Below are 115343 nucleotides of genomic sequence, written 5' to 3' on the forward strand. Positions count from 1 at the left end.
ATCGCTCAGCACATGGTCGTTGTAGGCGACCTGCTGATGCGCCTGCAAGGATCGTTTGCCGGCGGGATGCGAAACCTGAACCGTGCCGTCGATGCATGTGACACAGGCCTTGCCATCGAGATAGCGGACTTCGAAGCGCCCGTCCTGCGCACGGGCGCTACCTACGCCTGCCGATACCGTGAACGGCTCGGCCGAGCCCCCCAGATCGACGGCGGCCTCGCCAGAGAGCAACGTCACGCTCACGGTCCTGCCGTTTTGAATACCTTGGCGGATGCTGGTCTGCGTGTTGAGCGTGACCACGGTCTGCGACGCCAGCGTCAGCGTGCGCTGCTCGCCCACGGCCGTGCGCTCGTCGGCGCCCAACGAGTCCGGCATCACGCGGCGCAGCACGTCCGGATAGAAACCGGCGACGGCCGCCGCCGCGCCTACCGTCAGCGCACCGCCGATGAACGCGCGACGGCCTGCCGAACGCTGTCGCACGGCAGGACGTGGCGTTGCGGGCGTTGCCGGCACCGCTACGGCGCCTGGCATCGCGTTCGGATGCCGCTCGACGTACATGCCGCTTGCCGTGCGCAGTGTCGCCCAGCGGTGCTTCACCTCGTTGAAAGCGAGCTTGTGATCGGCGCTCGCGTCGAGCCAGCGCCGGAAGGCTTGCGCGTCGACTTCGGTCACATCGCCGGAATCCAACAGCCGCAGCCAGACGCGCGCCTGCCGTTGCAGGTCGTCCGAGAGAGGGGCCGGAGAAGTGTCGCGTGTATTCATTGCATCAACATGGGTGCCCTGCCGGAGGCGGGCAATCTAGCGGTATCGATAACGCGGAACCGCGCTTCGTCGGATGCCGCCAGTGTATGGACGAACGGCATCGCACAAATCCCTCAACTATTTTTTAGCTTTCAGTTTTTCATCCAGAAAATCGTGCGCGCGACGCAGCTCGTTCTCGACGACGCGTAGCGACACCCCCAGACGCTCGGCCACCGCCTTCTGCGGCAGCCCTTCCCATCGAACCAGCAGCAGCACCTGACGGCGCCGTTCGGGCAGCCGCTCCATCAACTGCATGAGCGCATCGAGTTCCGAGCGGTCTTCCGCAACGCGCGCCGGGCCGGGCGCCGTATCCGACAGGTGCATCAACGCATCGACTTCGTCGAACGAGAGCGAGCGGCTTTGCTTGCGCTGCGCGTCGAGCGCGATATTCACGGCGACGCGAACCAGATAGCTGCCCGGGCTCTGCACTGTCTCGCCCGCTGTCGGCTCCTGCGTTTGGAGCTTGACCCAGGCGTCGTGCAAGGCGTCGCCCGCCAGATCGCTGTTGCCCAGCAGGCGCGTGAGGCGCCGCTTCAGGTTGTGATAGTGGCGGGTCAGGTATTCGGGCAGCGGTCCGACGTTCTCCGTCATGAATGCCCCTCTTTGCCCGGCGACCGGCAGACGGGGGACGAATCCGCGTGATGCGGATCGCGCGGCAACAGCACCATCGTCAACGGTTGGGCCAGATCGTGGGGCGGCGCAGCGTCGACGCGCACGCTGGCGAGCACCCGAAGCACGGCGGCGTCGCGGGCGCGCTCCCCGGTCGAGGTCAGCAGACGTGCCTGACGCAAGACGCCGGTCGCGTCGATCTCGAAACGCAATAACGTCCGGTATTGGCCCGGCCGGGTCAGCGCATTGGCGCAAAGCGCCGCCCAGACGCCCGCCTGTACCCGGCCGGCATAGGCGTTGGCGGGGGTGTCATCGGCCGCAGGCAGCGCTTCGGCCGGCAGTGTTTTGAGGACGAAAGCCTCTGCGGGCCCCGAGCGTGCATGCTGAATGGCGAGACCGGTGCCCGCCAGCAGGCGCTCCAGTGCGGTGTCGGCGGGAAAGTCCCCGCGCACGGGCGACGAGGTCAGGCCGGCCACCTGTGCACTACTGAAGAGAGCGGGACGGCCAGAGATCATGGCGTAACGTTGCAGGGCATCGGCCAGTGGCTGCGCAGGGATATCGAAGAAGAAGGACGTAGGTTCGGCATCGGCCCCGGGCGTCTGCTGCGCGGGTCGTTCCGGCACCGTGGGTTGTCCGCGCTCACTGTCTTTACCGGTCACGGTGTCGGCCGGTGCACCTCGCGCGGGAAATGTCCCCGCGCTCAACACCAGCAGCAGCGCGCCATAGCGGCTCAAACCCAGCAAGTACAGACGCAAGATGCATGCTCCCGGCTTCCGAACCAACGGCGCGTCACGCCGCCGATCGCCAGCCTCGGTGCGCACCGGACGGCCTGCGTCCATCGCCCATGCAGCACGCAACTCTGGAAAGTACGGATGATGACACCGGAGTACGACAATTCTGTTACACCCCGTGAGCGCCATCCATCAAGCGGTACCGATTGACTATGGAGCATCTCCACGATATCCCCAGCGTCTTGCGACTCATATCGGCAATATTGTCAATTTCTCTTCACGGATTGCTTCGCGATTTTTCTTATATTTTTGATGACTACATTTACCTCATGGTCCGCTGAAAAAATACAGCCGAATCGATACGGGATCAATGATGCAGCTCCCGTTCGAGTCTTTAGAAAAATTTTAGCCCCCCACTCGACATAACACCCCCATCAAGCTTATTTATAATTTATAAATAGAATTATATAAATTCGCACCTATCACCATCAACCAAACACAAGATACTTAGAATTATCAATTATAAAATCCCTGGACACCAATCACCGATAACGTAGAACGAATTCCCAAATGCCTTTACTACCCGGTCACATGGATCCTCCTCATCCGGCCTATGCCAAGTTCCGTTCACATCACCGCTCGCATCGTACATTAGCCGATAGTGAACTCCCCCCCCAATCCCCCAGTCCCACTCCGTTCGACCGCCTCTCACTTCAGCAATATAACTTGGCTCTTTGAATTTAAATTGCACCCACTGCCTAACCCCGACACCAAAATTCAAAACAGGAATTGACAAAAATAGCATCCAAACAACAAGCACCACACCGGAAAATACTAATGAAATACCCCTTCGAAATCCACGAAAAATCATCAAAATCACACCAAAAACAATGATAGCCAGAAAAACAATTAATGCAATTTCATTTAAAAACCCATCCATCTCCATATAGAATATTGACATTACTATGTAAACCGAAATCCCGAACAAAAACACCCTCAAATCAAATACACCTTTAATATTTCTCTTCATGTGACTCGCATCCGATGGCAACCCCAACAATCTCACCACTCAATGTTTGAGGCTAACAAACTATCCCTTTTCTATCCTGACGAGTCACCACCACTTCAAATACTGTTTGACACAAAAAATTCACCCGCCCCCCCCCCGAATGGCATCCGGGCTCGCACCATCCAGCAGCCCCTCTCCCCATAGACGCGCACTTACGGTTGCGCAGTTTCCCCAAATTGCATCGCAATAGAGGGAGGGCGCCGCCCAACTAGCAGTTCGATCGGCATATTCACTTGCTCTGACTCCAATCCAATTTCTGGTAAAGAAACCACATTGGCTGATACGTTGAGAAATAATATTTCCATCAAATGTTATGGAGTCCAAATTTTTTATCTGAATATTTAGCTAAGCGACGCAAATGTCGATTCGCTTCGGGTCCTTGGGAGCGCGCAGTAACAGTTGCGCTACGCTGAGCGGCCTCAGCTCGAAATTCGAGGCGAGTCCATAGCGTATAAGCGGTACAGAGACGAGAACCGTCGAGATGAAAAACAACGCTCCGCCCGAGTATTGAGCACCAGCGTGCATCGTTTTCGAACGGGGCTCAGGAGGAGCCAGCAGTACGTGCCCAATCGTCACCGGCCAACGCGGACGCGGACAGAAACGTGGGTTGTGCCGCCAAAAACAAAAAAGCCCTTGAATGATCAAGGGCTGATTTGTTTGCTTGGCGGAGAGGGTGTCTGCCAAACTTCGTTCCATAAAATTCCACGAGATTCCGCAAACCCCTATATTTCATGGTGGCTCCCCAGGTGCTTCGGCCTCCAATGTCCAGCACGTTCCAGGTAAATCCAGCTACAATTTGATAGTCAATTTGATAGTCAAAATGTGGAACCCACGAGATGGCGAACGCAATCAACAAGCTTAGCGTACTTCAGGTCAACCGACTGTCGAAGCCCGGTCTGTACAGCGATGGCGCAGGGCTGTACCTCCAGATCACTAGGGGCGGGGTAAAGTCTTGGCTGTTTCGTTACATGAGAAATCGGCAAGCTCGTGGCATGGGTCTTGGCCCAGTCCACACAGTCAGTCTGTCGGATGCTCGCATCAAGGCCCTTGAGGTACGTAAGCTGCTGCTCGAAGGAGTCGATCCGCTTGACGCGAAGCAACAAAATCGAGCATCGACGGAGGCTAGCGCGCTCAAAACCACCACGTTCGACGAATGCGCCACGGCTTACATTGACGTCCATTCCAGTGGATGGAAGAACGCGAAGCACGCAGATCAATGGCGCAACACGCTCGCGACCTATGCGTCCCCCTATTTTGGCTCCCTGCCGATCGCGGACATTGACACCGGACTCGTCATGAAGGTGCTCGAACCGATTTGGATTTCAAAGACCGAAACAGCGTCACGCCTGCGTGGCCGGATCGAATCTGTGCTCGACTGGGCCACTGCACGCGGACATCGCACTGGAGAAAATCCTGCGAGATGGAAAGGGCACTTGGACCACTTGCTTCCCAAACGATCCAAGGTCCAGGCAGTAGTTCATCACGCGGCCCTTCCCTATGTCGACGCACCGAAATTCATGGTGCAACTACGGGCCACTAACACGATGGCAGCGAAAGCGCTGGAACTGCTGATACTGACGGCTACGCGCACTAGCGAAGTCATCGAAGCACGCTGGGACGAGTTCGATCTGAGGGCGGAAATCTGGAGAATCCCCGCGGAACGTATGAAGGCAGGAAAGGAGCACCGCATACCGTTGTCGCCGGCTGCCAAGGTCTTGCTAGAGCACATGCGGTCAATTAAGCAGAACGAGTTCGTTTTTCCCGGCCAGCGCAAAGATAAGCCGCTATCCAACATGGCGCTCCTTCAGTTGCTGAAGCGCATGGGGCGAACAGATCTGACGGCCCACGGATTCCGATCCACGTTTCGTGATTGGGTCGGTGAAACGACGCACTACCCGCGTGAAGTGGCCGAGGCTGCACTCGCTCACTTGCTGAAAGATAAAGCCGAGGCAGCGTATGCGCGCGGCGATCTATTCGAAAAACGCGCAGCGATGATGACCGACTGGTCGGCACACCTTGCTTCACCGTGACGTCGCTAATCGAGGGCTCAACGTGCGAAAATAGTTGACGACCGCTGTCGGCCAGAAGCAGTCATTCAATCATTTTTTAATAACGACAAACATTTTTCCCTATCGTCTGAATCTAGTCAGGAATTTCGAATCACATGTACGACATCAGGCAGTTGGTTGCAATCGAGAACGAATTGCGCCAAACCATTCGCTCGAAGTTCGTAGACTTCTTTTCTGTCCACGACTACACCAAAGACAGCAAGTCCGTAATTTCAAGGCCTGTCAGCTCTTTGTCCGACGCGGAGGCTTTGTACTACGGCACTGGTCTGTACGTGATCATGTCTGACTATCAGTTTGAAGAAAACAAGTGCCGCCTAATTACTGACGGTCTAAAGGCAATCTACCGAGGCCACTGCTACACCGTAAAGGGGCGCATAAAGAGTCATCTGTTCAATGACCACTACCGTAGCAATCTGCCTGCTAGAGGTGTTCGTTACGACGTTTGCATGAAGCTTGATGATAAGAACGGCATCAACATTTCTGAACCCCCGTACAGCAACTACCACTGGTGGGTTGTAGTTCACAAGATGAAGGGAAGTTCAAAGATGATTCGCGAGCAAGCGGAGCACGCCTTCGACGAGGTATTCGGCCGCCCACTCGGGTCAAAAGAGGCTGGGCAAGCAGATGCCTAACCGTTCCATAGAGAGGTCGTTAATAGTTTGGCGGCCTACTTGAGCCCAGCCCGAACGCAGTGAGGTATTACCGAGGTCAGTTCTGCTGAGCCAGAAACCCAGAAACCATCGGAGGCAAGCCATTGGAAGTCGGCACCTCCCGGTAGGTGCCCCGAGATTTACGGATCTTCACATTCGGGAGGCCGCAGGTGATCAGCTTGGCCTTGACTTCCTCCTCGGCTAGCGCACACCTGGGGCCCAGCACCACCTCCCTGATCGCGGGGACACCGAAGCTGCAGGTCTGGACTTGGTGATAGTCTGCTTGACCAAATCCACTGTCGCGCACGCCCAGCGTGTAAGGATCGGCGTACTCGTTCACTTCGATGAAGCCACGTAGTTCCCGTTCATCCACAAAAAAATCGTTCTTGTACAAGGTGCACAGCCGCACCAATTCCATCTTGAGCGTGCCCAACTGTACGGGCATGGTTGTCACTCGCTCGAAACACGTATAGACCTGCTCTTTGAAGGCAGCTTCCTTGTACATGACAGGAATGAACTGAACCTTACCCTGGACCGGAGCCATCTTGGCAAGATACCGCGTGCCCAAGTTTTGCATCTGGATTTCGGGATAGTAATAACCAATAGCCGCCCCGGCTCCGTTGTCGCCATAGCCCCGCCACATGCTTAGGCAGTCACCATCCAACGAAAACGAGCAGATAAGCGCCATGAAGTCCGCAGGCATCCGCTCTGGGGAAATCTCATTCAGAAGATTTTTATATTGCGGGAATTCTTCTGCCGCAATCTCGCTGATCATGCGAAATCCAGCAGCATATTCATCCCAGTCGTTCATTCGGCGCAAATCGGAAAACCACAAGGTCTGGCTCTCCAGCATCTTGAAAAAAGTGTCGGCGTGGGCATAGCGGTAAGCGAGAGTATTCATCTAAAAATAGGCTTCAACGGTTGGCGCTGCAAGTGCCTGAATATCAGACTTTAGCGATGGACGCTATTAAAAAAATAGGTCTCGCCAACGATTGGCACTGGAGATCACAGCAATTCCATCCTGCAGTTCCTGATTTCAACACGGGTACCTCAGATCCCGCGTCACGATCCATAACCTTCGCTACCACGGCCACAGCGCCGTGGGCGCGCAGTAGATCTCTCATGTCAAACGGTTGCCAATGTCTGCAAAGGGTCGCAAACCGCCGTCGGTAGGCATAAAACGGCTACCGGGACCCAAACAGTGACAACGCGCGAGGTCGGGACTAGCTGCATTTGCGCCGCAGGGAGTTGGCCGTGTTAGATTTGCCCGAGCTAGTGGAGCAGTTCGGCATGAATTCACCGCGGTGACCGTCTTGCGGCCACGAAGTCTTTACCGGGGAAACCGTATGACATTCCAGTTTGACCGAAATGTCTATGCTGCCACCGACCCAGTCGGTGGAGTCACGATTCGAATGTCCAATAAGTTTCGTGACACCGGCCCCTCCGACGGATTTCTTTTTATCTACGAAGGGCCGGAAGGTAAGTTTGAGTTTCTTGTGTGGGAAAAGCGGGAAAGCAGAAAGACGCTTATCAAAGGACTTCCGACGGAAAGAATGATGGTGGTAGGCGGCCTCATTCTTGAGCCCTCGTTATTTTCTTGGGCACAACGTCTCGGGCTTGGTATCAACATCGTCGAAGCCAAGGGTATCGACAAGATCAAAAAGACCGTGTTGGAGGGGATATTTTGTCTTTTTACGTCGGGTGGTGATTTACTCCCCTTTGTGCCCGACTTTTATGTTCAATTCATCCAACACAAGCCAGACGGCGTATAGCGGGAACGTCTACTCCGGGTCGAAAACAGCCTTTCATAAATGGCCGGAGTCGGCCAGGAGCCGTCAGTGGCAACCCGACCCTAGTGCGTAGGTAATATTAGAGCGCACGACCGTTTCGCGACGTGTTGGTTATAGCCCATTATCGAGATCAGTTGACTAATTAAGCTAGGAGCGCGATACATGCGATGTGCAGCGAATTTCGAAGTTGCCTCGGACCTGTCGGTCGTGTCCGATGCCCAAGTGTTGAGCATCTGTGACCCTCGCGACGCATTCAAAGCGCTGATCAGGAACATCCCGCGCTCGGAGTTCACGACGCCCTTCTTGCTTTCGGTTCATATCTATTTCGACGCAGAGGCATTGGATAATGCCGCTGAAGTAGCGGAAGACCACTTGGCTACTTGCCTTAATATGCTCGCATTCACAACCGGTTCTAGTTTTCGAAAGCATAGGATAAGGCAAATCGTCGATGCCGAAACGTCTTCGAAAGACGCAATGAGAGATATACGTATGTGGGGCGATCGAATTGAGTATGACGATCCGCAGCCATTCCTAGTCAGTGAACACGCTCATACAATCGAACGTCTGCTGGAGTTTGACATTCCGCCAGCTATACGGCGCGCCCTGCGATGGTATCGATTGGGAATAGACGCCTCAGCGCCGGACGACCAGTTCACCTACTTCTGGTTTGCGCTGGAGATTGTGGCCGAATTTCAGAAACCAACTGCTAAGGTGAATGACAAATGCCCGCACTGTCAGTCCGCACTCTATTGTGAACAGTGTGAAACGCATCCGCAGCATAGGCCGTATGCAAAGCAAGCTATCCGGGCTGTGCTGATGGACGCGGACGAGGGGTGCGACGACGCAACGGTGGCCCTTCTCGATAAAACCCGCAATAGCCTCATGCACGGCGCGACTCTTAAGGAAATCGAAAGTTCACTACCTGATCCTCATGAAAGCGTGATCGACACGCTGGGACGACTATTGTTGAAGGTCTTAGTCAGACAGTTTCCCAAAGAAATGTTCGATGGTTCCTTGGTGATGGGACTGCCATCTACATATGTGCATTACATGATGGCAACCGTAGCTCACATACGGACTGTTGTGCCGGTGGACGCTGACGGTCATTTCGATCTAAATTTCACTGGGATAGTTGCGGCGATAAAACCGTTGGGACCGCCGCAGAGTGCCCTACCGTCTGTGGTGAAAATGACAATTGAGCAATTCGCCCATCTCAAAAAACTCAGCTACCAAACGGTCGATCAACAAGAAATGTTGGAACGCATTCGAAACAAAATCAGGGAGCAAGACGGCTTCATTTACGCGCTGGTTATTTCCCCGGACATGGCGGTGATCAATAGTGCCATACAGAAGGGAGAAACGGGCGAATGGCAGGATTTTTTCCGCCAGTTCATTGATACTGCACAGGTTGGCTAATGAGCGCGTCCATTAGCTAGCACGCCACAGGTAAAAAGGCGCTCCGGGTCGATGTTGGACAGCGATGACGCACTGATTTCGGCCAGTTCCGGACATTCGACATCCCGTCTCAGATCGTCGACAATCAATGGCCGCCACACACTGAGAAACTGAACGGCGGGCATGCCGAGACTAATTGGAAGCGATTAAAATCTTCCTTAAGTGAAGATTAATAGAACAAAAATGGCAAAGGAATTTGGCGTGGGTCATTGGGGAAGTGCTGGTTGTGATGTGAGCGATCACGGCGTGATCTTTCAGTCTCTTTTTTCACCAGCGGAGATGGAAATTGCATTTCGTGAGCGATTTTCAGACACCATGGGTAAGGGCGTCGACAGACTTAGCGGGTTTCAATTCACATCTCGAGCAACGGCCGAGTTTACAATCGCGTCCAAAAAAATTCTGGATGGGAAATTTCGTTTCTCCCCGTACCTTGAGGTGCTGCGCCCCAAGGCTAGGAACAAGCCCCCGCGGCTCATTGGAATTCCTACCGTACGAGATCGTGTCGTTCTATATCAGCTTAATAAATTCCTCGCGACGATTTATCCGGAGCGTGTTCCCGGGAACGTAGCGGCTACTTACGTTCGAGACGTGTCGCTTGACCTTCAGTCTTGTGTGTCGGCGTCGACGTGGGTTTGTAGTACAGATATTCAGACATTTTACGACTCCATTCAGCAAGATCGACTGTTACGGGTTTTGTCAAAGCGTGTGAAGTGCGATGCCGCAATAAGACTTATTGATCACGCAATGCGCACGCCGACGGTTCCAAAAAATACTCGTCGCAATCGACACAAGGATTACCCATCGCGAGGTGTCCCGCAAGGCTTGGCTATCTCAAATATCCTTGCGTCGATATATATGCAAGATGTGGATGACGCGATGGGAAAGCAGGGGGTCACTTATAAGCGCTATGTAGACGACGTATTGATGTACGGGGAGCACGATGCCGTGCACAGGGCGTTCAGATCGTTGCATTCCCGTCTCAAATATCGAGGTCTCGCGCTACACCCTTTGGGCTCAAACAAAACACAGATCGAACCTCTGACGGCAAAATTTGGTTATCTTGGATACACATTTCAGTTGCCCGTCATATCGGTTCGAGATTCTACGATTGAACGATTTTTGCAGTCTATCGCAATGAAGTTTAGTGACTTCGTTCACAACAAGAAGCGCCGGCTCGAAAAGCTGAAGTACCTCGATGAACCGCGCCTCAACGATATTTTTCTAAGTGAACTGAACGAGCGTATCGCGGGGGCCATCTCGCAGAACCAGCGTTACGGGTGGATTGCCTATTTCAATCAAATTACGGACCTGTCGTTGCTGCACAGATTAGATTCGGCAATCGAGGGGATGTTCGAGCGTCTAGGCGAGTTTCAGCACGCGCCACCGCTGGGACTAAAAAAGCTGCGACGAGCCTACTTCGAGATGAAATTCAACCCACGGGGCGGCTACGTACGGGACTACGACAAGATCACGACCATAGCGGATATGTTGCGCTTGCTCATTGATCGGGGACGAATCGATCCCAACGTTGCGTTGACCGACGCGGAGATCAGGGAAAAGTACGAACAGTACGTCAGGCATGTACTTGCGGCCATGCATGCCGATGAGGGTAGCGTGTACGGATAGATCAGCTAAAATAACCCCGGGCGGAAAATGCTTATCGCGCTAGCGATACCTCATGAGATTTTGCCTCATGAGCGAAAGTGCTCTCTACCCATGCAATTGCATGGGTCGCGGCTTTACCCGCGAACCTCCTTGGGAGCGATTTTATGCGTCGTTGCCTTGGGAGTGGATATGACCGATTCCTCAAGCATTTCCGCCCACCCCTATCAATTCCAATGAAAGACTTCCTGTTAAATCTGCGTCAACGCGCTTGGTGCACAGCAGGCGCACGCTATAACGCGGCACGCCGACTCAGAATACGTGAGTGGGTGTCTACGTGTAGCCTGGCGCTGTTATCTGCGGTGAGCATTCTGGTTGCGTTTGCGCAAAGAATATACTCTCCCACCCCTAATACGGTGCTCGATAACTATTTGTCGTCGTTTGCAGTGGGCGTGGGGATCCTGCTCTTGGTCGTCAGCCTACTCGAGTGGGGCGCTAGGTATGGTGCGAAGGCCGAGGCATTGCATCGCAGCGCGGAGCTCGTTACCTCATTTCAGATCAAGGTAGCTATGTCGATTGCTGCTATTGATGCTGGTCATTCAGCCACTCTCGACGAGGTTGATCAGCTAAGGGTTGAGTATGACGAGATTAAGGATAAGTGCGGGGAGAACCACGATCCTCGAGACGATGCACTGTTTCGTGCATCTCACCGACACGACCGCGACTTGTGGAAAGGCGGCAACGTAGCTCCTGGTTGGTTAGGGGCAAAGTGGACGTACGTTAAGTGGGTGCTTGCCGAAACTTGGTTTTTTGCACTGATCTGGCTTGTCGTCGCTGGAGGCCTTGCATACTCGATTTGGCTTCCCAAGGCGTAGTCATCCTGCTTACTGGTGATCTGTAGATTTCGCTCATTTGGGCGGCCAGTTTAGAGCCGGGGGCGCCGGTTGCCAGCCACATTAGACGTTTCGACGTCTCATCGAGCCGGCAATTTTTGTCCAACAGGTCATGTCACCTGGCGTGAGCAACGGACCTGAAAGACGGGACGGCAACTGCTGCAAAAACGTGGCTTGCGGGTCGTCAAGTGGCGGAGAAATCATAGGGTTGAAGGCGAGCACAACTGCCGGAGTACAAGGCCGTAATATCGCCGCGCATCGAATGACCGCGACAGCCGTTTTGTCCGTCCGCAATGGGTCGACAGCAGCCGAGCAGCTACGCCGTCCCCGCAACCATGTCCCGGCATCAAGCCTCGCATATCGGAATCCGGCCGCAAAGTTCACTGACGTCGGATTAACAGCGAGTACAAAATTCGGAAGGTACACCGTCTAGCTGTTTGATCGTCAACCAATCATCAGACGCCGATTTTGAAGTTCCTCCGACGCTCGCTGTCCGCGCGTCTCGATAGCGCGTCCATGACCGCCCTCAGTAATACATAACGATTAGTATCATTTTGAATGTGGATCGAGTCGATCTCAATCCGAAGAACATCGAGTCGGAATCCGATAGGTCCATTCGCGAGTGTTCTCACGAGTCACGACCCAACCGCTCAATCTCTGGAAGTCTCGTGTCCCGGCAATATGCGCTGGCCAACAATGTCCGGTGTCTCGTCACCATCTCCTCGTCAGGTTAGTTCGTCCCCTGCGATACGAATGACGAATACAGAGACCTCACTATCGAACCCCGTCAAATCGACCGCACGAATCTTGCCGCACACATTGGGTCGAATCATATTCGTCAAGTGAACGAAATCTACAAAATCTAGTAGCGCGCCCAAGTGATCGGGTAGACCGAGCCTCGACGACCTGACCGTCAATCGCAATCACCTGGCGCAGAATCTGTGAATTCGGATACAGAAGAAGGCGACGGCTTAAATAGCCGCATCGCCGCCCCTCGCCACACGTCGACAACAGAACGAATTCGGCACGGCGTCGTGCTGGGCATGAAAGCGGTTTACCAATCTCATGAACTCGGCACCTGCGGTGGCGCCCGAGAATCAGAACTGTTGGTCCCTAGTAAATAGCTAACCCCAGAAACTGGCAGGATCATCCGCGCTTTTTGGTCGAACCGACCGTTGTTCTCGGAGTTCCTTCAACAAAAACGGTCAATGCTCTGGCAGCGGATTCTTGTGTCACCCGCAATACTGGCTCAGGCCCGCATGCGAATTCGTGATGCCATTCGACGGCACACGCGTCCATTAACCGAATTCGTAGTGCGCGCAGGGGCGCACACTGGCCGGCATCAAGGTATTGCCGCTGAGATCCGAAACCAGATCCGGACCACCGCAAACTTGGCCGCAGTACGATTCCAGGCCAGTCCCCGAAGCCCCAATCGCCAACCTCGATCACACATGGTTCGGTTCAAAACTTGAGGAATTCGACGGCCCGCGATCGCGCATCCTCGACGTCAGAAACAACGCGCTTACCGTTCGGACTTTGTGCGCGGCCGTCCATTCGGCAACCCCGGTTTCAAACTCGAATTCGGTTAATCGCAGATCAAGTCAAGTTCGGTCGGCGGCCGCCCCCGGGGCCCTAGTAAATAATCGTATTCGCAGCCAACGAATCTGACGTCCAACAAGATGCGCGAATTGAACGTCCGCAACTAGTACCAACGTGTTCAGCTAACGAACACAGACATCGACGTCCGCCAGTGCATTGGCGAACCACCGCACAACGAAACTCCGCCCCCAAGAACCTTCGCGGTTAGAAATCGAATTGCCGAAACGTTCGCGCGCCTGCCGGTTCGGGCGGTCGCCAATTGACCGGCGCTCAACCAAAATCTTTTTGGCCCGGGTCGCCAAGGATTCGCGTGCATTCGCGATTCGGCGTTCGGGTAATCGGCTACCCAGATTTCCAAGTTTTGGTGGATCAGTAAATAGGGTGTGCTTCGGGTTCTCTGCCCGATGCCGGACTTAGGCAACGATTGCCTGCTGGAACACACCATGGACGGCCAACGATCAGACCAAGAAAACCCAACGACGGCTGCGTTACTACGCCGTCCCGACGTCGAACGCATTACTGGCCTTTCGCGATCATCAATCTACGCGAAGATGAAAAGTGGTGAATTCCCCAGACCAGTTCCACTTACCAGCAGAATCGTTGCATGGATCGAGTCCGAGATTATTGGTTGGGTTCAGTCAAGAATCGATGTCCGCGAAACGAACCTTGGCCGGGTCCAATCGAGGATCGAGGCCTGCGACTCAAGCTCGGGTCAGACGAAATCGCGATGCCATTCGAATCGAATTCGTAACGCGTCGCAGACAGATTTTCACGACAACCGAAATCGTGGTGAACGTCGCGAGGCCCAGGCCGCAATCTCGACGGACAAATGCAAAGATTTCGCGTCCGCCAGCGATACATCGACAGATATCAACGCCGCCTCCCCTCAAGAATCTGCCGATTACCCGACGAATCTCCCGAACGTCGCGATCGATGATTTTTCGCAAGCCTGAATCACGCTTGCGTATCGATGATTCACCGGCCTCTCCCGATCGTCGACCTACGCGAAGATGAAAGCCAGCGAATTCCCCAAATCAGTTCCACCTGCTAGTGGAATCGTCCGTAGTCGCCACAACCGGAATATTTCGGCGCCCCGAGACCTAGCTACATTGGTAAATCCAGGCTGCGTAGCAGGGACCTTGAACACCAGAAATCCCGGTTCGTAGGTCTTGTAGCCTTCGAGACGCCGATTTTGTGAGTCCGTCGATCACGATCGTCGACGAGCGCTCCATCAGTGATGGTCGGTGCCGCGATAGATTCGACGTGACTCTAGTTGCACTCGAACCCATGAATTGAACTTGGCCTGGTCCACGACACGAACGACCCGTGGTTCTCCACGTGGCCAGCGCGCCAAAATCGAAGTCCCTGCGAAGACGAGGTCCCGGGCTGGTATCCGCAAATCTAGCGTCCCTAGTAAATACGTCCATCGAGCACACCCACATCGTCCCTCGCGGCGATTCACAGTTCCACGATCACCAACGACATATGAGACAACGACAACCAGAACGACGACCATCGACGAAAACGAAACGCGTGGTGAATTCGATCACGAGCATCGTCTGCGCTTTCGACCGAATCAAGATCTACGTTGACGATCGACTACCGGCGAAGAAGATCGAGCAAAGGCTCGTCAATCTCTGTACCGACATTACGATCGTTCATCCGATCCATAGATTTCAGCGAATCTGGGCGACGAAAGTCGAACTTCGACAGCCGACGCCAGAAGCATTTATCGAGCTATCCACCATGCTCGGCACGCGGCACCTAACTAGGGTGAGCTATGCCGAGGTCGCCATCGATTTGCTAACCTCGGACAACGAGAGCGCGGCTGTCATGGCTGAATATCTGCTTGAACATATGGTGGTCCCGTGCGCACGCGAACGGGCGAACATCGAGGAAGAGACCGTCTACTTCAATCGGCGAACAAACAAGAACGGCAATCTTAGTCCGCACGTCCCCGTCCTCTACGCTGACCGACCGAGCAAGCTTCTCGCAAGGCTATATCCGGAGCCGTGCAGTCACCTCGAGCATCGTTTCAACGGTCACGCGGCATGCTCGTCGATTGGTTTGAATACCCTTGCGGATTGCATTGCGTTCGATCACCACGCCTTCTGGCTGTCGAATCTTCGGTTATTCGAATTCTCGTCGAAGATGGATCTGGGTGCTGCCCTTTCGAATCGTTCTGACCTGACAGCGTCGGCGCTTCGAAACCGTGCCGCGAACTTTTTGCAGGAGCATCGCATTGGGGCCTCCAACGAATCACCGTACGTTCTGCATAACTGTGTGAGGGCCAAGCCAATCATTCGCCGAGCACTAAAAGCGATCGACAACAAACACCTTCTTGAAGAGCGTTATCGCCGCCAACGTTGAGCGTCGATGCCAATTACGCCGTTCGCGTAGCCATTGAACTAAGGAATGATAAATACAAAGAATATTTCCCCTTCCCCCACTCATCGACATCACGTTTATACGCATTTTCTCGACGAAAACACTGCGAATCCTGCTCTTGTTGATCCACACCCCCGCTACAAATTCGCAACCCAAGCCCCTTCCCTCTCCCTCAAACATCGGGGCTTAACCACATCTCCATCATGAACTTCCCACTAACGCCTGAGCAGATCCAGGTCGTTGAATCTCGAGCTCCTCGCCTGTTGATCAACGCTGTGCCTGGTGCTGGCAAAACATCAACGCTTCAAGCCTGTGTCGCGCACCTGCTGAACCATGGAGTCAACCCGACCTCGATCCTAATCCTGACCTTCAGTAATCGAACGCGCGACGAATTGCGGATCCGCATCGACAACCCGCAGGTTCTTGTCAGTACCTTCCACGGTTATGCAAATCGAATCGCTCGCGAGTCATCCGATCATCGGCGTGCGGTAGCGAACTCCGGTCAATTGGCAATCGCGCTGCGCCAAACCGTGGCCCACAATAGCCGCCTAGTACGTCGCTTTAGAAAACACGGAATCGATCTGGCAGGCAAGGCAGAGCAGCGCCGCCTCCTAAAATTTCTAACCTCATCGCATGGGGACCGCGATCTCGAGCAGCTTCTACTATCCGATCGTGAATCGTCGATTTCGCACTACGCGCCAGCCCTCATCGAACTACGACAACTTGCGCGCAGGTTTAACCGCCGTCTTTGTGATCAGGGCCTAACCACCTATGCTCAAATGCTTCGCCTAGGGCACGACCACGCTGATCAGCATCGATCCGAGATCAAGCACGTGCTGGTCGACGAATATCAGGATATGGACCTAGCTCAGGCCAAATTGTTGGTCGCGATCTGCAAGTACGTCGAGACACTGCGGATCTTCGGTGATCCTGGGCAGACCATCTATTCGTTCATGGGCACCCAGGTCGATGACCTAGCAACGTTGTTGGGCGCCCGCACCGCGACCCTGAGCGAATCGCATCGGCTCACCCATCAAACCGCCGAATTCGCGTCCTCGATATTGAACTCGATATCGATCACGGGATCTCGTGATGGCGACCGCCCCGTCCTCAAACAGTGTAAGACCCAACGGGGTCAGGAACAGTATCTAGTAGATGCAATCCGTGACCTGAAATCGCGGGGTGTTCCATCAGAGCGCATCGCCATTCTGTCTAGGACCAGAATCGAATTGCGCATCATCGAGCGCGTGCTGCGCGCCCAAGATATTGCCGTGACACCGATGCACCGCGAAACGCAATACCGTCATCTGCTTGCGATGCTTGAACTGCTGCGCCTGGTGAACGCGAATCGAGAAGTATTTCGGGAACGCCTATCGAGATCCCGAAGCCGGGACCTCGAGGCCTGCATTTCGAAGACGGTCGGAGTCGTTCCACCACAGCATCTAGCTGCGCTAAGACGCGCAGTAATTGCAGCGGCAAAGGCCGGCAGCCTCGAGGGTCGATTCAGCGCGGTTAAACGTGCATACCTTTCGATGCTGACGAAATCTGGTCTTGGCGAATCGCGAACCTCGGTCGAGCACGAGCTGAACATCTGGCAACCACTTATCCGCAAGTTCAGGACCGTGGGTTCTTTCAGAGCGTTCGTCGAACGGCAATATGATCAACGCGGCGTCACACTCTCTACGATTCACTCGGCAAAAGGCAAGGAATGGGATCACGTGGTCTTGATTAACGTGACGGACGGCGTGATCCCCCACGTGAGAGAAATCACGAAGCAAACCGTCGAGGAGGAACGTCGTCTGCTCTATGTGGCCACGACACGGGCACGAGAGAATCTGTATCTGGTCCACACACCGGTCTTTCGTGGCCCAGTGCTGTACGCGCAACGCTCGCGACTATTGAGCACACGCACATTGCGTCGTTGCGATTTCTTGGGATAAGAAGCCCTCCGTGTTCGGTAGTGCTGCGCGAAGTTCTGGCGTTTTGATTCAATTCGGTTGGCGGCAAATCAACAGTTGGTCCAATCATTCAGAATTACGAGGGCAACAAGTCCCCCTATGGCCCGCGCGAAGTGAGAGAAGCTTTACTCACGAGAGCAGGGGCCCCCGGCCGACCACATAAAAAAGCCCGCTACCGGGGGTCCGATGCGGGCCAGCGGACCGAGGAGCGGGGGGCGTTTCTCTCGCGTTTCGGTATCGTCGAAAACTGCTTACCGTCGGGCTGATCCACCAGGGCAGCGATGTCCGATGATGACTGCTCGGGAAAATCTCACTCTCGGCGATTGGCCGCCGCTCTTTACCGAGCAGCATAAGGCCCAGCCAGCAGGCCGCACTTTGTGAATTCTGATCCGACGACCTACCTCTTGTGACGCAGCACGTTGCACAGGCCGCAGCCCTACTCAACCTCCTCTCCGCCAACAACAACAACAACAACAACACATCTCGCTGAGTCGGCCCCCTCCCTCCGGAGACGCAGGTTTATAATGCAGCGCCCGTCGTTATGCTGGTCCCGCGCGCTAGTCGCTCGCGCTCGAAAACATCGACCCACTCGCACAGGCGGCCAGCAATTTGCTTTGCCGCCACCACACGCGTCACGTTTTGGGCGCGGTAAGCCGCAACCGCATTCCAAAAGCTGGTACGGCCCACAGCAAATCCGATGAATCCCGGGACACTTGCGGCGTTCGTAAGCCAACCACGCACACTGGCGACATCCGCCCCACGCCCGAGCACAATGCAGTTGACCGTGGTGCGCCCACAGCGCCGAACCGCTTCGACCAGCCGGACGCAATCGGCGCGCTCAGCAAGCCCCTCGATCTTCCACAAGTCGGGCGTAATCCCGGCGTCCTGCAAGGCGTGGATCGCTTCGACCATGAGTTTCGGACGCAGGGTCAGGTCGTAGGCCGCCCGGTCGCCTTTGAGCCCGGCGAGTTGTTTCGACGTTGCTGGAACCAGAAGCTCGAACATAAAGCGGCGCCCGCTAGTCTGGCAGAAGTCGGACAACTGCTTCAGCCGGGCCGTCTGGCGCAGGTTAAGCGCGGGATCCCCTTCCGGGTTGTAGCGCACAAGCGCCTTGGCAAACGTTGGGTCGAAGGCGTCGATGTGGCGGGCGAAGTCGTCTCCGTATTCGAAATTAAACTCCTCCGAGCCGCTGCTTTCCGTCGACATCGCCGTGATGAAACCTTGTTGGTGCGCGTCGCGCAAAATGGCGCTGCCAAACGCTTCGTCGACCAGGATGCCCGCCGCCTCACGCGGCACCCCCGCCTCCAGGGCCAGTTGAAAGCCTTCATAAATGATCTGCTTGCTGTCGCACACCTGTGCGTGCTGCTGCGGGGTCAGCGGAGGATTGAAATGAAACATGCCGGTGATGTAGGAATGCCGATGGTCGAATGGCAGCAGATACAGGACCTCATCGTCGCCTGATTTCATGATGACTCCTTGCGATGTTGTTCGTAGCGCCGCATAAGAGCGTTGGTGGAGCTGTCGTGTGTCAGCGGCGCGTGGCCGGTGTCGGCCAATTCTGTCGCGATGCGCTGCGCCAGACGCTTGCCGAGCTCCACGCCCCACTGGTCGAACGAATCGATGTTCCAGATGACCCCTTGCGTGAAGACGCTATGCTCGTACAGCGCCACCAAGGCGCCGAGTGTGTGAGGTGTCAGCCGGTCTGCCAGCAGGGTATTGGTGGGACGGTTTCCCCGGCAGACACGTTGCGCAACCTGAGTTTCGTCTACCCCCTCCGCCATGAGCGCCTGTGCCGTTTTGCCAAACGCCAGCGCCTCGCTTTGCGCAAACAAATTGGCCATCAACAAGTCGTGTTGATCGCCCAGTGGATTTTGGCTGTGGGAAAAGCCGATGAAATCGCACGCAACCAGCCGAGTGCCCTGATGCAGAAGCTGGAAAAACGAGTGCTGACCGTTAGTCCCCGTGTCGCCCCAGACGATGGGCGAGGTGGGAGTGCTCACGGCTTGCGACGAGGCCGTGACATGCTTGCCGTTGCTTTCCATCGTCAATTGCTGCAGGTAGGCAGGGAAGCGCTTGAGATCTTGGTTGTAGGGAAGTACAGCCAGCGTTTGCGCGCCAAGGAAATTGTTGTTCCAGATGGCCAGCAAGCCCATCAGCACGGGCATGTTGCGGGCCAGCGGGGCGCTGTGAAAATGCATGTCCATAGCGCGAAAGCCCGCCAGCATGGCGCGAAAATGCTCTGGCCCCACTGCAATCATGGTGATGAGGCCGATGGCCGAATCCATCGAGTAACGGCCGCCGACCCAGTCCCACAGCGCAAACATGTGGGCTGGATCAATGCCGAACGCGGCTACCGCTTCGGTGTTGGTCGACACGGCGACGAAGTGACTGGCAATGGCGCGTTCATCGCCGAGTTGCGCCAGACTCCAGGCGCGCGCGGCGTGCGCATTGGTCAGCGTGTCAAGGGTGCGGAAGCTCTTGGAGCAGACGATGAAGAGTGTTTCGGCAGCATCGAGACCCCGCGTTGCCTCAACCACATCGGTGGGGTCGAGATTGGAGACGAAACCCAAATGCAAGCCCGACTTGCCGTAGTGACGCAAAGCTTCGCACGCCATCACCGGTCCGAGATCTGATCCGCCAATGCCGATGTTGATCACATTGCGTATGACCTTGCCGGTGTGGCCCCGCCATTCGCCGCTGCGAACGCGTTCTGCAAAATTCGCCATGCGCTCGAGGACGGCATGGACTTCTGGCACGACGTTGACCCCGTCGACGACAATGCTCGCGTCTGCCGGCGCGCGCAGCGCCGTATGGAGTGCGGCGCGTTTCTCGGTCGCATTGACCGACTCACCGCGGAACATGGCGTCCCTGCGCTCGCGCAGTCCACAGTGCTCGGCCAGATCCACCAGCAAGGCGAGCGTGTCATCGGTGACGCGGTTTTTGGAATAGTCGAAATACAGCCCGGCGGCGTCGACCTGCAACCGCTCGCCGCGTTGCGGGTCATCCGCAAAAAACTCCCGCAAGTGCCGAGTGCCGATGTTGCGGTGATGATCGACGAGCGCCTGCCACGCGGGACGCTCGACCAGCGCGGGCGTCGATGAGGGCGGCGGGGCCAACGGGGACGAGAAGCGCGGTAATTTGGACTGTGCTGTACGTTTCATAATGGGCTGACCCTCGCGAAATGCGCTGTTTTGGTGTCGATCGCCTGCAAGAGTTGATGCCACGACGCGGCAAACGCCTCAACGCCCGCCCGCTGCAGACGCTCGGCCAGAGCATCGATATCGATGCCCTGATCGCGGAAGCTTGCAAGAACCGCGTCGGCCTCGCCTCCATCGGGGGGCAGCGTCTGCCTGACGCTGCCGTGGTCGGCAAAGGCGAGCAATGTTTTCTCTGGAATCGTGTTGATGGTTCGCGGAGCTGCCAGTGCGGCGACATACATCGTGTCGGGCGCCTGCGGATCCTTCGTGCCGGTGCTGGCCCACAGCACGCGCTGCGCGCTGGCGCCCGCCGCCGCCAATTTCCGCCAGCGGGGTGTGGCGAGCAAGGCGCAATAGGCTTGGTAGGTTTGCATGGCCACGGCAATGCCGAGGCGGTTGCGCCATTGCGATGCCACGACGTCTTTCACCGCGACATCCCAGCGACTGATGAACAGCGATGCGACCGAGCCGACACGCGGATCTAGCCCGGCCCCGATGCGCCGCTCAATGCCGCGCAAATAGGCCTCGGCCGCAGCCAGGTATTGTTTGCACGAAAACAGCAGCGTGACGTTCACGGGAACACCGGCAAAAATGGACGCTTCAATCGCCATCAGACCTTCGGCGGTGCCGGGAATCTTGACGAACAGGTTGGGCCTATTGGCCCGCGTGTGCAGTTCCGCCACCTCCTTGATGGTGTTCGCTGTGTCATTGGCCAGCAACGGAGACACTTCCAGCGAGACCCAGCCATCTCTGCCGGCACTGGCGTCGAAGGCGGGACGGAACAGGTCCGCCGCCTGGCTCAGGTCGTCCAGTGCCATTTCAAAAAACAGGTTGTCGGCCGATTTGACGATGGCAGCGCGGTGCCGAATTGCGGAGTCGTAGGCGGTGGAGTCGCCGATGGCATGTTCGAAAATGGTCGGGTTCGAGGTCAGGCCAGTCACATGAAAATCGCGGATATAGCGTGCCAGCGTACCGCTGGTGATGAGCTCCCGTGTGATGTTGTCGAGCCAGATGCTTTGGCCGAGATCGTGCAATTGTTGAGTGGCGTTCATTGCGACTCCTGAGTTGAACGGCGGGTTGGTATTTGCCCCGACAACGTGGGGGACGGATAGCAAATCGGCGATGCTATCCAGGCCGGCACCGGCAACCGGACAAGCTCACGCGTCATGGCGTCACCGCACCGCTTCGGCGTTGTGCCAGCCACCGTGCTCTGCCATCAGGCGGTCGGCCGCGTCTGGCCCCCAACTGCCAATTGGGTAGACCAAGGCTCGCGGGTGTTCGAAGAGCACCGGCTCGACCACCGCCCAGGCAGCCTCCACGGTTTCTTCACTGGTAAACAAGGCGTTGTCGCCAGACATGGCGTCCGTGAGCAGGCGCTCGTAAGGTGTTTCTTCGTCCGTTTCATCTTCGACCAGGATCAGCTCGCGTTGGTCGCCCTCATAGCCCCTACCTGGCCGTTTGACGCGCACGGCCAGCGCGATCGCCGACGCCGGCGACAGCTCGAAGCGCAGGTGATTGGTCTGCACGCCGCGCCCCACGGCGTCTGCGAACAGTGCCTGGGACGGCGGTTGCAGTCGAACCAGCACCTCGCAACGAGTCACGGGCAGTTGCTTGCCAGCCCGCAAATACCATGGCACGCCCGCCCAGCGTTTGGAGTTGATGTGCAGGCGCATGGCGCAATAGGTTTCGACATCCGAGTCTTTTGCGACCTCGGGCTCATCGCGATAACCTGCGTATTGCCCGCGCACCAGGTCTGTCGGATGCAAGGGATGCATCGCCTTGAAGATGCTCAGTCTCTCGCCGTTGACGGCCGCGAAATCGCGCCTTATCGGCGGCTCCATCGCCAGCAGGGCGGTGATCTGGAAGAGATGGTTCTCGACGACGTCGCGCAGGCAACCGGCGCTCTCGTAAAACCTCCCCCGTCCCAAGACGCCGAAGTCCTCGGCCAGAGTGATTTGCACACTGGCCACATGCTGGTGATTCCAGATGGGTTCGAGAAAGGCATTGGCGAAGCGAAAATAAAGAATGTTCATAATCGCGCCCTTGCCCAGAAAATGATCAATGCGGAAGATCGCCTCGCTGGGAAAGGCATCGGACGCGACCCGGTTGAGTTCGCGCGCCGAAGCCAGGTCACGACCGAACGGCTTCTCGACGATGACACGCCCCTGCTCAGTCAATCCCGCCTTGCTCAGCCCTTGGATGACAGTGGCAAACAGCGTGGGGGGAATGGCCAGATAATGTGCTGGCCGCCGGGCACCGTTGAGCGCCTGTTTGAGTTTGGTGTAGGTGTCTGCATCTTGGTAATCGCCGCTGACGTATTGAAGCTGCGAGAGCAGTCGGGCAAGTGCAGACGCATCATCTACGGCTCCCGCGCGCTCGATGCTTTGCTGAGCATGGGCGCGCAATTGCTCGAGCGTCCAGGACGAGGAGGCTACGCCGATGACGGGCTCGTTCAGTACGCCGCCCTTGCACATGGCATAGAGTGCCGGAAAGATCATTTTGTCGGCGAGATCACCGGTGGCACCGAACACCACTAGCGCATCCGATGGCTCAGCCGACGCGTGGGATGGGGCGTCATGCATATCAGGGCTTCGTCTTTGGTGAAGCAGGATCGAGTTCGACACGGCCACCGAACTCATGTCACATGGACAACAGCACGCGGTTGGCGAAATCGCCTTGATCGCGCGCGCTGAAGCGGGCGCAGAGCGCTGCACGCTTCCTCATAAAAGTACGACGGAACATCGGTTGGAACCGTTCGCTACCGCACGAAAGCCGTACCTAATTGCATAGACCGGTCGCCCGTTACGTTAGGCGAGCTCTCGCACGTCCAGTTTCAGTCGACTGAGCGAATCGGTGATCATGGGTATCGCCGGCGCGGCGCCAGCCTATAGCTTCGAGATGACGACGCCCACGATCACCGGGACGGCCAGTCCGTTGCGGCTCAATCGCAAGACGCACGTATGCGATCACTACCGTACAGATTTATCGTCCAAACGAAGGAATAGTGGATCACAATTCGATTGCCGCGGCAGTCGCGGATTGAAGGTAAATCATGAATAGCATCCTCTGGCTCGTAGCCCTCGCCATCGTCGTCTTATTCCTGGCCGTATTTCTCGGATACCGGCGAAGGGGGCGTTCTTGATCTTGACCTTCCTATAGAGTCCTGACAAACGCCCATCGCCCAGGCACACAAGCAGCGGGCCTGGGCGTTTTTCGATGCGATTTGCTACGGCACTACGGGTCCGTCGAGACGAGGCGCCGACGCAATCATTCAGGCATCCTCGCGTCGGATTGTCTGGGCAGTATCGGATACCCGGTGCACATTCCCTCCCTCGCTCTCCCAAATTTCTCCGAACTCAGGCGTCTCTTCGCTTCCTGCCGACGTATCCACTTTGTCCGATGCGTCGATGTCAGGAATGGCATGCGTAACCGAATGCTCCAAGGGGTGATCTCTGCCCTGCGCGTCGTTGAGTTTCTTCAACGTCAGGGTTTCGCGTTTGAACGGTGCGCCATTCGCCGACGATTCGCGCTCCTCGCCAACCTGGCTTCCTTCAAGTTTTGCCGACTTTTCCATGCTGCACTCCGTGAGACGCGAAACATGACGTGATTGTGATGCTTCACAACTTGAACAATGACGACTTCCGATGACTGCGTCGGTGCGATACCAGACCAAGTACCTCGCGAAGCACGGGTGATGGCGTCTTACCAGCGTCCATCGCTTCGCCGTTCGAATCACTGAGGCTCAGCGCGACGGCACGCGCCCAGTCGGCCTAGAGCAAGCGTCCCCATCGCGTCGCGTTCCACTCCTACACACGAAGCCACCACGCGCGCTTACGCCATTGTGTCAATGTCATCTCGTCGGAAGCCGCCATATCTTTCGCAAATGCCTCCTGCATGGTTTTCCCAAAACCCCGGCCAAGGATTTCCGCGTTGATCTCGTCGTTGTCGAGCGCACTTCGCCAGTCCAGATTACTGGATCCGACGCACGCCCAAACACTATCGATCAACGCCGTTTTGGCGTGCAGCAGTGAGCCGCGTCGTTCGTACACCCTGACGCCACCGGCAAGCAGCGCGTCGTAATTCGCTCGTCCCGCGTAAAACGCCAACTTCGAATCGGAGTGCGCAGGCAGAATCAGTTGCACGTCGACACCTCGCGCAGCCGCGTCAATCAACGCCGTGAGCAATTGAGCGTCGGGCACGAAATACGCATTAGTGAGATACACCTGCCGTTGCGCATTGGCGATGGCGGAAATCAAGGTGACGTACATCACGCTGAAACGGTCGTCGGGCGTGCTGCCGATAACGCGCACAATTTCCGAGCCCTGAGGCGTGAGCATCGGAAAATAGTCGCGAGGCGCCATGGGGGAGCCGTCCTGCTTTTGCCACGTCTGCATGAACAGCCGCTGGAATGCAGCCACAGCGGGCCCCTCCACCTGTACATCTGTGTCGCGCCACCCCGTAGCTTCCGAAGGGCTTTCCTGCGATCGCCGAATCGATGAGCCACTGGCATAGACGCTACTGATGTTGATGCCACCCACGAACGCCACCTTGCCGTCGACGATCAGTAGTTTTCGATGGTCTCGATGGTTGGGGGCCCATCCGATACGCAGCGCTAGCGGATTGATCGGCTTAAATTGCAGAACGGCGATGCCCGCCTGCGTCAGACGATCGAAATAGGCATGGGGCGTTCCGATTGCCCCCCGCTGCGTCATAAATGACGTTGATCTGAACGCCCTGCCGTTGACGCGATATCAGCAAATCTGCAAATTGCTTTCCGGTATCGTCGTCCGAAATGATAAAGGACTCGAGATTGACGTGATCCTTGGCTGCCGCAATGACTTTGAACATGGCTTGGTAGGTCTGCGGTCCGTCTTCGAGCAACGTCACGCGGTTGCCAAGAACGAGCGGATTGTCGTCAATGTCCTGCTCCAGCGCAATCTGCCGATCCAAGATGTCGATGTCACCGGACTTCTTTTTCAGAGAATCGATGATGGCTGCGCTACGCTTGGCCGACACCGGTCCGAGGGTGTCATTGATGCGCGCAGTCTGGAGCGAATAGCGTCCGCCCAATTGGTCGGTGTCGGGCAATGTGGCGCAATCGGCCATCATCGCGCAAACGAGCACGAAGCATACGGCGACAAGACCTCGTGAAAGAGACGGCAGGAGTGGCGTCATACGTCGTTTAACTGCACGAGTATGGCCACCTCGCCGGGGGGTGAGGTATTCACCAGATCGTTGTTACCGCCGCAGTTTGGACACGTGAAGTAAAACTCCCCCGAATGGCGGATCGCGGGATCAGTCTCTGAGTCGACGAATACTTCGCCACAGGCTCTGCAAGTCCACATGTTGAGCTCCCCAAGCGGGGGTGGCCGAGCCGCTGCCCTGTTCTCGCCTCACTTACCCTGATTCTCTGACGCTAATCCATTGCGCGCCGGTTTCTGTCCGGTAGCGAACCGCGTCGTCTGAATTTCACTCCGACCACCATGATCCCGTGCAACTCACGACCTAGTCCTTTTCTCTCCTCCCGCGTCGGCTACCGAACCGATTGACCGTGCCGGATCGCGCATTGTGGAACTCTCAGCCATCCGGGTTGAGTGTGTCTGTCTTCAAATATCGGGCGGGCATGTTCGGTTTGCCTCACCGCCGAGCAGTAGCGCGAGCGACTCAGGGAGATTCGCCATGAAGCCATCGCTTCGAGCGCGGCGATGGCAACGACGCACAAAGCTCTGCAGAAGTGCCTGCAGGCAGTGAGATGGCAGATCTGTCTCATGGACGCTGAAAGCACTGTGCTGATGACTCGCCTCAGGCCACCATCGACACTCCAACAGTTCACCATTTCTCCGTTCGAACTCCCTGAGGGGGCTGGCGAAGGAGATCGGACACATTCGCCATTCAGGCGAAAGTGCCGGGAGGATAGCCAAATGAACAATGCCAAACGTATGTTGTTTCTGGGATTTTCCGTTCTTGTGATCACGGCAAGTTTGAGCGGATGCGCAGGGATGTCGCGGCGCGGCACGGATACCGCTGTCGGTGCAGGCGTGGGCGGGGTGGCAGGTGCCGTGCTGACCGGCGGGAGTGCTGTCGGCACCGTCGGGGGCGCCGTTGTCGGCGGAGTCGTCGGTAATGTGATCGGCAAATAGCGGCATGGATTGGGAGGGAAGTCCAGCGAAATGGGCCTAATCCGCCACCCACGCCTGCCGCAGGGCGGTGGCGAACCCACCCTCGACCCGGGAGTACAGCCGCGCACTCGTCACGACCCGGGGTAAAGCCGTCCACGCGATAGTGACACCCGCGCGCTCCAGTTTGTCCACCAGCGCCTGATCCTCGCTACAAGCTAACGAATCGAATCCTCCGAGACGCTGATAGACCAACGCATCCATACCCAGGTTGGCGCCGTGCACATGCCGATGCCCGTCTCTATCCTGGTAATGCGCCAGAAAGCTTGCTTGCGCGCGCGCAGCGTGTGGCCCGTCGCAGGCCCAGTTAGCAATGCTGACCGTGCCGCAGACGACCGATGCACGCAACGAGAGTTGATGTACCAGCCATGCGTCGGACACCACCGTGTCCGCATCCGTGAACGCGAGCCAGCGAGCGCCTGAAGCGAGCAGGTAACGAGCGCCTGCCGCTCGAGCCAGACCGACATTGCGATAATTCTTGTTCAGCCGAGTGACGGGCCAGGCGCGCACGACTTGGTCTGTTAGGTCGGTACAGGCGTCCAGTACGACGACGGTTTTCACCCGCTCGTCCAGCAAATCCGGGTGAGACGCCGCCCGCGCGATAGCCGCCAGACACAGACCGATGTCGTTCTGTTCGTTATGGGCAGGAATGCATACGCCGATCATCCTGGACTCGCCCGGTACTTGCGCCATACATCCAGGCCGAAGCCCGCGTCGTCGTGCGTGACGATCCGCTCGATGCCGACGAGACGCTCCATCGATCGACGTATCTGCTCAGTCGTCTGCTGCCTGTCGTGAAATATCGTTTTGCAGTGGCACATGACCCAATCTCCGTCGATCGCCAGCGATTGCAGACAGCGAGTGACGAATGTCTCAAGATCCTTGTCGGAGAAGTAATACGAAAGTTCAGAGACGATAACGAGATCAACGGATTCATCCGTCATGCTCGGCCATGCATCGGGCAGGCAAAGTCCCTCCAACTGAACGTTCGAGGTGCCGTCCTGAGCCAATACGCGGCTGCACTCGGCGATCGCTGTCGGGGAAATATCGACGGCCCGCACAGTCGCGCAACGTAATGCCAGCAATCGTGTGGCGTGGCCTGTACCGCAGCCCAGTTCGAGTGCGTGGTGATATCCCTCGTGTGGCAGCGACGCCATCAGCATGGTCCGTTTGCGGCGTTCGTACCAGGAGATGCCCGCAGACCATGGGTCTAGATCGTCCCGGTACATCGATTCGAAATCGGTCATTGAAAGACGACCTCGAAAGACCGTTGCAGCCTGAGCAGTACGAATCTGCTCAGAATGGGCGGCGCGCCGGTGTCAGGATCTCCCACCAACTGACTATGAAATGCCTGGATCGCGTGAGCCTTGGCGTGCTGGTCGTCTTCATCCATGGGAATGGCAAGCGCGCGGTAGTTCGGGAAATCGCCCCTTCTCGGATCTGCCCAATGCCAACCCCAAATCGGCACTTCAAGGAATCGGCACTGCCTTGCGGCGGCCGCCCGAAGGCTGACACGGGCAGCGGCTTCATGGTCAGGATGACCATCCAGTCGCCACGGCGCGATGACGGTATCGCCGGCTTCGAGTGCAGCGGCCAGTGCCTCCTCTAGCGCGCGCTCATGGCAGGCCACGCGCCCATCCGGGATCTTCAATCGATCGCGGCGTACCGATACGGATAGCAGACGCAATGCCAGTTCGCTCTCCCACGTGCGCGTGCGCACGAGCACATCGGGCAACCATCGTCGTGATCCGGGATGACTGGTTTCGCCGTCTGTGACCGCCCAAACGCGAATCGCCGTGCCCTGCCGCGATAGCTGCCGCATGATTCCCGCACACCCCAATATCTCGTCATCCGGATGTGGCGCGACGATGTGAACCGTGCGACTGCCCTGTGCAAGTTCCGCGACATTGCGCTCGGGTAGCGGATGCCGCTGCATCCAATCCCGCCAGACGAATTCAGGTGTGCCTTCGCCTGCGATGTCCCGCTTGGTCAGAGTGTCCATGGCTCCTCCTCTGTGCGCTGCGCCACGGCGAGTCCGTGGGCGGCGAGATCCCGTTCCGCATGGCTTTGCCGGATGAACACGGGAAGGTCCGCCATCATGCGGGCAAAGCGAATGTCCTTGCACATCGGTGCAGCGCCCACCGCACGCGACGCATGCAGGAGAACCGCTTCCGCAGCGGCTTCGACGGCCAAGCGGGCGCGACTTACCGCATGCGCACACGCGTTTCGAGGACATGCGTCGATGGCTGCCGCAGCCGTGCACAGCACGCCCCTCGCCTGTGTCAGTGCGATGTCGATCGCGCCCAGATGCGCGAGGGCGTGCGGGTCGTCGGGCCGGCGTCGCAATGTCTTGCGGACATGATCGGCAATCGCGCTTGCCCCGCCGTACCAACATGCGGCGATGCCGGCCGCGCCATGCGCAAATCCGGGCCGATCAACGTAAGCACCAGGGCTGCCGATCATTGAACCTACGGCGTCTTCAAAGACGACGTCCACACTCGCAGTGCTGGCCATTCCGACCGCATGCCAGCCGTCTTGCGTGACATGCACGCCGGGCTGATTCATTTCCACTGCAACAAGGCAGGAAAGATCAGCCTCGTCACGAACACTGACGACGGCGTGGTGCACGTGGGCGGCGCCTGAACACCAGGCCTTGACCCCGGAAATCTGCACGTCGTGCGCACCACCGGGCAAATGTGACATGAACACCCGCTTGTCAGGCGGTTCTGCACACCAGACGGCCAGCAACCCGTCGGGGACAGTGTGGCCTTCGCGTCTCAACTCGTTCAGGATAGCCAGCGCGTCGGTGTGACTCTCGAAAAGCTTGGCGAGCGTCAGATCACGTCGTGCGACCGCTGCGAGCACCTGCCATCGCTTGAGCGTATTTCCTGCACCGGGCAGCGGGATGTCGTCATATCCCGCGTCGATCAGCGAGCCAAGCGACGCATAGGGATCGCTCGGGTAATCCAGTGCATTCAGGCGGGCGATCAGGCCCGCAACGGTAAAGTTCGGCGTCTGGACCGGCGCAACGCAATCGCTTTCCTGTTTCGCCGCCCTTCTCGTTACGGCACTCATGACGAGCTTCCTTTCCGGACGTTATGACGTAAGGCGTGAATTGCTCAACGCGTTACGTTCGTTAAGCCAGTTCATGACGATCGCGGGCTGATTTTCGGTTTCACAACGTCGCGAGCCGGCGGATCTTGCGCGATGTGTCGTCGACTTCGGTGAGTCAGCGCTTCGTCTTGGCGCGCATTGAACGCATGCGTCAGAAAGGCCGTCCGAATAAGACAGTTGACGTCAAGCCAAAGTAATAAGGATTTGCGAGATACAAGTCCGTTCGCTAGCGTACAAAGCACCGTCGACTGTCATTCGGGTAATGTCGATAGACGCCGAGCGGGAGTCGGCTCGGGCCTTGTCCGATAGCGTACCGACTTGATCGCGAGACGCAGCTAACGTGACGCAGACAACCGATCCGTCTCTCTCGCTACGAATATCGTGCCCTCCGATCGCATTGCACTCCATCAGAATCAAACGCTGTGGGAAAAGCTGGGCCCCGGCCTGATTACTGGCGCGGCAGATGATGACCCAAGTGGAATCGCCACTTATTCGCAGGTGGGCGCGGCATTCGGCTATGGCTTGTTATGGACGGCCCTTATCACGTATCCGCTCATGATCGGTATTCAAATCGTGAGCGCGCAAATCGGACGCGTGACCGGCGACGGCATTGCGGCAAACATTCGCAAGCACTACCCCGCGTGGATGCTCTATTCCCTCGTCGGGCTTCTTCTTGTGGCGAACACCATCAACATCGCAGCAGATGTCGGAGCGATGGGCGCTGCTCTGAAGTTGCTCATTGGCGGCCCGGCTGTCTGGTATGCGGTGGCTTTCGGCGTGGTTTCGCTAGCCTTGCAGGCTTTCATACCGTTTCCCCGCTATGCCCCGATTCTCAAGGTGCTCACGCTCGCGTTGCTCGCCTACGTCGCGACCGTCTTCAGCGTCACGATTTCGTGGGGAACCGTGTTGTATCGGACGCTACTACCCGAAGTGTCATTCAACGTTGGCTATATCGTTGCCGTAGTCGCGGTATTTGGCACGACCATCAGTCCGTATATGTTCTTCTGGCAGGCGTCTCAGGAGGTGGAGGTCCAGCGCGCGACAGCAGGGCAGGAACCATTGACCAAAGCCCCATCGCAGGCATGGCGAAATTTGAAACGTATCAGACTCGACACCTATGTCGGCATGGCGTTCTCGAATGTGATCGCCTTCTTCATCATCCTGACGGCGGCGGTCACGCTGAATCAGCATGGCGTCAGAGATATTCAGACCTCGGCGCAGGCGGCGGCGGCGCTTCGGCCACTGGCCGGAGAATTTGCTTTCCTGCTGTTTTCCGCCGGGATTATCGGATGCGGTCTGTTGGCCGTACCCGTACTCGCGGGTTCGTCGGCTTACGCAGTCGCTGAAGCTTTCCAGTGGCGCATTGGCTTGGGGCGCGAAGTCTTGCAAGCACGAGGCTTCTACATGATATTGACGCTGGCGACGCTGCTCGGCGTGGCACTGAATTTCACGCCCATCGACCCGATAAAAGCCCTCTTCTGGAGCGCTGTCGTCAACGGTGTCATTGCGGTCCCGATCATGGCGATCGTGATGCTCATCGCGGCGAGATCGGATGTGATGGGGAAATTCACGATCAATCTGAGGCTGAAGGCGCTTGGGTGGCTAGCCACCGGCGTAATGGCTTGCGCCGTCGTGATGATGTTCGCTACGTGGGGACACTGAGAAGCCTGCTCCTCATCAGATTGCATTAGGAATTCGTCCGCGATGCGCTTCGATGGGAGGCCTCTTGTCATGAAGCGATGGCGCCGGTATCGCAGAACGCAGACGATTTCGGTGGCGAGCGAGTCGTTGAGGAATCCACATCGAGAGTGTCTCCGCTCTCGGACTGCATCAGCCCGATGTGGGGGCCGACCAAGCGGACTACCGCGCTCTTCGCCATCAAGGCTTGGGCCGCCATCATTGCCGTTTTTCCATTCACGCCGTCCGTCACTATGACGGCGATCTTGCGGGTGCGAACCCCGATGCTAGCCATGAGTGGCCCGCGATGCGCGGGCCACGAGGCGTTCGGTTATCGGAGCGTGTCCCGGCGGGTGGATAGTAGAGCCATCGAATCCAGTCGGTCAGCAACGTTTCACCGTGCGGGCGGGACACGAGGACCGCGCAAGGGAATTCGGAACGCCGTCGACCGCAGATGAAAAACCCGCATCATGTTCGCGAGCTTCGGCACGCCGAATTTCGGCGATCATGGCTGCATTTCGCAAAGGGTCCGTAAATTTATAGAGTGGAGATAGCTCCCACTCTCGGTAAGGGGCGTATTTCATATGACCTCCGCTATGATCTGCACACCGAAGCGCGTAACGCAAGTGCGGTACGCGCTAATTAAAGTATTGTTGAACGCCAACATCGTTGTCTGTTCGATATCAGACACACGAACAAGATGATGTCCGGCACGCCTTGGTTCGTACGCTCACGTACCGACCCTCATTGCCGTTGTGGTTATCGTCAATAGCGCGATGGAAACTCAGGACGTGAATTCATTCATATCAAGGCCTGAAAATTACGGGCGCGGACAAGGACCATGAGAGACCACAAACACTTAAGCAAGCGAATGATCGCCCTGCATCTCACAATCCGCGAGACGCGGCTTTCTCTGATCAGGCAGGAGCGGGATCTGTATCAGGCGGCAGTTCGTGTTTGGGAGGAGGAAGGCGGACGATCAACTCGACGCATCAGCACTCTGAGTTTTTCATTCACACATGAATGAATTGCCAATTAACGCCAGGCAGTGCGGGCTTGACACTTCCAAATTGGTGGAAAAAAATTGGAACGAAGGCCGCTGTAAGTCAACGGCTCAGAGTAACCGCCGTAGAGCCCTGCCAAGCGGAGTCTCGTTCAGTCATGGTGGCGCCACCGATTCACTGAATGCATTCATTGCGCAGCGATTCAGGCGCGCTCGTGTCCGAATTCAGGGCATGAAGGAGCAAGACATGTTTGCGCAACCGAATAAAAGCGCCAACGATCTGTTGTCCGTCTTCCCGGACGACGAATGGGGACGAACGGCACCCGAGTTAACCCTGATCGAATTGCCGCTTGGCAAGGTCATCTATGAGTCCGGCGACCGCCTGGATCACGTGTATTTTCCAACCACCGCCATCATTTCATTGCTTTATGTGATGGAGGACGGCTCTTCGGCCGAGATTGCCATCGTAGGCAAAGAAGGGGTCGTCGGCATTGCGCTGTTCATGGGCGGCGAAACCACGCCGAGTCGAGCGATCGTGCAAAGCGCTGGATACGCCTATCGGCTGAGTGCGCGCCTGCTCAAAGAAGAGTTCAAGCGCGCCGGCCCCATGCAGCGATTGCTATTGCGCTATACACAAGCATTGATTACGCAAATGGCGCAAACCGCCGTATGTAACCGCCACCACTCGATTGACCAGCAGTTATGCCGGTGGCTGCTGTTAAGCCTTGATCGCCTGCCATCCAGCGAGTTACGGATGACGCAGGAGCTAATTGCCAACATGTTGGGCGTACGGAGATCCGGCGTCACCGAGGCCGCGTTAAAGCTTCAGACCGCCGGGCTTATCCGTTACAGCCATGGACATATCGAGGTGCTGGACCGAGCCGGTATCGAAAAGCGGGTTTGTGAGTGCTACAGCGTGGTAAAGCGTGAGTTCGATCGCTTACTTCCCGATATTCAGGCTATTTGACTCCCGCCTCACGGCTGGCGGAAACGTCAACGCGAGCCTCGCCGAGCGTTGTTGCTAAGACATCTCACTCGTGCAGGCCCGCGAACGGCACGTATCCGCCGCCGGCAGATTTAGCGCTGCGAATCACCGTGACCGCCCTCTCGTCCCTCCTCTCCTCTGCTTTGCTGCCCTCCCCGTTGCTCCTGCCCGTGTTGTTCGGGCGCGGGTTGACCATGCTGTGGGCGCTGCGCTTGTACAGGCTCGCCACGGGGGGCTTGCATGCCGGGTTGGGGTTGTCGCTGCGGCTCCGGTTGCAGCGTGCGTTGATGCGCCTGCGTGCCCTGTTGCAACTGCGGTGACGGTTGGCCGTTCGCTCGCGACTGGCGCGGCGCCTGGGATTCAACACGCCCGTTACCCGGATCACCGGAGGCGGAATACTGTCCGGTACGTGACGACTCAGCGTTGTTTTGGGCACGCAACGAATTCTGTTGCGCGACCGAATGTGGATAGCGAGCGCCCGAGTACTGCTGCTGGTACATCGGCAACGGCGCCGGACGCGGCACGTCACGATGACTCCACTGGTCCCACCCGCGGCGCTGTGTCTCCCATTGCGGCCCCCAATGCTGCCCCCAATGCGGCGGAGCATCGCTCGCCCAGCCATTGAAATAGCCGGGTGGGTGTCGGTAATACCGCACCGGAATACGCAGGATGAACAAAGGAACAGCCGTCGGCAACACCACCAGCCACGGCCCGTTGTACCAAGCACTTGTATACCAATTGTCCCCCTCGTATACCCAGTACTGGCCATCGTAGAAGAAGTAGTTGGAACCCAGTTGAGGCGCGTAATAGACCGGATAGTCCGGCACTTGAACCAGCGTCGGATAGGCTTGCAAATCGATGCCGATACTGACACCGGGGGACGCGATGCTCACGCCGACCTGTGCCTGTGCTGATATCACCGGGCAAAGCAGCACGGCGGCCGCAATAAGTAGGTCACGCATGTTGTCTCCTTTCTCGCGTCATTCACGATCATTCTCGCGCATTACATTGTCACTTCACCGATCGATCGTGCCACTGGCCGCCGTCGCGGTCGTAACCGCTGCGGCCATACCCTCCGCCATGATCGTAACCGGGGCCGGGCCCCCACCAACAACCGCCCAGCGTAACGACAACGAGCATCAACAGCAAACTTCGAACAGCTTTCATGGCTGCCTCCCTCCGGGATCGACGCCTGTGCCGAAGTCATCGGTACAAACGCGTTCCGTGTACACAACTCGACACGCATCGTCGGATATCCGATTTTCCTAACGGTCCCTAGTGAGATCCTCCCTGATTTCGCCAGTTTCGCCTGATGTGGCCGACTCACCCTTGTCCCGGGGAGCGCCTTGTTGTGTATTCGCGACCTGGAGGAACTCCGCCTTGATACGGAGGAATTTCTCTTCCAACTCTCTGATTCGATCTCTTAGCTGGCTAGGTGTCATAACCCTCTCCGTAGACTCAAATTTGCCTTTATGCCCGCGGCCCGGGCCTGCCATCACGGACACTTTGCCTATCGGAGCGACGCGACGTCCGTCCGGTATCGCACATGAAGATATAGAAATTTCGCATGATGCGGCGCGTGCAGAATTCGCTTGATCTCGCGGTGCGCAAGCGCCGTCACAGCCTGAAGCGTGTCGATAGATCGGTACGCTGACGTACCGCATCAGTGCGCTTGTGCCGTGTAACGTGAGATCGGTAACCGAGCGCCGTGTCGATTCGATAGGCAAATGCGAATCGGGTGCAGCGGATAGCGCCGAGCAGGTATTCGGCGCCTAGGGAGATCGATATGAAACATCAATACATTTTGCGACGGTGCGCGGCCATTGGGCTGGCATTGAGCGCGAGCGCGGCAATGTCGGCAGAAGTCACCCTGCCGCCGACACAGCAATCCGGGACGGTGACATATCTGTCAGGGGGAATCGGGCTCGAGCAATCCGTTGCCATCAAAGATGTCATGCACAAGTACCCGCTCGTTCTGACCTTCGTCAGCAGGACAGCAGCCAACGGCAACGAATATCTCTCGGATATCGCCGTGACGATTTCAGATAAACGCGGAAACATGATTCTGGCGACGCAGTCCGATGGGCCATTTATGCTGGCCTCGCTTCCGGACGGGCGTTATACGGTTACCGCGAGCTACGAGGGCGTCATGGAAAAGCATGCCGTCAATGTCTCGAGCCGCTCCCATGTGCATCAGACCTTTCTTTGGTCCCGATAACATCTCCGACACATTCGGTGAGGTTTCATGAATGCCACTCTGAAATTGAAGGCGCTCGGGCAGAGTCTCTGGCTCGACGACTTTACGCGAGGCTTGCTTGAAGACGGGACATTGGCCCGTTATCGAGATGAATACCACGTCACGGGCTTGACATCGAATCCGAGCATTTTTCTCAAGGCGATCCGCGACACCGCGGCCTACGACATCGATATCGCCAAGGCCCATGCCACAAGTCTCTCCGACGAATCGCTGTTTTTCTCGCTAGCCATCAAGGATCTGACGCAGGCTGCCGAACTATTCCTCCCGGCGCATCGACGCAGCAAAGGTGTAGACGGGTGGGTCTCGCTCGAAGTGTCCCCTCGGCTGACCGAAGATGCTGTCGGAACGGTGGCGGCGGCCAAAACCCTTCACGCAAGCGCGCATTGCCCCAATCTCTTCATCAAGATTCCCGGCACGACAATCGGCATCGTAGCGATCGAAGAAGCGATCTTTGCCGGCGTGCCGGTCAACGTCACGCTCCTCTTCTCCCGCGAACAATACGTCGAGGCGGCAAACGCCTATTGGCGGGGCCTGGCCCGCAGGCGTGATGCACGGCTTGATCTGCGTGTGGCGTCCGTGGCATCGCTCTTCATCAGTCGTTGGGACACTGCGGTGACTGGCGAGGTGCCGTTCGGTTTGCGCAATCGACTCGGCGTTGCCGTCGCCAAACAGACGTATGGCACCTACCGTGAGCGCATGTTGCATCCGATGTGGCGGGAATTGGCCGAGGCCGGTGCGAGTCCCCAACGCCTGTTGTGGGCCAGCACGGGCGTGAAGAGTCGGGAACTCTCACCCAGCTATTACGTTGAAGCGCTTGCCGCGCCGGACACCATCGACACCGTGCCCGAGGGAACACTACTGTCATTCGCGACGCGAGGCGAACTGATCAGCGTTATGCGCGAGGACGGTGGCAACGCCGACCCGGTGCTCGCCGACTTTGCGCACGCCGGCATCGACGTTGCGGCGCTCGCCGCACGCCTTCAACGCGAGGGCATAGAGGCATTTCGCCAGGCTTGGGCCGAACTCATGCAAGTCATCGCCGGAAAACGCATGCCCGAGCGGCACCTGAACTCGGTCGCTGGAGGGAAACCTTGAACCCACCTTCGGGCGAAAAGCCCCCTGTGAGGGGAGCTGCTCCTACTTCGCCTTCTTTAGATCGTGGAGGGCATCGCCCACGACAGACCGAACCTTCCCGGCGTTCTTCTCGAGTTTGCCGTCGACCTCCATCTGTTTGTTGCCGACCACCTTACCGGTGACCTCTTTGATTTTGCCGGCGGCTTCCTTGGCCCGGCCTTTCACCTGATCTTTGTTCATGATGTTTAACGTTCTCGGTAGATGAAAAATTGAGTCCCTTGACCGGGGCTCGGGTGTCGTGCGCCTTCGTGACGGCATACCTCACGCGCCGATTTACGTCGTCGAGCATCCCCTGCGTTGCGCGTCTCATAATCGCCCCATCAAGAGCAGAACAATCACCACGGCGAGTATCAATCCCACCGCCCCGCTCGGCGCATATCCCCAACCCGAGTTGTATGACCAGGCCGGGAACGCCCCTACCAACAGGAGCGCCAAAACAATCAGCACCACAATTCCTAAAGACATGATTTACTCCCTGCGTCGGTGAGATGAAGACTTCTTCACGCTCACCCGCAAGGTAGTCCGCCGGGCGGCGCGATGTCGGTTCGGTGGCGTACGTAGACAGCACACATAAGTCGTTCGGTATCGAAAACACCTCGGATGACACCGTGATTCGAGGTCGAAGCGCCCCGTTTCTGTCCGGTAGTGGACAGAACTGCCCGGCAAACGCTTTTAATGTCGAATGAACGACGTCGCGCTTTTCGTCGCCCCTCACCCACCGACCAAACGGAGCAAACCATGCAACTTGGCATGATTGGATTAGGACGCATGGGGGCCGATCTAGCGCGCCGCCTGATGCGGCACGGTCACCAGTGTGTCGTGCACGATGTTCAGCCGGCGGCGATCGATACGCTGCAGCAAGAGGGGGCGACAGGTGCCGCCTCGCTCGACGAGATGATGTCCATCCTGAAGGCCCCCAGAATCCTCTGGTTGATGGTGCCGGCAAGCGCCGTCGAAGCGGAGCTCGCGGATCTCGCTCCGCGGTTGGCGCCAGGCGATATCGTCATCGACGGCGGCAACTCCTACTATCGAGACGACATGCGACGCAGTGCCGAACTGGGCGCCAAGGGGATTCATTTCATCGATGTCGGCACCAGCGGAGGGATTGCGGGTCTTGCGCGCGGGTACTGTCTGATGATCGGGGGCGAAGTGGATGTGGCGGTCTACCTCGACCCGCTCTTCGCTGCCCTCGCGCCCGGTGCAGACACCGAGGCGACGCTCAAACCCGCCGGCATCGGCCGCAAAATGGATCTCGACACGGCGACCGCGGAGTCCGGTTATCTGTATTGCGGACTCCATGGTGCCGGCCATTTCGTGAAGATGATCCACAACGGCATCGAGTACGGCATGATGGCCGCCTACTCGGAGGGGCTGAACATCCTGAAGTCCGCAAACATCGGCACACAGAAACACGAAGCCAACGCCGAAGTCACCCCCTTGCGACATCCCGAGTATTACCAGTACACGTTCAACCTTGCCGATATTGCCGAAGTCTGGCGACACGGCAGCGTGATCGATTCCTGGCTGCTTGGCCAAGTGGCCGGCGTCTTGCGCGGCGACCCCACGCTAGCGCGGTTCTCCGCGCACGTGTCGGATTCAGGCGAGGGCCGCTGGTCCGTGGAGGCCGCGATCGACGAAGCCGTCCCCGCACCTGTGCTGAGCGCCGCACTCTATGCGCGTTTCAGCTCCCGAGGACAATCCGATTTCGCCGATCAACTCCTGTCAGCCATGCGCTATGCGTTTGGCGGCCATCTGGGCGTTGCGGAGCCGACGACACCTCACGACGCGTAAGCGGCGCACGGGCAGCGAAGCGTCAAAAGACATCCGAGTTACCGAATGAGGCAAATGATGAAGGTGCAACATAACATCGTTTTCATGCTGGATGTCGACAATACCCTGCTCGACAACGATCACTTTCTGCTGGCACTGAAGCAGCACATGGCGGAGCAGTTCGGCGACACTCTGCGCGATCACTTCTTCTCGATCCTCGAATCACTGCGGGTACAGCTCGGGTATGTCGATTACCTCAGCGCACTCCAGTGCTTTCGCTTTGCCGACATCCACGATCCGCGAATGTTGTTCGTGTCCGCGTACCTGCTGGACTATCCATTCGCGACGCTGTTGTACCCCGATGCGCTGGCGGTCATCGCCCATCTGAACCGCCGAGGGACGACCGTCATCGTCTCCGACGGTGACGCCGTGTTTCAGCCGCGCAAGATTCAGCGCTCAGGCCTATGGGACGCCGTCGAGGGCCGAGTCCTCGTTTATGTTCACAAAGAGCGCATGATCGACGCCATCGAGGCGGACTTTCCGGCACGCCGCTACGTCATGGTGGACGACAAGCTTCGCTTGCTGTCGATCATGAAAGAGGCATGGGGTGAGCGCCTGACGACGGTGTTTCCTCGTCAGGGGCACTACGCGCTCGACGACGCCGGCGTGCATCAGTACAGGTCCCCTGACATCACACTTGAGCGCATCGGCGATCTTCTCAATCAGACGTTCACACCGCCGGATGCGCAGTCCGCCCCCCTTTTTGTCGGTCAGAGGGCATAGCAGCCAATCGTTGCACTATTCGATGGAGTTGTCAGTGATGCAATCAGGCGACCTTGACCAGTTGTGCATCAATACCCTACGCGTCTTGTCGATCGACGCGGTGCAGAAGGCGCAGTCCGGGCACCCCGGCACGCCGATGGATGCCGCGCCGACAACTTACTGCTTGTGGCAACGGTTTCTTCGGTACGATCCGGCGCATCCGCACTGGCCTGGGCGGGATCGTTTCGTCTTGTCGAATGGACATGCCTGCGCGCTGCTGTACAGCTTGCTGCACTTGTGCGGCGTCAAGTCCGATGACGAGGCCGACGAATTGGCCGTGTCGATGGATGATCTGAAATCATTCCGTCAGGCCGGAAGCCGGTGCACCGGGCACCCCGAGTACGGATGGACAACGGGGGTGGAGACGACGACCGGGCCGCTCGGGCAAGGCATTGCGACGAGCGTTGGCATGGCCGTGGCGCGGCAATGGTTGAGCGCTAATTTCGATCGTCCGGGATTTCCGCTATTCGAATACAACGTCTACGCGCTTTGTGGCGATGGCGACATGATGGAGGGACTGGGTGCGGAGGCGGCATCGCTCGCCGGTCATCTCAAGCTGGCCAATCTGTGCTGGATTTACGACGACAATCACATCACGATCGAGGGCACCACCCGCCTGGCGTTCACCGAGGATGTGGGCGCACGTTTTGCCGCTTATGGCTGGCACATCGAGCGCGTGAGCGATGCCAATGATCTCGCGCAATTGACGCGTGCCTATCAGGGCTTCCTCGACACCCGCGACGCCCCGACGCTCGTCATCGTGCAAAGCCATATCGGCTATGGCGCTCCGCATCGGCAGGATACACGCGAGGCCCACGGCGAACCGCTCGGCGTGGCTGAGGTACGCCTTGCCAAAGAATTCTTCGGCAGTGATCCCGACCAACAATTCGACGTGCCCGATGGCGTAACAGCGCATTTGTACAAAGGCTTCGGCCGACGGGGGCGCGATGCCTATACCCGTTGGCTCGAGCTTTTTGCTGAGTACCGGGCCCAATATCCCGATCTGGCCCAAGCGCTCGAACAGATGCAAGCGCGCGAGTTGCCTGCCGAGTGGGAAACTGCGTTGCCCGAATTCGCGCCCGCCACGGCGGGTCTTTCGACCCGGGCCGCATCGGGGCAGGTCCTTAATGCCCTCGCCGCACGGGTGCCTTGGCTGCTGGGCGGTGCAGCCGACCTGTCGCCATCGACGCTCACTCGCCTCACGTTTGATTTTGCTGGCGACTTTCAAAGCCCCGACGCTGACGCCGGCGGCGACTATCGAGGCCGGAACTTTCACTTTGGCGTGCGCGAACATGCCATGTGCGCGATCGCCAGCGGCATGAGCCTGTCGTCGTTACGACCGTTCGTTGCCAGCTTCCTGATCTTCACCGATTATTGCCGGGCGGCACTTCGGCTGGGCGCGATGATGGAGTTGCCGCTCATCACGCTCTGGACGCATGATTCCATCAGCCTCGGCGAAGACGGGCCGACGCACCAGCCGGTCGAACAGCTTGCGTCGCTGCGCGCCATGCCGGGCATGACCGTACTGCGTCCGGCAGATGCCAATGAGGTGGTCGAAGCGTGGCGCTTCATCATGAGACTCAAACGCGGGCCAGTCTGCGTGCTCTTGACGCGGCAGGCGGTGCCCACTCTCGACCGAAGTCGTTACGGTAGTGCCGCAGGTGTCGCACGCGGTGCGTACGTCCTGATCGATGCCTTTGAGGAAATGGACGTCGATGACGGCACGCCGGATGTATTGTTGCTAGCCACCGGCAGCGAAGTGGCGTTGTGTGCTGCGGCTTACGATGAACTGACACGTGAGGGCATTTTCGCCCGGGTTATCAGCATGCCATCGTGGGAAATATTCGAAAGCCAGTCGTTGGCCTATCGAGATCACATCCTGCCGCCCTCGGTCGCCGCGCGGGTGGCCGTCGAAGAAGCGTCCACCTTCGGGTGGGAGCGCTATGTCGGACACGAAGGCGCCATTCTCGGGTTGCACACGTTCGGCATGTCGGCACCGCGCGAAGCGCTGGCACGTCATTTCGGCTTCGACGTGCCACATATCGTCTCAGCGGCCAAGGCGCAACTCATGCGCCACGGCACCAAGCCGCGCGGGGAAATGCCATGAACGAACCCAACCAGCAGACGTCGGATACCCCATCGGTTAGCCCCTATGCCGGAAAACGCTTGTCTCCGGACATGCTGGTCAATGTCTCGCGACTGGTGACGGCGTACTACTGCAACACACCCGACCCGGGCATCGCGGCGCAGCGGGTCGCTTTCGGCACCTCCGGCCATCGGGGTTCGTCGTTTCTGACGACGTTCAACGAAGCCCACATTCTCGCCATCTGCCAGGCCATCTGTCGCTACCGCCAACGGCATGGCATTGCAGGTCCGATATTTGTCGGCATCGATACGCACGCCTTGTCCGAGCCGGCCTTTGCGACGGCCATGCAGGTTTTCGCGGGCAACGGCCTCGAGGTGATGATCTCGACGGGCGGCGAATACACGCCAACACCTGCGGTATCGCATGCCATTCTCACGTACAACCAGGGCCGCACGACCGGGTTCGCCGACGGTGTCGTCATTACGCCATCGCACAACCCTCCCGACAACGGCGGATTCAAGTACAACCCACCACACGGCGGCCCGGCAGAGTCTGCTGTGACCGACTGGATCGAAGCGCAAGCCAACGAACTGCTGCGGGGCGGACTGGGGACGATGCCTCGGGTCAGCTTGGAGCAGGCCATGCGGGCCTCCACGACGCACCCCTATGACTTCCTGAATACGTATGTCGACGACCTGCACAACGTGATCGATATGGACTTGCTGCGCGCCTCGGGTATTCACATGGGCGTTGACCCGCTGGGCGGCGCTGGCGTGCACTATTGGCCGGCGATTGCCGATCGGTATCGACTCAATCTGACGATAACCCGCACGACCATGGATCCGACATTCGGTTTCATGACCGCCGATTGGGACGGTCGCATTCGCATGGACCCCTCCTCGGCTTTTGCCATGCAGGGACTGATCGCGCAGAAAGACGCGTTCGACGTCGCCTTCGCCTGCGACACCGATCACGATCGGCACGGTATCGTGACGCCGGGCGCGGGCTTGCTTCCGCCCAATCACTACTTCGCCGCCACCGTCGAGTATCTGCTGGAGCACCGCCCCGAATGGCGACCCGAGGCCGCCATTGGCAAGACCGTGGTCGGCAGCCAGTTGATCGATCGCCTTGCATCAAAACTCGGCCGGCGTCTTTACGAGGTACCCGTCGGATTCAAATGGTTCGCCGAAGGACTGCTCGACAGCTCATTGGCAGTGGCCGGCGAGGAAAGCGCGGGCACGTGTTTCCTGCGCCGTGATGGCACTGTCTGGACCACCGACAAGGATGGTCTGATTCCCGCGCTGCTGGCAGGCGAGATGATGGCGCGCACTGGCCAGGATCCCGGGGCGCTTTACCGGACACTCACGCACGCCTTGGGCTCACCGGTCGAAGCCCGGCGCGAGGCGATGGCGACGCCAGCGCAGCAGGCTGCGCTCGCCGCATTGACGGCTGACAAGGTGCGCTCGAAACGACTCGCCGGAGAGCCGATCAACGCGATTCTGACGCAGGCACCCGGTAACGACGCGCCGATAGGCGGCTTGAAAGTCGTGACCGATCATGGCTGGTTCGCTGCCCGTCCGTCGGGGACCGAGCCGATCTACAAGATATACGGTGAGAGTTTTCAGGGAGAGCACCACCTGCAGCAGTTGCTGGGCGAAGCGCAAGCCATCGTCGACGAAGCGCTGCGCGACGCAGCATCCACACCCGCCACAACGAGCCGCCCTGAAAGCCCGCCTGAAGCAGGCCCTTCGTGATGTATGGGCAGTGACGCATCAACTTCCATGGCAAGCCGCTCAGGTGATTCTCGATCATGAGCACAATGGGCCCCTGATTAAGACCGTAGTGCCACGGCGACGTCCACCCGCCGGCGCTTCCGTCTGGGTTCGGGTAGGTCGTGTTGAATGTTGATTTGAAGCCATACGGATTAGATTTCGTCAGTTTGGCGCCGTGTAGAAAATGCTCCATTACCGGTAGTACGATCTCGGGCGCGAACGGCAACGACGCGACGACAGCCCAGGGCGCTAGCGTCCCATCGTCGGGGCCGAACGGAACGCCCCGCCCAAGGTAATCGTAGAATTTTCGGCTCACGCCATTGATCTTGATGAGGTCGGGGCCGGGACCGTCGCTCGCAGTGATCCCCCAGCAGCACTCCCCATAGCCGTCGTATTGCAGCGGGTTGACGATGCCGTATTGGCGCTGCACGTAAGTCGCGCGGCGGCTGTTCTCGAAATAATCCATGTTCCGCGCGCGCATGGCGGCGTCCTGTATGCCCCGAAAGTCGACCCAGATGTGGGACAACTGGTGGGTAAATAGCGGCCCGGCGTAGAGATAGTCGAAGCCGTAGCAGTGCTTCCACTCATACGTCGAAGCCCAGACCGTATAGCTGCTCGGAGGTAGCGGATGGGTCGGCGAAGCCAGACCCAGGATATAGAGCAGCAGCGCCTCGTCGTACCCCTCCCAGCGGTATGGGATGAACCCATTTTCCGGACGCCACCCATGAGTGACTGTCTCTCCCCCGTTCAGGAACCAGGCCCAGTCAGCGCGCTGGTATAGCGCATCGGCTAACTCCCGGATGGCTTTCTCGTCGTCCGTCTGGCCGTCGAAATAGATACCGGCCGTGAGCATGCCGGCCAGCAGGAATGTGGAGTCAACGGTCGAGAGTTCACATTGCCAGACACGTCGCCCGGAACGCATGTCGAGAAAGTGATAGTAGAAGCCGCGATAGCCCGTGGCGTCAGGCTCGGGCCCCTGATGACTGTTCCAGAAGAACCTCAAGGTCTTGAGGGTTCGCTCCACGGCTGCGGCACGCGACATCAGCCCGCGCTCGACGCCGACCGGATAGGCGGCCAATGCCAGCCCCGTGGCGGCAATGCTGGCGGGCCAGCCAGGCTGTGTTTTGTCGATCACCAGCCCGGTCACGTCGTCCGACTCGTGCAGAAAGTAGTCGAAGGTTTCGGCCTGAAGCGACAACAGGTCGGCCTCCATCGTCAGGAGCATGAACGTCGCCTTCGGCTCGTTGGATCACTCACGCGTTATCGAAACTGAAGGGGCAGAAAAAGGCTGATGCCCGGCGATGTCTGCGGTGCGTACACCACAGGGGGAGGTCCATACGCGTAGCCGTCACGGTAGCCATCGTAGTGACGCGATTCACTGCGCCGGTACGTATCGTGCCGGACGTCATGTCTCACGCTCTGGTGAGCGTCGTGATGTTGCGGCTCCGCACTCGCGGCCCCCGGTGCAAACGCGCACAGGATCACCAACGCAAAACCGAGCGTCACCCCGACGGCCGTCGCGGCATGTCTTCGTGTTAATGAGGATTTCATCATTGACTCCTGTGCGCTCAGCTCTTACGGCCCACGTGATGACCTTCGCTACGGAAGATCTGGTCGGCATTGTGTTTCTGTACGTCGGACATGCTGTTGTATAGCGACTCGAACGCGGGCGTCAGTTTCTTGATGCCATCGGCATGAGCCTCGGCAATCTGGCCGTACGAATGCAAGTCGTCGGTGGCGCTCATATGGCTCGCCCCGTCATTGCGTGCGTGCAGCAACGTCTGCATCGTGTTGGCGTTGTCCCGCATGATCTGCGCAACGGGTAGCCACAGGGACTCTTGCGCCGAAGTGATCTGCAGCCGCGTATGCAGACTGCTGATGCGCGTTTCGACAGGCGTGCGCGCCGCCGTCTTCATTGCATGGGCGCCCGTGGGGCTATTCATGGCCGGGGCGGCACCCGATGGCGTGCACATGACGGCGAAGCCGGCAACAATCAGAACTTCAAGTGCGCGTACGACGTGAAGTTGCGTCGAAGTGTTCTGGAGTTTCATGGTCTTTCTCAAAGATGGGGCGGCGACAATTTGCGCGGTCAGCCCGTGAATGACGGCAATCACGTTCGATTGGTCAGTCAGTTATCCCCCCGCAACGCCGAGGTGTCTGTTCGCTGGCGGACCATTCGCCGCTTTCAACCCGTATCAACGACTGTTCGCTATCGGACAGACGTGACGGGCGCTCTCCCCTAACCTCTGCAACATGCTGCCGGTGAATTAGGTGCAAGCGGCAGTTACGGCCCTTGAGTGGGCATGTTCGTCAGCCTGGAAGGCTGGCATGGTGCCGTCGCGAGGACGATAGGGAGAGTCTCATGTTCACGTGCAGAACCTGCGGCGAGGTGAGCGACTTTCCGGAGATGAGCCCGGAAGTCAACGATCTCGGCTTCTACTTCGATTGCCCCGACTGCGGTGCGAGAAACAAGCTTGTCAACGTAGCCACGCCTGGCGAGACGGCAGCGCTGGTACAGCTTTCCGACGAGTAAAGCGCCATGCCGAAAGGTCTGGTGAACTGAGTGGAGAACGCAATATGAACTACGAAGATCGCGATACGTACGGAATGTACAAGACGCGCGCGGCGACGAGCCCGGGCCCGAGCACCGCGCAGGGGCCCGGCCCCAGCTTGATGGGCGCAGACACGCTCGTTGGCAACAGCGTGTGCAACGAGCACGGTGAAGCCTTGGGCGACATCAAGGAAATCATGCTCGACGTTCGCGCAGGTCGGGTCAGTTACGCCGTACTGTCGTTTGGCGGCTTCCTGGGCGTCGGGAAAAAGCTGTTTGCGGTGCCCTGGCAGGCACTGAAACTCGATACGGAGAACAAGCGCTTTGTTCTCGATGTCGACAAGGAGCGACTGGAAGATGCACCGGGATTTGACCCGGACCACTGGCCGGACATGGCGGATCAGGCGTGGGTCGAGGAGATCCACGATTATTACCGTCCGTCCGACCCGCTGTAGTGCCATCTTCGCGGCTTATCCCGACGGATAGGCACCCGACGTCAAATTGAGGGCTTAGATCATGAAATATGCAAAGCTGATTGCCGCTGCGTTGGCGGTACTCGTCTTCGGCGCATGTACCGGACCTGCCGGACCTGCCGGACCGCAGGGGGCAACGGGCAACATGGGGAATACCGGCTACACCGGCGACACCGGCGCGACAGGTGTGCAGGGTGACATGGGGCCGCGAGGCACGACTACGCCCGGGACGGTGATGGTAGTGCCGTCGCAGTAACTTGACGGGCGAATCACAAATCGAGCCCCCATTTGGGGGCTCGATGCATTGTGGGGTATCACAGCGCTTTGATGCGCGTGATCTTCGTCCCTTCGAGCGACACCCCAGCCATCAGGCCACTGTTCGTCAGAACAAACGCGTTCACCTGACTACTGGCCGTCGTGGTATCGACATTCCCGTTTGCGCCGATCTTCAGCACCGCGACCGACGCGTCTCCACCGGCCGACCAGCCGTCAGCACTGCGGAAGCGATTGAGCGATTCCTGCGTCATGAAGAGCAGCACGATGGCTCTGGATTGCGCGCCGATCTGCCAGCCGACCGATCCCGTCACCGTGCTGTAGTAGCCCACGGTTTGATTCGCCACGCGAAGCGATCCCTCGCCGTACTGACCTCCCACGACAAATCCCGCATCCATGACCGACGGAAAGATCAAGACCCCGTGCGCTTTACGCACAAGTTCGCGAGATCCGTTGGCCGTGGCGTAGAGTCGCGTCAACGTCGAGTCCACGCCTGCATCAATCGTGTGACGCTTGTCCATCTGCTGCCCACTGGCGCTTGTTGGGCTGGTCGTCGTGCAGCCAGAGAGCGCCAGTCCAAGCACCATCATCGAACCTGAGGTGCCCCAAATAAATTTTCGTCTTTGCATGACCCTCTCCTCTGTCGTGAGTGACTCGCTCAAGTTATGCCCGTGCGCGTCCGGATACGGTACGTCAACGTACACGTCCGACAGATTCGTCGATGATCAAACCATTGAAGGGCGAGGCGCCCAACGCACACCTTCGGTTCGGTAGCGGACCGACATGCGGAGTGCGTTCGCGCATGCTGAATTTCTCAGCCATGCAGCTGAGCACGATCCTGAGTGTGAGAGCGGTCGTGTCCGGTTTGCCTCGCGTACGTCATGTCGGCGTCCGGTCCAGGCCACCGTGGTCATACGGAGATCACCATGACTGCCCTAATTCCCGTTGTTCCCAACGTTGCCGGAAAGCTCGCCATCGATGCGTTACCGGCAGCACCCAAGCCCAGGCAACATCTGCTGGCCATGGTTCGCGTGCATCACCCCGCATGGCGAGGCGCGCTGGTGGGCGGTTTGGCGATAGCATTTGGCCTCGCGCTCGTGCCCGCCAAGGCGGCTGACAGCAGCATGACGTCTGACGCCAAGGCCGACGTACATCACTCCGAGCGTGTCATGTCGGACAGTTGGATTACCACCAAAGTGAAGTCCGAGCTCCTGGCAAACAGCATCGGCGATGGCACGAGCGTCTCAGTCAAGACCACCCACGGCGTAGTTTCGCTGAGCGGGATGCTCGACAGTCGTGATGCCGTCAACGATGCGAAACGCATTGCAGGTCATGTTCAGGGCGTCAAGCGCGTAGATAGCGCGAGGTTGACCGTCGGTGCGCGATAACTCAAACACAACGGCGCCATCGCAATCGCGCGATATGTCCCGATGAAAGTGAGGTGATCGCGATGAGTTACGCAGTTCTCCTGCTTGGCGCAATGGTCTTCATTCTGATTCTTTCGTAATCGTACGATGTCGCTTTCAAGGGAGCCTCGTGTCCCCGCCCTTCGACCGATTGCCCCGTGAATTCATCAGCACCACCTTACGAATCAGGAGGCCCGCAGTGTGGTCATTCGTATGGATCAGCCGGGGCGCAGCCCGTCTTCTAGGGCGTCAGCGAACACCTGGCGACAATATCGCCCAGCGACCGGACACCGCGTTGACGGTCCCGGCGCACAGCCCCGAAACCACCAATTTTTCCACGCCCTCTTCTGTGCCACCGCCGCCGCGCATGCATATGAACGCGCGCGGCCTGGCACTGGGTATTCTGACTACGCTCGCCGTCCTATTCGCTCTCGAATGGGCACAGCGATTTGTCGTGCCGGTGCTGCTCGCGATTCTCCTCGCTTACACCCTGAACCCCCTTGTCGTATGGTTAGCGCGAATCAGGATCAGACGTTCGATCGGCGCGATCCTCGTCATGCTCGCGGGCGTTGGCATGTGTGTGTCCGGGAGCTACCCGTTGCGCGATGAGATCGATAGAGTGGTCGAACAATTACCGGCTGCCACGCGCACATTTTCGACCGTGCTCGCCAGCGTGCATAGTGGCACTTTTGGCAATATACAGAAGATGAAAGCGGCAGCGGGCGCCATAGAAAAAGCGGCCAACCAAGCCTCGGATCTGTCTCCACCTCCGAAGCAACCTGTCACGCACATCGTGGTGGATCAGCCTACGTTCAAGCTCAGCGCCGTCTTGTGGGTCGGCTCGATGGGCGCCCTGGGATTAATGGCCCAAGCCTTGATGGTCATCCTGCTCGCGTTCATTCTGCTGGTCAGTGGAGACACGTTCAAGCGAAAGCTGGTGCGACTCGCGGGACCGTCGCTATCCAAAAAGAAAATCACACTGCGCATCCTCGACGACATCAACGATTCCATCCAGAAATACATGCTGATGCTGCTTGTCACCAATCTGTTGGTCGGTGGACTGACGTGGGTTGCGTTTCGCCTGATCGGACTGGATAACGCGGGTGCATGGGCACTTGCGGCGGGATTGTTGCACGTTGTCCCCTACTTTGGGCCAGGGGTAACCGCTGCGGGGACTGGCATGGCAGCTTACATGCAGTTTCATTCGTTCTCGATGGCCCTTCTTGCGTCAGGAGCATCGCTCGCCATTGCGGCTTTCGTAGGCACTGTTGTGTCCACGTGGATCACTGGAAAAATTTCCCGAATGAATCCGGCAGCCATCTTCGTGTCGCTGCTGTTCTGGGGGTGGCTCTGGGGGATTGCGGGCATGCTGCTGAGCATCCCGATCATCGTAATCGTGAAGGTGGTGTCGCAACATGTGGACCATTTTCAGCCGCTGGCCGAACTACTGGGCGAATAATATATCGACGACTCCCAGCAGTCGGAAAGGCGCCAAGACAGTGATTACGCAGCAGTCTTCAGTCCCGGTAGCGCGCCGGCAAGATCGGTGCTGGCTAACGCAGACGACAATGCAACGGGATTCATGCTGTCGACCATCGTGGACGGCATCAGTATCGTGGCACCGCGCTCCTTGGTTGTCTCGTAGATGATATTCATGGCGCGCAGTTGCAAGGCCTGCGGATGGCCTTCGTAAATGGCCGCAGCCTCTACGAACTTCGCTGCGACGAGGGCTTCGGCCGATCCGAGAATCATGCGAGCCTGCTTTTCGCGTTCGGCTTGTGCCTGTCTCGACATGGCATCTTGCAACGCCACCGGAATGGCGACGTCGCGAACCTCCACCGACATCACCGCGATCCCCCAGGCGGCGGTCTTCGCGCCAATTTCGAAACGCAGTTGCTCGTCCGATGCCTTCCGATCGGATAGCAGCGACGACAACATCGACGCGCCGATCATCTCGCGCAATGACGTCTGAGACACCCTGTCGATCGCTTGCCGGTAGTCGGTGATCGCCAACGCGGCCTTCTCAGCATCGTTGACATGCCAGAAGATGATCGCGTCGACATTGACGGGCACGGTGTCCTTCGTCAGCGCCTGCTCGGCATTGAATGCAGTGGTTTGAATACGCTCGTCGATCACCGCCGTAACGCTGTCGATGACAGGCAGGATCATGAACAACCCCGGGCCTTTCACGCTTTGCAATTTCCCGGCGCGCAGAATCACGAACTTTTGCCACGCGTTAGCCATCTTCAGCGTCGAAGCCAGCAACACGGCGGCAAGCACGAAGCACGGCGCCAGATAGGGGCTGATATACATGCCAGAGCCTGCCCCTGCGAGAAGCAGCACCAATACTAGAAATGAAGTGATGGAATTCATGGCTTGCACTCCTTGGCATTCGCACACGCGCACTAACAGCACGTTAGAGCCACCGGGTCCGCCTGACCAGGCGGGCCACGTCCTACGTCAATCATTTATGCTTCTTCGCAACCTGGCGATCATCGCCGACTTGCGCCTGCTCCTTCCCGGCGTTCTTTTTGATCGCCCCGCCTGCTTCCATCTCTTTGTTGCCGGTTACCTTGCCTGCAACCTCTTTGGTTTTTCCTTCGACTTCCTTGACCTTACCTTTGACTTGATCTTTGTTCATGATTAGCGCTCTCGTTCTCTGAAAAATGGAGTGCCCTGATGACAGGGCCTTGGATATCACGCAACGGCGCGATGCTGTGGCTCAAGCGCCTGAGACGGCGTCGAGCACGCGCTGTTTTGACCGCTTCATAAACGCCCCATGACGAGCAGAACGGTCGCGGTCAATCTAACGTCGTGGGTCGTGGGTTTCGGTCCGGTGGCGTACGGAGATGACCAAGATGTGAGATCCCGGCCCAATGGCTCACTCACTGCCGTCGCGCTCGCGGGTCGATATGTCTTCCCAGTAGCCCGGATGGCCATAGTGCTTGTAGATGCTGATTTCCTGCCGCCGATCGAGTCTCGCCTTGGCATCGTAGCGCGGCGCCGCCTTCACGGCCTCGCGCGTCAGGGACAGCGTGACCGTCGCATCCAGCCAGTTCACACTCTCGATCACTCTTGCCGGGAGAGCGACTTGATTGCCCATCCACCAATTGCTGGTGTTGACCACGATGTAGCGCACCGCCCAAGTGTGGACGTCCACGAGCAAGCCTTCTACGTGTCCAATGTCACCGTTCCGAGCATGAACGTGATAGCTGGCCACGGCATCCGAACTGCGTAGGCGAGGGTCCTGCTTCGGTCGGTTCACCATTTCGTCATGGGAGTGCTTAGACTCACGCGCCACACGAAAAGCGTCCTGCTCGGACCGACTGCCGCTGGCAAGGCCGCTCGGAAATGCCCCTTCACCCCATGCATCGGCCCCGCCCCAGTAGTCGGGATAGCCGTAATACGCCAGATAATCGGTTTCGTGCTGGCGCGACACCGGCTTATGCGTGTCGATATTTGGGCTGTGCTTGACCTGATCCTTTGTGATCATGACCGGGATGATGTCGTCGAGCCAGTCGCTCTGGCCGATCGAAATCGGCGAAATCAATACCTGCCGGTTCGCAAGCCACGTCCCGGTTTCCACGACGAGATACCTGACGACCCACGATTTGTCGTCGAAGTACAGATCTTTCACCCGGCCGACGTCGCCGTCCGTCGCGCGAATCGTGCAGCCCTCCAGTTCGTCCAAGGTACGTAACATCGCAAACCTCCCGTGAGTGCGTTGTCATTGACGCCGCCTGAGCGCCGCTCGCACGCAAACATTGCGCGCGGGTGACCCTCAGACGCCAAATTCAACCCCACGCTACTCGAACGTTTCAGGCAAGTCCGTTCGGTATCGGACCGACTCCCCCGGCAAAAGCCGCGACGATGACTCGATGCACATGCCGCGCACGTGCGAAGAGGAGTCGATCATGAGAAAGGAACGCATTCTGCTTCACGTCTACGGGCAACGTCACGACGCTGTCTGGACCTTGACATGTCTGGATCTATCGTTTTCCTCCAGTGCCACGGACCTGATGAAGGCCAAAGCGTACGTCCGGGCCAACGCGCATGAGTACCTGGAAGGCAAATTGGTCGGTGAGAACATCCAGTTCCCAGCTGTGCCAGTCAGTGCGCGCGACATTGCCCAGCGCAAGGTGAAATACTGGCTCTCCCGAGTCTGGCAGCACTTCGACGGACGCACGCGAGACCACATTTACGACGAAGTCATCGGTCTGGATGACAAGCATCCCGTTTTCTCCTGATCGCCGTGGAACAACGGAGACATCGGCATGTGGAAGCTGCCAGAAATGGATGCCTTTGTTAGCGCCAGCCGGGGGACGAGCGACTTCGGCCCTCCGGAAGCACCGATTCGGGCAGAGTTGTTCAGCCGCGACCGGCTGGAGCAGCATGCGCTCAGTCTGGCGCACGCCCAGCAAATTGCCGTTCATCCTCCGCGCACCCGGTCACTGACCTCGCGCGCCGCCGATAACGAGCGCGTACTCCGCAAATGCTATGACGCTACGGCGCAAGCGACCTTGCAGCGTCGTTCGATCACCCCGGCTGCGGAGTGGCTGCTGGATAACTTCCGTACCGTCTCCGACCAGTTCAGAGAAGTCCGGCACGGCCTGAACACCCAGTCGTTCCGGTCATTGCCGCGTCTGCTCGATGGCCCGCTGCGCGGCTACCCTCGTATTTATGGCGTGCTCTGGGCCTTCGTGGCCCACACCGACAGCCGTTTCGATCCCTCGCTGCTCAGTTGCTTCCTGCTGGCGTATCAGAAGGTCGAGCCGCTGACCATGGCCGAACTCTGGGCCATGCCGCTGACGCTGCGTGCCGTGATGATCGAGAATCTCCGGCGCCTGTGTGCGCACGTCACACAGGCGCAGGTCAGCCGGCAAGCCGCCGATCGGTACGCAGACGATTTGCTATCGCGCAACGCATCTGCCTCGCCCACCCACAGCGACGCCCCGAAGGCGCGCGCAGGCGTTGTCGCACCGTTCGAGCCGGCGTTCACGGTCCAGTTGATTCAGCGCCTGCGCTATCAGGACAGGTCACTGCAATGGCTGAGTGACCAACTGGCGCAACAAGGACAATCGGCTGACGATGTCGTACAGGCCGAACACGCCAGTCAGGCCGCAGCGAACATGACCGTGCGCAACGTCATCACCAGTTTGCGCGACATGCGGGCATTCGCCTGGCAGCCGCTATTCGAAGAAGTCAGCCTGGTCGACGCCCATCTGCGCCACAACCCGGGTTATGCGGACATGGACTTTGCCACGCGCGACGCGTACCGGCACGAGATCGAGAAATTGGCGACAAGGTCTCGCTTGTCCGAGCTTGCGGTGACACAAGCCCTGAACCTCAAGACCGCCGCTGCGGCGGCCGGCATGGGAGATTCGGTAGGCGTCGAAGACATGCCCCGACGCATGGACCCGGGCTACTACCTTCTGTCGGCTGGCCGACGCGACTTTGAGAGTGAAATCGCCTATCGCGCACCGCTCACCAGCCGCTGGCAACTGCATGGCGCGACGCATTGCGCAGTGGCCTACATCGTGAGCGTTTGTCTGTTCAGCTGTCTGACCGTGGCCCTCCCCCTTTTGCTCAGCGTTGCCGCCGGGGTAAGCGCCGCCGGACTCGTGCTGCTGGCGATATGCGGACTCTTTCCGGCGTCGGAACTCGCCGTACTGCTCATCGATCGCGGCCTCACCCGATGGATTCCCCCTCGCCATTTGCCTCGCCTCGAGCTGGCCGACGGCATTTCGCCGGACCTCAGAACATTCGTCGTAGTACCGATGATGCTGACGAACGAGGCGGACATCGCCGCACAGGCCTCCCAGTTGGAAGTGCACTATCTCGCCAACCCCAAGGGCGATGTCCGGTTTGCCTTGCTCTCCGATTGGCGAGATGCGGATACCGAGCACATCGACAGCGATATGCCGCTGTTGGACGCCGCCAGCGCGCGTATCGCGGCACTGAACGCCCGCTACGCGACCGGTTTTCCCGATACGCCACGATTCTTTCTGTTTCACCGCAGGCGGCTTTGGAACGACACGCAGGGCAAATGGCTGGCCTGGGAGCGCAAGCGGGGAAAACTCCACGAATTCAACCGGCTGCTGCGAGGCGCGACGGATACTTCGTTCATGAACATTGACGGGCGGGCGCCGAGCATTCCTCCCGGTGTTCGATACGTCATCACGCTCGACAGCGATACGCGCTTGCCCATCGATGCCGTGCCGCAACTCGTCGGCACCGCAGCGCACCCGCTGAACCGGCCTTACCTCGATCCGACCTCGCGGCGCGTGGTCGCCGGCTACGGCATCCTGCAACCGCGCATCACGCCGACGTTGCCCAGCATGAGCGAAGGCACTGTCTACGCGCGTCTGTTCTCCGGAACATTTGGCATCGATCCCTATGCGGGGGCCGTGTCGGACGTCTATCAGGATCTCCTTGGCGAGGGCAGTTACATCGGGAAAGGTCTGTACGACGTCGACGCCTTCGAATCGTCGCTCGCGGGCCGAATTCCCGAGAATACGATTCTCAGCCACGACCTTTTCGAAGGCAATTTCGCGCGTTGCGGCTTGGTCACCGACATCGAATTGTTCGAGGACTTCCCCTCACATGCGCAGGTGGCAGCCACTAGACTCCACCGCTGGATCCGCGGCGACTGGCAGCTCTTGCCGTGGATTATCGGAAAGCGCGGTGGGGCGATCCCGGCCGCGGCCCGATGGAAGATGCTCGACAATCTGCGTCGCTCCCTCACGGCGCCAGGCGCACTGGCGACGCTAGTGTGCGCATGGGTGATCGCGCGGGCCCCCGTTGAGGTCTGGTCGGCGCTCGTGTTGCTCGCCATCTCCGCCCCCGCGATCTTCATGATTGCGGCGGGCCTGATCCCGTCACAGACTGGCATTTCGATGCCCAGCCACTGGCGCGCGGTTGGCCGAGACGTTCGCAGCGGTGTCGAGCGCACTTTCGTCGTGGCGTCGATGTTGGCCAACCACGCGTGGCTGGCGGCGGACGCTGTCGCACGCACGCTATTCCGGCTGACGGTCTCGCGACGCCGATTACTCGAATGGGTCACCGCGGCACAAGTCAAACTGCACGCCGGACGATCTCTGGGCAATTTTCTCTGGTCGCTTCGCGGTGCCGTCACCCTCACCGCGCTGTGCACCGCCCTCGTGGAATGGCTCAGACCTGCCAGCCTGCCTTGGGCGGCCCCGTTTCTGATCGCGTGGGGGCTCTCTCCGTTCGTCGCTCAATGGATCAGCCGTCAACCCAGCCCTGCACGTCCTTCCCTTGTCCCCATTGGCGATAACCTCGCCTTGCGAGTGGCCGGCCGCCGGATCTGGCGGTTTTTCGCCACCTTCGTCGACGAGGAGAATCATCACCTTCCCCCCGACAACTTTCAGGAAGACCCGCGCCCGATAGTGGCTCACCGAAGCTCGCCCACCAACTTCGGCCTCTACCTGTTGTCGGTACTGTCCGCGCGAGACTTCGGCTGGATTGGTGTGACGGAGACGGTGGAACGTCTGGAGCGCACCCTTGGCACGATGTCGATGCTTGCCCGGCATCAGGGGCATTTTTTCAACTGGTATGACACCCGTGATCTGACGCCGCTGATACCGCAATATGTGTCAAGCGTCGACAGCGGCAATCTGGCCGGGCATCTGCTCGTGGTCGCGAGCGCTTGCGAGGAGATGCCCGTCCAGCCGTTATTCGCCCGGTCACAACTCGACGGCGTGCTGGACACGCTCGCCCTCCTGCGCGACGCCATCGCCCACGAGAGCGACGACCGCCGAACGCTCACGGTGAATCGCGACCATCTGTACCAAGCGCTCAACGCGCTGGAGCGCGTGCTTCTCAAACCGGCGCCCTCCGTCCCTATCGACGCCTTCGCCGGCGCGTCGGAGAACTGGCGCCAACGCTGGTACGCGATCGACCGGCTGGTGAGCACGCTGGTCGATCTCGCTCAGACATTCGTCAATGAACGAGGCGACGCAGCGCATAGCGAAGTGCTCTACTGGGTCGGTGCGATTCGTGACGACGTCAAGAGCCACCTGCGCGATCTCGCACCGAACGTTTCTCCGAGTGGCGAATCGCCTCAGGACGACACACCGTCACCGTTGCCCGGCGCGGAGATCCCGGACGCCGCCATCGCAAAACGGTTTGAAGCCGTCGCGGTCTTGGCCCGCAGGCTCTTCGACGAGATGGACTTCCGCTTCCTATTCGCGCCCGAGCGGCGGCTGTTTTCCATTGGCTACAGAATGGGGAATTCTGAGCTCGACAACTCGTACTACGATCTGCTCGCGTCCGAGGCGCGATTGACGAGCTTCATCGCCATTGCCAAGGGCGACGTGCCGGCCACGCACTGGTTCCGGCTCGGACGCATCATGATGCCCTACGGCAAGGCCGCAGTGCTGATGTCGTGGTCTGGCTCGATGTTCGAATACCTGATGCCCTCGCTGGTGATGGACTATCCCCATCAAAGCCTGCTGGACTCAACGTGTGCGCTGGCCGTGTCGAGTCAGATCGCCTATGGCAAGGAACGCAATGTGCCGTGGGGTATCTCCGAGTCGGCCTGCCATATACGAGACCGCGCGCTGACCTACCAATATGCCGATTTCGGTGTGCCCGAGTTGGCATTAAAGCGGGGGCTCGCCCGGTCTCTAGTCGTCGCGCCTTACGCCACGGTGCTTGCCGCCATGTACGACGTGCCGCACGCCATCGCCAATCTGAAGCGGCTCGACGCCGTTGGCGCTCGCGGTATCTTCGGCTACTACGATGCCGTCGACTACACCCCCTCGCGTTTGCCGAAGAATTGTAGCGCTGTGCCTGTTCGCACCTATATGGCCCACCATCAGGGCATGTCGCTCGTTGCGTTGTCAAACGTGTTGTTTGGTGACGTGATGCGGCAACGTTTCCATCGTCAGGCGGTGGTACGAGCGGCCGATCTGCTGTTGCATGAGGCCAATCCGCGTGAGATCTGCGCGGTCGATCTCGCGCCTGACATTGCTGACACGCCGTTGGGCGTCGACGCCATCTTGCCGGTCATGCGCCGTTTCTATTCCGCCAGTCAGACGCCACCCGCCACGCACTTACTGTCCAACGGCGAGTATTCGGTCATGGTGAGCGCCGCCGGTTCCGGATACAGCCTATGCGGCAAGGCGGCCGTGACCCGCTGGCGCGAAGACCTCACATGCGACCCCTGGGGCAGCTATCTGTTTCTGCGGGACATGGCCAACGACGCCGTCTGGTCTGCGGCGTTCCAGCCTGTAGGTACCGAGCCTGACAACTATGATGTTGCGTTCTCGGAAGATCGCGCCAGCATCGTGCGACATGAGGGATCGTTAGTCACGACCCTCGAAATTCTCGTATCCCCCGAAGACAATGCGGAGGTTCGCCGGCTGTCCATCACCAATGCGGGCCAGCAAACGCGTGAAATAGAAGTCACCTCCTACGCCGAAATCGTGCTCGCGCCGATGGGAAGCGACACGGCGCATCCCGCGTTTTCGAACCTGTTCGTCCAAACGGAATACTTGCCGGAAGTGCAAGGTCTGCTCGCCATGCGCCGTCCTCGCGGGGGCGGCGATACTCCTCTCTGGGCGGCTCACGTGCTTGCCAGCACGACGCATGGCGGCAATGTGGGCTATGAGACCGATCGCGCACGTTTCATCACACGGGGACGGACGATCCGCGATCCTGTGGCGGTCATGGATGGCCGTCCACTGTCGAATACGGTGGGCCCGGTGTTGGACCCGATCTTCAGCCTGCGCACGCGCGTCATCGTTGCCCCCGGCGCGACCGAGCATCTCGTGTTTTCCACGATGGTGGCCCCCAACCGTGAGTCATTGCTCGATCTCACGGACAAGTATCGCGACCCGGCATGCTTCCAGCGCATTTCGACATTGGCCTGGACACGGGGACAGGTCAATCTGCACTACCTGGGCATTACGGCCGATGACGCGCAGCTGTTCCAGTTCATCGCCAACCGGGTGCTCTATGTCGACCCTGCCATGCGCGCGGCGGTCGAGGTACTCAAGCGCAACGTACTCAGTGCGACATCGTTGTGGCGTTTCGGCATTTCCGGCGATCTGCCCATCGTCCTGGTCCGCGTAGACGATCCGGACGATCGCGACATTGTCAGGCAGTTGCTTCGCGCCCATGAATACTGGCAAGACAAAGGGGTCCCGGTCGACCTCGTCATTCTTAATGAGCGCAAGGTGTCGTATGTCCAGGACCTGCAAGTTTCACTGCAGACAATGGTCAGCGGCACGCAAGTCACGCCTGCGCATGGCGCCGGACATGGTGGTATTTCCGTCATTCGTGCCGATGGCCTCGACGCTTCTGAAATGACATTGTTGTTGAGTGCTGCGCGCGTGGTACTTGCGGGCGCGAAGCAAGGCAGCCTGGAAGAGCAAGTGGTCCGGATGGGGCGCAGCGATATCCGCAAGCCAACCAGCATCACCCGGATTTACGACACGCGCGGCGATGAATACCCCGACACGCCCTTGCCCACCCCGACGTTGGAGTATTTCAACGGACTGGGAGGGTTTGCCGACCAGGGGCGCGAGTACGTAACGGCGCTCGGGCCCGGCCAGCGAACACCCGCGCCGTGGGTGAACATCATTGCTAATCCGGGCTTTGGTTTCCAGGTTTCGGAGTCGGGGGGCGGCTATACCTGGGCGTCCAACAGTCAGGAGAATCAATTGACCCCGTGGTCGAACGACCCGGTCGTCGATCCTTGCGGTGAAGCGTTCTTTCTGCGCGACGACGACACAGGGTATCTGTGGAGCCCGACCGCGTCGCCTATCCGGCTGGAGAATACGCGATACATCGCCGCTCACGGGTTTGGCTACAGCCGTTTCGAACATGCCGTGCACGGCCTCAAGACCGAACTCGTGCAGTTCGCGAGTTGGCACGATCCTGTCAAGCTGTCCACGTTGACTATTGAAAACCGGACGAAACGGCCGCGCAAGCTCTCCGTTGCGGCCTACGTCGAATGGGTGCTTGGGAATGAGCGCGCGCGCAATGCGCCGTTCGTCGTCTCCGAGATCGATCCCCTCACGGGCGCCATGTTTGCTACTAATCCGTGGAACGCCGAGTTTGGTGAACGAGTCACCTTTATCGACTGGTGTGGCGACCAGACTGGCTGGACCGGTGACCGCACGGAATTCATCGGCCGCAACGGCGACCTCGCCCACCCGGCCGGGATGATGCCCGACGCCATGCTTAGCGACACCACTGGCGCAGGCATGGACCCATGCGGCGCATTACTCACCCAGATCACATTGGGTGCCGGCGAGAGAATCGAGCTCACCTTCGTTCTGGGGCAGGCAAACGACCGCGACGCCGCGAGGCAATACATTCAGCGGTACCGCGTGACGCCGCCCTCAAAGGTCTTGTCGACGGTCAAATCAGAATGGCATGCCATTCTCACGCAGCTTCAGGTCGAGACCCCGGATAGGGCGACCGATCTTATGCTCAACGGCTGGCTGCTATACCAAGTGGTGTCGTGCCGCATGTGGGCGCGCTCGGCGTTCTATCAGGCCAGCGGTGCATTCGGATTTAGGGATCAGTTGCAGGATTGCATGGCGCTTTGCCACTCACGCCCCGATCTTGCGCGGGAGCATATTCTCAAGGCGGCCGCCCGACAGTTTGTCGAAGGGGATGTCCAGCATTGGTGGCATCCGCCCTCAGGGCGAGGGGTGCGCACGCATATCTCCGACGACCGGCTCTGGCTGCCCTACACGGTCACCCATTATGTAAGGGTGACCGGCGACACACAGATTCTCGATGAACGCGTGCCCTATCTGGAAGGGCGCACCGTCGCTGACAACGAAGAGAATGCGTACTATGTGCCGACGGTATCAGCGCAAACAGGCACGCTGTTCGAACACTGCCAACGCGCCATCGATTGCAGCCTCGCCACGGGTGTCCATGGACTGCCGTTGATCGGCGGAGGCGACTGGAACGACGGCCTGAATCGGGTCGGGGTGGAAGGCAAAGGCGAAAGCATCTGGCTGGGCTGGTTCTGGCATGCCACGGCTATGCCCTTCGCCCACTTGGCGGACGCACGCGCAGAGGTCGAAGCCGCAACGAGATGGCGAGCGCATGCCGAACGATTGCAGGCTGCACTGAACAATGGCGCTTGGGACGGTGCGTGGTACTTGCGCGCCTACTACGACGACGGAACGTCGCTCGGGGGCGCGGGCGATGCGGAGTGTCGCATCGACTCCATCGCGCAAAGCTGGAGCGTGATATCGGGCGCGGGTGATCCTGAACGGCAACGTCGAGCGATGGAATCCGTCGAGCATTATCTGGTCAGGCCGGGTGACGACCTCATCCTATTGCTTGCGCCACCGTTCGATAAGATGGAGCGGGATCCGGGGTACATCAAAGGCTACTTGCCGGGCGTCCGAGAAAATGGCGGGCAATACACGCATGCAGCCACTTGGTGCATGATCGCGTTCGCGCAAATGGGTGACGGCAACCGCGCTGGCGACATGCTCAAGATGCTCAACCCCATCAATCACGCAGACACGCGTGCAGGTGTGCATGCTTACAAGGTAGAGCCGTATGTCATGGCCGGCGATATTTACGCCGCCCCACCACACGTGCGGCGCGGCGGTTGGACCTGGTACACAGGCGCTGCGGGATGGCTCTATCGAGGTGCCATAGAGTCCGTTCTAGGGCTGCAGAAGCGAGGTAATGCGCTTCGCGTGGCACCGTGTATTCCGGGGGAATGGCGTGGGTTTCGCTTGAATTATCTATATGGCGAGTCTCTGTATATCATCTCGGTTGCGAATGTGCATGGCCAGGACGAAGGCTGCGTATCGGTGAGCGTCGATGGACACATCCTTGAGGGCAACGATCCGGACATACCGCTGGTCGACGACGGACACACCCACCATGTACAGGTCAGTCTTGTACCGTCATCTGAACACGTCCCGTACCGTTTGGCGTGATTGGCGGCGCGAAGGGGTAGTTCGCCGCTAGGCCATGAAATGTTTGATAGGCCTAGGGGGCACGAACACATCCTTCCGTACGCGGACTCACGCGTTACTGCGTGCCCCACGCCGATGCGTGGCATTTTGTCTCCTTCGGAAAATTTTCTATTTCCCGTAGTGACTAAACGCTTAGATTCCAATCAAAACACCCCTAGGCATTAAGTGCCCATCGCCCGTGAGTTCGCTATCGTCGACTTGCATCTCCGATCCGACTCGGGTTTCATCCAGCGCGAAGTTTTTTGGGTCCGTAGCGGTCTAATCCATCCCGAACAGTGAATTAATTCTTTTGTGCTAGTCGAACTCACTGAGCGTCAAGGTCCCAAGACTACCTGACACCCGAAGCCAAGCCGCCTGCCAATCCGCGACGGCTTGAATATGCTGAGTTTGGGAGTTCGCCAATTCGGTTTTAGCGTTCAATAGTTCGACCATGCTCCCTACGCCATGGTTGTAACGATGGCGGGCAGCGTCGAAAGACTGGCGGGCTATCTCAATTAAACGGGAGCTATCTCTCACTCGTCCTCCCGCGGTCCGTACAACTTGGTAGCTGTTCCATACCTCCAACTGAACGTGTTGGAAGCCGTCGTCCAGCACTCCCTCTTCCTGCTCTAGCCGAGCTTTTGCTTCGCGAATTTTGTGGTTACGTCCAAATCCCTCAAAAATTTGAATGCTTACTTGTACTTCGACATAACACTCGTGTCCGGGCGAAGGAAATTCGGGTCGACTGCTGCCGGAATTAAGACACTTTCCAGCCTCACGCCGAGGCACTTTCAAATGCCTCGGGACTGACGCCGCCCAGTTGATTCTGGCGACGGGTAGCGGGCACACTGACTCATGCTGAGTAGCCACACCGCTACGTCACGAACGCTTTCCGGGCGGTTCACATGGATCCATGAGAATACAAACCAATTCCCACCTCGTGGGTAATCCTAAAATTCGACAACATGGCGTCGTTCACTCGCGGGAGAGCGGTCACGACCTGCGCGGCCCAATCGAAATACTCCCGCGTTCGCGCCAACGACCATTTGGGCGGTGGCGAACTAACAAGATCCCGAAGATTGCATGTTGCGTCTGCAATTTTTATGAGCGCCGCGTTATCTGATTTTTTAGGCGCCGACTCTATCTGCAGTTGCTTGCGCACTTGCTTCGGGAGCGATTTATCGTCCGAAACCTCCACAACAATCGCTGCGACTTCAGCCCCAAACAGAATTCGCAATTCTTCGCTTGTGGTGAGAGTGTCTTCAATTGTGTCGTGAAGAATCGCGGCTTGCAGCACCACCAAGTCACGGACATTCCCTGTGGTTGCTAGTAGATGCGCTACCGCGATGGGGTGGTTGACATAGGGAGAAGCATCAACATCCTTCCGACGCTGTTTTTTGTGCCGCTCTGCCGCGAAGTGGATCGCGCAGAGTAAATCTGCATAATTACCCATAAGCTTCCCCTTCATTGAATGCCTCGGACTCAAACCCTGTGCACGGCTATCGAGATTTCAACGATACCTGAATCATATTTTCTGAGTGCCCACATCGGTGCTCGGGCTACCAACTATCGACCAAGCAGCCCGGGCGAGCTCAGCATGATCGGCCATCGGGCAAACGTAGCCGCGTCGAGCGAGCGTTCGTGCAGTGATCTTGTTGCCCCATAGCGCGTAACGTCCCACGTAGAGCCCGTACGCGCACCACAGCAACAGCGACACCATGTAGAAGTCCCTGTTCGCATATGCGAGCTCCTCGGGTATCACGTCGATAAGCCCAATCCATGTCGAGTTGCCTGCCCGAAGCAACGTTTGCGCGACGATGTAGCCGATTACGATCAACGCCGGGATGTACAGACGGCGCCTTGCATACGCAACAATCGCTACGATTGGAAACGCAAGGCCGAACCAAAACGACCAAGCTACGCCGATCTTCACTGAGACGACGGTTTCATCTTTTTTCATCAGAACATTCATGCTTCTTTCCCACTTATGTGTCCGACTTCGATCGGCAAGGAATGCCGCAGCGGCTTACTTCTTAGGAATGAGCACGATTGCCCTCGAACGATCATCGAATGCCTTCGTGCCGTCAGGCCAAACGATAAGATCGCCGAGAATGCTGACCGTTTGAGAGGCGTCTTCAAGCCGGTTGATTTGCTCAGCGAGACTCTCCGGCACACTCCCGACGTAACGAAGCTTGTACTGGCGATCACCTACCTGAAGTGCGGTAAAGCCGCCGGCGGCGTCGTGGTCAAAAACGAGGGTTCCATAAAGGATCCCCCCTGCAATTACGGACGTCTTCGGTGGCAGCGGGGCTGATCCAGTGCCCGGAAGAACAAGCACTCGGCCGTTTTCTGCGGTCACGCTAAGTGCGCGCGTTCTAGCGCCGTAGGCGTCCGCAATGCACTCGCTGCTACGACACTTGTCGCGAATAGTCGTCCGCCACTTGTTCTGGTCTTTTCGAAGCCCCACCTTGTCCGCCGTCCGTGCCGACGCCGCAGCGAACACCTGTGCAAGTTGACTATCCAGCGCCGAAAGCTCAGGGCTAATGCAGATCGAACGCTCAACCGAACTCGTCGCTTTGCGGCAGTCGAACGAGGGCTGCAACGTCTCGGCCCGCGCCCATCCGGCGAAAGCAGATCCGATCACGATGGACGTGACCACCAGCACGCTTCGTGCACGCCTCGAACTGCTAATCCCCCGATTCATCGGATTGCTCCCGCAGCTTGCTGGCATCGCGAAGTCATGCCACCACCGAACGTGAGCATCGTCGTGACGTTGATAATCCCCTTTTGCAGTTCATCGCGTGCGGTCGTTGCACAGGCCTGAGCCACTTGGTCATAGCCATCGCTCTTGATGTGCGCCCGAATATCCGCCACCAATCCGCGCGTGTCGACGTTTCGCTTGGTGTTTTCAAGGTCGGCAGGCTTGCGCAACTCGATGAGCTTGACCAAATCCGCTCCACACACATTGATCGCCGTGACGTATTGCTGGCAGGCCGGAGGAATGGACTGGGCATAGGCAGTGGACACAAAAGTGAAGTGGGAAATTACCCCGACGAGCGCCACACACAAATCGCGCTTTTCAATTCTCATCATCTAGTCTCGATATCGATCCGGGTGCGTCGAATTCACTCTTGATCTTGCCACCCGAAAACTAAGGAATTCTTAGTGTAGCAAATATCGCCAACGTCCAGCATGTTTTCCTTTCGGGGAAGAACATGTCGGTATTCGCGAAACGGCTAAAGGAAGCAAGGAAGGCTGCGGGTTTGACGCAGGAGAAGCTCGGAGTCCTTGCAGGCGTAGATGAGATGTCCGCAAGCGCTCGCATGAATCAATACGAGCGAGGCAAGCACGCACCCGACTACTCGATCGTCGAGCGTATCGCCGGCATCCTCAATCTCCCGACGACTTACTTCTTTGCCCCAGATGACTCAGAGGCCAAGCTGCTGGTCGCGTATCATCGCCTAGATGGCGACGACAAAGCGCGTCTTTTGTCCCACGCACTGGAAATGATCAGGGAGAAAAACTGACAGTGCAGCACTCGAATTCAAGAGCATGAAGCAGCCAATGCTTTGATAGTCACTTTGTAAGTCATTGGCTCAGAAAACAAAAAAGCCCTTGAAATTCAAGGGCTTAATTGTTTACTTGGCGGAGAGGGTGGGATTCGAACCCACGGTACGGTATAACCGTACACCAGATTTCGAGTCTGGCGCATTCGACCACTCTGCCACCTCTCCAAGCACACTTTCTGCTTTGAGTCGCTGCCTGAGTGGCCTCAAGCAGCGAGAAAGAGATTATAGCCGAATTTTTTCGGCTGCCAAGCCCTTTTTTGAAAATTTTTACGCGGCGGGCTCAAGGCGTTCAATGCCGCCCATGTACGGACGCAGCGCGTCCGGCACCGTGATCGAACCATCGGCGTTCTGATAGTTCTCGATCACCGCCACCAACGCACGGCCCACGGCCAGACCCGACCCGTTCAGCGTGTGCACCAGTTCCGGCTTGCCCTGCGCATTGCGGAAGCGCGCCTGCATGCGACGCGCCTGGAAGCTTTCCATGTTCGAGCACGACGAGATTTCGCGGTACGTGCCCTGCGCCGGAATCCACACCTCCATGTCGTACGTCTTGGCTGCACCAAAACCCATATCGCCCGTGCACAACACGATCGTGCGGAACGGCAGCTCAAGCTTCTTCAGAATCGCTTCGGCGTGACCGACCAGCATCTCCAGCGTGTCGTACGACTCTTCCGGGCGCACCACGTGCACCAACTCGACCTTGTCGAACTGATGCTGGCGAATCATGCCGCGCGTGTCCTTGCCATAGCTGCCCGCCTCCGAGCGGAAGCACGGCGTATGCGCCACCATGCGCATCGGCAACGCGTCGTTCGTCAGCAACTCGTCACGCACCAGATTCGTGAGCGACACTTCCGCCGTCGGGATCAGGTAGAAGTTCTCGATACGCTCGCCATCGTCACCGCCCACCTTGCGCGGCACCTTGAACAAGTCGTCTTCGAACTTCGGCAGTTGGCCCGTGCCGCGCATCGACGCCGCATTCACGATGTACGGCACATACGTTTCCGTATAACCGTGCTCGCCCGTGTGCGTGTCCAGCATGAACTGCGCCAGTGCACGATGCAGACGGGCAATGCCGCCCTTCATCACCGAGAAGCGCGCGCCCGCCAGCTTGGCTGCCGCGTCGAAGTCGAGTCCCAGCTTGGCGCCCAGATCGACGTGATCGCGCGGCGTGAAGTCGAACTCGCGCGGCGTGCCCCAGCGGCGCACTTCCACGTTCTGCGTTTCGTCGTTGCCCACCGGCACGCTTTCGTGCGGCAGGTTCGGCACGCCGAGCAGCACGTCCGACATACGCGTTTGGATTTCTTCCAGACGCACCGACGATGCCTTGAGCGTGTCGGCAATACCGCCAACTTCGGCGATTTCGGCCGAGGCATCTTCGCCCTTGCCCTTCTTCATGCCGACCTGCTTCGAGAGCGCATTGCGGCGGGCTTGCAGTTCCTCGGTTTGCGTCTGGATCTGCTTGCGCTCTGCCTCGAGCGCAGCGAACGTCGCCACGTCCAGCGTGTAACCGCGCGCCTTGAGCCGCGCCGCAACGCCGTCGAGATCCTTGCGAAGAAGTTGAATGTCGAGCATGGTGGGAAGTCTGTCGTTAGCGACTCACTTCAGTGAGTCATAAAATTCGTTCTGGCCGCAAATGGCGCGCTCATCGCGCCAAAAACGGCATCAAGCGGGTGATTTTACCAAACTCACTCGTCGTCGCTGGTATCGGCCGGTTGCGATTTTTCGGAAACCGGCGCAGAAGACGGCGGTGCGGACGCGGAAGACGTGCCGCCAGACGCCTTGGTCTGCGGTGCCGCATCGGTGCCATTACCCGCTTTGCGCCCCTTGGCATTCGCACGACGCCAATCGGCATCGAGCGATTTGAGCCAGTTCAGTTTCTCGCCAATCTTGCCTTCGAGCCCGCGCGGCACCGGACGATACCACTGCTGCGCCCGCAGATCGTCGGGGAAGTACGTCTCGCCAGCGGCATAGCCATCCGGCTCGTCATGCGCGTAACGGTACTCGTGACCGTAACCCAGTTCCTTCATCAGCTTGGTCGGCGCATTACGCAAATGCACCGGCACCCCGCGCGACTTGTCTTTGCTGACGAACGCACGCGCTTGGTTGTAAGCGTTGTAGCCCGCGTTCGATTTGGGTGCGGCAGCCAGATAAAGCACTGCCTGCGCCAGCGCAAGTTCACCTTCGGGTGTGCCCAGACGCTCGTAGGTTTCGGCCGCATCCAGTGCGATGCGTGCCGCACGCGGATCGGCCAGTCCGATGTCTTCCCACGCCATGCGCACAATGCGTCGCGCCATGTAACGCGGATCGGCGCCGCCATCGAGCATGCGGCAGAACCAGTACAGCGCACCATCGGGCGAGCTGCCGCGCACCGACTTGTGCAGCGCGCTGATCTGGTCGTAGAACGCATCGCCACCCTTGTCGAAGCGGCGCAAGTTTTCTGCCAGCACGCTCGCGAGCAAGGCGTCGTCGATGGTGTCGAGGCCCTGCGACGTCGCTGCCTGCGCGACGATTTCCACGTTGTTGAACAGCTTGCGCCCATCGCCGTCGGCCGAATCGATCAGCCCCTGACGCGCCTCGTCGGTGAACGTGATGTCGCCGAGCTCATGCGCCGCGCGCGTGACCATTTCGCCCAGTTCGTCGTCGTTCAGACTCTTGAGCACGTACACGGCCGCACGCGAGAGCAATGCGCCATTCACTTCGAACGACGGGTTCTCGGTGGTAGCACCCACGAAGATGAAAAGCCCCGATTCCACGTGCGGCAGGAAAGCATCCTGCTGCGCCTTGTTGAAGCGATGCACCTCGTCGACGAACACCACCGTCTGGCGCCCCTGCCCACGCTGGATTTGCGCCGCTTCCACCGCGTCGCGTATATCCTTCACACCGGAAAGCACGGCCGAGAGCGAAATGAAATAGGCCTTGAACGCGTCGGCCATGAGGCGCGCGAGGGTGGTCTTCCCCACACCGGGCGGGCCCCACAGGATCATCGAATGCGGACGCCCCGCTTCAAATGCCACGCGCAAAGGTTTCCCCTTGCCGAGCAGATGGCGCTGGCCGATCACGTCGTCAATGGTATGGGGGCGCAAGCGCTCGGCAAGTGGCACCGAGGCAGAAAGAGGTGCGTCTGGCATGGTAAGAAGCAGTGCGGCCGGGGAATCCCCGGCCGCAGATCAGATTTCGGATACGCCCATTATGCCAGTCCACCGGCATCGGGGCCGTTCGCTCATCCCTTGATCACGTCGGCCCCCTTGGGCACGGTGAACTTGAAGTTGTCCAGCGACATCGGCGGATTCTTCTGCATATTCGCAAACGTCAGCAACGTCACGTTGCCGAATGCATCGTAGAGCTCCATCGCGGCCAAGTTGCCATCGCGAAAGCCGATGCCCACGCGCTGGAACTGCGTGTCCTGCGATTTCGGCTGGAGTTCGACCCAATCGATGCCGTTCTTCACGCCGGCGTCCTTGAGGGTGAAGTTCTTTTCGACATCGTTGCTGCCGAAGAGAATCGCCGCCGGACTCGCACCCAGCGACGCGCCCAGCTTGCGCTCGGTGACCTGATTCAGGTCTTTGTCATAGATATAGAGCGTCTCGCCGTCGGCTTGCAGCAGTTGATCGTACGGTTTGACGTAGCGCCAGATAAAGCGGCCCGGCCGGGAGAATTCGAAGGTGCCCGATGCCATATTCGACACCGCCACGTTGCCGTCCTTCCCCTGCTTGACCTGCTTTTGCTCGAATTCGCCACGCGCGGACTTCACCTGCGCCGCGAAGGCCTTGAGTTGCGCCGTGCCGCTGGCGTAAGCCGGTGCGACCAGCGCCGCCAGCGTTACGCCCACCACACCCGCCATGAGCGGCAAACTGCGCTTGAATCCCAGCATGTTCTTCATTCTCCTTCGCGATTGGGCACCAGAATTTCCCGGTTGCCGTTGCTCGCCATCGCCGACACGACGCCGGACTGTTCCATCTGTTCGAGCAGCCGCGCGGCCCGGTTGTAACCAATGCGCAGATGTCGCTGCACCAGTGAGATCGACGCACGGCGCTGCTTGAGCACCACCGCCACCGCCTGATCGTACAGAGGGTCGGACTCGCCGCCCCCCTCGCCGGTTCCGCCACCCGCGCCGTCGACGCCACCGTCCTCGCCTTCGATCGCCCCGTCGAGCAGGCCCTCGACGTAATTCGCCTCGCCCTGCTCCTTGAGCCGTTGCACCACGCGATGCACTTCATCGTCCGCCACGAACGCCCCGTGCACGCGCAACGGCAGACCGGTGCCCGGCGGCATGTAGAGCATGTCGCCCATGCCCAGCAGCGTCTCGGCGCCCTGCTGATCGAGAATGGTGCGCGAATCGATCTTCGACGATACCTGGAACGCCACTCGGGTCGGCACGTTGGCCTTGATCAGGCCCGTAATCACGTCGACCGACGGACGCTGCGTCGCCAAAATCAGGTGGATACCGGCCGCACGCGCCTTCTGGGCAATGCGGGCAATCAACTCTTCGACCTTCTTGCCGACCACCATCATCAGGTCGGCCAACTCGTCGATCACCACGACGATGTACGGCAGACGTTGCAACGGCTCGGGTTCTTCCGGCGTCAGAGAGAACGGGTTCGGGATGTGTTCTTCGCGCTTGGCGGCTTCGTCGATCTTGTTGTTGTAGCCCGCGAGGTTGCGCACGCCCAGCTTGCTCATCAGCTTGTAGCGGCGCTCCATTTCGGACACCACCCAGTTCAACGCGTGCCCCGCCTGACGCATATCGGTCACGACCGGGCACAACAGATGCTGAATGCCTTCGTACATGCTCATTTCGAGCATCTTCGGGTCGATCAGGATGAGTCGCACCTGCTCGGCCGTGGCCTTGTAGAGCAGCGACAGAATCATCGCGTTGATCCCGACCGACTTGCCCGAACCGGTCGTACCGGCCACCAGCAAGTGAGGCATCTTGCCCAGATCGGCCACGACGGGCTTGCCGCCGATGTCCTTGCCCAGCGCAAGCGTCAGCAGCGACGACGAATCGTTATAGACCTCGGAGCCCAGAATCTCGGTCAGACGAACGGTCTGACGGCGCGGATTCGGCAGCTCCAGCCCCATGAAATTCTTGCCGGGGATGGTCTCGACCACGCGAATCGACACGAGCGAGAGCGAACGTGCCAGATCCTTCGCCAGCGTCACGATCTGGCTGCCCTTCACGCCCGTGGCCGGCTCGATTTCATAGCGCGTAATGACCGGGCCCGGGTAGGCCGCCACTACGTTCACTTCGACGCCAAAATCCTTGAGCTTCTTCTCGATCAGGCGCGACGTGAACTCGAGCGTCTCGCCCGACACGGTCTCCTGCACAGCCGCCGGGGCGTCGAGCAGCGCCAGCGGCGGCAGGATGGAATCGGGCAGGTCGGCAAACAGCGGCGCCTGCTTTTCCTTCTCGACCCGCTCGCTCTTGGGCACCACCTTGACGGGCGGCACGATCTGCACCGGCTCATGCACGTCGGCGCGCACGCGGTTCTGCACCACGGCACCTTCACGGGCGATGGCCGCTTCTTCACCCAGACGACGGTCCTGCCGCGCCTCACGGCGGCGGCGAATCACGGTGCCGGTATCGAGAATCAGCGCACCGAGCTTTTCAGCCGCCGACAGCCACGAGAAATGGAACAGCAGCGACAGACCAAACGCCAGAATCAGCAACAGTGCGAGCGTGCCGCCGGTAAAGCCGAGCGCGTGCTGGAAGAATCCACCCACGGTCTCGCCGATCACACCGCCCGAGGCACGCGGCAGTTGCGCTTTCATGCGGTACAGACGGAGCGATTCGACACCGGCGCTGGCGAGCAGCACCATCAGGAAGGAGACGATCTCGACCCAGCCGCCGCTCGCGAGCCGTTCGCGCAGCGGGGGCGCTTCGCGCTTGGTAGAGATACGTCGATAGCCGGAGATGACACGGCGGGCGATGAATACGACCAGCCAGTAGGCGGACAGGCCGAGCATGAGCAGCAGCATATCTGCCACCCATGCGCCGACGCGCCCCGCCCAGTTGGCGATGCGCTCCACGTGCGCCGCATGTGTCCAGCTGGGGTCCAGACGGCTGTACGAGAACAACGCCATCAACAGGAACACCATCAGCGCGACTTGCGCCATCCAGCGGATTTCATGGAAAAGATGCGTCACCCGGTTGGGTAACGACGATCCGGCACCAGCAGAGTAGGAAGATTTCGTCGTCATCAAGCCAGTTGGTTGGGCGGGCAGACGGGCGGCCTGCCGCGCGGCAAGCCTCCATTCTAAACAACTATTACAACGCTTAATGCACGAAAAGGTGACAAGGGGTAACGCCGAACGCCCGCTGAACGCCCGCCGGAAGGCCACCGATCGTCGGCCAAACATTGACCAGCCTCCCGCCGGACGCCCTGCCCGGGGCTATCGGACCGATTGCGAGGCTCCATCAACGAAACGACGCCGGCCCTTTATAATGACGGATTGCGCCGATTCCCTGCGTCCGCCGATCCGCCTCAGCCACCCGCTGGCTGGCGCGCTGCGGCCCCGGGGCGCACGGAATACGTCGCCAGCCCCCAACGCCCATTTACGGTGAGTTCGTCCATGTCCGCTGCCAAGCACGCTAAAGTCCTGATTCTCGGTTCCGGCCCCGCCGGCTACAGCGCCGCCGTCTACGCCGCACGCGCCAACCTCAAGCCTGTGCTGATCACCGGTATCGCCCAAGGCGGTCAATTGATGACCACCACCGACGTCGAGAACTGGCCCGGCGACCCGACCGGCGTGCAAGGCCCCGAACTGATGGCCCGCATGCAGGCTCACGCCGAGCACTTCAACACCGAAATCATCTTCGACCACATTCACACGGTGCATCTGACCGAGCGCCCGCTGCGCCTCATCGGCGACTCGGGTGAATACACGGCCGACGCCCTGATCATCGCGACCGGCGCCTCGGCGCAGTACCTCGGCCTGCCGTCGGAAGAAGCGTTCTCGGGCCGTGGCGTGTCGGCTTGCGCCACCTGCGACGGTTTCTTCTACCGCGGCAAGGAAGTCTGCGTGGTCGGCGGCGGCAACACCGCCGTGGAAGAAGCGCTCTACCTGTCGAACATCGCCAGCAAGGTCACCGTGATCCACCGCCGCGACAAGTTCCGCGCCGAGCCGATCCTGATCGACCGTCTGCTCGAGAAGGCCAAGCAAGGCGTGGTCGAACTCAAGTACGACAGCGTGCTCGACGAAGTGACCGGCGACGACTCGGGCGTGACCGGCGTGCGTATCAAGAACACCAAGACCGGTGCTTCGGAAGACATCGCGCTGCACGGCGTGTTCATCGCCATCGGCCACAAGCCGAACACCGATATCTTCGAAGGTCAGGTCGAGATGAAGAACGGCTACATCGTCACGCACAGCGGCCTGAACGGCAACGCCACGGCCACCAACGTGCCGGGCGTGTTTGCCGCCGGCGACGTGCAGGATCACGTGTACCGTCAGGCAATCACCAGCGCCGGTACGGGCTGCATGGCCGCACTCGACGCACAGCGTTTCCTCGAAAATCTCGATCAGTAAGCCGACTTGGCGACTTATTTAGCGACTTATTTAGCGAGTTGCTTCGCCACTTAGTCAGCGCTGACCGACGGTACCGCCCGGGCACCCCGGGTGGTACCCGACTCCGACATCTCATGAGCAAGAAGCCCCCCAAGCTCAGCCTCAACGACCTCGCCGGCCTGCGCGACACTCTCGCGAAGGAAACCGCCGCCCGCGAAGCCGAGCGTATCGAGGCCGCCAAACGCGCCGCACAAGCCGAGCGCGACGCCAACGTGTTTCGCGACAGCATCGGCGACATTGCTCCAATTGCCCGCAAGCGTTCGGTCGATCGCGTAGAACACCCGCGTCAGCCGCCGGCTCCCGTTGCCCGCCAGACGCAGGAAGACGAAGCCGCCGTACTCTACGAATCGCTGTCGGACGAATTCGATCCCGAAGCGCTGCTCGATACGGACGACCGCCTGTCGTACCGTCGCCCGGGCATCAGTCAGGACACCCTGCTCAAGCTCCAGCGCGGCGACTGGGTGGTGCAGGCGCAGGTCGATTTGCACGGCTTACGCCGCGACGAAGCCCGCGAAGCCCTCTCCGCCTTCCTGCACGATGCCGTCAAACGCGGCCTGCGCTGCGTGCGCGTGATTCACGGCAAAGGGCTGGGCTCGGTGGGACGCGAACCGGTGCTCAAGGAAAAAGTGCGCAGCTGGCTCGCGCAGAAGAACGAAGTGCTGGCATGGGCGCAGGCACAAGGACGCGACGGCGGCAGCGGCGCACTGGTAGTATTGCTACAGCCTTCGCCGGGCCGATCGCCGCGCGCGGGCTACTGACCCCGGCGGGGCACGCCCCCGCCGCACCGTCTCAACGTCAGTTTCGACGCTTGTTACGACGCTTGTCACGACACCAATCACGACGTTTCACCCGAAGGATTCGCCGATGATTCATGAGATGAGCAGTCAGCTCCATACGATTCTGGCCATCACCGAGGCCATCGCCGTATTGTCGTGCGCCATCTCAGGTTTCGCCGAAGCCCGCAAACAGCATCTCGACCCGGTCGGCGCGTTCGTGCTGGCCTTCGCCACTGCCTTCGGCGGCGGTACCCTGCGCGACGTCCTGCTCGACCACCGCCCCTTCTACTGGGTGCAGCATCAGTGGTACACCATCATCATTCTCATTCTCTCGCTCTCGACGTCGGGCGTGCTGCGGCTCGTCTCGCGCGTGGCCACCGAGCGTGTGCTGCTCATCACTGACGCGATCGGGCTTGGGACGTTCAGCGCATCGGGCACGTCGCTGGCGCTTCAGACCGGCATGTCGCCATTCATGTCGGTGATGATGGGTGTGATCACCGGGGTGGGCGGCGGCGTGATGCGCGACATTCTTTGTAACGAGGTACCGCTTGTGCTGCGCGATACGCGCCCATATGCGGTATGCGCGTTTATCGGCGGATGGATCTACATCGCGCTGACTTACGCCGATCTCGATCCCGTCTACACGCTTTCGATCAGCGCCTTGTCGGTGATCTTGGTCCGGTTGATCACGGTCGCCTTCGACGTGCGGCTGAAGGCCGAGTAGCCGGGCGCGCCACAGGACCGCACTGGAAAACCACACCAGAAACGCCAAAGGGCGACGCTGCACTCGCAGCCTCGCCCTTCGTCATGTCTTGCTGATGCCTTAGCAGTAGCTTGCTGATGCCGTCCGCTCGACGGTATCGCCACAGACCTTATACGGCCTGCTCACCCTCTTCACCGGTACGGATGCGGATCACGCGCTCCACGTCGGTCACGAAGATCTTGCCGTCGCCGATCTTGCCGGTGCGCGCCGCGCCCAGCACGGCGTCGATGACCTGCTCGGCCTGTGCGGCGCCCACGACCACTTCGATCTTGATCTTCGGCAGGAAGTCGACCACGTATTCCGCGCCACGATACAGCTCGGTGTGCCCCTTCTGGCGGCCAAAGCCCTTCACTTCCGTCACGGTCAGGCCGGTCACGCCGACTTCGGCCAGGGCTTCACGCACTTCGTCGAGCTTGAAGGGTTTGATAATGGCAGTAACGCGTTTCATTGTCGCCTCGATATCTTGGTTTGAATGTTCTGGAAATTCGCTGGCCTATTGTACCGGTCCGGCGGCAACACGCTGATGACAGCGCGAAACCGCCACGCCCGCGCCGTCGTCCCCGTCAGGCATGTGGATCGTCGGGCACGGTGTCCAGATCGGCCAGCCACACCACCGATTCGGAATCGCTCGGCGCACGCCAGTCGCCGCGCGGCGACAGCGACCCGCCTGTGCCGACCTTCGGCGCATTCGGCACGCACGAGCGCTTGAACTGGCTGGTGCGGAAAAACCGGTCGAGGAAGATTCGGAGATTGCGCTTGATGGCGACCATATCGTACGCATTGTGGGCGCGCTGTCCCTCGTCCGGCCAACGCCCGGTCGACGCGTCGTGCCACGCGCTCCACGACAGGAATGCCACCTTGCGCGGCGCGTAGCCGAAACGCAGCGTGTAGTACAGGTTGAAGTCCTGCAACTCGTACGGCCCGATGAAGTGCTCGGTGCGCTGCTCCGGCGCGCCGTTGGCCTTGCCGGGCACCAGCTCGGGGCTGATTTCGGTCTCGAGAATGTCGATGAGGACGTTGCGGCGGCCCGCCGCTTCCTTGCCTTCCTTCCCCCCCTTCGCCGGTGCCGTCTGTCCAGCCGCCTGACTCAGTTGCCCCGTCTCGGCGACCCAGCGCACCAGATGAATGATGAGCGTCTTCGGCACGCTGGCGTTCACGTTGTAGTGCGACATGTGATCGCCCACCCCGTAGGTACACCAGCCCAGCGCAAGCTCGCTCAGATCGCCCGTGCCGATAACAATGGCACCGAGGTGGTTGGCCAGACGGAACAGATGGTTGGTCCGCTCGCCTGCCTGCACGTTCTCGAACGTGACGTCGTAGACTTCCTGCCCGTTCGCAAACGGATGGTCGAGGTCCTTCAACATCTGCATGCAACTCGGGCGGATGTCGATCTCGCGCGCCGTGCAGCCCACGGCTTCCATCAACTCGCGCGCCTGACGCAGCGTGCGCTCGCTCGTCGCGAACCCCGGCATCGTGTAGGCGAGGATGTTCGTGCGCGGCAGCCCAAGCCGGTCCATGACCTTTGCGCACACGAGCAACGCGTGCGTGGAGTCGAGGCCGCCCGACACGCCGATGACCACCTTCTGGATCTTCGACGACGCAAGACGCTGCATCAGCGCCTGCACCTGAATGTTGTAGACCTCGTGGCAGCGCTCGTCGCGCAAACGCGGGTCAGCCGGCACATACGGAAAACGGCCGATGGCACGTGCGAGCGGCAGCTCAGCATCTCGCGGCATCGTGACGTCGACCTTGATGGTCCGGAATCGCGCCACTTCGTCGGCATGACGCCGCACCGACACGCCGAACGTGGTCTGGTGCATGCGCTCGCGGGCGAGGCGCTCCAGATCGACGTCCGCGTAAATCAGGTGCGACTCGCTGGCGAAGCGGGCCGACTCGGCGAGCATGTCGCCGTTCTCGTAGATGAGTGCCTGTCCGTCCCACGCGAGATCGGTCGTCGATTCACCCTGCCCGGCCGACGTGTACAGATACGCCGCCAGACAGCGCGCCGACTGCTGACCGACAAGTTGATGACGGTACGCCGACTTGCCGACCACGACGTTCGACGCCGACAGGTTGACGAGTACCGTCGCGCCCGCGAGCGCGGCAAACGACGACGGCGGCACCGGCACCCAGACGTCTTCGCAGATTTCGCAGTGAAAGCGCAGCAGCGGCTGGTCGGCGGCTTCGAAAATCAGGGCACCGAAGGGGACGTCGTGACCGAGCAAGGTGACCGAATCCACCCCCGCGTCGTCGGCGGCGTTGAACTGACGGGCTTCGTAAAACTCGCTGTAGTTCGGCAGATAGGTCTTGGGGACCACGCCGTGAATACGTCCACGCGCGACGACGACTGCGCAGTTGAACAAGCGCTGTTGCACACGCACCGGCATGCCGACGATGAGCGCGGCACCCAGTTCGCGGCTCGCAGCAACGATCTCGGCAAGCGCGGCATCGCACGCGTCGAGCAGTGCGCGTTGTTGGAACAGGTCTTCGCAGCTATACGCGGGAATCCCCAACTCGGGGAACGCCACCAGCACGGCGCCTTGGGCATCGGCTTCGCGGGCGAGCGCAATGGTCTGCTGGGCGTTGAACGCCGGGTCGGCGACGCGGCATTGCGGCACGCCAACGGCGACGCGCGCGAAATCGTGGTTATAGAGATTGAGAAATCGGTTGGTCATGTCGGCGGCTACCCATGCATCGCTCGTGGGCCGGTGCAGCGGCAGGCTGGCAGGCCCGGCGCGACCGGCGGGCGGTCAGATCGCCAGTATATTACGTGCGCTTGAAAGGCGTATGCGCTTCCAACTCGCCAATATGCTCGTCCATGGCAGAGGTCTCGGCATCGAGAAACTCGGCAATCGCGTCGGCAAACCGCGCGTCGCCGATCCAGTGGGCCGACCACGTCGGCGTGGGCAACAACCCGCGCGACATTTTATGCACGCCCTGTGCCCCGCCCTCGAAACTGCGCAACCCGTGCACGATGCAGTACTCGATGCCCTGCGCGTAGCACGTCTCGAAGTGCATGCCGGAGACGAAATCCGTCGTGCCCCAGTAGCGCCCGAACATCGTGTCGTGCGTCACCACGTTGAGCGCACACGCCAGCGGTGCGTCATCACGCATCGCCATCACGAGCAGCAGCGTGTCGGGCATCGTGGCATGCACCTGCGCGAAGAATTCACGCGACAGATACGGCGCGTTCCAATGCTCGCGATAGGTGTTTTCGTAGCATTGGTAGAAGAAATCGAGCGCCGCGTCGTCGATGTCGGCACCGCGCAGCCAGCGATAGGTCACCCCCGCCTCGCGCACCCGCCGCCGGTCCTGCCGCAGCTTCTTGCGCTTCTCCTGATTCATCTGCGCAAGGAAGTCGTCGAACGTGGCGAAGTCCTGATTCTCCCAATGGAACTGCACGCCCTCGCGCAGCATGTAGCCCGCCTCGGTAAGCGCAGCCAGATCGTCCTCGTGCGTGAAGAGCACGTGAATGGACGACACGTCCAACTGCTTGGCAAACGCAATCGCCCCACGGGCGAGCGCCACCCGGTCGGCATGCGTGCGCGCCAACAAGCGCGGCCCCGTCACCGGCGAGAACGGCACGGCCGAGAGCAGCTTGGGGTAGTAGCGCAGCCCGTGACGCGCAAAAGCGTCGGCCCACGCGTGGTCGAACACGTATTCGCCGCGCGAGTGCGACTTGACGTACAGCGGCATGGCCCCGGCAAGCGTGTCGCCCGCGTGCATGAGCAGATAGGCCGGCTGCCAGCCGGTGCCCTTGCTGGCACAGCCGCTGGTATGCATGGCGTGCAAAAACGCGTGCTGCACGAAGGGATTGCTGCCGGCGAGCGCGTTCCACTGGTCGGCCGGCACGTCTTCAATCGATTGGACTACCCGAATCACTACGTCGCTGCTCACCCGTCACCTCGTTCGCGAAGCCGCCGGCGAGAAGTCGCTGCCGGACTGCCCGTCATTGTCGCCGAACTCGGCGAAGCTTTCAGGCACCACCGTCGCGCTGCGTTCACGCGACGCCCCGGCGGGCTTTCGGCGGGCAACAAAAAACCCGGCAATCGTGCCGGGTTTCGATGACATCGGGCCATGGCCGCCACGGCAACCGTGACCACGATGTCGCAAGCCGAAAATCGCTTACGAAAACCGCTTACTTCTTGGCGTTGGCCACGCCGTCGACGATTTCCTTGTGGGCGGCATCGATGCCTTCCCAGCCTTCGATCTTCACCCACTTGCCCTTCTCGAGCGCCTTGTAGTTCTCGAAGAAGTGCTTGATCTGGTCCTTCAGGTAGCCCGGCACGTCGTCGATCGACTTCAGGTGCGCGGTCATCGGGCAGATCTTGTCGACCGGCACGACCACCAGCTTGGCATCCACGCCCGACTCGTCGGTCATGTTCAGCATGCCCAGTGCACGGCAGCGCACGATCGAGCCAGCCAGCAGCGGGAACGGGGTGATGACCAGTGCGTCGACGGGGTCGCCGTCGCCAGCCAGCGTCTGCGGAATGAAACCGTAGTTGGCCGGGTAGCGCATGCCCGTGCCGATGAAGCGGTCGACGACCAGCAGGCCCAGGTCCTTGTCAGCTTCGTACTTCACCGGGTCGCTTTGCGCCGGGATCTCGATGATGACGTTGAAATCGGTGGGGATATCCTTGCCGGCCGGCACGTGGTTGAAGCTCATGATGACGTTCCTGTGTATGAAAGATGGCATACCGCCGCGCGACGCACTTGCCCCGCTCACCTGCCGGATGCCGCGCCGCCCGAGGGTATTCGGGCGCGAAACATTATAGCGGGTTTGCCCCAAGCGCCGGCAGCCGCGCCACGCACTGGGGCGCGAGTGCACCCACTTGCGCGCAACCCAGCAGTTGCATCGTCGTGCGCAACTCGCCCAGCAACATCGCGAGCACGTCGGCCGCGCCCGCACCGCCACGGGCTGCCACGCCATACAACGGGGCACGCCCCAGCAGCACGCCCTTCGCCCCCAAGGCCACCGCCTTGGCAACATCGGCACCGCGCCGCACGCCGCCATCCACGAACACGTCGAGATGCCGTCCCCGCCCGTTCACCGCCTCGACGATCGGGGTGAGCGCCTCGATCGGGGCCAGCGTGTTGCCTAATTGCCGGCCGCCGTGGTTCGACACTACGATGCCGTCCGCGCCGTAGGCCTGCGCGAGTTTGGCGTCTTCCGCCGTCAGAATGCCCTTGACGAGCACTTCGCCCGGCCAGTGACGCCGCACCCATGTCAGATCGTCCCAACCGAGCGACAGGTCCATCTGTCGGCTCAACATGGCGGCATGACGGGCCAGATCGGCGCGCTCACCCACGCTCTGGGCGATGTTGCGCAGTTGCGGCGCGCCGTTGGCCAGCATCTGCCAACTCCAATGGGGATGGCGCAGGCAATCGGCCACCAGCTTCGGCGTGAAACGCAGCGGCAGCTTGAAGCCATTACGCGTGTCGTGATCGCGCTTGCCGTGCACGGGGGTGTCGACGGTCAGCAACAACGTGCGATACCCCGCCTCGCGAGCGCGCCGCATCATGCTCTCGGCGATGCTGCGGTCTTGCTGTACATAGAGTTGCAGCCACAGTTCACCATCGGGCACTGCCGCGCGCACGTCTTCGAGCAATGACGTGGAGGCCGTCGACAGCACGAACGGCAAGCCGGCATCGGCCGCTGCACGCGCGAGCAATTCGTCAGCGCGCGGCCAGAACAGCCCGTTCAGGCCGGTCGGCCCCACGGCCATCGGGGCGGCTGCCTCGCGGCCCCAGAAGGTGGTGGCACTCGAGACTTGCGACGTATCGGTGAGCACACGCGGGCAAAAGCCCCATTGGGCGAACGCGTCACGATTTCGGCGCAGCGCATGACCGTCTTCCGCCCCGCCCTCCAGATAGTCGAACGCGATCTTCGCCAACCGCCGCTGCGCAGCACTCCGGTAATCGTCCACGCAGGAAAACGCGGCCATGCCTCCCCCTATTCTCATGACTTGCTCATAAACAATTGCATTACAATCACAATCATTACAATACGCACACTCACGAACCGCTCATGCCGCGCCTGCCCGCCCCGTCGAACGACAAGACCGCAAAGACCGATGCCAAAACCGGACGGGACGCCACGCGCTCGACGCTGTTCGTCGGCTCGACCGAAAAAACGTTTCAGGTACTGCACGCCTTCGACGGCCCGGCGCGTTACATGACGCTCAGCGACATCGCCAAGGCGGCCGATCTGGACCGCAGCGCCACCCAGCGGCTCGTGCATACGCTCGAAGCCTTGGGTTATCTCTTTCGCGTGCCCGAGACCCGCACTTATGGCCTGACGACCAAGGTGTTGCAGTTCTCGTACAACTACATTCGTGCGAACGAGCTGGTCGACAAGGCATCGCCGTATCTGCTCGACATCAGCCGCCGCGTCGGCGAGACGACCAACCTTCAGGAACTCGACGGCCACGAAATCGTGTTCGTCGCCCGCTTCCCCGGTCAGCATCTGGTGAACATCGATATCGTGGTGGGCGCGCGCCTGCCGGCCATGTTCACCGCGTCGGGTATCGCCATCCTGTCGCGCCTGCCCGAGGTGCGTGTACGAGAAATACTCGCCAGCACGTCGCTCGAACCGATGACGCCGTACACGCTCACCGACGAGAAGAAGCTGATCGACCGGATTCAACTGACGGCCCGGCGCGGCTACGCCATCGTCGAGAACGAGACGGTCATGGGCGACATTTCGGTCGCCGCCCCCATCACCGATCACGACGGCCACGCCGTGGCGGCCATCAACATCTCTGTGCCGACGTCGCGCTGGTCGCGCGAACGTGTCGAAACCGAACTCGCCCCGCACATTCAAGTGGCCGCGACCTCGATCTCGAAGTCGCGGCTCTCGACCTTCCGGCGGTAACCCTTTCGCGATGACCGCCTGGCGATTAACGTCCTTCGAAAATCGCCAGTTGCTTCTTCAGTTCCGTGCGCAGGTCGGCTGACAGCGCCGGTGCGGCTTGCACCAGCGGTGCGAGCATCGCGGGCGCATCGACGCCGATCAGATCCATCACCGACTTCATCGGACCCGGATTGGTCTCGGCAAACGCCAGATTCATCAGCGGAATCAGCGAGCGGTGCAGCGCAATCGCCTCGGCCGTCTTGCCTTCGGAGGCCAGCGTGAAGATGCGCTGCCACGCGGTGGGCAACAGCGACGCCGTCACGACGATGCCACCGCGCGCGCCTGCTGCGACATGCAGCGGGAACAGCGAGTCTTCGCCGCTCAACACCGCAAACGATTCATCGACACCGGCCACCGTGCGCAGGAAATGCCACATGTCGGTGTTGCACGCCTTCATGCCGATGATGTTTTCATGGCGCGAGAGCTCATGCAGCACTTCCGGGGCAATGGCGATGCGCGTGCGATACGGAATTTCGTAAATCAGGATGGGCACCGGCGACTCGTCGGCGTAACGCAGGAAGTAGTCGCGAATGCCGGCTTGCGTCGGGTTGGTGTAGTACGGCGTGAGCACCAGCAGGCCGTCGACACCGGCGGCGGCAAAGTCGCGGCCGGCGGCAATCGCGTCGTGATAGCCGGGATCGAGCACGCCGGCAATCACGGGCACATCGCGGCCTTCGACTTCCTGTGCCGTGAGTTCGGCCATGCGCACGCGCTCGGCGCGCGAGAGGGCCCCGTATTCACCGGTGCCGCCCAGCGGCACCACGCCGTCGATGCCCTGCCCCAGCAGGTAGCGCAGCAGGGCGCGCGCCGCATCGGTGTGAATCGTGTCGTCGGCATGCACCGGCGTGGGAATGGCCGGCAGAATGCCTTTGAGTTGTGCAGAGCGAAGCATGAGTTTTACGTCCATCAAGCGTGAATCGGATCAATCGGTTGACTGCACCGCCAAGGCATCACGGGGCGACCCGCGACGCCTCGGCGATGGATCAGGCAGCCTCAGCGGGGGCGGTCGTCAGGCTGCGACGGCGCAGCCGCTCGGCCACCCAGATCAGTGCGGCAATGAAGAGGAACAGGCAGGTCGAGACGGCGGCGATCACCGGCGAAATCTGCATCGTGATCTCGTCCCAGAACTGCTTGGGCAAGGTGGTCGACAGACCGCCCGAGCTGAACAGCGCAATCGTGAGTTCGTCGAACGACGTAGCGAACGCGAACAGGAACGACGACAGCAGGCCGGCCCCCAGAATCGGGAAGGTCACGCGGCGCAGCGTCGCCCACGGGCGGGCCCCCAGGCTGTAAGCCGCCAGATCGAGACGCGTGTCGTAGTTGCGCAGCACCGCCATCATCGTGATGACGACATACGGCACGGCCACCACGGTGTGGGCAATCGTCAGCCCGATGCTCGATCCGACCAGACCGATCTTGGCGAAGAAATAGAACACGCCCACGGCCAGAATCATGCGCGGCACGACAATCGGTGCCAGAACGAACGCCAGCATGCCCGCCTTGCCTCGCATGCCGCCGCGCACCAGCAGGAACGCCGCCGGCGTGCCGATCAGCATCGACAGCACCCCAGCGCCGATACCGACGAGCATCGAGCGCGTGATCGCCTGCATCCACAGCGGCGAATCCCAGATCATCTGGTACCACTGCAACGAGAAGCCCTTGGGCGGCCACGTCAGTCCCGATGCCGAATCGAACGAGATCGGAATCATCAGCATCGCAGGCGCCGCGAGGAACACGATCAGCAGGAACACCACCACACGCAGGCCAAGCCCATCGCCTTGCGCACTGCGGCTGCGCGGCAACGCACGCAACAGCAGATCAGTAACGTTGCCCAGCGCCGCCAGCACGTGCTCACCCAGCACGCGAGTCCAGCCGCCACGGCGCTTGCCGGGCTTGCTGTCGCCCGCGCCACCGGCCATCGTCGAGAGTCCGACCATACGGTCGTAGATGAAGAACACCACCAGCACCACGGCGAGCAGCAGCACGGAAATCGCGCCCGCAAAGCCCCAGTTCAGCGCCTGCATCACCTGATCGATGATGAGCTGCGTGATCATCGTTTCATGACGTCCGCCCAGCAGCGTCGGCGTAATGAAGAAGCCGATCGAGGTGACGAACACCATCAGCGCACCGGCAGCCACACCCGGCAGTGACAACGGGAAATACACCCGCCAGAACACCGTGCCCGGACGTGCACCCAGCGTCGATGCGGCGCTCGGCAGGCGACGGTCGATGTTCTCCATCACCGAGAGCATGGTGAGCACAGCCAGCGGCATGAGCGCATGCACCATACCGACGATCACCGAGGGGAAGTTGTAGAGCAGCGACAGCGGGGCGTCGATGATGCCCAGATCCATCAGCGTGCGATTGACCACACCGTTACGGCCGAGCAACACCACCCATGCGAAGGTGCGCACGAGAAAGCTCGTCCAGAACGAGAGCAGCACCCAGAACAGCAGACGCTGCTTGCGCGCGCCGGTCAGCGTCGAGAGCCGGTAGGCGATCGGGTAACCGGTGAGCACCGCGAAGAAGGTGGTGTAGAGCGACACCTTCAGCGTGATGAGCAACACCTCGACGTACACCGACGAGGCGAACAAGCGTTGATATTCGGCGAGCGTGAAACCGGCTTCGCCACGAATGCTCAACAGCAGCAACTGGCCGACCGGATACACCAGCATCACCATCAGCAGGATGACGATGGGCGCAGCCATGAGCACCGGGCGCAACCGGCCGCGCCAGCGCGGACGGCGCGGCGCGGGGTGCACGGGGCTCGATGAAGGCGAGGAAGGACGGACCACGGCGGAAGCACTCATGACTTACCCCGCGATGGCCACAGCGTCGTCGGCACGCCACGCGAGGCCGAGCGTCTGCCCGATCTCGAAGCGGTTGCCGCGACGATGCGTCGGAAATGCCGCGATCAGCGACTTGCTCGTGTCGCTGCCCGTGGCCTGCGATTGCAGATACAGCTTGGTCATGCCGCCCGTGACCATGATGTCGGTGAGCTTCGCCGAAATCGTCGCCACGCCGTCAGTGTTCGCCGCCCCTTCCTGCACGTGCAGGTTCTGCGGACGCAACATCAGCTTGACCGGCTTGCCGCGCTCGACCTGCGGGTCGTAGACCATCGCGGCGCCGCCCTCCACGCCCGGCATCGCCACGCGCACCTGATCACCGGCACGCTCCAGCACCGTGGCGTCGAGCAGGTTCGATTCGCCAAGGAAGTCGGCCACGAACACACTCTTCGGACGGAAATACAGATCGTCGGGCGTGCCCAGTTGCGCGATCTCGCCCGCGTTCATCAGGCAGATGCGATCGGACATCGTCATCGCTTCTTCCTGATCGTGCGTCACGTACACGATGGTCGTGCCCAGTTCGCGGTGAATGCGCTTGATTTCGAGCTGCATGTGATCGCGCAGCTTCTTGTCGAGCGCACCCAGCGGCTCGTCCATCAGAATGATCGACGGCCGGTAGACCATGCAGCGCGCGAGCGCAATGCGTTGCTGCTGACCGCCCGAGAGCTCGCGCGGATAGCGCTCGGCCACGTGCGGCAGGTGCACCATCTCCAGCGCCTGCATCACCTTCTGGCGCGCGGTGGCGCTGTCGGTGCGGCGCATCTGCAACGGGAACGCGATGTTCTCCGCCACGGTCATGTGAGGGAACAGCGCGTAGTTCTGGAACACCATGCCGATGTCGCGCTCGTACGGCGCGCCGTACGTGACATCGGCCCCGTTGATGCGGATAGCGCCCGCATCGGGCTGCGACAGACCGGCGATCAGCGAGAGCAGCGTGGTCTTGCCCGAGCCGCTAGGCCCGAGCAAGGTCAGAAATTCGCCCTGGGCGACGTCGAGATCGGTCGGTGCAAGTGCGACGAAATCGCCGTAGCGCTTGCAGAGGCCCGAAACTTGGAGATTGGCAACGGTCATGAGATCAGCACCCGTAAAAACGTGAAACGGAACCGCAGGTGAGGATCAGGTCAGGATCCAGCGATTGAAACGCTCGAGCGCCGCGCTCTGGTTCTGTTGCCAGAACTTTGCGTCGATGTGCACGCCGCTCTTCATGTTCTCGGGGAACGTCGGGCAGTTTTTGGCGATCTCGGGCTTGACGTAGTTGAACGCCTCGGGCTGCGTCATACCGGCCGGGAAATACTTGACCAGATCGGCCTGGCGCTTCGGGTCGCTTGCAAACTTGATGAACTCACGGCAGGCGGCCGCGTTGGGCGTGCCCTTGAGAATCGACCAGTTATCGCAACCCCAGATGTTCTGGTTCCACACGATCTGCACCGGCACGCCGTTGGCTTGTGCCGACTGCGCGCGCGAGGCCCACGTGGCCACCATGTCCACTTCGCCCGAACCGAGCATCTGCTCGACTTGTGCGCCGGTGGTCCACCACACGTCCACGTGCTTGGCGATCTTGTCCAGACTCTTGAAGGCGCGATCGAAGTCGGCCGGATACACCGAACCCGCCGCCACGCCGTCGGCGAGCAACGCTTCTTCGATGGTGTCGAACGGATACTTGCGAATCGAACGGCGGCCCGGGAAATCCTTCACGTTCCACAGGTCGGCCCACGACGTCGGTGCCTTGCGGCCCTTGAACGCATCGGTGCGATAGGCGAGCACCGTGGAATACACGTTGGTGCCCACGCCGAACGGCGACATGTACTGCGCCGGAATCTTGGCGATGACCGGGTCGGCTTCGAGGCCGTGACGCTCCAGATATTCCTTGCCCCCCGAGGTCAGCAGCAGAATGGCCGGCTGGCTGATCTTGGCCATGTCCCACGTGTAGCTGCCCGCATCGACCATGCTCTTGATCTGCGCGGTCGGTTCGGCGTTGGCCTGCACGCCCACCACCTGAATGCCGGTCTTCTCGAAGAACGGCTTGTAGTACACGGCGTCGTACGCCTTGGTGTAGATACCACCGTCGTCGCGCACCACGATGCGCTTGGTGGCGGCGCGCGAAGGCGTCCACACGAACGGGAACGCTACGGCAGCGGCGCCCACCAGCGCCGTCTTCATGGCGGTGCGGCGACCCGGTTGCGCAAGCGCGTCGGTGCTTTGGTTGTCTGCGAGATCGCTTGGATTACTGGGGAGTGCGGAGGTCTTGCGTTTCATCATGGTCTCCGGTCTGGGAGGGTTGGGCGCGGCGACGATCGGTGCAGTCGGTACGGTCAGGAACTTGGGCACCGGCCGCCGCGCGCGCATTTATGGCAACTCAATAACAACACTTGCGATAAAGCTGTGAAACGAGGGGGATGAATTCGGGGGATCGGTGAATCAGGGAATCAGGCGGCCCGGGTTGAGCAACTGTTGCGGATCGAGCGCCGCCTTCACGGTGCGCATGAGGGCGAGCTCAGTCGTCGACTTGTAGCGCGCCATCAGCGGCAGGCCCGTCTGGCCCACGCCATGCTCGGCGCTGAACGTGCCCGACAGGCGTGCTGCCACGTCGTTCACGCAGGCACGCATTGCGTCGCCCATGCTCGCTGAATCGCTGAGCGCTTCCCAGGCGTCGAACGAGAACATCGGAATGAAGTGCACATTGCCGTCGCCCATGTGGCCGACGATCGCGATGTCCAGGCCCGGCACGATGTCATGCACGGCACGCGTGGCCGCCGCGATGAATTCGGGCACGCTCGAGACCGGCACGGCGCAATCGGTGGTCAGGCCGACAGCGGCCTTCTTGTTAGCTTCGCTCACGCTGTGACGCACTTCCCACAGGTCGGCGCGCTGCGTCTCGTTCGCAGCGATGACCGCGTCTTCGACCAGTCCTTGTTCGATGGCCGCACCCAGCGTTTCGGTCAGCACCGCTTCGAGCACGTCGGCGTCGCGGGTGTCGCCCAGTTCGACCAGCACGTGCCACGTATGTTCGCCTGCCAGCGGATTGCGGCGATTGGGCACATTGGCGAGCACCAGATCGAGCTGGTGACGGTTCATGATTTCGAAGGCCGACAGGCGCGAGCCGCAGGCGCTTTGGAACATGCCGAGAATTTGCAGTGCGGCGGCCGGATCGCGCGGCGCAAACCACGCGAGCGAGTGATGCGTGGGCAGCGGATGCAGTTTGAGCGCCGCCGCGGTGATGATGCCCAACGTGCCTTCGGCGCCGATGAACAGATGCTTGAGATCGATACCGGTGTTGTCTTTGCGCAGTGCGCGCAGCCCGTCCCAGACGGTGCCGTCAGCGAGCACGACTTCGAGGCCGAGCACGTTCTCGCGCGTGTTGCCGTAGCGCAGCACGCTGGTGCCGCCCGCATTGGTCGAGAGCGTGCCGCCGATCTGGCACGACCCTTCCGCGCCGAGACTCACCGGGTACAGACGGCCAACGTCGGCGGCGGTGTCCTGCACGGTCTTCAGAATGCAACCGGCTTCCACCACCATCGAGCCGTTGGCGGCATCGACCTGGCGAATGTGGCGCATGCGCGCCAGATTGATGATGACGGGCGCGCGGCCGTCGTTGGCCGGGACCGAGCCGCCACACAGGCTCGTGTTGCCGCCTTGCGGCAGGATGGGAACGCCGGCAGCGGCGCAGAGCTTCACGACGGCGCTGACCTGTTCGGTGGACGACGGCAGCACGACGCACAGCGCTTCGCCGTGGTAACGGCCGCGCCAGTCTTCGGTGTAGCCGTCGGTGTCGGCCGCGCCGGTGAGCACAGCCGTCGTGCCCAGCGTGGCCTGCAACTGCCCAATCAGCGTCTCATGCGTTAAAGCGTCGTTCATTGCCCACCTGCTCCTGAATGAATCCACTCGTCTGGCGATCCGATGTGATCAAGGATAGGCGAGAAAAAATTGCAATAAAATCTCTTTAATTGCATTGCAATTGAATTAGGTGTTTATGCGGATGCGCCTCATACGACGGTCAATGCCCTCGTGAGTTAAGTGATAATGACCGACGTCATCCGAAATCATCCGATCGTCCAACCCGGCGCGAGGTGCAGTCGACATGCCAGAAGCTACACACTTCATCGGCAACCAATGGGTCGCTCCGGCGAAAAGCCCGGCGATTCCCGTCATCGACCCGTCCGATGGTCAGCCGTTCACGCAAATTGCCCGTGGCGACGCCGAAGACATCGACCGTGCCGTGAAAGCGGCCCGCGCGGCGTTCGATGGCGAGTGGGGAGCCTTCTCCGCAGCAGAGCGGGGCCGCGTGCTTTACGCCATTGCCAACACCCTCGCCAAACACCACGAAGCCCTCGCGCAACTCGAAGCGCGCGACACCGGCAAGCCCCTCAAACAGGCGCGCGCCGATGCGGCGGCCATCGTGCGTTACTTCGAGTTCTACGCCGGTGCCGCCGACAAGCTGCACGGCGAGACCATTCCTTATCAGCAGGGCTACACCGTCTTTACCGTGCGCGAGCCGCATGGTGTGACGGGGCACATCATTCCCTGGAACTATCCGTTGCAGATCTTCGGGCGCAGTGTCGCTGCGGCGCTCGCCACCGGCAACGCATGCGTGGTCAAACCCGCCGAAGACGCCTGTCTGTCGTTGCTGCGTGTGGCAGAACTGGCCGCTGACGCCGGTCTGCCGCCCGGTGCGCTCAACATCGTGACGGGTTACGGGGCGGAGGCCGGCGCCGCGCTGGCACGGCACCCGGGCATCGATCACATCTCGTTCACGGGCTCGCCTGCCACCGGCATGCTGATCTCGCAGATGGCCGCCGAAAATCACACGCCGGTCACGCTGGAGCTGGGCGGCAAGTCGCCGCAGATCGTGTTTGCCGATGCCGACATGGACGCCGTGTTGCCGGTCGTCGTGAACGCCATCGTGCAGAACGCGGGGCAGACGTGTTCGGCCGGCAGCCGTCTGCTCGTCCAACGCGACGCGTATGAAACGGTGCTCGCCCATCTGGCCGAAGCGTTTGCGAAGCTGCGCGTCGGGCCCTCGCGTGACGATCTCGATCTCGGGCCGCTCATCAACGCGAAGCAACAGCAACGCGTGTGGGATTTCCTCTCCGAAGCGCAGCACGACGGTATCGCGCTGATGTCGCAAGGCGAAGTCGTGGGCAGTGCACCGGAAAGCGGTTTCTATCAAGCGCCGACGTTGCTGCGCGACGTGCCTGCCGAGCACCGGCTCGCCCGCGAGGAAGTGTTCGGCCCGGTGCTCGCCGCCATGCCCTTCACGGATGAAGCCGATGCCGTACGGCTCGCCAACGGCACGCTCTACGGCCTCGCCGCTGGCGTGTGGACGCGAGACGGCGGACGCCAGATGCGGCTCGCCCGCTCGATTCGCGCGGGGCAGGTGTTCATCAACAACTATGGCGCAGGCGGCGGCGTGGAGTTGCCCTTCGGCGGCATGCGGCACTCCGGCCACGGACGCGAGAAAGGTTTCGAAGCGCTGTACGGCTTCACCACGCTCAAGACCGTTGCCATCCGGCACGGATGATTCCCTGATCCCTGATTCTCATCAGGCACGGAGGAGACAAGGCATGCGTTTGCAAGACAAAGTGGCGATCGTCACGGGGGCGGGTTCGGGTTTCGGTGAAGGTATCGCCAAGACGTTTGCGCACGAAGGCGCTGCGGTGATCGTCAACGATCTGAATCGCGAAGCGGGTGAGCGCGTTGCCAACGAGATCACCGAAGCCGGGGGACGTGCCGCATTCGTCTACGGCGATGTCTCTCGCGAGGGCGATCACGTCACCCTGCTCGACGAGGCCGTGACGCGCTTCGGCCAGTTGGACATCGTGGTGAACAACGCGGGCACCACCCATCGCAACAAGCCGCTGCTGGAAGTGACGGAGGCCGAGTTCGATCGCGTATATGCGGTCAACGTCAAGAGCATCTTCTGGAGCGCGCGGGCGATGGTCCCCTACTTCCTGCAACGCGGCGGCGGCGTGATGATCAACATCGCCTCCACCGCCGGCGTGCGCCCGCGCCCGGGGCTCGTCTGGTACAACGGCAGCAAAGGCGCCGTGATCACTGCCAGCAAGGCCATGGCCGCCGAGTTCGGGCCGAACAACATTCGCGTGAACTGCGTCAACCCCGTCATCGGCGACACGGGCCTGACCGCCGACTTCATGGGGGTGCCCAACACCCCCGAGAACCGCGCCAAATTCCTCGCAGGCATTCCGCTCGGACGCTTCTCCACACCACAGGACATCGCCAACGCGTGCCTTTATCTGGCCAGCGACGACGCCGCCTTCATCACCGGCGTCTGCCTCGAAGTGGACGGCGGGCGCTGCATCTGACATCGCTTTTGCTTTTGCTTTTGCCTTTGCTTTTCTCGCTATTTGCAGTTTGTGCAGCGCATCGCACCGTAGCACCGTAGTTGTCGAACACACATAACGACAGACAACACAACGTCATTCCGGAGGAGATCCGTATGAATAGCATTCCGACGCCCCCCACGCCGATGGCAGACTCGCTGCCGGCGGGCTTCGAAGAAGCCACCTACCGCAAGGTGGGCTGGCGGTTGATTCCGTTTTTGCTGCTGTGCTACGTGGTCGCGTACCTCGATCGCGTGAACGTGGGCTTTGCCAAGTTGCAGATGGTCGGTGATCTGCAATTCTCCGAGACGGTGTTCGGCCTCGGCGCCGGCATCTTCTTCATCGGCTACTTCATCTTCGAAGTGCCGAGCAACGTGATCCTGCACCGCGTCGGCGCACGCGTATGGATCGCCCGCATCATGATTTCGTGGGGCATCATCTCGGGCGCGACGATGTTCGTCACCACGCCCTCGATGTTCTACGTCATGCGATTCCTGCTCGGCGTGGCCGAAGCGGGCTTCTTCCCCGGCATCATTCTCTACATCACCTATTGGTACCCGGCCTCGCGGCGCGGACGCATGACCGCATGGTTCATGACGGCCGTCGCGCTCTCGGGGCTGATCGGCGGGCCGATCTCGGGCTGGATTCTCAAGGACATGACGGGCGTCTCCGGGCTGGCCGGCTGGCAGTGGATGTTCCTGCTCGAAGCGATTCCGTCGGTGATCATCGGCATCGTGGTGCTGTTCGTGCTCGATGACCGCATTCGCGATGCCAAGTGGCTCAACGAAGCCGAGAAGTCCATGCTGGAGCGAAACATCGCGAGCGACGTGCTCAGCAAGGAAGATCTGCCGCTCGCGCAGGTGTTCTCCAGCCCGCGCGTGTGGATGATGAGCCTGATCTACTTCTCGTTCGTGATCGGCCTCTACGGCGTGGGCTTCTGGCTGCCGACGATCGTCAAGGGCACCGGGGTGACCGATCCGCTGCAAATCGGGCTGCTCACCGCGATTCCGTACTTCTTTGCGGTGATTGCGATGGTGCTGGTCGGCCGGCGCTCCGACATGCGCGGCGAGCGCCGCTGGCACATCGCCATCCCGGCATTCATCGGCGCGGTGGGGCTGTTCCTGTCAACGACGTGGAGCCACAACACGCAACTGGCCATGCTCGCGCTCACGTTCGGCACCATGGGCATCATGATCGTGCTGCCGCTGTTCTGGAGCCTGCCCACGGCGTTTCTGGGCGGCGCGGCCGCCGCCGCCGGTATCGCGATGATCAACTCGCTGGGTAACCTCGCGGGCTTCGTGGGCCCCTACCTGATCGGCTTTCTCAAAGACACCACGCAAAGCACCAACAGCGGTATGTACTTGCTCACGGCCTTCATGGTGATCGGCGGTCTGCTCACGCTCGCCGTGCCGGCGCGGCTGGTGAACCAGTGACGGCGATGGCGCGTCGAGGCGATTCCGGCTGATTCCGTCTGATTCCGGCTGATTCCAGCGTATGGAACGGAGGGATTTTTCGACGCGCCGCCGGATCGCTGTATAAAACAGCGTCTTGATCGCCAAGACCGAGACGCGGCGGGCATTGTAGTCGAGTGCCCGCCTTGGGAGTAACATGCATCAGGCCATCCGCTCCGGGATGGCCTGTTTTTTTCCCCGAAACCGCATGCCCGCCAACGACTCACAGACGACGCCGGCCGGCGTCTCGCTCACGCCCGCCGAGATCAAGTCGATTCTCTCCGGCCTGCTGCTCATCATGTTTCTCGGCTCGCTCGACCAGACCATCGTCGCGCCGGCGCTGCCGACGATTGCCCGCGATCTGGGCAGCTTCGACGCCGTGTCGTGGGTCGTCACCGCGTATCTGCTCTCGTCGACCGCGATCACACCGATCGTCGGCAAACTCTCCGATCTGTTTGGGCGGCGCGGCATCATCGCGCTGAGCGTCGCGGTGTTTCTGGTCGGCTCGATTTTGTGTGCGCTCGCGCCCACCATGCTCACGCTCATCATTGCGCGTGGCGTGCAGGGGCTGGGCGGCGGCGGGTTGATCGCCCTATCCAATACAGTCATCGCCGATATCGTCTCGCCGCGCGAACGCGGGCGGTATCAGGGCTACATCTCGGGGATGTTTGCGGTCTCGGGCGTCGCCGGGCCAGTGACGGGCGGCGTGTTCGCGCAGTACCTCAACTGGACACTCATCTTCTGGATCAACATCCCGCTGGGTCTGCTCGCGATCTATCTGAGCGACCGCGCACTGCGCCGTCTGCCCCGCCGTGTCGGGCGTCCGACCATCGATTATCTGGGCTCGCTGCTGTTGATCGTCTCGACGGTGGCACTGCTGCTCGCACTCACGTGGGGCGGTCATCGCTACCCGTGGGTGTCGAAGGAAATTGTCGGCTTGATCGTCGTGACGGTCGTGGTGGGTGCAGCGTTCCTGCGACGCCAGCGCAGTGCGGCCGAGCCGCTGCTGCCGCTCGCCTTGCTCGCCAACCCGGTGTTTCGCGTGACCTCGACGATGGCCGTGCTGGTGATGATGGTGAACATCAGCATCGGCATTTACGTGCCGCTCTATCTCCAATTGCAACGCGGCCAGTCGGCCAGTAGTTCGGGACTGATGCTGATACTGCCGTTGCTCGGCATCGTGATCGGGGCGCTCTCGTCCGGGCATTACATGCGGGCGACCGGACATTACAAGCGCCCGCCGCAGATCGGGTTGCCTGCCGCATTGCTGGGGCTCGCGGTGATCGCCATCGGCGTGGAGTCGCTGCCGCTTGTGGTCATCGGTGCGTGTCTGGGGCTGGTCGGCATCGGCTTCGGCTCGGCCATGCCGGTCATGACGGTGGCCACGCAGAACGCTGTCGCGCCGCGCGATATCGGTATCGCCACTGCCGCGCACGCGTTCTTCCGTGCGTTGGGCGGCATGATCGGCGTCGCTCTGTTCGGGGCAATCATCGTCGGGTTGCTGGTGATGGGCGGCGACGGTTCGGCACCGCACGAGTTGACCGATTTCCTGCGCCCCGGCGGGGCACCGGCCGGGATGGAAGATCATCTGCGTCTCGCGTTCGGCGCATTCTTCGGTGGCAGTGCGCTTGTCGCGGCACTCGCCATCGTGGCGCTCAGCCGGCTGCCGGAGATTCCGCTGCGGCAGAGTTCGGCGAACGAGGCAGTGGCGGCGATCGATTGAGTGGCGTGAGTGTCGAGTGAGCCGGCTGGAACGGGTAATTGAGGGTGCGCCTCTACGGCGGATGAGCGCTGCATGAAAGTGACGGAGCAGGCGGGGCGGCACGATGTTTCTCATCGTCTCCGCCCTCCTTGTCATAGGACTCCGCCGTGCTTCCAGTCAACGCTTACCATGCCACCCCGACGCGCTCGCCGGCCGATTCCATCGCCGACGATTCGTCTTCGACGATCTCCGGATCCACCGACAGCGGGAGACCCGCCGTCGATGAGCACCCTACGATGCGCGATGCGCCGGCCGGCGACTTCATTCACCCTGAGCACCGCGACCGTGCATCCGCAACACGTCGGGATGCGCAGCAAGCACGCAGTGCCGCGTTATCGCGTATCTCGCCCGCCATCGCGCTGAACGCAGCAGAAGATGCACTCATTCGCGCTGCCGCCGAACTGCCTGATGCTGCACTTGACGCCACACTGCAAGTCATCGCCGCGAATCCGGACGGCCCGCAATTTCGGGAATTGTGCGACGGTCTCAAACGACTTCCTCTTGCCGACGCACAACGCCTGTTTGGCCGTCTGACGGGGAGACTCGAAGCGTCTGCCTTGAGCCCGGAATGGGGACAGGCGTTCGAGCATCTGGTGGCGTTGCGGATCCCCCTGCAACACCGGATCACCGAAGCCATTCTGGCCATCCTGCCGAACTCGGAAGACGATCGCCACGGGCATGCGTTCGCACTGGCGAGCGAGTCGGTGGAGGCGCGTCTCGACGCCGCGTGGTTGCAACAGACGCACGCCATGTCGATGGCACCGCCTTCGGGCGCCGCGACACGCGACGCAACGCCCTTGCTCACGTGGGAAAACACGCTCGTCAGCCTTCGACGCACGGGCGACTATTGCAATCCCTCCCGGCTGACCCGGCTGGCCCGAGTGATTCCCTCGCTGCCCGAACACAGCAGAAGTGCGGCGGCCGTAAGCACGCTGAAGGCTGGCATCGACACTGAGGACGGCGAGATCACCGGGGGCTGGGGCGAACTCGCGGCGGTGCTGATGGACGTCACCCCCGAGCGGGATCGCGTGCCGCTGGCGCAAGCGCTGCTCGATGCCGTCGCGCTCGCCTCGCATCCGGCCGAAACCATGGACGTTCTGAAAGCGCTGGCTCAGGCGGTGCCGCGTTATCCCGAGGACCACGCCGACGTCATCGTGAGCACGCTCACGAACTTCGCGGCGATGCGCGCGGAATATGCGCAACTGAACGTCTTCACGACCGAGCAATCGCTCGACGCGCTGCAAGCGGTGCGAAACGCCACCGAGTTGGATCAAGCGCGACGTTATCCATTGCCCGATTTCGATGCCCTGCTCAGCGAAGCGCTGGAAAGCCTTGCCGAGCGCGTCTACGGGACGTAATCGGTTGAACGAAAACCAAAGCCCGCTCGCGGGCCTCGTGACACTCTGCCGCTCCCCTGATATCAACGGAGCTCGACTTGTTCTCTATCGGCCCTTCCGGTAACGCCCCTCAACAACTGACGCCTCCGACGACCGGCGGTGAACCGTCGGCAAAACGCCATCGGGCCGACCTGCCTTCGTTCATCACGGATTTTGATGGCGCAAGGGGTGCGAATTTCAGCGTCATCACCAACTTCTTCTCTGAATGCGTGCCCCGCGCGGCGCCCCGCCTCACACAAGTCGTCACACCGCGCCGCGCGCTCGACATCGACCGCGTAGTGCCCGCGGGTACCACGGACGGAACCTTGATCAATATCGCCGGCGATTCGAAAAGCCTGACGGCGTTGGCCACACGCGCGCATCTGAGAACGTCCCCGCTGCCGGAAGCCAAACGGCATTTCGAACGGCTGCTTCATTCGCTCGAAGCGAACCCGAAACTGACCTGTTGGAATTCGGCGTTCGAAAACTTGCTGGCATTGCACAACATGCTCGAACAAAGAACCACCCACGCCGTGGTCGACTTGCTGTTCGACGCGTCTGCCGAACAATTCCTGCCGGAGGCCAAAGCACTGGTGCGTACCGCACGTAACGCACGTTTCGACAACGCGCTGACTCGCCATCTCGAGGCAATCGCCGCAATGCCGCCGGCATTGAGACTGAATGCCTGGCGCGACACGTTCGCCAGTGTCCAGCGCTGCGAGGGGTACTACGAGGCGTCGACGGCCAACCGGTTAGCGAAATGCATCGGTGCTTTGCCGGGGCAGGATCGGGACGTGGCAATACTTGAGATGCTGGATATCGGTGCGAAGGTCATACGCGGTTCGGGCTGGGATGCGCTGGTCGATACCTTGTACAAAACCTGTGCCGCGGGCTCGCTACCTCGGGTGATACGAGCGACGCTCGACGCTGCGGCCCGCGCTCATGATGCCGATATCAAGGATGCGGTGCTGGCGACGGCCCTGCATATCGATCGCTGCTCGCCGGAGGATGCCGAACACGTGCTCGCGCGACTGGTCGCAATCGCCACGCTGGAAGACGAGGACTGCCCGTTGGAATTAACCGATCTCGAAGCGATCTCGATGTTGCGCGATCTGCGTCATACCAGCGACAACGACACACGTGCCTACGCTCGCCCGGACTTTGACGATCTGATCCAGCAGCAATGCAGTTACGCGGCAGACTAGGCTGACGAATGCGAAGACGCCAGCCGCATGGGCTGGCGTCGTCTTGTACCACTCAGGCCGTTGCACACGCCCGGTAATGGCGATTGGCCTGTTCCATCTGGCCAAGCCCTTCGAAGAGTTGTGCGAGCGCCAGATGCAAACGCTGCTGCAAATGACGATCGTCGGTGTGACGCAACGCGCCCTCGAGGAACGTCTGCGCCTTGCCCCACAAGCGTTGGTGCTGGCAGAGCTTGCCCAGTGCATAGAGCAGGTCGGGATCGTTCGGGTGGCGTTGCTGCCACGCCTCGGCCTTCTGGATGAGCGGCAGTGCATCACCGCCAGCACAGTCGGCATAGCGGCGCAACAGGCGCGGATCCCAATGTTCGGCCAATGCCGCTTCGACGATGTCGCGGGCTTCGCGCGGACGATCGAGCGCAATCAGCAACTCGGCTGCCACATCCGCCGTACGTGCCGACGTGCGCGCGTCGGCCGGCAACTCGTGCCAGCACTTGAGCAGCGCGTCAGCATCGTGGCGGTGATCGCGCAGAATGCCTTCGCTGGCCGTCTGCTTGAGCTTGGCCGCCAGCGCCGGGTGCAGCGCTTCACGCTTCTCCAGTACCTTGAGCAGACTCAGGACTTCAGGCCAGTGCTTCAGGTGCTGATGCGCCCGCAGCGCGACCAATTGCGCCTGCATGCGGCGTGCGCCTTGCGCCCGCATTTCAGTCAGCGCTTCGAGCGCGCCTTCTGCGTCGCGGGTGTCGACGCGCAACTCGGCCGTCTGCAACAGACGCGCTTCTTCGAGATTCGCGCCCTGCGCTTCGGCGAGCCACGTGTCACGACGCGCAAACTCACGCATGCGATGCGCCGCACGTGCGCCGATGATGGCCGCCACACCGCGGTTATCGTCCTGCTCGGCCGCTTCACGTGCCGCTTTCTCGGCACGCGTGTAACGACCGGCGAAGAGATTGGCCACGGCGTCGCGCAAGGCAATGTTCGCGCGACGGCTGCGTTGGCGATTGCGGTACGCCGCGACACGCTCCGGCATCTTGTAGATGTTGCGCAGCACGCGAATGATGACGTACAGCGCGAAGAACAGCGCCAGCAATGCCAGCACAAAAAGGTTCAGCGAAACGTCCACACGGTACGGCGGCACCAGCATTACCACCTGCCCGTGATTGAACGTGGCCAGCACGGCAAAGCCGGCCGCCACCGCGAACAGGAGCGTCAACCAGATCAATCCTCTCATCCAGGGCTCCTTACGGCTTGTCCTTGACGTCCTTGACCTGACCGATGGCGGTCAGGCTGGCGTCAAGCGTGGGCAGTTCGATGGTGCGAGCACCCGAATCGACCTGATCGAGCAACGTTTTGACCGCACCGATGCGACGCGACTTGCCGTCGAAGTACTTGTCCAGTGCAGCCTGTGCCACCAGCACATCGGTGTGCACGGCGGCCGCATTGCGTGCGAGCAGCGCCAGACGCGCATTCAGCAGGCGCAGCTTCAGGTTGGCCCGCAGGAACGCCCCCTGCTCCGGCGCGACGAGCATCACGTCCGGGTCGTCCAGACGGCGCACCTGCACCAATTGCTTGAGACTGCCGAGCATCTCGCCCGACAAACGGTCCAGCGTGGCGCGCCAGCCGGTGTCGCCCGCGCCGCTCGGGCCGGTGGCGTCGGATTTCGGTGCGGCCCGTTGCTCTTCCGCTTGCAACGGCAGGGTGTCGATCATCGCGATGGCCTGATCGAGCTTGCCGGTCAGTTGCGGCAAATCGGCCGCCGGGACTGCCTTCAGACGGTCGATGTCCTTCTTGAGCGCATCGCGCACGCCGGCCAGTTGCGGCGCGCCGGTGCGTGCCAGACGGGCATCGGCGCCTTCGAGCGCGATCAGCGCGCCGCGCACGTTGCCGGTGAGCTGCAACTGCTGGTTGGCACTCGTGACGATCTGCTCGGTCTCGGCCAGCACCCACTCGTCGCGGTTGTGTGCGAGTTCCTGATAGAGCTGTTCGAGCGAGGCCTGCTGACTGCGCGAATCGGCCACGCGGCCTTCGAGCGCCGTTAGCCGGTTTTGCAAGTCGCGCTGGTTATCGAGCGCCTGCGCGGTGCGCACCTGCGCCTGCATGACCTGCGCGTCGCCGGCCTGCGCGCGGCGTGCCATCTCCTGCTGCACGCGGTCGAGCTTCTGATTGAGGGACCAGCCGCCGATGCCCGCGCCTGCCGACACCAGCACGAAGAGCAGCCACGGCAGGGCGGCCCCGCTGCCGCGGCGCTTTTGCGGCGGCTCGGGCGGTGTCCATGCGGGCGGCACACCCGCTGTGCCATAGGGCGCAGACGAGGGGCTGGACGCCGCCGGGCCGGTCGATGCCGGCGAATTTGGGGAAGACTCGGGAACGCGATTATCTGTCGTCATGCTTGACTTGAATGGGATCCGCCCATGTTTTGAGTGCCGCCAGCAAGTTCTCGTCGCCAGCCGCGCACTGCGTAATCCTATCAAACCCCGCAGCCCGCGCGGCATCGGCGATGCGCGCATGCGACGTAAAGCACGGCGCCGCAAGGATTTGCGCCAGAACGTGCGGGGTGCCGGGCGTATGTACGCCTTCTTGTGTTCCGTATCGGGCCGCCAGCATCGTCGCCAGATGGCGCACGGCTTCAGAGCTGGTCAGTACCCATGCGCAAGGCACGCTGGAGGTCAGCCGTGCTTCGAGCGCCGCCCAGACAGCCGAATCCGGGGCTGGAGCACGTCGAGTGTACGCGCTCACGATGTCGACCTGAGCGCCGGCAGCACGCAGTGTGTCTGCGAGCAACTCACGTCCGCCGTCGCCGCGCACGATCAGCACGCGGCGTCCGGCCAGTGCGGCGACATCGAGTTCTGCCAGTAACGCTTCGGAATCGAAGCGTGCGTCGGGGCCGCCCGGCGGCAAGATCACCTGATGCTGCGGCGGTGCGATGCCCGCTTCGGCCAGCGCCTGTGCGCTGCCCGGGCCAACGACCGCCACCGGCAGCGACACCGGCCAATACGCCGAAGCGGCACTCGCGCCCGACTTCAGGAACACGAGCCGCGACAACGCATGTGCCACGGCGTTCGGCGAGACGAACACCGCCAGTGCGTACGCACAGAGATCGTTCAGCGCGGTATCGAGCGCCGCCAGTGCGGCCGCGTCGGCTTGCGCCGCAATGTGCAGCAACGGGAAGGCGAACGAGTCGATGCCTTGCGCTTGCAGGGCGGCGGCGAGTGCCCCGCTCTGCCCGTCGGGGCGCGTCAGGATGACACAGCGTGAGGGAACCGGCGCGCGCGGGCCCAAACGCGTCAGTCCTTCGGCTCGGACGGCGGCACCAGTGCCAGCCCGCCCGCGTCGATGAGTTCCTGCGCCACACGCTTGCCAAGCGCCTCCGCACCGGCGACATCGCCTTGTTCAACCGTAGCAGCGCCTTCGGCGCGAAGCACCGTGGCGCCGTCCGTCGAGGCGATGAACGCGCGCAGCGACAGCGCCCCTTGTGCGTCGAATTCCGCGAATGCGCCAAGCGGCACCTGACACGAACCGCCAAGCGCGCGCGACACCGCGCGCTCGGCGCTCACAGCCAATGTGGTGCGGGCGTCATGCAGCGGGGAGAGCCATTGCAGGATTTCGGGACGTCCGGCACGCACTTCGATGCCCAATGCGCCCTGACCGGCCGCCGGCAGGCTCGCTTCCGGTGGCAGAATGGCACGGATACGCTCACCCAGACCCAGACGCTTCAAACCGGCAGCGGCAAGAATGATCGCCGAGAAGTCGCCACGGTCGAGCTTGCCCAGACGCGTATCGAGATTGCCGCGCAACGGCGCCACTTTCAGGTGCGGATACTGCGTGCGCAAGCTCACCTCGCGACGCAGGCTCGACGTGCCGACCACCGCACCGGCGGGCAGCGCATCGAGGCTGTCGTAGTCGTTACTCACGAAGGCATCGCACGGGTCTTCACGCTCGAGCACCGCAGCAAGCGTGAAGCCCTCGGGCAGTTGCATCGGCACATCCTTGAGCGAATGCACGGCCAGATCGGCGCGTCCGTCGGCGAGCGCGAGTTCGAGTTCTTTGACGAACAACCCCTTGCCGCCGACCTTGGCGAGCGAGCGGTCGAGGATCTGGTCACCGCGAGTGGTCATGCCGAGGATACTCACGTGACACTGCGGATATAATTTGTGCAGCGCGTCACGCACGTGTTCGGCTTGCCACATGGCGAGTCGGCTCTCGCGCGAAGCGATCACCAGGGTTTCAGGAGCAGCGAAGTTCATTCAGCAACCGCGTGAAGACCAAAAGAAAAAATGGTATCACGCTTGGCCGGCGGCTCAGACTGCCGGCTTCGAGAGGAGCGACATGAAGAGCAGCGCAACGGCAGATACCCCGCAAGAGGGTCTCGCCCCGTCGGTCGGCAACACGTCACCCGCAGAAGCAGCATCGGCGGCCACATCCACTACTGGTGAGGCCGCAGCCGCTTCGCCACCGGGCAAGGAACGCGCCCGCCGCTCTCGCGAGGACAAAGACGCCCCGCTGCGCGAGGACATCCGCTTCCTCGGCCGCCTGCTGGGCGACGTGCTGCGCGAGCAGCAAGGCAGCGACGCCTTCGATCTGGTCGAGACCATTCGCCAGAACGCCGTGCGCTTTCACCGCGAAGACGACCGCAGCGCCGCGCAGGCGCTCGATACGCTGCTCAATGGCCTGTCGAACGAACAGGCCATTCAGGTGGTGCGCGCGTTCAGCTACTTCTCTCATCTCGCGAACATCGCCGAAGACCGCCATCACAACCGCCGCCGCCGCGTGCACGCGCTTGCCGGCAGCAAGGCGCAACCGGGCAGCCTCGCCGCCGCACTGCAAAGCCTGAAAGACGCCGGTCTGGCCGATCCCGCTACGCTGCAAGCGTTCTTTGCGAGCGCGCTTATCGTGCCGGTGCTGACAGCTCACCCGACCGAAGTGCAACGCAAGAGCATTCTCGATGCCGAGCGCGAGATCGCCCGCCTGCTCGCCCATCGCGACGACGCCCTCACTGAACGCGAATCGGCACGCAACACCGAAGCGATGCGTGCCTACGTGACCACCCTCTGGCAAACACGCATGCTGCGTAGTTCGCGCCTGACGGTGGCCGACGAAATCGACAACGCGCTGTCGTATTACCGCAGCACGTTCCTGACCGAAATTCCGGGGCTGTATGCCGACGTGAGCGCCGAGCTGTCGGAAGCCGCGCCCGGCGTGCGCCCGCAGGCACTCGGCCGTTTCCTGCAAATGGGCAGCTGGATCGGCGGCGATCGCGACGGCAATCCGAATGTGACGGCGCAGACGCTGCAACTGGCGATCACGCGTCAGGCTACCGAGATCTTTGCGCACTATCTGGAACAGGTGCACTTGCTCGGTGCAGAGCTGTCAGTGTCGCAACTGCTCGCCGGTGCCAGCGACGCGTTGCTCACGCTCGCAAAGCGCTCGCCCGACGATTCGCCGCACCGCACCGACGAGCCGTATCGCCGCGCGCTGATCGGCGTGTACGCCCGGCTGGCAGCCACCGCGCACGCGTGGGTCGGTCACGTGCCGCATCGTGGCGCCGTGGGCGAAGCCAGCCCGTATCTCGACGCCGCCGAGTTCGTCTCGGATCTGAATACCGTCGTTGCATCGCTCATGTCGCATCACGGCGGCGCGCTGATTTCGCAGCGCCTCGGGCCGCTGGTGCGCGCGGCCGAAGTGTTCGGCTTCCATCTGGCCAGCATCGACCTGCGCCAGAGTTCGGACGTGCACGAAGCCGTCATTGCCGAACTGTTCGCCAAAGCAGGCGTCGAGGCGAATTACGCGCAATTGTCCGAGGACGAAAAACTCGCGTTGCTGCTGCAAGAGCTACGCGAACCGCGTCCGCTGTTCTCGCCTTATCTCGACTACTCGCAACGCACGCGCGACGAGTTGGCCGTGTTCGGTGCTGCGCGCGAGATCCGGGCGCGCTTCGGCGCACGTGCGGTACGCAACTACATCATTTCGCACACGGAGACGGTGAGCGATCTGGTCGAAGTCATGCTGCTGCAAAAAGAGACAGGGCTCTTCCAAGGGGCGCTCGGCGCGGCCGACGTGACCGACGCGCACGGCGAACCCACGACCGGCATCAAGGTCGGCGCGATGGTCATCCCGCTGTTCGAGACCATTGCCGACTTGCGCAACGCGCCGGTCATCATGCGCGCGCTGTTCGACATCCCCGGCATGGCCGACGTGGTGACGCAGCAAGGCGGTGAGCAGGAAGTCATGCTCGGCTACTCGGACAGCAACAAGGACGGCGGCTTTCTCACGTCGAACTGGGAGTTGTACAAGGCCGAACTGGCGCTGGTGCACCTGTTCGAGGAGAAAGGCATCCGGCTGCGGCTCTTCCATGGCCGTGGCGGCACCGTCGGCCGTGGCGGTGGCCCGACGTATCAGGCCATCCTGTCGCAACCGCCGGGCACGGTGAAGGGGCAGATTCGCCTCACCGAGCAGGGCGAGATCATCGCGAGCAAGTTTGCCAACCCCGAAATCGGGCGGCGCAATCTCGAGACCATCGTCGCGGCCACGCTCGAAGCGACGCTGCTGCCCAGCCGCAACCAGCCGCCGCAGCTCGACGCCTATGAAGCCGTCATGCAGACGCTCTCGGACACGGCGTTCAGCGCCTATCGTCATCTGGTCTACGAGACGCCCGGCTTCACCGACTACTTCTTCTCGGCCACGCCGATTGCGGAGATCGCCGAGCTCAATATCGGCTCGCGCCCCGCGTCGCGCAAATTCTCGGACCCGAAGCAACGCCGCATCGAAGACCTGCGGGCAATTCCGTGGGGCTTCTCGTGGGGCCAGTGCCGTCTGCTGATCACCGGCTGGTACGGCTTTGGCAGTGCGGTCGCCGCGTATCTCGACGCCGCGCAAGACGATTCGGCACGCAACGAACGGCTGGAAACGCTGCGCCAGATGGTCAAGCACTGGCCGTTCTTCGCGAACCTGCTGTCGAACATGGACATGGTGCTCGCCAAGACCGATCTGGGCGTGGCGTCGCGCTATGCCGAGCTGGTGCCCGACGAGACCCTGCGCAAGCACGTGTTCGACCGCATCGTGGCGGAATGGGAGAGCACGTCGAAGGCGCTGGCCCTGATTACCGGGCATGAAGAGCGTCTGGCCGACAACCCGATGCTCGCCCGCTCGATCAAGAATCGCTTCCCGTACCTCGATCCACTCAATCACTTGCAAGTGGAACTGCTACGCAGACACCGTGCGGGTGAATCGGACGAGCGCGCGCGGCGCGGCATTCATCTGTCGATTAACGGCATCGCCGCCGGCCTGCGTAATACGGGCTGATCCAGCGAATAGGGGGATGGGGGCAAATGCGACCTCCCCGAGCATGGCGTCGACGCGGCTGGAATCGCGTCGACGCCAGCTGGTTCCTTGGGATTCTCCCCAACGACAAACCGGTCGATAGGGCGGTATATTGCGACGCATCCGATTCGATTGTTGCCGGGGGGCCAATCCATCATGCATTCCCTTCTGTTGTTGCCGCATGCGCGCCGCGTGCGAACTGCGGTTCAACGTGCCCGGCTACACGGCACCGTTCTCGCTTCTGGCTTCGCAACGCGCCTCGCACCTCAGCTCGCACCTCTCCTCGCCTCTCTCTGCCTCCTGAGCGCGCCCGCGCATGCCGGCGCGCCATCAGCGGGCGATATTGCCGATACGGCAACCCCATCCGCCGTCTCCCCCACCGCCGCTCCCGCCACGGCGAATGCCCAACAGGACGCGGGCGTATTTTCCGCCGCGCCGCACGGACTGCGGGGGTTTGCGGTGCGGCTGGTCTCACAGGCATTGGCAGGCAAGGTGACGCAGCCGTCGCCACCGCCGGTCATCGACCCTGTCCTCGATCCGCTCATGCGCGGCATTTTGGAGCGTCTGACGATCAGCGAAGCGGTCGCGCGCACGAAATTCGGCTCCGGCAAACCCGTGCAGGACACGCCCCGCGAACAGGCCCTGCTCGATAGCGTCGGTGAGCGCGCCAGCCAGTACGGCCTGACGCCGGCTCAAGCGCGCACGTTCTTCCGCCTGCAAATCGAAGCGGGCAAGCTCGTGCAGACCGCCCTGCTCGCCCGCTGGGCACGCGAGGGGCGTGCACCGGGGCAACCGGTCGATCTCGCGACGCGCCTGCGCCCGGCGCTCGACCGGCTCGGTGGCTCGCTGATGCACGATCTGGGCCGTCTCTGCGCGCTGCCCGACGACCCGACGCGTCTGGCCCGCATTCATCAGGCACGCGAGCGCATCGCGAAAACGGCGAAACTCGAAGCGCTGCAACGCGCCGCCTTCGACGAGGCCACCTCCGGCCTGTGCCTGTCAGCGCCGCCGCGTATCTGGACGCTGTCAATGGCGCAGTGACGCCGGCAGGCGTGGCAGCGCGGGTAGCAGGCGAACAGCCGAACGCACGAACGGCCGAACCCTCGAGCGAGTAAGCCGGTGAGCGGGCGAACAGGTGCCCAAACACCCGCGATCAGCCCCAAGACCTGACGGGGCGCGGGCGTTGGTATAATCACGGTTTGCCGTGTTTTCACTACGGTCCGCTTCAATCTGCCTCGATTGGCCTCGATTAGCCACGCTACGACAATGACCTCCCAACTCCACAAGAAGGGCGAAGCCTGGTCGGCTCGCTTTTCCGAACCTGTTTCCGAACTCGTCAAGCGCTATACCGCGTCGGTATTCTTCGACAAGCGTATGGCCCTGTTCGACATCGAAGGGTCGCTCGCGCACGCCGACATGCTGGCCGCACAGGGCATCATCAGTGCTCAGGATCTGGCCGATATCCAGCGCGGCATGACGCAGATTCGCGGTGAAATCGAGCGTGGCGAATTCGAATGGCAACTGGATCTCGAAGACGTTCACCTGAACATCGAAGCGCGCCTGACCGCCCTGATCGGCGACGCCGGCAAGCGCCTGCACACGGGCCGCTCGCGTAACGATCAGGTCGCTACCGACATCCGCCTGTGGCTGCGCAGCGAAATCGACCGCATCGGCACGCACCTCGGCGACCTGCGCAGTGCGCTGCTCGATCTGGCAGAACAACACAGCGCCACGATCCTGCCGGGCTTTACCCACCTGCAAGTCGCACAGCCGGTGACCTTCGGTCACCACCTGATGGCGTATTTCGAGATGTTCAGCCGTGACGCCGAGCGCATGATCGACGTGCGCCGCCGCGTGAACCGCCTGCCGCTGGGCGCTGCTGCGCTGGCCGGCACGAGCTACCCGATCGACCGCGAACGCGTTGCCGCCACGCTGGGCTTCGAAGAAGTCTGCACCAACTCGCTCGACGCCGTGTCGGACCGCGACTTCGCGATCGAATTCACCGCCGCTGCCGCGCTCGTGATGACGCACATCTCGCGCTTCTCGGAAGAGCTGGTGCTGTGGATGAGCCCGCGCGTGGGCTTTATCGATCTGGCCGACCGTTTCTGCACGGGCAGCTCGATCATGCCGCAGAAGAAGAACCCCGACGTGCCGGAACTGGCCCGTGGCAAGACCGGCCGCGTGAACGGTCACCTGATTGCGCTGCTGACGCTGATGAAGGGCCAGCCGCTCGCCTACAACAAGGACAATCAGGAAGACAAGGAACCGCTGTTCGACACGGTCGACACCGTGATCGACACGCTGCGTATCTTTGCGGACATGGTGCCGGGCATCAAGGTGCGTGAAGAGAACATGCGCAACGCCGCGCTGCAAGGCTTCTCGACGGCGACCGATCTGGCCGACTATCTGGTCAAGAAGGGCCTGCCGTTCCGTGACGCGCACGAAATCGTGGCCCACGCCGTGAAGATCTGCTCGGATCGCGATATCGATCTGGCCGACCTGTCGCTGGCCGAACTCCAGAAGTTCTCGCCGCTCGTGGGCGAAGACGTGTTCGGTTTCCTGACGCTCGAAGGCTCAGTCTCCAGCCGCAATCACATCGGTGGCACCGCCCCCGAGCAAGTGAAGCGCGCCATTGCCGCGGCCCGTGCAAAGCTGACGAAATAAGCTCGCGAAGCAAGCTGACGAAATAAGCTGAACCGCCACGCCTCGCAGTGACGAAAAAGCCACCCGATTCGGGTGGCTTTTTCTTTGTCCGTACGACTTTGCAGCTGTCTCGATCAGAAGATCGGTAACGAGAGAAAGCCCTTGATGACGATGGCGTTGACGATATCGATGAAGAACGCCCCCACCATCGGCACGATCAGGAAGGCCAGATGTGAGGGCCCGAAGCGTTCGGTCACCGCCTGCATGTTCGCGATGGCCGTCGGCGTCGCACCCAGTCCGAAGCCGCAATGGCCGGCCGCCAGCACCGCGGCATCGTAGTTGCGCCCCATTACGCGGAACGTCACGAAGATCGCGTAAGCGCCCATCGCCACCACCTGCACGGTCAGAATCACGATCATCGGCACCGCCAGCGTCGACAGATCCCACAGCCGCAGGGCCATCAGCGCCATCGCCAGGAACAGCGACAGGCTCACGTTCCCGAGTACCGATAACGACCGGTCGAACACCTCGTAGCCGACCAGCGCCAGCGCGTTGCGCACCACCACGCCCGTGAACAGAACACACACGAAGGTGGGCAACTCGAAGGCCGTGCCCGACAACAACGCCGCGATGACTTCGCCGCCCAACAGGCAGATCGCAATCATGGCCACCGTTTCGATCAATGCCTGCGCGGTGATCAGGCGAACCGTATGCGGCTGCTCGAAGCCTTCCGGCGCCGGGGCTGACGTCGAGGTATCCGAGCCGGGCACCTGCGCGCCATAGCGCCCCAGACGGCCGACGAGATACCTTGCCACCGGCCCGCCGAGCAGACCGCCAAGCACCAGCCCGAACGTGGCACAAGCCATCGCGATTTCGGCGGCAGACTGCACGCCGTAGCGCTCCGCCATGACGTGCCCCCACGCGGCACCGGTGCCATGACCACCCGCCAGCGTGATCGACCCGCCCAGCAGGCCCACGCCGGGCGGCAGCCCAAGCAGCATGGCCAGGCCGACACCGATCGTGTTCTGCATGACCAGCATGCCCACCACGACCGCGAGGAACAGTCCCAGCGTACGCCCGCCAGCCCGCAGGCTCGCCAGATTGGCAGAAAGCCCGATAGTCGCGAAAAACGCCAGCATCAGCGGGGTTTGCAACGAGGTATCGAACTTCAGTTCGAAGTGCCCGAATTGACGCAGGGCTAGTGTGGTGAACGCCACCAGCAGGCCCGCCGCGACAGGCTCGGGAATGCTGTAGGTGCGAAGCGGCCCGATCCATTCGACCAGCTTGCGCCCAAGCAGCAGCACCAGCGTGGCGCAGACGAGCGTGCCGTAATTGCTGAAGACCAGTTGTCCCGTAACGCCCATGATCCCCCTCCGACATCCGAAAACCGACGAGTTTAGCAACGGGATTACGTCACTTTCTTGGGTAATTTCCCAAAAATAGGACGACCAAGCATACCCTTAACGCCATCGATTTACACCGGGATCGTGGACTTTGCCATCGTTTTCCCGGCATCTCGCCGGGGTTTGGCCGACATTGGGAACATACGGGCAACGCGGAGACACTCGTTTGGGCGATATCCGCAAGTTGCGATGCGAGAAAGCGGCGTATGGCGCGTAACGGCACATCTCGGAAGTCACCCGGGAAGTCGCCCAGAAAGTCACCTCGGAGGCGGCCCAAAACGACAACACCCTGCGAACCACGTGGCTCGCAGGGTGTTGTGAGTGCCATCACAGCCCCGTGCACGGGCACGGGGCGTTCAGGGCAATTGCCGATTAACTGGCGTCCTGACGCACGCAGTCCACGAAGTACTCCGGACGGCCGTCGACCTCTTCGACTACCAGACCGTGAATATCGGTGTGGAAGCCCGGGAAACGCTCGTTGAAGTCGCGGGCGAAGCGCAGGTACTCGATGATCGCGGCGTTGAAGCGCTCGCCCGGAATCAGCAGCGGAATGCCCGGCGGATACGGCGTAAGCAGCACGCTGGTCACGCGCCCTTCGAGTTCGTCGATCGACACGCGGTCGATCTGGCGGTGCGCCAGCTTCGAGAACGCATCGGTCGGCTTCATCGCCGGCTGCATGTCCGAGAGATACATCTCGGTCGTCACGCGCGCCACGTCGTTGGCCTTGTACACGCTGTGAATCTGATCGCACAGGTCGCGCAGACCGATACGCTCGTAACGCGGGAATTTCGCCACGAACTCGGGCAGCACGCGCCACAGCGGACGGTTGTGATCGTAGTCGTCCTTGAACTGTTGCAGCTCGGTCACCATCGAGTTCCAGCGGCCCTTGGTGATACCGATCGTGAACATGATGAAGAACGAATACAGACCGGTCTTCTCGACGATGATGCCGTGCTCGGCCAGGTACTTGGTGACGATGGCGGCCGGAATACCCGACTCGCCGAACTCGCCGTCCACGTCCAGCCCCGGCGTGATGATCGTCGCCTTGATCGGGTCGAGCATGTTGAAGCCTTCGGCCAGATCGCCGAAGCCGTGCCAGCGCTCGTTCGCGCGCAGCACCCAGTCGTCGCGCTGGATCGTGCCTTCGTCGCCCAGATTGTCCGGGCCCCAGACCGAGAACCACCACGAATCGCCGTACTCGTTCGCCACCTTGCGCATGGCGCGGCGGAAGTCGAGCGCCTCGACGATCGACTCTTCCACGAGCGCCGTGCCGCCCGGCGGCTCCATCATCGCGGCCGCCACGTCGCACGAGGCGATGATGGCGTACTGCGGCGACGTCGACGTGTGCATCAGATACGCCTCGTTGAAGCGGTACGTATCGAAATTGCGCGTGTCCGCTTCTTGCACCACGATCTGCGAGGCCTGCGAGATACCCGCGAGCAGCTTGTGCGTGGAGTGCGTGGCGTAAATGGTCGCTTCCGACGAGCGCGGACGGCCTTCGCCGATGGCGTGCATGTCGCGATAAAACTCGTGGAACGTCGCGTGCGGCAGCCAGGCTTCGTCGAAGTGCAGCGTATCGATCGTGTTGCCCAGCACTTCCTTGATCATCTCGACGTTGTAGATCACGCCGTCATACGTGCTTTGCGTGATCGTCAGGATGCGCGGCTTGGCATTCGGGTCGCGCTCCAGCACTTCGCGGGCGAACGGGTTGGCTTCGATCTTCGCGCGAATCACTTCGGGGTCGAATTCCGACTTCGGAATCGGGCCGATGATGCCGAGGTGATTACGCGTCGGCGTGAGGAACACCGGCACGGCGCCCGTCATCGTGATCGCGTGCAGGATCGACTTGTGGCAGTTACGGTCGACCACGACGATGTCGCCCGGCGCAACGGTCGCGTGCCAGACGATCTTGTTCGACGTCGACGTGCCGTTGGTCACGAAGAACAGATGGTCCGCGTTGAAGATGCGCGCGGCATTGCGCTCCGACGCGCCCACGGGGCCATTGTGATCGAGCAGCTGACCGAGTTCTTCCACCGCGTTGCAGACGTCGGCGCGCAGCATGTTTTCGCCGAAGAACTGGTGGAACATCTGGCCCACCGGGCTCTTCAGGAACGCCACACCGCCCGAGTGCCCCGGGCAGTGCCACGAGTACGAACCGTCGGCCGCGTAGTGCGTGAGCGAACGGAAGAACGGCGGCGGCAGCGAGTCGAGGTACGACTTGGCTTCACGGATGATGTGACGCGCCACGAACTCGGGCGTGTCTTCGAACATGTGAATGAAGCCGTGCAACTCGCGCAGGATGTCGTTCGGAATGTGACGCGACGTGCGCGTCTCGCCGTACAGGAAAATCGGAATGTCCGGATTGCGGCGGCGCACTTCCTGCACGAATGCGCGCAGGTTGATGATGGCCAGCGCCAACTCGCCCTCGCCTTCACCGCCCGATTCGCTCGAGAACGTACCGAATTCATCGTCGTCGATCGACAGGATGAAGCTCGACGCGCGGCTGGCCTGTTGCGCGAACGACGTCAAATCGCCGTAGCTCGTCAGGCCATTGACCTCCATGCCCTCGGCTTCGATGGCCTCCGCCAAAGAACGAATCCCGGATCCGGAGATATTTTCGGAGCGGAAGTCCTCGTCAATGATGACGATCGGAAAACGGAATTTCATTGGCGTTCCTTCGACAAAAGAACGAGCCACGGTCCGACATGGCCGTGGCTCTTGGGCAGTGCAATAGAGAGGATGCTCACCGGCGGCGAGTCACTAGCGTAATGGGCTAGGTTTTCGGCAGCGTGACACCACGCTGTCCTTGATACTTCCCGCCGCGGTCCTTGTACGAGGTCTCGCAGACTTCGTCGGACTCGAAGAACAGCACCTGAGCGACGCCTTCGTTGGCGTAGATCTTGGCCGGCAGCGGCGTCGTGTTCGAGAATTCCAGGGTCACGTAGCCCTCCCATTCGGGTTCGAACGGCGTCACGTTCACGATGATGCCGCAGCGGGCATACGTCGATTTGCCCAGACACACGGTGAGCACACTGCGCGGAATGCGGAAGTACTCGACGGTGCGGGCCAGCGCGAACGAGTTCGGCGGAATGATGCAAACATCGCTCTCGACGTCGACAAAAGACTTCTCGTCGAAGTTCTTCGGGTCGACGATCGTCGAATTGATGTTCGTGAAGACCTTGAATTCAGGCGCACAGCGGATGTCGTAGCCGTAACTCGACGTGCCGTAGCTGACGATCTTCTGCCCGTCCTGGGAATAGCGGATCTGCGTCGGCTCGAAGGGCTCGATCATGCCGTGCGCTTCGGCCATTCGCCGGATCCATTTATCGGACTTGATGCTCATGTGTGGGCCTGAACTCGGGTAGTACGTAAAAAGTGGGCGTATTTTACGCGATTGTTGCGGTGCGGTGATTTTTTCACACGCACCGCCCGGCAGCCCGCGCCAACAGCCGCGCCGTCAGCCTGCGCAGTCAACCTGTGCACTCAACCCTGCGCAGTCAACCCGCTTACGTGTTCTGAACGACGATCGACGGGAACTTGCTCGTCATGTCCTTCTGTTTCGACGCGATTTTCACCGCGACCTTGCGGGCGATGGCCTTGTACAGCTCGGCGACGCGGCCGTCCGGATCGCCCACCACGCTTGGCATGCCGGCGTCCGCGTGCACGCGGATGCTCATTTCCAGCGGCAGCTTGCCCAGCAGATCGACATCGAAGTCGTGGCTCATGCGCTCGCCGCCGCCCACGCCGAAGATCGGCTCTTCATGACCGCAGTTCGAGCAGATATGCAGGCTCATGTTCTCGATCAGCCCCAAAATCGGGACGCCAACCTTCTCGAACATCTTGAGACCCTTGCGCGCGTCCAGCAGCGCCAGGTCCTGCGGGGTGGTCACGATGACCGCGCCGGTGACGGGCACCTTCTGCGCCAGTGTGAGCTGAATGTCGCCCGTGCCCGGCGGCATGTCGACGATCAGGTAGTCGAGATCCTTCCAGTTGGTCTGGTTGAGCAGTTGCTCCAGCGCCTGCGTCACCATCGGGCCGCGCCACACCATGGGGTTGTCCGGCTCGATCAGAAAGCCGATGGAGCTGGCCTGCAAGCCGTGGCCGACCATCGGTTCGAGCGACTTGCCGTCTTTCGATTCGGGCTTGCCGTGAATGCCCAGCAGCGTGGGCAGCGACGGGCCGTAGATGTCGGCATCCAGAATCCCGACATTCGCCCCTTCGGCCGCCAGCGCGAGCGCCAGGTTGACCGCCGTGGTGCTTTTGCCCACGCCGCCCTTGCCCGAGGCAACCGCCACAATGTTTTTCACATTGGGAAGGAGCTTGACGCCACGTTGAACGGCGTGCGCGACAATCTTCTGGCTGATTTCGACAGCAACGCGCTCTACCCCGGGCAGTTTGCCGACGGCGTCGGTGATGCGCGTGCGCATGGCTTCGAACTGACTTTTCGCCGGGTAACCGAATTCGATGGCGATGCCGACATGGCCGTGCTCGGCGTCGACTCGTTTCACGTACTTGCCGGCGACCAGATCCAGCCCCGTATCGGGGTCGACGATGCCTCGCAGTACGTCGTTGATTTGCGCTACTTCCATGTCGGTCTCTCGCTCTGTAGCGGCACGCGGACGGGCCGGCGCATCGCTAACAACTTGTAACATCCGTGGCGCGCGCTCTCGATTAGCATGCGAGGCGCACGTGTTTTGGGGAACCAGTCACCGCGGCAATCTGTCCTTGCCAGCGGTTGACACTCGGCACTATTGTAAAAGACGTCGCGCCGGCTGGCGTCAAAACCCATGCCAGGCGCGCGTGCTTCCGCGAAGTGCTCACGTGTGTCTCATCACAGCAAGCTAATCGAGAAGGAGCCTTATATGAATAAGAACACTCTGCGCGCTTCGGCGCTTGTCCTGGTTGCCGCCGCCATGCTGGCCGGCTGCCAGACGCCGCAGGGCACCAACACGGCGGTCGGTACCGGCGTCGGCGCGGCGGTCGGGGCGGGTCTGGGTAACCTCATCGGTGGCAACACGACGGGCACGCTGATCGGCGCTGCGGTAGGTGCCGCCGCCGGCGGTGCAGCCGGTTACAACTGGCAGTCCATCAAGAACACGCTGGGCGGCCACACGGCCGGCACCGGTACGCAAATTACCGAACGCCCGGACGGCCAGCTCCAGGTCAACGTGCCGAGCGACGTGACGTTCGACACCAACCAGTACGCCATCAAGCCTAACTTCGCTGCCGTGCTGACCGACCTGGCCAACTCGCTCAATCAGAACCCGGGCATCACCGCACGCGTGATCGGGCACACCGACAGCACCGGTGGCGACCGCATCAATATCCCGCTGTCGCAGAACCGCGCCAACGCTGTCATCCAGTTCCTGACGAGCCGCGGTGTTGCCGCGAACCGTTTGCAGGGCGTGGGCGTGGCGTCGAGCCAGCCGGTCGCGTCGGATGCCACGGCCGAAGGCCGCGCGCAGAACCGCCGCGTCGAAATCCTGCTGCAAGCACCGCAGCAACAGGCCCCGCGCTGATCCACACGATCGGGGCGGTGTGACCGATGATGTGCCAACTGCATGTTGCGCCGCAGCATCGAAAAGTTGGCACATCGGTTGAACTAATCCCGCGTCACGTCGCTCTGACCCTTCGGAAGTGCCTACCGTGGGCGCTTCCATCTCCTCTTTGTTATTGACGTTACGTGTGCCTAGTTATGCCGGAACCTGGTTCCGGCTTTTTTTTGGCCGAACGCTTTTGAGGCCTCATGCCGTTGCCGCGCCGAGCGCATCGGGCATCGCCGCCACGTGACACCTGACAGTCCTCGGAATCGCCCAACAAACTGCCCATTATTCCCGCCAAGTGACCCCGTTTGGGCGGCAACGCGCCACGCCTGCTAGAATCGTCCTTTCCCCGCCACTACTACCCACACGCAAACTCCATGTCCCGCCGCATTCTTGTCACCTCCGCCCTGCCGTACGCCAATGGCCAGATTCACATCGGTCACCTGGTGGAATATATCCAGACAGATATCTGGGTGCGGTACATGCGGATGCAGGGCCATGAGGTGTACTACGTGGGGGCGGACGATACGCACGGCACGCCGGTCATGCTGCGTGCCGAAAAGGAAGGCCTCACGCCCAAGCAACTGATCGAGCGCGTCTGGAAAGAACACAAGCGCGATTTCGACAGCTTTGGCATCTCGTTCGATAACTACTATTCGACGGATTCCGAAGAAAACCGCGAACTGTCCGAAAACGTCTATCTGGCGCTCAAGGAACAGGGGCTGATCGAGGCGCGCGATATCGAACAGGCGTATGACCCGGTCAAGGAAATGTTCCTGCCGGACCGCTTCATCAAGGGCGAATGCCCGAAGTGCGGCGCCAAGGATCAGTACGGCGACTCGTGCGAAGTCTGCGGCTCGACCTATGCGCCGACCGACCTGCTCAACCCGTACTCGGTGGTTTCGGGCGCTACGCCCGTGCGCAAGACCTCGACGCACTACTTCTTCAAGCTGTCGGACCCGCGCTGCGAGCAGTTCCTGCGCAAGTGGGTGGCGGGCCTCGCCCAGCCGGAAGCCGCGAACAAGATGAAGGAATGGCTGGGCGAAAACGGTGAGTCGACGCTGGCCGACTGGGATATTTCGCGCGATGCGCCGTATTTCGGTTTCGAGATCCCGGGCGCGCCCGGCAAGTATTTCTACGTCTGGCTCGATGCACCGGTCGGCTACTACGCCAGCTTCAAGAACCTGTGCGCCCAGCGTGGCCTGAACTTCGACGAGTGGGTCAAGCCGGGCTCGACCACCGAGCAGTACCACTTCATCGGCAAGGACATCCTGTACTTCCACACGCTGTTCTGGCCGGCGATGCTCGAATTCTCGGGCCATCGCACGCCGACCAACGTGTTTGCCCACGGCTTCCTGACGGTCGATGGCCAGAAGATGTCGAAGTCGCGCGGTACGTTCATCACCGCCCAAAGCTTCATCGACACGGGTCTGAACCCGGAATGGCTGCGCTATTACATCGGCGCCAAGCTCGGCAACACGATGGAAGACATCGACCTGAACCTCGATGACTTCATCGCGCGCGTGAACAGCGATCTGGTCGGCAAGTACGTGAACATCGCCAGCCGCGCCGCAGGCTTCCTGCTCAAGCGTTTCGACGGCCGCATCTCGGCTGACGCCATGCAAGCGCCGCTGCTCGTGCAGTTGCGCGGCGTGGCGCCGCAGATCGCCGCACATTACGAAGCGCGTGAATTCGGCAAGACGCTGCGTCTGGTGATGGAACAGGCAGACGCCGTGAACGGCTACGTCGACACGGTCAAGCCGTGGGATCTGGCGAAGGACCCGGCACAAGCGGGCGCGCTGCATGAAGCCTGCTCGGTGTGTCTGGAAGCCTTCCGTCTGCTCACGCTGTATCTCAAGCCCGTGTTGCCGACGACGGCTGCGGCGGTCGAGCAGTTCCTGAGCATTGCCCCGCAAACGTGGCAGGACGTCGCCACGCCGCTGACCTCGGCCAGCGCCATCACGGCTTACAAGCACCTGATGACGCGTGTCGAAGGCAAGCAGGTCGAGGCACTGGTTGCCGCCAACCGCGATTCGCTGCAAGCGACGGCGGCCCCGGCCGCAGCGTCCGCCGACGCGAGCAAGGCGAAGGGCAAGGACAAAGCCGCAGCAACCGCGCCGGCGGCGGCAGACGACGGTGTCATCACCATCGACGACTTCGCCAAGATCGATCTGCGCATCGCACGCATCGTTGCCTGTCAGGCCGTGGAAGGTTCGGACAAGCTGCTGCAACTCACGCTGGATGTGGGTGAAGCCCAGACGCGCAACGTCTTCTCGGGCATCAAGTCGGCGTATCCGCAACCGGAAGCGCTGGTCGGCAAGCTCACCGTCATGGTGGCCAACCTGGCCCCGCGCAAAATGAAGTTCGGTCTGTCGGAGGGGATGGTGCTCGCAGCGTCGGCCGCGAACGAGAAGGCCGAACCGGGCATCTACATTCTCGAACCGCACGACGGCGCCAAGCCGGGCATGCGCGTGAAGTAAGCACGCGCGCAGTCGCCGCAACACCGTAGTACCCGCCACCCCAAGCGCCGGAGATCATCCCGGCCTTGGGGTGAAGTCTTTTGGGGCGCCGTCGCAGGCGACATGACCCCTCGCCTGCCAAGG

At 60.8% G+C, this 115343-nt stretch carries 93 protein-coding genes, 1 tRNA gene and 2 pseudogenes (1 of these 96 running past the window's edge); 42 read left to right on the plus strand and 54 right to left on the minus strand.

Annotation, left to right across the window (positions count from 1 at the left end):
* The 4 genes from CDV46_RS19870 to CDV46_RS19885 all read right to left on the minus strand — a co-directional run.
* A protein-coding gene (locus CDV46_RS19870; protein ID WP_087724467.1) for a FecR family protein crosses the window boundary here: on the minus strand, window positions 1-762 show its 5' portion. It extends 261 nt beyond the left edge of the window; only the first 762 of its 1023 coding nucleotides appear in the window; its start codon is at window positions 760-762; the stop codon falls past the left edge of the window.
* A 117-nt stretch (window positions 763-879) separates the two neighbouring features.
* Window positions 880-1392, minus strand: coding sequence for an RNA polymerase sigma factor (locus CDV46_RS19875; protein WP_058375408.1), 513 nt, complete (start codon window positions 1390-1392; stop codon window positions 880-882).
* A complete protein-coding gene (locus CDV46_RS19880) occupies window positions 1389-2165 on the minus strand; it encodes a TonB family protein (RefSeq protein WP_176399129.1) in 777 nt (258 codons plus the stop codon). Before CDV46_RS19880 ends, CDV46_RS19875 begins: the two co-directional genes overlap by 4 nt.
* Before the next feature lie 496 nt (window positions 2166-2661).
* A complete protein-coding gene (locus CDV46_RS19885) occupies window positions 2662-3171 on the minus strand; it encodes a hypothetical protein (protein WP_087724471.1) in 510 nt (169 codons plus the stop codon).
* 875 nt (window positions 3172-4046) lie between these two features.
* Here CDV46_RS19885 and CDV46_RS19890 point away from each other — a divergent pair.
* On the plus strand, window positions 4047-5240 hold the full coding sequence (locus tag CDV46_RS19890; protein WP_087724472.1) for a tyrosine-type recombinase/integrase: 1194 nt from the start codon (window positions 4047-4049) through the stop codon (window positions 5238-5240).
* A 134-nt stretch (window positions 5241-5374) separates the two neighbouring features.
* Window positions 5375-5911: a hypothetical protein gene (locus CDV46_RS19895; RefSeq protein ID WP_087724474.1), complete on the plus strand. Its 537-nt coding sequence runs from the start codon at window positions 5375-5377 to the stop codon at window positions 5909-5911.
* A 76-nt stretch (window positions 5912-5987) separates the two neighbouring features.
* On the opposite strand, the gene CDV46_RS19900 is transcribed toward CDV46_RS19895, so the two are convergent.
* Entirely contained in the window at window positions 5988-6830 is an 843-nt protein-coding gene (locus CDV46_RS19900) for a DUF2971 domain-containing protein (protein WP_087724475.1), read from the minus strand.
* A gap of 445 nt (window positions 6831-7275) precedes the next feature.
* On the opposite strand from CDV46_RS19900, the gene CDV46_RS19905 reads away from it, so the two are divergent.
* The 8 genes and pseudogenes from CDV46_RS19905 (at window position 7276) to CDV46_RS19935 (ending at window position 17596) form a co-directional block, all read left to right on the plus strand.
* On the plus strand, window positions 7276-7701 hold the full coding sequence (locus tag CDV46_RS19905) for a hypothetical protein (RefSeq protein WP_087724477.1): 426 nt from the start codon (window positions 7276-7278) through the stop codon (window positions 7699-7701).
* A gap of 225 nt (window positions 7702-7926) precedes the next feature.
* Entirely contained in the window at window positions 7927-9135 is a 1209-nt protein-coding gene (gene mauJ / locus CDV46_RS19910) for a methylamine utilization protein MauJ (protein ID WP_140413430.1), read from the plus strand.
* Window positions 9136-9357: 222 nt separating this feature from the next.
* Entirely contained in the window at window positions 9358-10800 is a 1443-nt protein-coding gene (locus CDV46_RS19915; RefSeq protein ID WP_087724481.1) for a reverse transcriptase domain-containing protein, read from the plus strand.
* 212 nt (window positions 10801-11012) lie between these two features.
* Window positions 11013-11651, plus strand: a complete 639-nt coding sequence (locus CDV46_RS27660; protein WP_176399130.1) for an SLATT domain-containing protein — start codon at window positions 11013-11015, stop codon at window positions 11649-11651.
* A gap of 2060 nt (window positions 11652-13711) precedes the next feature.
* Window positions 13712-14221: a helix-turn-helix transcriptional regulator gene (locus CDV46_RS19925; RefSeq protein ID WP_087724636.1), complete on the plus strand. Its 510-nt coding sequence runs from the start codon at window positions 13712-13714 to the stop codon at window positions 14219-14221.
* 27 nt (window positions 14222-14248) lie between these two features.
* Window positions 14249-14434, plus strand: a pseudogene (locus tag CDV46_RS27665) (hypothetical protein); the annotation flags it as partial.
* A gap of 370 nt (window positions 14435-14804) precedes the next feature.
* Entirely contained in the window at window positions 14805-15638 is an 834-nt protein-coding gene (locus tag CDV46_RS19930; protein ID WP_087724485.1) for a hypothetical protein, read from the plus strand.
* A 221-nt stretch (window positions 15639-15859) separates the two neighbouring features.
* Window positions 15860-17596 carry a UvrD-helicase domain-containing protein gene (locus CDV46_RS19935; RefSeq protein WP_087724487.1) on the plus strand — a complete coding sequence of 579 codons (1737 nt, stop codon included), beginning with the start codon at window positions 15860-15862 and terminating at the stop codon, window positions 17594-17596.
* Window positions 17597-18133: 537 nt separating this feature from the next.
* Here the strand turns inward: CDV46_RS19935 and CDV46_RS19940 are convergent.
* The 7 genes from CDV46_RS19940 to CDV46_RS27450 form a co-directional block, all read right to left on the minus strand.
* Window positions 18134-19081, minus strand: coding sequence for a 2-deoxy-5-keto-D-gluconate 6-phosphate aldolase domain-containing protein (locus CDV46_RS19940; RefSeq protein ID WP_087724489.1), 948 nt, complete (start codon window positions 19079-19081; stop codon window positions 18134-18136).
* Complete coding sequence (gene pgi, locus CDV46_RS19945) at window positions 19078-20775, minus strand: glucose-6-phosphate isomerase (RefSeq protein WP_087724491.1); 1698 nt, start codon at window positions 20773-20775, stop codon at window positions 19078-19080. The genes CDV46_RS19940 and pgi overlap by 4 nt, the downstream gene beginning before the upstream one ends.
* A complete protein-coding gene (gene tal, locus CDV46_RS19950) occupies window positions 20772-21863 on the minus strand; it encodes a transaldolase (RefSeq protein ID WP_087724492.1) in 1092 nt (363 codons plus the stop codon). The genes pgi and tal (CDV46_RS19950) overlap by 4 nt, the downstream gene beginning before the upstream one ends.
* Window positions 21864-21983: 120 nt before the next feature.
* On the minus strand, window positions 21984-23435 hold the full coding sequence (zwf, locus tag CDV46_RS19955) for a glucose-6-phosphate dehydrogenase (protein ID WP_254916133.1): 1452 nt from the start codon (window positions 23433-23435) through the stop codon (window positions 21984-21986).
* A 647-nt stretch (window positions 23436-24082) separates the two neighbouring features.
* Window positions 24083-24385: a hypothetical protein gene (locus CDV46_RS19960; RefSeq protein ID WP_087724496.1), complete on the minus strand. Its 303-nt coding sequence runs from the start codon at window positions 24383-24385 to the stop codon at window positions 24083-24085.
* 232 nt (window positions 24386-24617) lie between these two features.
* Window positions 24618-25523, minus strand: a complete 906-nt coding sequence (locus CDV46_RS19965; protein WP_254916134.1) for a phospholipase D-like domain-containing protein — start codon at window positions 25521-25523, stop codon at window positions 24618-24620.
* Window positions 25441-25986, minus strand: a complete 546-nt coding sequence (locus CDV46_RS27450) for a hypothetical protein (protein WP_254916135.1) — start codon at window positions 25984-25986, stop codon at window positions 25441-25443. Before CDV46_RS27450 ends, CDV46_RS19965 begins: the two co-directional genes overlap by 83 nt.
* Window positions 25987-26732: 746 nt before the next feature.
* On the opposite strand from CDV46_RS27450, the gene CDV46_RS19970 reads away from it, so the two are divergent.
* Window positions 26733-26951 (plus strand): glycine zipper 2TM domain-containing protein, encoded by a 219-nt coding sequence (locus tag CDV46_RS19970; RefSeq protein WP_087724498.1) that lies wholly within the window; start codon window positions 26733-26735, stop codon window positions 26949-26951.
* 36 nt (window positions 26952-26987) lie between these two features.
* On the opposite strand, the gene CDV46_RS19975 is transcribed toward CDV46_RS19970, so the two are convergent.
* Genes CDV46_RS19975 through CDV46_RS19990 form a run of 4 tightly spaced genes read right to left on the minus strand, consistent with a single transcriptional unit; the run spans window position 26988 to window position 30062 of the window.
* Entirely contained in the window at window positions 26988-27680 is a 693-nt protein-coding gene (locus CDV46_RS19975) for a glycosyltransferase (protein WP_369597119.1), read from the minus strand.
* On the minus strand, window positions 27650-28234 hold the full coding sequence (locus CDV46_RS19980) for a class I SAM-dependent methyltransferase (protein ID WP_087724502.1): 585 nt from the start codon (window positions 28232-28234) through the stop codon (window positions 27650-27652). The genes CDV46_RS19975 and CDV46_RS19980 overlap by 31 nt, the downstream gene beginning before the upstream one ends.
* Entirely contained in the window at window positions 28231-28989 is a 759-nt protein-coding gene (locus tag CDV46_RS19985; protein WP_087724504.1) for a PIG-L deacetylase family protein, read from the minus strand. Before CDV46_RS19985 ends, CDV46_RS19980 begins: the two co-directional genes overlap by 4 nt.
* Window positions 28977-30062 carry an acyl-CoA dehydrogenase family protein gene (locus CDV46_RS19990; RefSeq protein WP_140413433.1) on the minus strand — a complete coding sequence of 362 codons (1086 nt, stop codon included), beginning with the start codon at window positions 30060-30062 and terminating at the stop codon, window positions 28977-28979. The genes CDV46_RS19985 and CDV46_RS19990 overlap by 13 nt, the downstream gene beginning before the upstream one ends.
* Window positions 30063-30479: 417 nt before the next feature.
* On the opposite strand from CDV46_RS19990, the gene CDV46_RS19995 reads away from it, so the two are divergent.
* Together CDV46_RS19995 and CDV46_RS20005 are read left to right on the plus strand one after the other, a co-directional pair.
* Window positions 30480-31763, plus strand: a complete 1284-nt coding sequence (locus tag CDV46_RS19995) for an NRAMP family divalent metal transporter (protein WP_441339345.1) — start codon at window positions 30480-30482, stop codon at window positions 31761-31763.
* Window positions 31764-33028: 1265 nt separating this feature from the next.
* Window positions 33029-33748 carry a Crp/Fnr family transcriptional regulator gene (locus CDV46_RS20005; RefSeq protein WP_087724640.1) on the plus strand — a complete coding sequence of 240 codons (720 nt, stop codon included), beginning with the start codon at window positions 33029-33031 and terminating at the stop codon, window positions 33746-33748.
* Window positions 33749-33858: 110 nt separating this feature from the next.
* Here the strand turns inward: CDV46_RS20005 and CDV46_RS20010 are convergent, their stop codons facing one another.
* A complete protein-coding gene (locus CDV46_RS20010) occupies window positions 33859-34728 on the minus strand; it encodes a hypothetical protein (RefSeq protein ID WP_087724508.1) in 870 nt (289 codons plus the stop codon).
* Between the two features lie 49 nt (window positions 34729-34777).
* Window positions 34778-34933 (minus strand): hypothetical protein, encoded by a 156-nt coding sequence (locus CDV46_RS27205; RefSeq protein ID WP_176399131.1) that lies wholly within the window; start codon window positions 34931-34933, stop codon window positions 34778-34780.
* 619 nt (window positions 34934-35552) lie between these two features.
* Between CDV46_RS27205 and CDV46_RS20015 the strand changes: the two genes are divergently transcribed.
* Both CDV46_RS20015 and tal (CDV46_RS20020) read left to right on the plus strand, forming a co-directional pair.
* Window positions 35553-35984: a carboxypeptidase-like regulatory domain-containing protein gene (locus CDV46_RS20015; protein WP_254916136.1), complete on the plus strand. Its 432-nt coding sequence runs from the start codon at window positions 35553-35555 to the stop codon at window positions 35982-35984.
* Between the two features lie 27 nt (window positions 35985-36011).
* A complete protein-coding gene (tal, locus tag CDV46_RS20020) occupies window positions 36012-37118 on the plus strand; it encodes a transaldolase (protein ID WP_087724510.1) in 1107 nt (368 codons plus the stop codon).
* Between the two features lie 42 nt (window positions 37119-37160).
* On the opposite strand, the gene CDV46_RS20025 is transcribed toward tal (CDV46_RS20020), so the two are convergent.
* Together CDV46_RS20025 and CDV46_RS20030 are read right to left on the minus strand one after the other, a co-directional pair.
* Window positions 37161-37337: a CsbD family protein gene (locus CDV46_RS20025; RefSeq protein WP_087724512.1), complete on the minus strand. Its 177-nt coding sequence runs from the start codon at window positions 37335-37337 to the stop codon at window positions 37161-37163.
* Window positions 37338-37463: 126 nt separating this feature from the next.
* Complete coding sequence (locus CDV46_RS20030; RefSeq protein WP_087724515.1) at window positions 37464-37622, minus strand: DUF3309 domain-containing protein; 159 nt, start codon at window positions 37620-37622, stop codon at window positions 37464-37466.
* A 273-nt stretch (window positions 37623-37895) separates the two neighbouring features.
* On the opposite strand from CDV46_RS20030, the gene gnd reads away from it, so the two are divergent.
* The 4 genes from gnd to pgm are packed head-to-tail and all read left to right on the plus strand — an operon-like array spanning window position 37896 to window position 43589.
* Window positions 37896-38948 (plus strand): phosphogluconate dehydrogenase (NAD(+)-dependent, decarboxylating), encoded by a 1053-nt coding sequence (gnd, locus tag CDV46_RS20035; protein WP_087724516.1) that lies wholly within the window; start codon window positions 37896-37898, stop codon window positions 38946-38948.
* Window positions 38949-38993: 45 nt separating this feature from the next.
* Window positions 38994-39710, plus strand: coding sequence for an HAD family hydrolase (locus tag CDV46_RS20040; protein ID WP_441339344.1), 717 nt, complete (start codon window positions 38994-38996; stop codon window positions 39708-39710).
* 37 nt (window positions 39711-39747) lie between these two features.
* The gene (gene tkt, locus CDV46_RS20045; protein WP_087724519.1) at window positions 39748-41856 is read left to right on the plus strand and encodes a transketolase; all 2109 of its coding nucleotides are present in this window, start codon (window positions 39748-39750) and stop codon (window positions 41854-41856) included.
* On the plus strand, window positions 41853-43589 hold the full coding sequence (gene pgm, locus CDV46_RS20050; RefSeq protein ID WP_087724521.1) for a phosphoglucomutase (alpha-D-glucose-1,6-bisphosphate-dependent): 1737 nt from the start codon (window positions 41853-41855) through the stop codon (window positions 43587-43589). Before tkt ends, pgm begins: the two co-directional genes overlap by 4 nt.
* 16 nt (window positions 43590-43605) lie before the next feature.
* Here the strand turns inward: pgm and CDV46_RS20055 are convergent.
* Together CDV46_RS20055 and CDV46_RS27460 are read right to left on the minus strand one after the other, a co-directional pair.
* Window positions 43606-44832, minus strand: a pseudogene (locus CDV46_RS20055) (glucoamylase family protein); the annotation flags it as partial.
* 343 nt (window positions 44833-45175) lie between these two features.
* Window positions 45176-45721 carry a Spy/CpxP family protein refolding chaperone gene (locus CDV46_RS27460; protein ID WP_254916137.1) on the minus strand — a complete coding sequence of 182 codons (546 nt, stop codon included), beginning with the start codon at window positions 45719-45721 and terminating at the stop codon, window positions 45176-45178.
* Between the two features lie 248 nt (window positions 45722-45969).
* On the opposite strand from CDV46_RS27460, the gene CDV46_RS27210 reads away from it, so the two are divergent.
* The 3 genes from CDV46_RS27210 (at window position 45970) to CDV46_RS27575 (ending at window position 46887) form a co-directional block, all read left to right on the plus strand.
* On the plus strand, window positions 45970-46140 hold the full coding sequence (locus tag CDV46_RS27210; RefSeq protein WP_176399119.1) for a hypothetical protein: 171 nt from the start codon (window positions 45970-45972) through the stop codon (window positions 46138-46140).
* A gap of 44 nt (window positions 46141-46184) precedes the next feature.
* Window positions 46185-46613: a PRC-barrel domain-containing protein gene (locus CDV46_RS20070; RefSeq protein WP_087724526.1), complete on the plus strand. Its 429-nt coding sequence runs from the start codon at window positions 46185-46187 to the stop codon at window positions 46611-46613.
* A 61-nt stretch (window positions 46614-46674) separates the two neighbouring features.
* On the plus strand, window positions 46675-46887 hold the full coding sequence (locus CDV46_RS27575; protein WP_087724528.1) for a hypothetical protein: 213 nt from the start codon (window positions 46675-46677) through the stop codon (window positions 46885-46887).
* Window positions 46888-46945: 58 nt separating this feature from the next.
* Here the strand turns inward: CDV46_RS27575 and CDV46_RS20080 are convergent, their stop codons facing one another.
* Entirely contained in the window at window positions 46946-47533 is a 588-nt protein-coding gene (locus tag CDV46_RS20080) for a BPSL1445 family SYLF domain-containing lipoprotein (protein WP_087724530.1), read from the minus strand.
* A 297-nt stretch (window positions 47534-47830) separates the two neighbouring features.
* Here CDV46_RS20080 and CDV46_RS20085 point away from each other — a divergent pair, with 297 nt between their 5' ends.
* Window positions 47831-48292, plus strand: a complete 462-nt coding sequence (locus CDV46_RS20085) for a BON domain-containing protein (RefSeq protein ID WP_176399132.1) — start codon at window positions 47831-47833, stop codon at window positions 48290-48292.
* A 217-nt stretch (window positions 48293-48509) separates the two neighbouring features.
* Window positions 48510-49769 carry an AI-2E family transporter gene (locus CDV46_RS20090; protein ID WP_254916139.1) on the plus strand — a complete coding sequence of 420 codons (1260 nt, stop codon included), beginning with the start codon at window positions 48510-48512 and terminating at the stop codon, window positions 49767-49769.
* A 44-nt stretch (window positions 49770-49813) separates the two neighbouring features.
* Here CDV46_RS20090 and CDV46_RS20095 read toward each other — a convergent pair whose 3' ends face one another.
* The 3 genes from CDV46_RS20095 to CDV46_RS20105 form a co-directional block, all read right to left on the minus strand.
* Complete coding sequence (locus CDV46_RS20095) at window positions 49814-50683, minus strand: slipin family protein (RefSeq protein WP_087724536.1); 870 nt, start codon at window positions 50681-50683, stop codon at window positions 49814-49816.
* A gap of 91 nt (window positions 50684-50774) precedes the next feature.
* On the minus strand, window positions 50775-50951 hold the full coding sequence (locus tag CDV46_RS20100) for a CsbD family protein (RefSeq protein ID WP_087724538.1): 177 nt from the start codon (window positions 50949-50951) through the stop codon (window positions 50775-50777).
* A gap of 240 nt (window positions 50952-51191) precedes the next feature.
* A complete protein-coding gene (locus CDV46_RS20105) occupies window positions 51192-52001 on the minus strand; it encodes a PRC-barrel domain-containing protein (RefSeq protein WP_217896759.1) in 810 nt (269 codons plus the stop codon).
* A gap of 223 nt (window positions 52002-52224) precedes the next feature.
* On the opposite strand from CDV46_RS20105, the gene CDV46_RS20110 reads away from it, so the two are divergent.
* Together CDV46_RS20110 and CDV46_RS20115 are read left to right on the plus strand one after the other, a co-directional pair.
* Window positions 52225-52557 (plus strand): hypothetical protein, encoded by a 333-nt coding sequence (locus CDV46_RS20110; RefSeq protein WP_140413435.1) that lies wholly within the window; start codon window positions 52225-52227, stop codon window positions 52555-52557.
* Window positions 52558-53439: 882 nt separating this feature from the next.
* Window positions 53440-61257, plus strand: a complete 7818-nt coding sequence (locus tag CDV46_RS20115) for a GH36-type glycosyl hydrolase domain-containing protein (protein WP_254916140.1) — start codon at window positions 53440-53442, stop codon at window positions 61255-61257.
* A 333-nt stretch (window positions 61258-61590) separates the two neighbouring features.
* On the opposite strand, the gene CDV46_RS27670 is transcribed toward CDV46_RS20115, so the two are convergent.
* The 5 genes from CDV46_RS27670 to CDV46_RS20140 all read right to left on the minus strand — a co-directional run bounded on the left by CDV46_RS27670 (window position 61591) and on the right by CDV46_RS20140 (window position 64368).
* The gene (locus CDV46_RS27670; RefSeq protein WP_087724543.1) at window positions 61591-62145 is read right to left on the minus strand and encodes a TolC family protein; all 555 of its coding nucleotides are present in this window, start codon (window positions 62143-62145) and stop codon (window positions 61591-61593) included.
* Window positions 62146-62176: 31 nt separating this feature from the next.
* Complete coding sequence (locus CDV46_RS20125) at window positions 62177-62728, minus strand: HD domain-containing protein (protein ID WP_087724649.1); 552 nt, start codon at window positions 62726-62728, stop codon at window positions 62177-62179.
* Window positions 62729-62800: 72 nt separating this feature from the next.
* Window positions 62801-63247 carry a hypothetical protein gene (locus CDV46_RS20130; protein ID WP_087724545.1) on the minus strand — a complete coding sequence of 149 codons (447 nt, stop codon included), beginning with the start codon at window positions 63245-63247 and terminating at the stop codon, window positions 62801-62803.
* Between the two features lie 54 nt (window positions 63248-63301).
* A complete protein-coding gene (locus CDV46_RS20135) occupies window positions 63302-63940 on the minus strand; it encodes a lysozyme inhibitor LprI family protein (protein ID WP_176399135.1) in 639 nt (212 codons plus the stop codon).
* Window positions 63941-63975: 35 nt separating this feature from the next.
* Entirely contained in the window at window positions 63976-64368 is a 393-nt protein-coding gene (locus CDV46_RS20140) for a hypothetical protein (RefSeq protein ID WP_087724549.1), read from the minus strand.
* A gap of 122 nt (window positions 64369-64490) precedes the next feature.
* Here CDV46_RS20140 and CDV46_RS20145 point away from each other — a divergent pair, with 122 nt between their 5' ends.
* On the plus strand, window positions 64491-64802 hold the full coding sequence (locus CDV46_RS20145) for a helix-turn-helix domain-containing protein (protein ID WP_087724551.1): 312 nt from the start codon (window positions 64491-64493) through the stop codon (window positions 64800-64802).
* Between the two features lie 116 nt (window positions 64803-64918).
* Here the strand turns inward: CDV46_RS20145 and CDV46_RS20150 are convergent.
* The 5 genes from CDV46_RS20150 to CDV46_RS20170 form a co-directional block, all read right to left on the minus strand.
* Window positions 64919-65009: transfer RNA gene (locus tag CDV46_RS20150), tRNA-Ser, on the minus strand.
* Window positions 65010-65111: 102 nt separating this feature from the next.
* A complete protein-coding gene (serS, locus tag CDV46_RS20155) occupies window positions 65112-66416 on the minus strand; it encodes a serine--tRNA ligase (protein WP_087688612.1) in 1305 nt (434 codons plus the stop codon).
* Window positions 66417-66529: 113 nt separating this feature from the next.
* Window positions 66530-67972 (minus strand): replication-associated recombination protein A, encoded by a 1443-nt coding sequence (locus tag CDV46_RS20160; protein WP_087688613.1) that lies wholly within the window; start codon window positions 67970-67972, stop codon window positions 66530-66532.
* Between the two features lie 92 nt (window positions 67973-68064).
* Window positions 68065-68715 (minus strand): outer membrane lipoprotein chaperone LolA, encoded by a 651-nt coding sequence (gene lolA, locus CDV46_RS20165; RefSeq protein ID WP_087724651.1) that lies wholly within the window; start codon window positions 68713-68715, stop codon window positions 68065-68067.
* A gap of 5 nt (window positions 68716-68720) precedes the next feature.
* Window positions 68721-71042, minus strand: coding sequence for a DNA translocase FtsK (locus CDV46_RS20170; RefSeq protein ID WP_087688614.1), 2322 nt, complete (start codon window positions 71040-71042; stop codon window positions 68721-68723).
* A gap of 372 nt (window positions 71043-71414) precedes the next feature.
* On the opposite strand from CDV46_RS20170, the gene trxB reads away from it, so the two are divergent.
* From trxB to CDV46_RS20185, 3 genes are all read left to right on the plus strand, one after another.
* Window positions 71415-72371, plus strand: coding sequence for a thioredoxin-disulfide reductase (gene trxB, locus CDV46_RS20175; protein WP_058375412.1), 957 nt, complete (start codon window positions 71415-71417; stop codon window positions 72369-72371).
* Window positions 72372-72484: 113 nt separating this feature from the next.
* Window positions 72485-73168 (plus strand): Smr/MutS family protein, encoded by a 684-nt coding sequence (locus CDV46_RS20180; RefSeq protein ID WP_087688615.1) that lies wholly within the window; start codon window positions 72485-72487, stop codon window positions 73166-73168.
* Between the two features lie 118 nt (window positions 73169-73286).
* On the plus strand, window positions 73287-73910 hold the full coding sequence (locus CDV46_RS20185) for a trimeric intracellular cation channel family protein (protein WP_058379791.1): 624 nt from the start codon (window positions 73287-73289) through the stop codon (window positions 73908-73910).
* A 148-nt stretch (window positions 73911-74058) separates the two neighbouring features.
* Here CDV46_RS20185 and CDV46_RS20190 read toward each other — a convergent pair whose 3' ends face one another.
* The 5 genes from CDV46_RS20190 to CDV46_RS20210 all read right to left on the minus strand — a co-directional run bounded on the left by CDV46_RS20190 (window position 74059) and on the right by CDV46_RS20210 (window position 79894).
* On the minus strand, window positions 74059-74397 hold the full coding sequence (locus CDV46_RS20190) for a P-II family nitrogen regulator (RefSeq protein ID WP_058375414.1): 339 nt from the start codon (window positions 74395-74397) through the stop codon (window positions 74059-74061).
* Window positions 74398-74512: 115 nt separating this feature from the next.
* Window positions 74513-76624, minus strand: coding sequence for an NAD(+) synthase (locus CDV46_RS20195; protein WP_087724554.1), 2112 nt, complete (start codon window positions 76622-76624; stop codon window positions 74513-74515).
* Between the two features lie 91 nt (window positions 76625-76715).
* Window positions 76716-77846 carry a GNAT family N-acetyltransferase gene (locus CDV46_RS20200; RefSeq protein WP_087724556.1) on the minus strand — a complete coding sequence of 377 codons (1131 nt, stop codon included), beginning with the start codon at window positions 77844-77846 and terminating at the stop codon, window positions 76716-76718.
* Window positions 77847-78087: 241 nt separating this feature from the next.
* Complete coding sequence (gene ppa / locus CDV46_RS20205; protein ID WP_058375417.1) at window positions 78088-78615, minus strand: inorganic diphosphatase; 528 nt, start codon at window positions 78613-78615, stop codon at window positions 78088-78090.
* Between the two features lie 103 nt (window positions 78616-78718).
* Window positions 78719-79894: an alpha-hydroxy acid oxidase gene (locus tag CDV46_RS20210; RefSeq protein WP_087688618.1), complete on the minus strand. Its 1176-nt coding sequence runs from the start codon at window positions 79892-79894 to the stop codon at window positions 78719-78721.
* 83 nt (window positions 79895-79977) lie between these two features.
* Here CDV46_RS20210 and CDV46_RS20215 point away from each other — a divergent pair, with 83 nt between their 5' ends.
* Window positions 79978-80823, plus strand: a complete 846-nt coding sequence (locus tag CDV46_RS20215) for an IclR family transcriptional regulator (protein WP_087724558.1) — start codon at window positions 79978-79980, stop codon at window positions 80821-80823.
* 25 nt (window positions 80824-80848) lie between these two features.
* On the opposite strand, the gene CDV46_RS20220 is transcribed toward CDV46_RS20215, so the two are convergent.
* The 5 genes from CDV46_RS20220 to CDV46_RS20240 all read right to left on the minus strand — a co-directional run bounded on the left by CDV46_RS20220 (window position 80849) and on the right by CDV46_RS20240 (window position 87563).
* On the minus strand, window positions 80849-81754 hold the full coding sequence (locus CDV46_RS20220; RefSeq protein ID WP_058379792.1) for a dihydrodipicolinate synthase family protein: 906 nt from the start codon (window positions 81752-81754) through the stop codon (window positions 80849-80851).
* Between the two features lie 91 nt (window positions 81755-81845).
* On the minus strand, window positions 81846-83570 hold the full coding sequence (locus tag CDV46_RS20225; protein ID WP_087724653.1) for an ABC transporter permease subunit: 1725 nt from the start codon (window positions 83568-83570) through the stop codon (window positions 81846-81848).
* 105 nt (window positions 83571-83675) lie between these two features.
* Window positions 83676-84779 carry an ABC transporter ATP-binding protein gene (locus CDV46_RS20230; protein WP_087688619.1) on the minus strand — a complete coding sequence of 368 codons (1104 nt, stop codon included), beginning with the start codon at window positions 84777-84779 and terminating at the stop codon, window positions 83676-83678.
* Window positions 84780-84824: 45 nt separating this feature from the next.
* Entirely contained in the window at window positions 84825-85868 is a 1044-nt protein-coding gene (locus tag CDV46_RS20235) for an ABC transporter substrate-binding protein (protein ID WP_249277571.1), read from the minus strand.
* Between the two features lie 258 nt (window positions 85869-86126).
* Window positions 86127-87563, minus strand: coding sequence for an FAD-binding oxidoreductase (locus CDV46_RS20240; protein ID WP_087724560.1), 1437 nt, complete (start codon window positions 87561-87563; stop codon window positions 86127-86129).
* Between the two features lie 223 nt (window positions 87564-87786).
* On the opposite strand from CDV46_RS20240, the gene CDV46_RS20245 reads away from it, so the two are divergent.
* The 6 genes from CDV46_RS20245 (at window position 87787) to CDV46_RS20270 (ending at window position 95840) form a co-directional block, all read left to right on the plus strand.
* A complete protein-coding gene (locus CDV46_RS20245; RefSeq protein WP_087724561.1) occupies window positions 87787-89226 on the plus strand; it encodes an aldehyde dehydrogenase family protein in 1440 nt (479 codons plus the stop codon).
* A gap of 43 nt (window positions 89227-89269) precedes the next feature.
* Window positions 89270-90028, plus strand: a complete 759-nt coding sequence (locus CDV46_RS20250) for an SDR family oxidoreductase (RefSeq protein WP_058375423.1) — start codon at window positions 89270-89272, stop codon at window positions 90026-90028.
* Between the two features lie 134 nt (window positions 90029-90162).
* Window positions 90163-91479 (plus strand): MFS transporter, encoded by a 1317-nt coding sequence (locus CDV46_RS20255; protein WP_087724563.1) that lies wholly within the window; start codon window positions 90163-90165, stop codon window positions 91477-91479.
* A 226-nt stretch (window positions 91480-91705) separates the two neighbouring features.
* Window positions 91706-93220 carry an MDR family MFS transporter gene (locus CDV46_RS20260; protein WP_170935988.1) on the plus strand — a complete coding sequence of 505 codons (1515 nt, stop codon included), beginning with the start codon at window positions 91706-91708 and terminating at the stop codon, window positions 93218-93220.
* Between the two features lie 146 nt (window positions 93221-93366).
* A complete protein-coding gene (locus tag CDV46_RS20265) occupies window positions 93367-94617 on the plus strand; it encodes a hypothetical protein (RefSeq protein WP_140413437.1) in 1251 nt (416 codons plus the stop codon).
* Between the two features lie 77 nt (window positions 94618-94694).
* Window positions 94695-95840, plus strand: a complete 1146-nt coding sequence (locus CDV46_RS20270; RefSeq protein ID WP_087724567.1) for a hypothetical protein — start codon at window positions 94695-94697, stop codon at window positions 95838-95840.
* A gap of 52 nt (window positions 95841-95892) precedes the next feature.
* Here the strand turns inward: CDV46_RS20270 and CDV46_RS20275 are convergent, their stop codons facing one another.
* From CDV46_RS20275 to hemC, 4 genes are read right to left on the minus strand one after another with little or no spacing between them, the layout of a single operon-like run.
* Entirely contained in the window at window positions 95893-97065 is a 1173-nt protein-coding gene (locus CDV46_RS20275) for a heme biosynthesis HemY N-terminal domain-containing protein (RefSeq protein WP_087724569.1), read from the minus strand.
* A 10-nt stretch (window positions 97066-97075) separates the two neighbouring features.
* Window positions 97076-98221, minus strand: a complete 1146-nt coding sequence (locus CDV46_RS27470) for a uroporphyrinogen-III C-methyltransferase (protein ID WP_170935989.1) — start codon at window positions 98219-98221, stop codon at window positions 97076-97078.
* The gene (locus tag CDV46_RS27475) at window positions 98208-99113 is read right to left on the minus strand and encodes a uroporphyrinogen-III synthase (protein ID WP_254916141.1); all 906 of its coding nucleotides are present in this window, start codon (window positions 99111-99113) and stop codon (window positions 98208-98210) included. Before CDV46_RS27475 ends, CDV46_RS27470 begins: the two co-directional genes overlap by 14 nt.
* A 5-nt stretch (window positions 99114-99118) precedes the next feature.
* On the minus strand, window positions 99119-100078 hold the full coding sequence (gene hemC, locus CDV46_RS20285) for a hydroxymethylbilane synthase (protein ID WP_087688629.1): 960 nt from the start codon (window positions 100076-100078) through the stop codon (window positions 99119-99121).
* An 82-nt stretch (window positions 100079-100160) separates the two neighbouring features.
* Between hemC and ppc the strand changes: the two genes are divergently transcribed.
* The 3 genes from ppc to argH all read left to right on the plus strand — a co-directional run bounded on the left by ppc (window position 100161) and on the right by argH (window position 105815).
* Window positions 100161-103133: a phosphoenolpyruvate carboxylase gene (gene ppc / locus CDV46_RS20290; protein ID WP_087724572.1), complete on the plus strand. Its 2973-nt coding sequence runs from the start codon at window positions 100161-100163 to the stop codon at window positions 103131-103133.
* A gap of 477 nt (window positions 103134-103610) precedes the next feature.
* Window positions 103611-104192 (plus strand): gamma subclass chorismate mutase AroQ, encoded by a 582-nt coding sequence (aroQ, locus tag CDV46_RS20295; protein ID WP_176399136.1) that lies wholly within the window; start codon window positions 103611-103613, stop codon window positions 104190-104192.
* A 225-nt stretch (window positions 104193-104417) separates the two neighbouring features.
* Entirely contained in the window at window positions 104418-105815 is a 1398-nt protein-coding gene (argH, locus tag CDV46_RS20300; RefSeq protein ID WP_087724576.1) for an argininosuccinate lyase, read from the plus strand.
* A 113-nt stretch (window positions 105816-105928) separates the two neighbouring features.
* Here argH and gltS read toward each other — a convergent pair whose 3' ends face one another.
* The 4 genes from gltS to apbC all read right to left on the minus strand — a co-directional run bounded on the left by gltS (window position 105929) and on the right by apbC (window position 111849).
* Complete coding sequence (gene gltS, locus CDV46_RS20305) at window positions 105929-107158, minus strand: sodium/glutamate symporter (protein WP_087688632.1); 1230 nt, start codon at window positions 107156-107158, stop codon at window positions 105929-105931.
* Between the two features lie 411 nt (window positions 107159-107569).
* Window positions 107570-109864, minus strand: coding sequence for an arginine/lysine/ornithine decarboxylase (locus CDV46_RS20310; protein WP_087688633.1), 2295 nt, complete (start codon window positions 109862-109864; stop codon window positions 107570-107572).
* Window positions 109865-109970: 106 nt separating this feature from the next.
* Window positions 109971-110540 (minus strand): dCTP deaminase, encoded by a 570-nt coding sequence (gene dcd, locus CDV46_RS20315; protein ID WP_058375437.1) that lies wholly within the window; start codon window positions 110538-110540, stop codon window positions 109971-109973.
* Between the two features lie 163 nt (window positions 110541-110703).
* Window positions 110704-111849: an iron-sulfur cluster carrier protein ApbC gene (apbC, locus tag CDV46_RS20320; RefSeq protein ID WP_087688635.1), complete on the minus strand. Its 1146-nt coding sequence runs from the start codon at window positions 111847-111849 to the stop codon at window positions 110704-110706.
* 210 nt (window positions 111850-112059) lie between these two features.
* Here apbC and CDV46_RS20325 point away from each other — a divergent pair, with 210 nt between their 5' ends.
* Window positions 112060-112716: an OmpA family protein gene (locus tag CDV46_RS20325; protein WP_087688636.1), complete on the plus strand. Its 657-nt coding sequence runs from the start codon at window positions 112060-112062 to the stop codon at window positions 112714-112716.
* A 401-nt stretch (window positions 112717-113117) separates the two neighbouring features.
* Complete coding sequence (gene metG / locus CDV46_RS20330) at window positions 113118-115220, plus strand: methionine--tRNA ligase (protein WP_087724579.1); 2103 nt, start codon at window positions 113118-113120, stop codon at window positions 115218-115220.
* Window positions 115221-115343 lie beyond the last annotated feature (123 nt).

The organism is Pandoraea sp. PE-S2T-3 (genome assembly GCF_002179965.1).
Classification (GTDB): domain Bacteria; phylum Pseudomonadota; class Gammaproteobacteria; order Burkholderiales; family Burkholderiaceae; genus Pandoraea.

Bases quoted from the DNA above. Each gene is read 5' to 3' on its own strand.
- CDV46_RS19875 (WP_058375408.1), bottom strand. From the start codon at position 1,392: ATGACGGAGAACGTCGGACCGCTGCCCGAATACCTGACCCGCCACTAT.
- CDV46_RS19885 (WP_087724471.1), bottom strand. From the start codon at position 3,171: ATGAAGAGAAATATTAAAGGTGTATTTGATTTGAGGGTGTTTTTGTTC.
- CDV46_RS19890 (WP_087724472.1), top strand. From the start codon at position 4,047: ATGGCGAACGCAATCAACAAGCTTAGCGTACTTCAGGTCAACCGACTG.
- CDV46_RS19895 (WP_087724474.1), top strand. From the start codon at position 5,375: ATGTACGACATCAGGCAGTTGGTTGCAATCGAGAACGAATTGCGCCAA.
- CDV46_RS19900 (WP_087724475.1), bottom strand. From the start codon at position 6,830: ATGAATACTCTCGCTTACCGCTATGCCCACGCCGACACTTTTTTCAAG.
- CDV46_RS19905 (WP_087724477.1), top strand. From the start codon at position 7,276: ATGACATTCCAGTTTGACCGAAATGTCTATGCTGCCACCGACCCAGTC.
- CDV46_RS19915 (WP_087724481.1), top strand. From the start codon at position 9,358: ATGGCAAAGGAATTTGGCGTGGGTCATTGGGGAAGTGCTGGTTGTGAT.
- CDV46_RS27660 (WP_176399130.1), top strand. From the start codon at position 11,013: ATGAAAGACTTCCTGTTAAATCTGCGTCAACGCGCTTGGTGCACAGCA.
- CDV46_RS19925 (WP_087724636.1), top strand. From the start codon at position 13,712: ATGGACGGCCAACGATCAGACCAAGAAAACCCAACGACGGCTGCGTTA.
- CDV46_RS19935 (WP_087724487.1), top strand. From the start codon at position 15,860: ATGAACTTCCCACTAACGCCTGAGCAGATCCAGGTCGTTGAATCTCGA.
- CDV46_RS19940 (WP_087724489.1), bottom strand. From the start codon at position 19,081: ATGAAATCAGGCGACGATGAGGTCCTGTATCTGCTGCCATTCGACCAT.
- pgi (WP_087724491.1), bottom strand. From the start codon at position 20,775: ATGAAACGTACAGCACAGTCCAAATTACCGCGCTTCTCGTCCCCGTTG.
- tal (WP_087724492.1), bottom strand. From the start codon at position 21,863: ATGAACGCCACTCAACAATTGCACGATCTCGGCCAAAGCATCTGGCTC.
- CDV46_RS19960 (WP_087724496.1), bottom strand. From the start codon at position 24,385: ATGGAAAAGTCGGCAAAACTTGAAGGAAGCCAGGTTGGCGAGGAGCGC.
- CDV46_RS19965 (WP_254916134.1), bottom strand. From the start codon at position 25,523: ATGACGCAGCGGGGGGCAATCGGAACGCCCCATGCCTATTTCGATCGT.
- CDV46_RS27450 (WP_254916135.1), bottom strand. From the start codon at position 25,986: ATGACGCCACTCCTGCCGTCTCTTTCACGAGGTCTTGTCGCCGTATGC.
- CDV46_RS19970 (WP_087724498.1), top strand. From the start codon at position 26,733: ATGAACAATGCCAAACGTATGTTGTTTCTGGGATTTTCCGTTCTTGTG.
- CDV46_RS19975 (WP_369597119.1), bottom strand. From the start codon at position 27,680: ATGGCGCAAGTACCGGGCGAGTCCAGGATGATCGGCGTATGCATTCCT.
- CDV46_RS19980 (WP_087724502.1), bottom strand. From the start codon at position 28,234: ATGACCGATTTCGAATCGATGTACCGGGACGATCTAGACCCATGGTCT.
- CDV46_RS19985 (WP_087724504.1), bottom strand. From the start codon at position 28,989: ATGGACACTCTGACCAAGCGGGACATCGCAGGCGAAGGCACACCTGAA.
- CDV46_RS19990 (WP_140413433.1), bottom strand. From the start codon at position 30,062: ATGAGTGCCGTAACGAGAAGGGCGGCGAAACAGGAAAGCGATTGCGTT.
- CDV46_RS20005 (WP_087724640.1), top strand. From the start codon at position 33,029: ATGTTTGCGCAACCGAATAAAAGCGCCAACGATCTGTTGTCCGTCTTC.
- CDV46_RS20010 (WP_087724508.1), bottom strand. From the start codon at position 34,728: ATGCGTGACCTACTTATTGCGGCCGCCGTGCTGCTTTGCCCGGTGATA.
- CDV46_RS27205 (WP_176399131.1), bottom strand. From the start codon at position 34,933: ATGAAAGCTGTTCGAAGTTTGCTGTTGATGCTCGTTGTCGTTACGCTG.
- CDV46_RS20015 (WP_254916136.1), top strand. From the start codon at position 35,553: ATGAAACATCAATACATTTTGCGACGGTGCGCGGCCATTGGGCTGGCA.
- tal (WP_087724510.1), top strand. From the start codon at position 36,012: ATGAATGCCACTCTGAAATTGAAGGCGCTCGGGCAGAGTCTCTGGCTC.
- CDV46_RS20025 (WP_087724512.1), bottom strand. From the start codon at position 37,337: ATGAACAAAGATCAGGTGAAAGGCCGGGCCAAGGAAGCCGCCGGCAAA.
- CDV46_RS20030 (WP_087724515.1), bottom strand. From the start codon at position 37,622: ATGTCTTTAGGAATTGTGGTGCTGATTGTTTTGGCGCTCCTGTTGGTA.
- gnd (WP_087724516.1), top strand. From the start codon at position 37,896: ATGCAACTTGGCATGATTGGATTAGGACGCATGGGGGCCGATCTAGCG.
- CDV46_RS20040 (WP_441339344.1), top strand. From the start codon at position 38,994: ATGAGGCAAATGATGAAGGTGCAACATAACATCGTTTTCATGCTGGAT.
- tkt (WP_087724519.1), top strand. From the start codon at position 39,748: ATGCAATCAGGCGACCTTGACCAGTTGTGCATCAATACCCTACGCGTC.
- pgm (WP_087724521.1), top strand. From the start codon at position 41,853: ATGAACGAACCCAACCAGCAGACGTCGGATACCCCATCGGTTAGCCCC.
- CDV46_RS27210 (WP_176399119.1), top strand. From the start codon at position 45,970: ATGTTCACGTGCAGAACCTGCGGCGAGGTGAGCGACTTTCCGGAGATG.
- CDV46_RS20070 (WP_087724526.1), top strand. From the start codon at position 46,185: ATGAACTACGAAGATCGCGATACGTACGGAATGTACAAGACGCGCGCG.
- CDV46_RS27575 (WP_087724528.1), top strand. From the start codon at position 46,675: ATGAAATATGCAAAGCTGATTGCCGCTGCGTTGGCGGTACTCGTCTTC.
- CDV46_RS20080 (WP_087724530.1), bottom strand. From the start codon at position 47,533: ATGCAAAGACGAAAATTTATTTGGGGCACCTCAGGTTCGATGATGGTG.
- CDV46_RS20085 (WP_176399132.1), top strand. From the start codon at position 47,831: ATGACTGCCCTAATTCCCGTTGTTCCCAACGTTGCCGGAAAGCTCGCC.
- CDV46_RS20095 (WP_087724536.1), bottom strand. From the start codon at position 50,683: ATGAATTCCATCACTTCATTTCTAGTATTGGTGCTGCTTCTCGCAGGG.
- CDV46_RS20100 (WP_087724538.1), bottom strand. From the start codon at position 50,951: ATGAACAAAGATCAAGTCAAAGGTAAGGTCAAGGAAGTCGAAGGAAAA.
- CDV46_RS20110 (WP_140413435.1), top strand. From the start codon at position 52,225: ATGAGAAAGGAACGCATTCTGCTTCACGTCTACGGGCAACGTCACGAC.
- CDV46_RS20115 (WP_254916140.1), top strand. From the start codon at position 53,440: ATGACCGTGCGCAACGTCATCACCAGTTTGCGCGACATGCGGGCATTC.
- CDV46_RS20125 (WP_087724649.1), bottom strand. From the start codon at position 62,728: ATGGGTAATTATGCAGATTTACTCTGCGCGATCCACTTCGCGGCAGAG.
- CDV46_RS20130 (WP_087724545.1), bottom strand. From the start codon at position 63,247: ATGAATGTTCTGATGAAAAAAGATGAAACCGTCGTCTCAGTGAAGATC.
- CDV46_RS20140 (WP_087724549.1), bottom strand. From the start codon at position 64,368: ATGATGAGAATTGAAAAGCGCGATTTGTGTGTGGCGCTCGTCGGGGTA.
- CDV46_RS20145 (WP_087724551.1), top strand. From the start codon at position 64,491: ATGTCGGTATTCGCGAAACGGCTAAAGGAAGCAAGGAAGGCTGCGGGT.
- serS (WP_087688612.1), bottom strand. From the start codon at position 66,416: ATGCTCGACATTCAACTTCTTCGCAAGGATCTCGACGGCGTTGCGGCG.
- CDV46_RS20160 (WP_087688613.1), bottom strand. From the start codon at position 67,972: ATGCCAGACGCACCTCTTTCTGCCTCGGTGCCACTTGCCGAGCGCTTG.
- lolA (WP_087724651.1), bottom strand. From the start codon at position 68,715: ATGCTGGGATTCAAGCGCAGTTTGCCGCTCATGGCGGGTGTGGTGGGC.
- CDV46_RS20170 (WP_087688614.1), bottom strand. From the start codon at position 71,042: ATGACGACGAAATCTTCCTACTCTGCTGGTGCCGGATCGTCGTTACCC.
- trxB (WP_058375412.1), top strand. From the start codon at position 71,415: ATGTCCGCTGCCAAGCACGCTAAAGTCCTGATTCTCGGTTCCGGCCCC.
- CDV46_RS20180 (WP_087688615.1), top strand. From the start codon at position 72,485: ATGAGCAAGAAGCCCCCCAAGCTCAGCCTCAACGACCTCGCCGGCCTG.
- CDV46_RS20185 (WP_058379791.1), top strand. From the start codon at position 73,287: ATGAGCAGTCAGCTCCATACGATTCTGGCCATCACCGAGGCCATCGCC.
- CDV46_RS20190 (WP_058375414.1), bottom strand. From the start codon at position 74,397: ATGAAACGCGTTACTGCCATTATCAAACCCTTCAAGCTCGACGAAGTG.
- CDV46_RS20195 (WP_087724554.1), bottom strand. From the start codon at position 76,624: ATGACCAACCGATTTCTCAATCTCTATAACCACGATTTCGCGCGCGTC.
- ppa (WP_058375417.1), bottom strand. From the start codon at position 78,615: ATGAGCTTCAACCACGTGCCGGCCGGCAAGGATATCCCCACCGATTTC.
- CDV46_RS20210 (WP_087688618.1), bottom strand. From the start codon at position 79,894: ATGGCCGCGTTTTCCTGCGTGGACGATTACCGGAGTGCTGCGCAGCGG.
- CDV46_RS20215 (WP_087724558.1), top strand. From the start codon at position 79,978: ATGCCGCGCCTGCCCGCCCCGTCGAACGACAAGACCGCAAAGACCGAT.
- CDV46_RS20220 (WP_058379792.1), bottom strand. From the start codon at position 81,754: ATGCTTCGCTCTGCACAACTCAAAGGCATTCTGCCGGCCATTCCCACG.
- CDV46_RS20225 (WP_087724653.1), bottom strand. From the start codon at position 83,570: ATGGCTGCGCCCATCGTCATCCTGCTGATGGTGATGCTGGTGTATCCG.
- CDV46_RS20230 (WP_087688619.1), bottom strand. From the start codon at position 84,779: ATGACCGTTGCCAATCTCCAAGTTTCGGGCCTCTGCAAGCGCTACGGC.
- CDV46_RS20235 (WP_249277571.1), bottom strand. From the start codon at position 85,868: ATGAAGACGGCGCTGGTGGGCGCCGCTGCCGTAGCGTTCCCGTTCGTG.
- CDV46_RS20240 (WP_087724560.1), bottom strand. From the start codon at position 87,563: ATGAACGACGCTTTAACGCATGAGACGCTGATTGGGCAGTTGCAGGCC.
- CDV46_RS20245 (WP_087724561.1), top strand. From the start codon at position 87,787: ATGCCAGAAGCTACACACTTCATCGGCAACCAATGGGTCGCTCCGGCG.
- CDV46_RS20250 (WP_058375423.1), top strand. From the start codon at position 89,270: ATGCGTTTGCAAGACAAAGTGGCGATCGTCACGGGGGCGGGTTCGGGT.
- CDV46_RS20255 (WP_087724563.1), top strand. From the start codon at position 90,163: ATGAATAGCATTCCGACGCCCCCCACGCCGATGGCAGACTCGCTGCCG.
- CDV46_RS20260 (WP_170935988.1), top strand. From the start codon at position 91,706: ATGCCCGCCAACGACTCACAGACGACGCCGGCCGGCGTCTCGCTCACG.
- CDV46_RS20275 (WP_087724569.1), bottom strand. From the start codon at position 97,065: ATGAGAGGATTGATCTGGTTGACGCTCCTGTTCGCGGTGGCGGCCGGC.
- CDV46_RS27470 (WP_170935989.1), bottom strand. From the start codon at position 98,221: ATGACGACAGATAATCGCGTTCCCGAGTCTTCCCCAAATTCGCCGGCA.
- hemC (WP_087688629.1), bottom strand. From the start codon at position 100,078: ATGAACTTCGCTGCTCCTGAAACCCTGGTGATCGCTTCGCGCGAGAGC.
- ppc (WP_087724572.1), top strand. From the start codon at position 100,161: ATGAAGAGCAGCGCAACGGCAGATACCCCGCAAGAGGGTCTCGCCCCG.
- argH (WP_087724576.1), top strand. From the start codon at position 104,418: ATGACCTCCCAACTCCACAAGAAGGGCGAAGCCTGGTCGGCTCGCTTT.
- gltS (WP_087688632.1), bottom strand. From the start codon at position 107,158: ATGGGCGTTACGGGACAACTGGTCTTCAGCAATTACGGCACGCTCGTC.
- CDV46_RS20310 (WP_087688633.1), bottom strand. From the start codon at position 109,864: ATGAAATTCCGTTTTCCGATCGTCATCATTGACGAGGACTTCCGCTCC.
- dcd (WP_058375437.1), bottom strand. From the start codon at position 110,540: ATGAGCATCAAGTCCGATAAATGGATCCGGCGAATGGCCGAAGCGCAC.
- apbC (WP_087688635.1), bottom strand. From the start codon at position 111,849: ATGTTACAAGTTGTTAGCGATGCGCCGGCCCGTCCGCGTGCCGCTACA.
- CDV46_RS20325 (WP_087688636.1), top strand. From the start codon at position 112,060: ATGAATAAGAACACTCTGCGCGCTTCGGCGCTTGTCCTGGTTGCCGCC.
- metG (WP_087724579.1), top strand. From the start codon at position 113,118: ATGTCCCGCCGCATTCTTGTCACCTCCGCCCTGCCGTACGCCAATGGC.